The organism is Kitasatospora sp. NPDC051705 (assembly GCF_044453265.1).
Lineage (GTDB): Bacteria > Actinomycetota > Actinomycetes > Streptomycetales > Streptomycetaceae > Kitasatospora.
Map to the genome: position 1 here is coordinate 273,766 of NZ_JBITCO010000002.1, position 113,097 is coordinate 386,862.

A 113,097-nucleotide genomic window follows, 5' to 3' on the forward strand; every position below is an offset into this window, starting at 1 on the left:
GGTGTCGACACCTTCATCCTCTCCGGCAACCCGTTGCTGGAGGAGGCCCACCGAGTTGCAGAAACGGTTCTGCCTGTCCTGGGGATCCGCCGCTGAGTGCTGACGGACGGCCGCTTGACGCCTGGAAGTCGACAGCCGACAGCCGACAGGTGACAGGTGGCAGCGAACAGATGACGGCGAACAGATGACAACTGACAGCTGACAGCTGATGAAAGCTGTCAGCTGTCAGTTGTCAGTCGTTCCCGCACTCAGAGACTCAGCCGGTCGATCTCCGCCAGCTCCTCCGTCGTCAGCGGACCGCCGGCCAGCGCGTCGATGTTCTGGTCCAGTTGGGCCACGCTGCTCGCGCCGATGATGACCGAGGCCACCCGCGGATCGCGCAGCACCCAGCACAGGGCCAGCTGGGCCAGCGTCTGACCGCGCCGCTCGGCGACCTTGGCGAGCGCCCGCAGCCGCTCCAGCTTCGGCCCGCTGAGCGCCTCTTCGGTCAGGAACTTCCCGACCGACATCCGCGATCCCGTCGGCACCTCTCCCGACAGATAGCGGTCGGTCAGCAGCCCCTGGGCCAGCGGCGAGTAGGCGATCAGGCTGGTCTGGGTGTCGCCCACCGCGTCCAGCACGCCCTCCTCCACGGAGCGGTTGAGGATCGAGTAGGCCGACTGGTTCAGCAGGGCCGGCGTGCCCAGCTCGCGCAGGATCGCCACGGCCTCCCGGTGCTTCTCGGCCGGGTAGTTGGAGATCGCGGCGTACAGCGCCTTGCCCGAGCGCACCGCGCTGTCGAGCGCGCCCATCGTCTCCTCGAGCGGGGTGTCCGGGTCGTAGCGGTGCGAGTAGAAGACGTCGACGTAGTCGAGCCCCATCCGGTCCAGCGACTGGTCCAGGCTGGCCAGCAGGTACTTGCGGCTGCCGCCGTCGCCGTACGGGCCGGGCCACATGTCCCAGCCGGCCTTGCTCGCGATGAAGAGCTCGTCCCGGTACGGGCGGAAGTCCTGGGCGAACAGGTAGCCGAAGTTGCGCTCCGCACTGCCGTACGGCGGGCCGTAGTTGTTCGCGAGGTCGAAGTGGGTGACGCCCCGGTCGAAGGCCTGGCGCAGCACCGCCCGCTGGACCTCCAGCGGCTGGGCGTCGCCGAAGTTGTGCCAGAGGCCGAGCGAGACGGCCGGCAGCCGGACCCCGCTGCGGCCGGCCTTGCGGTACGTCATCGAGGCATAGCGGTCATCCGCCGCGAGGTAGCTCATGCCGGACATCCTGCCAGCCGTCCGCGGTGGATCAAGCCCCTTGCCTCGTGTTCGGCCGGCGCTCGTTCTCGCGGCGGCCCGGGCGAGCGGCCCTGGCGGGGCGTCAGGGTCGCCTCGGGGGAGGTGGCGTGACGCGCGCCACCGGTCGCGACGGAATGCCGCTCGGAGGGGAGGGGGAGACGGACCGTCGAGGGGCCGTGGCCGCCGGGGGGCGGCGCACGGTCCTCGGGCGCTTCCCGGGCGCTTCCCGGGCGCTCCCCGGCTCGGTCCGGGCGGTCCGGGTGGCCGGGGCGTGGGGCCCGTCCCCGGCGCGGTCGACGGTGGAGATCGGGCAAACCCTGGATTCTGTACCTACTGGTATGTACAGTGATCCGCATGAGCACCCAGGACCGTCTCATCGAGAGCACCCAGTCGCTCCTCTGGGAGCGCGGCTACGTCGGCACCAGCCCCAAGGCGATCCAGCAGCGCGCCGGCGTCGGCCAGGGCAGCATGTACCACCACTTCACCGGCAAACCCGACCTCGCCGCCGCCGCCCTGCGCCGCAGTGCCGAGCAGATGCGCGGCGTCGCCGAGGCGGACCTCGCCTCGCCGGGCAGCGCGTACGACCGCATCGCCGCCTACCTGCGGCGCGACCGCGACGTGCTGCGCGGCTGCCGGATCGGCCGGATGGCCCAGGACCCGGACGTCATCGCGGATCCCGAGCTGCGCGGACCCGTCGAGGAGACCTTCGACTGGCTGCGCGGGCGGATCGCCGGCCTGGTCGCCGAGGGGCAGGCCGCCGGCGAGCTCACACCCGGCCTCGACCCGGCCGACACCGCCGCCGCCGTGGTCGCCGTCGTCCAGGGCGGCTACGTGCTGGCGCGCGCGGCCGGCAGTGCCGAGCCCTTCGAGCAGGCCGTCCGCGGGGCGCTCGGCCTGCTCGCCGCACGGCGCACGGCCTGATCCGCGGGCGTCCGGACGGACCCTGTGGGCGGGCCGGTGGCACCGCCCGTCCGGCCCCTCCAGCACGCCCCTCCCGCGCGTCCGTCCGCCGCGTCGTCCCGCCGCCTCCGTACGGCGCGGAGACCCGGCGTGCGGACCCGGCCCGGAGACCCGGTCGCCGCCAGCCCACCGACCCGAGGAGCTCGCCGTGCACGCCATGCAGTACGAGATCACCCTCCCCGCCGACTACGACATGGGGATCATCCACAAGCGCGTCGCCGACAAGGGCCACCTGCTCGACGACCACCCCGGCCTCGGCCTCAAGGCGTACCTGGTCCGCGAGCGCGGACAGGACGGTTCGCCGGTCAACGCCTACGCGCCGTTCTACCTCTGGCGCACCGCCGAGGGGATGAACGGCTTCCTCTGGGGCCCGGGCTTCCGCGGTCTGAGCGCGGACTTCGGCCGCCCCGTCGTGCGGCACTGGCTCGGCGCCGGTCTGGTGCACGGCCCGGCGGCCACCACCGGCGCGGCCCCGACGCCGGGCGGCGCGACCGTGCCGGTCACGAACGCCACGCCTCCGACCAGCGCGACCCTCCACACCGTCCGGCTGCCGGAGTCCGCCGACCCGGCCGAGGCGGTCCGGCAGGCCCTGGCCGACGTCGCGGACCCCGCCCGATACGGCGGTTCCGCCGGCTGGTCGGCCCTGCACACCGCCGCCGTCGCCGTGGACCCGAGCCGCTGGGAGCTGGTGCGGTTCACCCTCCGGCACGGCCCGGCCCCGGACGACGCCCCCGGCATCCGCTACCGGGTGCTGCACCTGTCCCGCCCCGAACTCGACCGGCTGCCCAGCGGCCGCCACTGGTGAAAGGTTTCCTCAACCCGTGACCACCTCCCCGAGCACCGCCCCGACCGGTCCCGCCGCCACGCCCCCGACCACACCCCCGACCGCCCCCGGGACCGGTCCCACGGCCGGCCCCCCGACCACCCCCGCGACGATGACGCCCGCCGACCTCACCCCGGCCCCGCTGGACCGCGAGGCCGGCTACGCCCTCCTCGCCGAACTCGCGGGCCCGGTCGCCGCAGCCACCCTGGGCGGTCTGGACGGCCTCGCCCCCGGCTTCCCCGACTGGATCGTCACCAGCCTGTTCGGTGGCACCTACCAGCGCCCCGGCCTCGCCCTGCGCGACCGCCAGGTGGCCAACCTCGCCGCCCTCACCGCCCTCGGCGGCGTGGAGCCCCAGCTCGCCGACCACGTCCGCAACAGCCTGCGGATCGGCATGACCAGGGAGGAGGTCGTCGAGGTCATCGTCCACCTGGCCCCGTACGTCGGCGTCCCCAAGGCCCTGGCCGGACTGCGCGTCGCCACCGCGACCTTCGCCGAGGCCGCGACGCCGGAAGGGGCGCCCGCATGAGCCCGTCCGTCGGTACCGACCGGACGGCCCGCACCGCCCGAACCGTCCGCACCGTCCGCACCGTTCTCGGCGACCTCGACCCCGCCGAACTCGGCGTCACCGACTCCCACGACCACCTCTTCCTGCGCAGTCCGCTGCTGCCCGGGCAGGAACTGGACGACCCGGCAGCCGCCGAGGAGGTCCTGCGAGCCTTCGCCGCGGCCGGCGGCCGCTCCCTCGTCCAGTGGACCCCGCACGGCATGGGCCGCGGGGCGGACTCCCTCGCCGGGCTCTCCCGGACGACCGGCGTCCACGTGGTCGCCGCCACCGGCATGCACCAGGCGGCCCACTACGACCCGGACACCCTGGGCGCCCGCTACGACGGGCTCGCCGAGCGCTTCACCAGAGAGCTCACCACCGGCTTGCCGGGAGCACCCGTGGGGGTCCGGGCGGGGCTGATCAAGGTTGCGGGCGAGTACCACGGCCTGGCCGAACACACCCGGCGGGTCCTGGCGGCGGCGGCGCAGGCCCACCACGCGACCGGCGCCCCGATCGCCGTCCACCACGAACTGGGCACCGCCGCACCGGACGTGGTGGACCTGCTCTGCGACCGGCACGGCGTAGCGCCGCGACACGTCCTGCTCGGCCACCTCAACCGCTTCCCCGACCTGCGGCTGCACCGCGAACTCGCCGCCACCGGCGCCTACATCGCGCTGGACGGCCCCTCACGGGCCAACCACGCGACCGACCACCACCTCTTCGACACCATCGCCGCCCTCGCCGAGGCGGGCCACGCCGGACAGCTCCTGCTCGGCGGGGACACCACCACCAGGTCCGCCCGGCACGCTCCCGGTCCCACCCACCTGCTGACCGCCCTCGCACCCAGGCTGGCCCGGGAGTTCGGCCCCGAGCTGCCCGAACTCCTCCTCGTCACCAACCCGGCCGCAGCCTTCGCCGCCGACTGGCGCACGCCCTGACCGCACGCCCTGACCGCATGCCTGACCACGCGCCCCGGCGCGGACGGGCACCAAGCGGTGCGGCCGTCCACCCGTCGCCCGGCGAACTACCGTGACCGCCATGGTGACCTTGCGGATCCTCACGACCGACGACTGGCCGCTGTGGCGGGACCTCCGCCTCGCCGCCCTCACCGACGCGCCGCAGGCCTTCCGGCCCCGCCTGGCGGACTGGCGGCACGGCGGCGAGGAGCGGTGGCGGGCCCGACTGCACCTGCCGGGAGCGCACCACGTGGCGGCCCTGCTGACCGGTGGTGGCGCTGACGGTCCGGAGCGCCCGGGCGGCCCGAACGGCACCCCGATCGGCCTGGCGGACGGTGTCCCGGGGCCGGACGGCGTACGGGAGCTGCGCTCGGTGTGGGTCGGGCCGCAGGCACGCGGACGGGGCGTCGCCGACCTGCTCATCGCGGAGGTCGAGCGCTGGGCCCGGGCGTCCGGGGGCACCGTGCTGCGTCTCGCCGTGCTGGCCGGGAACGAGCCCGCGCTCGCCCTGTACCGCCGGCACGGCTTCATCGTGTGCGCCGGTGCGGACGCTGCCGCGGACGCCGGCACGGCCCCGGCCGCGGGCACCGACGCCCACACGGCCCCGGACACCGGCGCCGACGCGGTCACGGGCGTGCGCGAGATCGTCATGGCCAAGCCCCTGACCTGACCGCCCGAGCCACCCCGGCGACCTCACGCGCCCCCTGCCAGCCACCCTCGCCAGCACGCGCCGCCGGGCCCGCGCCGCCCCCGCGGGGGAGCGACGCGGGCCCGGCGCGTCCGTTCCGCGCGGCGGGGAACCGGCGGCCCGGCGTGTCACATGTGCGTGCCGCCGTCGATGCGGAGCTCGGTGCCGGTGACGAAGGCGCCGTCCTCGGAGGCCAGCATCGCGATCACCCCGGCCACCGTCTCCGGGCCGGCGAAGCCCTGACCGAGGGCGGGGGAGAGCTTGGCCAGCAGGCTGAAGTCGGCGTCGGAGGGCAGGCCGGGGTCGTTGGTCATGCCGCTGTCGATGCTGCCCGGTGCGACGCAGACCGCCCGCAGCCCCTGCTTGGCGTACTCGGCGGCGATGGCGTGCGTGAAGGACTGGATGCCGCCCTTGGTGGCGGCGTACGCGGCCATGTAGGGGTGGGCGAAGCTCGCCGAGGTGGAGCTGAAGTTGACCACCACGCCCTTGCCGCCCGCGAGCAGGGCGGGGAGCGCCTCGCGGGTCATCAGGAAGGTGCCGGTGAGGTTGACCGCGAGGAGCCCGTTCCAGAAGTCCAGGGTGGTCTCGTGGGTGTGCGAGGAGCGGAGGATGCCCGCCGCGTTCACCAGGACGTCCAGCCCGCCGAGGCCGGCGACCGCCGCGGCCACGCCGGTGACGACGGCCGGCTCGTCCGAGATGTCCAGGACCTGGATGGTCAGCCGGTCCGCGACTCCGTCGGTGGTGGCGCGGTCCAGGGTCCTCTTCAGGCCGTCCTCGTCGACGTCGACGGCGACGACCCGTCCGCCCTCGGCGAGGATCCGGTGCACGGTCGCCTGGCCGATGCCTGAGCCGCCGCCGGTGATCAGGACGTTCCGTCCGCTGAAGCGCTCCATGGTGGTACTCCGTTCGTTCGTGGTCTCTCGACCTCAAGAGACACGGTACGCCTAGGTGGCATAACGTGCCAATAAGGCTTGTCGAGCCATGTGGCCAGGGCGTGCCGACCTGGCGCAGTCCCGCGTAGGCTGACCCTCGTGACCGGACGCCCGACCCTCACCCAGCGCCGCCGTGACGCCACCCGGCTCGACATCGCCCGCACCGCCGCTGCGCTCTTCGCCGACAAGGGGGCGGAGGCCACCACCGCCGAGGAGATCGCCCTCGCCGCGGGGATCTCGCTGCGCACCTTCTACCGGTACTTCTCGGTCAAGGAGGACGCCGTGGCCCCGCTGCTCGCGGCGGGCGGACGGCAGTGGGTCGACCGGCTCGCCGAGAGCCCGGCCGGACTGCCGCTGCGCGAGGCGCTGGAGAGTGCGGCGGCGGTGTCGCTGACGCCGGTCGACGAGGCGGGCGCCGAGATGATGCGGTGGACCCGCAGCCTGCTGCGCGACCCGCGCCTGGACGGCACCTGGCAGCGCGTCCACGCCGACTCCGAGGCGCGGCTGCGCGCCGTCCTCGCCGAGCGCTGCCCGGCGGGCACCGATCCGCTGGAGATCCGGCTGGCCGCCGCCGCCGCGACCGCGGCGATCCGGGTGGCCCTGGAGCAGTGGGCCTCCTCCGACGCGCCCGCCACCGGCCCGGACTCCCCGCAGGACCTCGGCGCGCGCTGCATGCGGGAGCTCACGGCCGGTTTGCGGCTCTGGGAACGGGTGTCCTGAAGCCCCCCCCGGGGGCGTGGCTCCGCCCCCGGCGCCGCTACGCCCTCGAACCCCCCGCCGGCTCCGGCGTGTCAGTCGCTCCGGCGGGCGGCGGCCGGCAGTGGTTCGACCCCCACGACCCGGCGGATCCGGGTGGGCTCGACGAACACGGTGACGCGCCGTTCGCCCGGCACGCCCCACTCGTAGCGGTCCGAGCCGAGGTACTTCCGGGCCAGGCGGTCCAGCTGGCGGTCCGCCTCCTCGCCGGTCACGAACTCCACGGCCCGGCCGTGGATCTGGACGCGGTCGTACGGGTCGTCCGGATCGGCGTGGGAGAGGCAGAGCCGGGGGTCGTGGCGGAGGTTGAGCTCCTTGACCCGCCCGACGGTGGTGTTGAAGAACACCCGGTCGCCCGCCAGGTCCACCCACATCGGCGTGACGTGCGGGGCCCCGTCCGCCCCGGTGGTCGCCACGTACCAGATCCGGGGCTCCCGCACCCGTGCCCGGATGTCGTCCGTCCAGCCGCCCATGGGTCGCCTTCCGTGTCGGTCCGTCTCGACCTGATGCACGCTCAGGGTAGGGGGTGCGTGGCCGGCGTGTCGGTAGGGCGGCGACGGTCGGCGCCGGGCCGTGGCCGTCGTCCGCCATCCCGCCGGCCCGGTCCGCCCGCGTGGTGACAACAGCTGACAGCTGACAGATTTCAGACGACAGATAACAGATAACAGATTTCAAACTCTGTCACCTGTTATCCGTTACCCGGAAACGACCAGCAGACTCCCCGTGACCTCCCAGCCGTCGTCAGCCTTCTCCCAGCCGGACGCTAGGGTTGATCCTCGCGCCCCGGCGGGGGGAACCGGGGTGACCTCCTCGGATGTCCCCAGCGGAGGGGACTGGAGTTCGAGGCGTGGGAGCAAGCAGGACATGGGTCTGACGAGCCACAAGGTGTTGGCGCTGACCGTATTGATCGCCGTCGTGATGATGGCCGGCACGGTCTGGCTCTGGCCCAGACTCGCGAGAGCGACCTGGCAGGCGGTCCTGGGGAGGATCGGCGCACTGCTCGCGACCCAGCTCGCGGTGCTCGCCGCGCTCGGCCTGGTGGCCAACAACTACTTCGCTTTCTACAGCAGTTGGGACGACCTGCTGGGCACCGGCGACACCGGACCGGTGGTCATCCACAACAAGGCGGACGCCTCCGGGCGCCTGCTCGTGGAGACGATCGGCCACGCCTCCGTCAAGGGCGGCGGCGCGATGGGCCGCGAGCCCGCCCAGTCGGGGGAGATCCGCAAGGTGCGGATCGACGGCGCGGTCAGTCGCCTCTCCACCGAGGGCTACGTCTACCTGCCGCCGCAGTACTTCCAGCCGGAGTACGCGCAGAAGCAGTTCCCGGCGGTGATCGTGAGCACCGGGTTCCCGGGGATCGCCGAGAACCTGATCACGCGCTTCAACTACCCCGGCGCGGCGCTCAAGCTGCTCCAGGAGGGCCGGATGCAGCCGACCGTCATGGTCCTGGTGCGCCCCTCGCCCGCCCTGCCGCAGGACACCGAGTGCGAGGACATCCCGGGCGGCGCGCAGTCCGACACCTACTTCACCAAGGACGTCCCCTCGGCGATCCAGGCGAGCTACCGGGTCTCCGCGGACCCGCAGGCCTGGGCCTTCATGGGCAACTCCACCGGTGGCTACTGCGCGCTCAAGCTGGCCATGCGCCACCCCGACGTCTTCCCGACGGCCGTCGCGCTCTCCGCCTACTACGACGCGGCGGACGACCCGACCACGGGGGACCTGTTCGGCGGCAGCAGCCAGCGCCGAAACGAGGCGAACCTGTTGTGGCGGCTGAAGAACCTGCCGCAGCCGAAGGTGTCCGTGCTCCTCGCCGGCACCAAGAAGGGCGACGGCGACTACCGGCGCGAGACCGAGGCCTTCGTCGACGCGGTGAAGGACCCGATGAAGGTGTCCTACAGCATGCTGGAGAACGGCGGCCACAACTTCGAGACGTGGAGCGCGCTGCTGCCCTCCTCGCTCGAGTGGCTGTCCCAGCACCTCAAGGTGCCCAACCAGACCGTCTGAGCCCCGGTCCGACCGGCCCAGGCCCGAGCCCGGCCCAGGCCCGAGCCCGGCCCAGGCCCGACCGACCCCTGACCGTAACGGCTCCGGACCGCAGCGGCCCCCGGCCGGACCGCCCGGACCGATCGGTCAGGCCACCCGCTCCAGGGTCCCGGTGTGCAGCTCGCCCACCCGGCCGCCCTCGCCCTCGAATGTCCAGAAGGCGCGGACCGTCAGCCTGCCGAGGTCCATCACGTGGCTGACGGTGATCCCGCTCTGCTCCGTCCAGCTGACGAAGTAGATCTCCGGCGCCACCTCGGCGACGTGCAGCCGCACGTCCTCCCACTGGCCCGCGGACTCGCCGAGGCCCTCCCAGCGCAGCCGCGTGCCGTCGGCCGAGTAGGCGTTGCGGAAGGCCGCGCCGTTGTCGGCCCGGAAGAGGTAGGTGCGGCCGGCGAAGGCGGGCAAGGGCGCGGTCATGGTGGGGCGGTACCTCGTTCCCGGTGGGGTGCGCACGGGTGGTCCGTGGGGTCTTGTGCACTGCGGAAGATGTCGGACCTCCAATTTATCCGACCGGGCGAGCCCGGCGGGTGCAGTTGTGCCGGGCGCGGCCGGGGGAGTCGGCCGCGCCGGAGGGCGCACCGGGCGGGCGCCCGCCGGACGTCCCTCGGCGGCACCGGCGAGCCGTCCTCCGGTCGCCGGGCGCCGGCGGCGCAGGCCGGGAGCCGGGTGGACGCCCGGCTCGGCCGAGGGGATGATCAACTCGACCGCCACGCAGCGTCGTTGATCGACACCACTGTGAGCTGCGCGACAACCCGCCCGGCAGAGTTGTCCGTTCACGGACGGTCTGCCTAGCCTGCAACGGCCGTCCGCCACGCGGACCCCGCCGCCGGGACGCCGAGTCCCGTCCACCCGCCGGCGGGCAACCGAGGACCACAGTGGACGGGAGCGGGGGAACCAAGGTCAGCGCCCGGCCCGCACGCTCTCCCGCGTGCGGGTCGCGGCTAGGGGTGAAGCCGCTCCCACCGGCGGCCGGGCAACTGCAGCCCGAACCCGACAGCTCACCTCGCAGGCGTCGCAGAGGACACCCCATGCACCAGCCTGCCCTCCGGCGCCGCACGCCGCGCCACGCCCGCCCGGCCCACCGGGGCCGCTTCGCCGCCCTCGCCGCCACCGGGGCGGTCGCCGTCAGCGGTGCCGGTCTGCTGGGCCTCCCGGCGACCGTCGCCGCCCACGCCGCCACCACCCCGACCGTCACCCAGGACCGGCTGGCCCCCGCGACGATGGTCGCCAACAAGGCCGCCACCGCCTCGCTGACCGTCCACTCCTCGGCCTGCGTCACCGCGAAGACGGTGGGTGTGGGCGTGCGCGACGCGCGCGGCACCAACCTGGACTTCCCCGGCAACCTCTCCAACGTGCAGATCTGCCCGAGCGGGCTGTCCTTCACCAGCGGTGCCCGCGCGCTGCCGGCCGGGACGTACAGCCAGTTCGGCTTCTGGCAGGACCTCGGCGGCGCCTGGCACAACCTGCCCTCGCAGCAGCTGGTGGTCTCCGGCACGGCGACCCCGACCCCGGCTCCCACCGCCACCCCGACGCCGTCCCCCACCAGCGCCCCCGGTGCCACGGCGAGCCCCTCGGCGGGCACCCCGGCCTCCCCGGTCGCGGGCAAGGCGCTGACCTGGTCCGACGAGTTCAACAGCTCGATCACCTGGGGCTCGCGCTGGGTCGGTGACAAGAGCACCGCCTACAGGTACGGGAACCACAACCCGGACGACAACAAGCTCGACCTGCTGAACAAGAACAACGTCAGCGTCGCCAACGGGGTCGCCACCTTCACGGCCGCGCCGAGCGGCACCACCCTGGAGAACGGCAAGCAGGCCTGGAACGCGGGCTTCCTGACCACCGAGGGCTCCAGCGAGGGCTTCCAGGTCAAGACCGGCGACTACGCCGAGACCCGGGTCAAGCTGCCGTCCGGTTCCGGTGCCTGGCCGGCCCTGTGGACCTGGAAGAACGGCAACGGGGAGATCGACTCCTTCGAGTACCACCCCGACAACCCGAACCTGCTGGAGCTGACCAACCACGTCAACCCCGGCAACGCCAAGTACTACACCGACGCCGGTGCCGTCGCGAAGGACCAGTGGGTGACGATCGGCACCTACTACGGCGCCAACTCGGTCGACTGGTACGTCAACGGCGTCAAGGTCTTCTCGGACGGCAAGGGCGTCGGCGCCAACTGGTCGGCGTACCTGATCCTCAACCTCTCGGTGTGCGCGGGGCAGTACCACCCGGCGCCGCAGGGGACCACGCCGCTCAGCATGGCCGCGGACTACGTCCGGGTCTACCGCTGACGCGTGAGCCGTCGGGTCCAGCCGCTCGGGCCCGACGGCTCACGTGATCACCGCCGGCAGCCCGTTCCCGGCTGCTGACGCCCGAGCGCCCGGGGCCGACCACTCGGCCCCGGGCGCTCGGGCGTACCGGCTCAGTCGTTGGTCGTCTCGACCACCCTGATCTCGAACGGCTTCCGGTTGTTGGTCTCGTCCTTGTCGTCCGCGCCGCGCACCGCGACCCAGCCGCCCTGGAGGGTGCCGAGCGGGAGGTCGGGGGAGAGGCGGACCGGGACGAGCGCGGTCGCGCTGCGCCCCGACTTCAGCCCCGCGGGGAAGACGCAGCGCACCCGGTGGCCGTTCTGGAACACCTCGCAGTCCTCGGGGAAGAACGGCTCCTCGGGGGTGACCCCCTCCGGCAGGGTGACCACGACGGTGAACGGCGAGGCGGTGGTGTCGGGGCCGCCGTTCCCGACGAATGCGTGGATCGTCGTGCTGCCACCGGGCGGAGCGGGGTCCGGGTCGATCCGGACCACCTCCAGGTCGGAGTTCGAGGGCTTGACCAGGGCCGCGCCGACGTCCACCACCGGCCGCGGCTCGGGGCGGCGCAGCGCCCAGGACGGCCCGGCGGCCAGCACCGCCACCGCGCAACCCGCCGCCACCACGGCGACCAGCCCGGCCCCACCGACCCCGCCGGATCCCCGACGCCCCGTGCTCCTGCGTTCCATCGCGACTCACCCGTGCCCTTGCGCTCCGGCGGCCCGCGCCGTCGCGCGCCGCGCCCGCACCCAGGGTGGCGGGGCGGCCGCCGGGGGCCCGGACAACCCGCCAGCCGTTCGCCTGGACGGGCGCACCGGTGCACCGGAAGTCGGCTCGTCGGACCTCCGGCGCACCGGGGGCCGTCCGGCCTGCGGCGCATCCGGGGTCAGGCCGGCCTCCGGCGCACCGGGAGAGGGGCTGAGCCCGTTCAGGGAGCCAGGACCTGCCCCAGCCGGGCCGCGATGTGGTGCATCACCGGGACGAGCGCGGAGGCGCCGGCCTGCTCCTCCAGCGCGCGGATCCGGGCCTCGGGGCCGGAGACGGAGAGCGCGGTGGGCGTGGGCGCGCCCGGTACGGCGAGCGCGATGCAGCGCACGCCGATCTCCTGCTCCTGGTCGTCGACCACGTAGCCGCGCTCGCGCGCCTCGGCGAGCTGCTCCAGCAGCTCCTGCGGGTCGGTGACGGTGTACTCGGTGTGCGCGGGCAGCGGGTTGGGGCCGAGCACCGCGCGCGCCTCCTCCTCGGGCAGCTGGGCGAGCAACGCCTTGCCGACGCCGGTGCAGTGCGGCTGCACCCGCCGGCCGACCTCGGTGAACATCCGCATCGAGCGCCGCGACTGCACCTGCCCGACGTAGACCACCTCGCCGCCCTCCAGCACCGCCAGGTTGGCGGTCTCGCCGGTGGCCTCCATGAGTTCGGCCAGGTAGGGACGGGCCCAGCTGCCGAGCAGGCGGCCGGCCGTCTCGCCGAGGCGGATCAGCCGGGGGCCGAGGGTGTAGCGGCGCGCGGTGTCCTGGCGCACATAGCCCTGCTGGACGAGGGTACGAACCAGGCGGTGGATGGTCGGCATCGGCAGGCCGGAGCTGGTGGAGAGCTCGCTGAGCGTGGCGACACCACCGGAGTCGGCCAGCGCCTCCAGGAGCTGGAAGGCGCGCTCGACGGACTGCACGCCGCCGCTCGCGCGGTCGGTGCCCGTCGTCGATGCTGTGTCGGGGGTCGCAACCACCGGCGTTCCCTTCGCTGTCGGGGAGGAGTAGAGTCCCGGCGATCACATCAACAAACCGTTGAAATTCTGTATCGCGGAAACTAGTCTCCACCTTACAGAATCGAACCCGCCGACAGGTGGGTTCCGATCAAGGAAGTTCCCACCGGAGCTCCCTTCGCCAGGCTCAACCGCTTAGGAGTGTCCTGCCCATGGCTACAGATCAGGGACCCGTCGGCGCCTCTCCCGCCGCTCCGGTCGTCACTGTCGCCGGTCCGCGCGTCCACCGGGCGGAGGAGGTGCTCACCCCGGAGGCCGTCGCCTTCGTCGTGGGCCTCCACCGCACGTTCGAGGCGCGCCGACAGGAACTCCTGGCCCGACGGAAGGCGCGCCGGGCGGAGATCGCGCAGGCCGGCACGCTGGACTTCCTCCCCGAGACCGCCGACGTCCGGGCCGGCGACTGGAAGGTCGCCGAGGCGCCCCGCGCCCTCCAGGACCGCCGGGTCGAGATCACCGGCCCCACCGACCGCAAGATGGTCATCAACGCCCTCAACTCCGGGGCGCGGATCTGGCTCGCCGACTTCGAGGACGCCACCTCCCCGACCTGGGAGAACGTGGTCAGCGGCCAGATCAACCTGATCGACGCCTTCGAGGGCCGGATCGACTTCACCACCCCGGCCGGCAAGTCCTACGCGCTCAAGCCCGCCGCCGAACTCGCCACCGTCGTGGTCCGCCCGCGCGGCTGGCACCTCGACGAGACGCACCTCCTCGTTGACGGCACCCCGGTGGCCGGCGCCTTCCTCGACTTCGGCCTGTACTTCTTCCACAACGCCGCGCGGCTGATCGCCAAGGGCGCCGAGGACCCGAACTCCGGCCCGTACTTCTACCTGCCGAAGACCGAGAGCCACCTCGAGGCCCGGCTCTGGAACGACGTCTTCACCCACGCCCAGGAGCGGCTCGGCATCCCGCACGGCACCATCCGGGCCACCGTCCTGATCGAGACCATCACCGCCGCGTTCGAGATGGACGAGATCCTCCACGAACTGCGCGACCACGCCGCCGGCCTCAACGCCGGACGCTGGGACTACCTGTTCTCGATCGTCAAGAACTTCCGCGACGCCGGCGAGCACTACATCCTGCCGGACCGCAACACCGTCACCATGGCCTCGCCGTTCATGGCCGCCTACACCCGGCTGCTGGTGCAGACCTGCCACCGCCGCGGCGCCCACGCGATCGGCGGCATGGCCGCGTTCATCCCCAGCCGCAAGGACCCCGAGGTCAACGCCGCCGCCCTGGAGAAGGTCAAGGCGGACAAGGACCGCGAGGCCGGCAACGGGTTCGACGGCTCCTGGGTCGCCCACCCCGACCTGGTGCCGGTCGCCCGCGCCTGCTTCGACGCGGTGCTCGGCGAGCGTCCCAACCAGAAGGACGACCCCGGTCCGGCCGAGCCCGTCACCGCCGCCCAGCTGCTCGACATTGCCGGCGCCGGCGGCACCTGCACCCGTGCCGGCCTGCACAACGCCGTCCAGGTCGGCGTCCGCTACATCGAGGCCTGGCTGCGCGGCCTCGGCGCGGTCGGCATCTTCAACATGATGGAGGACGCGGCCACCGCCGAGATCTCCCGCTCGCAGATCTGGCAGTGGATCCACAACGGCGTCGTCCTGACCGACACCGGCGAGAAGGCCACCGCAGAGCTGGTCCGCACCCTGGTCGCCACCGAGCTGGCCGAGCTCCGGGCCGAACTGGGCGAGGACGCCTACGCCGGCGGCCGCTGGCGCGAGGCCGCCCAGCTCTTCGAACAGGTCGCCCTGGCCGAGGAGTTCGCGGACTTCCTGACCCTCCCCGCGCTCCCCCTGCTGGGCTGAGCCTCAATCTATCCGCCGACGCCACCGCTGCCGCCTGCCAGGCTGTAGCAGTCCCGCCGGCCCATTGCTCCGTTCCGTACGGCGACGAATCCACCTCTCCTCTCGTCGTCGTACGGGACGGCCCTTCCCGGTGAGGAGTTCACCCGTGGCACGCATCTTCTTCAACGGCCAGGCCATGGTCGGCGGCCCCTTCCACGCCAAGGTCGCCGACGCGCTGGTCGGCCCGGCCCGCACCGCCCCCGGCTACCGGTTCTTCGCCATCGACGTCGACGGGGAGAAGGACGTCTGCCCCGGCCTGCTGGCCGACTCCGGCGTCGACAGCGCGATCGTGGGCGAGCTGTACGACATCTCCCTGGACCACCTGCGCGACGTCATCCTCCCCGGCGAGCCGCACGAGCTGGAGCTCGGCGTGATCAAGTTGGAGGACGGCTCCGCGTGCCTGTCCATGCTGCTCGCCCGCGGTGAGCTGGAGCGGGGCGTCCACCGCGAGATCACCCACCACGGCGGCTGGCGGGCCTACCTCGCCACGCTGGGCCGCACGGTCTGAGGCGAGGCGTCCGAGGTGTCCGGGTGTCCGGGGCGTGCCGGGCGCGGGGTGGGCAGCCGGCGGCGAACAGGTGACAGTCGACGGATAACAGCAGACAGATAACAGATGATGAAAGTTGTCAGCTGAAATCTGTTCGCCGAACGCTGTCACCCGCCCCGCAGCCGCCGCCCCGCCCCGCAGCGACCGCCGCCGCCCCCGTCACCCGCTGCCCCCGCCCTCCACCAACGCGTCGCCCAGCCCGTTGCGCCGGTACAGGACGCGGTGGCCGTGCCGGGTGCGGTCCAGCAGACCCGCCGAGGCGAGCGCGCCGAGGTGGCGGCTGACCGCGCCCGGGGTGACCCCGAGCCGCTGCGCCAGCTCCGTGGTGCTAGCCGGGGTCGCCAGCATCGCCAGCAGCCGGGCCCGCGGCGCCCCGATCAGCCCCGCCAGCGCCGCGTCCGCCCGGGCCGGCCGCCGGGTGCCCAGCCCCTCCGCCATGGTCGCCTTGCCGCGCGCCGGGTAGCAGACCAGCGGTGGCCCCGCCTGGGTGACGTCGGTCTGCGCGCCCAGCCCGAACAGCGTCGGTATCAGCACCAGCCCCCGGCCGGCGACGTCGACCGTGGTGCCCACCGCCTTCACCGCCGGGTGCGGGTCGACGAGCCGCAGTACCCCGGCGTGCCAGGTCAGCCTGGTGTCGAGGTCGGCGAACAGCCCCTCCGCCCCGCGCTCCGAGAGCATTCGCCCCCGGTAGGCGATGTCCGCCTCGAGGACCGACCGGGCGCGCGGCCACCAGGCCGGGGCGAGGCACCGCGTCCAATAGGCGTCCAGGGCCTCGGCCGTCCGTCCGGCCAGCTCCACCGGGTCGTCGATCAGTGCGGCCAGCGCCGGCGGCAGCGGGCTGGGGTTCCCGCCGCCGCGGTACGCCTCCAGCACGTCGGCCCGCACCACCTCCGCGGGGGTGGCCGCCAGACGCGCCAACTCGGCGGCGAAGTCGGGGCGGGGGCCGAGCGGACGCGGTGTGAGGAAGTCCGGTACGAAGCCGACCGGAGCGATCATCGCCTCCAACAGCGCGGTGTCCAGCGTCTCGTAGCGGTCCTGCCAGCCGGCGATCCATGGCTGCTGCTCGGGGTAGCGGCCGGGCGAGCGGCGGGCGCGCAGGCTCAACACCGCCTCCTGCAGGGCGGAGTAGCCGAACCAGGTGGCGGCGAGGTCGTCGACGCCCAAGTGGAACTCGAACATTGACCGTAACGGTAAAAGAGTTCCGCCGCGCTGGGAAGCCCGCTGTCCTACTGCCATGACCTCCACCGCGGTGCGCCGCTCCGCCGTCCGCCGGCTGCTGCCGGCCGATCCACTGCTGCGCAGGCTCGCCCTGATGAGCCTGGTGAACACCATCGGCAACGGCCTGTTCGTCACGGTCGCCGTGCTGTTCCTGACCCGTTCGGTGGGCCTGACCCCCGGTCGGGTGGCGCTGGGGCTGAGCGTGGCCGGCGTCTGCGGGGTGTGCGCCGGGGTGCCGATGGGCCGGCTGGCCGACCGGGTCGGCAGCCGTCGGCTGTTGCTGGTGGTCGGGCCGCTGGAGGCGCTCGCCGTCCTCGGCTACGCCTTCGTGCACTCCTTCGCCGCCTTCGTGGCGCTGGCCTGCGTGGCGACGGTGCTGGAGCGCGGTGCGGCGGCGGTACGCAGCGCGCTGATCGCCCGGACACTGCCCGCCGAGAGCCAGGTGCGCTCGCGGGCGCTGCTGCGCTCGGTGATGAACGCGGGACTGGTGATCGGTTCCAGTGGTGCGGCGCTGGCGCTGCAGGCCGACAGCTACGCCGGGTACGTCACCGTGATGGCCCTGGACGCCGTGACCTTCCTGGGGGCGACGGCCTTGCTGGCGGGTCTGCCCGACGAGCAGCTGACGGATCGTCAGAGTCAGTCCTTGAAGGCTCCGGTGGCGCGGCGGCGGACGGCGCTGCGCGACCGCCGCTACCTGCTCGTCACCGCGCTGCACGCGGTGCTGGAGCTCCAACTGCCGGTGCTCACCGTGGCGATCCCGTTGTGGATCGTGCTCGCGACGGACGCGCCGGCGGCGGTGGTCGCGGCCGTCGACGTGGTCAACTGCCTGCTGGTGGTGGTGTTCCAGGTCCGGGCGAGCCGTGGTGTGGGCGACGTCCGCTCGGCGGCCCGGGCCTGCGCCCGGGGCGCCCTGCTGCTGGCGGTCGGCTGCCTGTGCTACGCGGCGGCCCGGCACGGTTCGGCCGCTCTGGCGGCGGGGGTGGTCCTGGCCGGGGCGCTGGTGCACAGCCTCGGTGAGCTCCTCACCTCCGCGGGCGGCTGGACCCTGAGCCTGGACCTGGCCGATCCGCGCGCCCACGGCGAGTACCAGGGCGTGTTCATGAGCGGCCAGGCGGCAGCCCACGTGATCGGCCCGCTGGTGGTGGCCCTGACCGTGGTCGACCACGGCGTGGCGGGCTGGGTGGTCCTGGCGGGGCTGTTCGTCCTCGCGGGCAGCGCGCTCCCGGTGGTCACCCGGCGCGCGGCGCGGCCGGCCGCCGTCCACTGACCGGGAAGCGACCTCGGGGAAGCGGCCCCCGGGGGAGTGGGCACCCGGAGGGGAACCGGCCCCCGCACGCGAGGGCGCCCCCCGGGCCCCCACAGATCGTCCGACCCGCTCCTCACGGGGGTGGGAGCGGGTCGGAGACACGCCGCGGCCCCGAACCCTCGCCGTGGGTCCGGGGCCGCGGTCCGCTCGCCGGCCCGAGGGGCCGGTCCGCGGAGTCCGGGTCACGCACCGTCCCTGGGCGGCCCGGAGTTCGTGGGGTGTCACACGGGTCGGGCGGCGAGCTCCTTGGCGGCGCGGGCGCAGGCGCGGGCGATCCGGTCCTCGTTGACGGTGGTGAGCTCGCCCTTCTCGACGACGGCGTTGCCGTTGACGAAGAGGACGGCCAGCGGCGGCAGGGCGCCGAGGGTGAGCGCGGCGACCGGGTCGGCGATGGAGGAGTGCATGACCCCGTCGACCTTCCACAGCGCGAGGTCGGCGAGCTTGCCGGCCTCGATCGAGCCGATCTCGTTCTGGCGGCCGAGCACCCGGGCGCCGCCCATGGTGCCCAGGCGCAGCGCCTGGCGGCCGGTGAGGGCGGTCGGGTAGCCGTGCAGGCGGTTGATCAGCAGGGCGTTGCGCAGTTCGGTGCCGAGCTCGCCGGACTCGTTGGAGGCGGTGCCGTCCACGCCGAGGCCGACCGGGACACCGGCCTTGAGCATGTCGGGGACGCGGGCGATGCCGGCGGCGAGGCGGGCGTTGGAGGACGGGCAGTGGGCGACGCCGGTGCCGGTCTCGGCGAACTTGGCGATGTCGGAGTCGTTCATGTGGACGCAGTGCGCCATCCAGACGTCCTCGCCGAGCCAGCCGACGGACTCGAAGTAGTCGGTCGGGCCCATGCCGAACAGCTCCTTGCAGAACTGCTCCTCCTCGGCGGTCTCCGAGCCGTGGGTGTGCAGCCGGACGCCCTTGCGGCGGGCGAGTTCGGCGGACATCCGCAGCAGGTCGGTGGAGACGGAGAAGGGCGAGCAGGGCGCGATGGCGACGTGCAGCATCGAGCCGAAGGAGGAGTCGTGGTAGCGGTCCACGGCGGCCTCGGAGGCGGCCAGGATGTCGTCGAGCTTCTCGACCGCGTGGTCCGGCGGCAGGCCGCCGTCCTTCTTGCTGCGGTCCATCGAGCCGCGCAGCGCGGTGAAGCGCAGGCCGAGCTCCTGGACGGCCTCGATGGAGGCGCCGAGGACGTCGCCGCCGTCCTTGGGGAACACGTAGTGGTGGTCGGAGGCGGTGGTGCAGCCGGACTTCAGGAGCGCGGCGGCGGAGCCCTGGCTGGCGGCGTGGACGAGCTTCTCGTCGATCCGGGCCCAGGTCGGGTAGAGGGCGACGAGCCAGTCGAAGAGGATGTCGTCCTGGGCGAGGCCGCGGGTGATCCACTGGTAGAAGTGGTGGTGGGTGTTGACCAGGCCGGGGGTGATCAGGTGGCCCTCGCCGTTGATCCGGCGCACCACGTTGTCCAGCCACTGGGGGGCGGGGCCGTCGCCGACCGACTCGATCCGGTTGCCGAGGATGACCACGTGGCCGCGGGCGTACTCGGTGTCGTTGGCGTCGACGGTCGCGATCGCGACGTTCTCGATGACGATCCGCTGGTCGGCGGGCGGGGGCTGGACTGCCATGGTGTTACTCCTATGGGGGAGGGCCAGGAGGGGCGCAGGTCGAGCGGCGTGCGCCCCTCCCGGGCCGGTCAGGACGGTGTCGCCGTCGGCACCGTCGCGCCGGGGGCCTGGCCGGACCCGGTCCGGCGGGCGGCCCCGACGTGGTGGAAGAGCAGGTTGAGCAGGACGGCCATCACGCAGCCGGCCGAGATCCCGGAGTGCATCAGGGTCCGGACGGCCTCGGGGAAGGAGTCGTAGAACGTCGGCACCGCGATCGGGATGATGCCGACGCCGAGCGAGACCGACACCAGGATGGTGTTCGAGCTGGACTCCATTCCCGCCTCCGCGAGGGTGCGGATACCGCTCGCCGCGACGGTGCCGAAGAGCACGATCCCGGCGCCGCCCAGGACGGGCTGCGGTACCAGCGAGACGACCGATCCGAGCACGGGGAAGAGCCCGAGCAGGATCAGGATGCCTCCGCCGGCCGCGACCACGAAGCGGCTGCGGATCTTCGTCAGCGCCACCAGCCCGATGTTCTGGGCGAAGGCGCTGGCGGCGAAGCCGTTGAAGACCGGGCTGAGCGCGGTGGCCAGCCCGTCGGCGCGCAGGCCGGCGGCGAGGGTGGGTTCGTCGGCCTCGCGGTCGACGATCTTGCCGAGGGCGAGCATGTCGGCGGTGGACTCGGTCATGGAGACCACCATGACGATGCAGAGCGAGGCGATCGCGGCGGCGTCGAACTGGGGTGCGCCGAAGTGGAACGGGGAGGGGAGCGCGAAGACCTTCGCGTCCCGGACCGCGCCGAAGTCCGCCAGGCCCAGCGGGAGGGCGATCAGGGTGCCGAGCGCCAGGCCGAGCAGGAGGGACAGCTGCTGCCAGAACCCGCGCAGCAGCCGGTTGAAGAGCACCACCGCGACGAGGGTGATCGCGGCGAGGCCGATGGCCCGCATGGAGCCGTACCCGGGGGCGCTCGGCGATCCGCCGCGCGCCCAGTTGACCGCCACCGGGAGCAGGGACACCCCGATGAGGGTGATCACGGTGCCCTGGACGACCGGTGGGAAGAACCGGATGAGCTTGCAGAAGTACGGCGCCGCGAGGAAGCACAGGAGCCCCGCGACGATCACCGCTCCGAAGATCACCGGGAGGGCGTCCTTCGGTCCGTGTTCCTGGGCGATGGCGATCATGGGTGCGACCCCCGCGAAGGAGACGCCGTTCACGAACGGCAGTCGCGCCCCGATCTTCCAGACGCCGAGGGTCTGGAGCAGGGTGGCCAGTCCGGCGGTGAACAGGCTGGCCGATATGAGCAGGGCGAGTTCGCCGGGGGAGAGCCCGACGCCGGCGCCGACGATGAGCGGGGGTGCGACGACTCCCGCGTACATCGCGGCGACGTGCTGCAGTCCGGTGGAGACGAGCTTCACCGGGGGCAGCACCTCGTCCACGGGGTGGGTGCCGGACCCGGGTGACGTGCCGGCGTGGGCCGACGCGTCGCCCGGGCCGGGCGTTCTCGCTGGGGTGGAACCGCCGTCTTTGCTGCTGGTGCTGGGTGCCATGTCGAGCCCCTCTTGTGCTCGTGACTCCCGGCGCGCCCGTGGCGCTGGAGACTGGCCGGTACTGCGGTGGCCGAGGGCGGGACGGCGGTGCAAGGGTCCCTCGGCCGGCCTCTCCGGTGCCCCGGGCCGGCCGCCGCGAGGCGAACACGAACTCCGGTGGGTGGGGGTGGAGAAACTGGTGGTGCCGGTGGTGCGGGTACTGCCGTCCGCCCGGACTCGACCGGCCGTAGGGGGCCGGAGGGTGCGGCGATTCCGGGCGGTGTCCATGGGGTGGGGGAGGTCAGACGACCGGGATGACCGGTACGACGCCCTCGCGGTGCACGGTGCCCTCGATGAGGCCGTACATGCGGTCCGCGGCGTAGTAGACCTCGTTGTCGTTCTTGAGGCCGAACGGCTCCAGGTCGACGAGGAAGTGGTGCTTGTTCGGCAGTTCGAGGCGGACCTCGTCCACCTCGGCGCGGTTGTTCAGGACCCGGGTGCCCATCGAGTGCAGGGTCTGCTGCAGCGAGTAGGAGTAGGTCTCGGCGAACGCCTCCAGCATGTGGCGCCGCACGTGGGTGTAGGAGCGGTTCCAGTTGGGCTGGGCCTCGCCGTCACGGCCGCTGTACCCGTACTTCCAGCGGGCGGTGACCTGGGTGGCGAGGATGCGGTCGTACGCCTCCTGCAGGGTGGTGTACTTGTCCTTGATGTAGCCCCAGAACTCCGAGTTGGTGGAGTTCATGACGATGAGGTCCTTCAGGCCGGAGATGACCTGGACGGACTCGCCGTCGTAGACGACCTCGGTGGTGCGGGTCTCCTGGCCGTTGCGGACGAAGGAGTGGCCGACCTCCTCCGAGCCGATGAAGCGGGCCGAGTTGTCCGGCGTCTTGATCCGGTCCCAGGCGTACTCCTCGATCCGGATCCGGGCGCTGTGCACGACGCCGCGCTCGGTGTCGTCGACGAAGTGGCGCGCCAGGAGGATGCCGAAGGCCTCGGCCGACTCGATCCCGTACTCCTTGGCGAAGGCGTACACGGTGTTCTTGGTGGTGTCGGTGGGGAGGCAGTTGGCGTTCGAGCCGGTGAGGTGGACGTCCTCGAACTCACCCTGGAGGGAGACCGAGACGTTCAGGTCCTTGATCTCGTGCCGGGTGGAGTCGCGGTAGATCCGCACGATGCGGTTCTCCGCCTTGCCGTACTGGTTCTGACCGAGCACGTGGGCCATGACGTGGCTCCTAAATGCTTCCAGGTCGGTCTACTAGCTTCCGCGGTAGACCGAGTATCCGAACGGGTTGAGCAGCAGCGGCACGTGGTAGTGGTGCTGCGCGGGCGCGACCGTGAAGACGATCGAGACCTCGGGGAAGAACGGCGTCTCCTCGGACTTGCGCGCGTAGTACGCGGCGGTGTCGAAGAGCAGCCGGACGACCGAGCCCGCCTCCACGGCCGGCAGGTCCTTGGCCCGGCCGTCGGAGTCCGTGGCGGAGGTGCCGAGCACCTGCCAGCCACCCTCGGTGTGCAGTGCGAGCTCGACGGGGACACCCTCGGCCGGGCGGCCGAGGCTGGTGTCGAGCACGTGGGTGGAGATGCCAGTCATGGGTGAAGTGACCTTACTGATGGCAGAGGTGATGCTGCGTCGGTGAATCCTGACGGTACGTCAGGCGTGCCCCGTCGGGCGTGTTCCGCGGGGCGCGGGACCGGGTGCGGGCCCGGGTGCGGGCCCGGCTGTCGGTCCGGGCGCGGGTCCGGTCGGGTGCGGTCGGAGGTGGGACCGGGATCGCCGGATCCGCGCCCGCCGGGCCCGCCCGGTGCCGTCAGGACTCGTCGAGCAGCCGGTTGAGCCGGATGTCGTTGATCTTGCGCAGCTCGCCCCGGACGATCTCCGCCTCGACGGCGGGGTCGTTGGGGTGGCGCTCGCGCAGGGCGGCGAGCATCGTGGCCGCGGTGCGGCCGGTCGCGCAGATCAGGAACACGTGGCCGAACTTGGCCTCGTAGGCCGCGTTGGCCTCGTGCAGTTCGTCGAGGAGCGCTCGGTCCACGCCCTGGATGCCGGCCTGTTCCCGCTCGGAGGTGGCGTCGCCCGCCTTGGGCTTGCCGATCCGGGCGTGGCCGGCCATCGCGTCGTGCAGGTCGGAGACCGTGAGCGAGGCCATCGCCGCCGCGTTGGCGGCGAGCAGGCTCTCGCGGTCGGACCAGGGCTCGGCCTGCGCGACGGCGTCGGCCCAGCCGGGGCTGGAGCAGATCTCCAGCAGGATCGCCTTCAGGTCCGCGGCGTCGGCCGCGGCCAGGGCGTCAAGGGCGTGGGGGTGGTTGGTCACAGGTGGACCTCCTGAAGAGTGGTGCCACCCGCACAAGCTAGATCCACCCCACCCGGCCGTCAACACTTTGTTGAACGGTTGGTGGTTACGTTTTGAACCGGCCTCCGTCGCCGGGCCGTTTCGTGTGCGATTCGCCAAGTGTGCCCCGCCGGGGGCTGATCCAGACTGGCCGTACCGGCGGGGTTCACCCGTCCGGAGGGCCTCCGGTCGGGCGATTCGACAGCGTCGGACCGGCGGCGGTCAGGAGGACTTCGAGCCGTCCTGGCGGTTGAGGTAGTTGTACACGGTGAAGCGGCTGACGCCGAGCGCCGAGGCGACCGTCTCGACCCCGTGCCGGACGGTGAAGGCGCCGCGCTCCTCCAGGAGGGCGACGACCCGCTGCTTCTCCAGGCGGTCCAGCTCGGCCAGCGGGCGGCCGTCGAACTGGCGGCCCATCTCGGCCAGCAGCCGGTCCAGCGCACTGCTCAGGTGCGGCAGCCGGACGGCGAGGGCCGGGGCGCCCTCCCACTCCAGGACGACGTCCTCGGACTTCGCCTCGTCCAGCGGGACGGGCGTCGCGCCGACCGCGTCCAGCAGTGGCTTTATCGCCGCCGCGAGCGGGTGTTCCAGGTGCTCGGTCACGGCGCACCGCCCTCCTGGCCCAACACGCTGACCTGGACGGAGATTCGGGTCGCGCCGGCGTCCAGGGTCTCCCGGAGCAGCTTGGTCACCGCGTCGAGGACCTGCTGGGCCTCGCCCTCGGCGCCGGTCCCGAAGGGGCCGACCGACACGGCCAGGCCGGCCTCGTCGACGACCTTGCGAGCCGCCGCGGCGTGCTCGGGGAACGTGTCCAGTTCGAACGGTTCTGTCGTGAACTCCACCATCAATCGCACGTGCTCACTGTAGCGATCGGCGGTGCGGGCGGGCAGGGGCTGGTCGATCGAACAGCCGCGGTGCTGGTGGGTGAGCCGCCCCGGGGCTTCTTCAACAAAATGTTGCGGCGGTCTTGACACCCGCTCGACGGGCCGGACATGCTTCCACCAAGCAGAATCCCTCTTCCGGATCGTGGAAGTTGAGGATCTCGGAAGAGAGTGAGAGGTGAGTGACGTGACGGCCGCTTCCCGGCACAGCTTCACGGTCAACCTGTCGATCCTGTTCAGCGAACTGCCGCTGCTGGAGCGCCCCGCCGCGGCCGCCGCGGCCGGCTTCACCGCCGCCGAGCTCTGGTGGCCCTTCGGGGCCGACGCCACCCCGGCCGAGGCCGACCTGGACGCGCTCCGCAAGGCCTTCGGCGACGCGGGCGTGCAGCTCACCGGGCTCAACTTCCTGGACGACCTGACCCTCGGCGTGCGCGGGACCGTCTCGGTCCCGGCCGAGAAGGACCGCTTCCGGGCCAACGTCCCGGTGGCCGCGGCGCTCGCCGCCTCGCTCGGCACCAAGGCGCTCAACGCGCTCTACGGCAACCGCGTCGAGGGCGTCGAGCCCGCCGAGCAGGACGCCCTCGCGCTGGAGAACCTGGTGATCGCCGCCAGGGCCGCCCACGAGGTCGGCGCGATCCTGCTCGTCGAGGCGCTCAACGAGGCCGAGTCCCCCGACTACCCGCTGGTCTCCGCCGCCGCGGCGGTCGAGGTGGTCGACAAGGTCAACGCCGCCACCGGCCTGGGCAACGCGAAGTTCCTCTGCGACCTGTACCACCTGGCCAGGAACGGCGAGGACCTGCCGGCCGTCATCGACGCCTACGCCGACCGCTTCGGCCACGTGCAGATCGCCGACACCCCGGGCCGCAACGAGCCCGGCACCGGCGACCTGGACTTCGAGGACCTCTTCACGCGGCTCACCGCCGCCGGGTACACCGGCCGGATCGGCCTGGAGTACCGCCCCTCCACCGGCGTCAGCGCCGACAGCTTCGGGTGGCTGCCGCGCGAGCACCGCGCCGCCGAGTAGCGCCGCCGGGCCCGCCGCCCCGCAAGCCCCCCGCCTCCCCACTCCACGAACGACGTAAGGAACGACGCGATGAGCCGCAAGATCGCCTTCATCGGCCTCGGCATCATGGGCAGCCCGATGGCCGCCAACCTGGTCAAGGCCGGCCACCACGTCACCGGCTACAACCTCACCCAGCCCCAGATCGACGCGCTGGTCGCGGCCGGCGGTCACGGCGCCTCCTCCATCGCGGACGCGGTGAAGGACGCCGAGGTCGTCATCACCATGGTCCCGGCCGACCCGCACGTCGAGCAGGTCATCCTGGGCGAGGGCGGTGTCCTGGAGAACGCCAGGCCCGGCACCCTGGTGATCGACATGTCCTCGATCACCCCGCAGACCTCGATCAAGGTCGAGGCGGCCGCCAAGGAGAAGGGCGTCCGGACCCTGGACGCCCCGGTCTCCGGCGGCGAGGCCGGTGCCGTCGAGGCCGTCCTGTCGATCATGGTCGGTGGCGAGGCCGCCGACTTCGCCGAGGCGAAGCCCCTGTTCGACGCCCTGGGCACCACGGTCGTCCACGTCGGCCCGGCCGGCGCCGGCCAGACCGTCAAGGCCGCCAACCAGCTGATCGTCGCCGTGAACATCCAGGTGCTCGCCGAGGCCGTGGTGTTCCTCGAGAACGCCGGCGTCGACCTCGCCGCCGCGCTGGACGTGCTCGGCGGCGGCCTGGCCGGCTCGACCGTGCTGAACCGCAAGAAGGCGAACATGCTCAACCGCGAGTTCGCCCCCGGCTTCCGCATCGACCTGCACCACAAGGACATGGGCATCGTCACCGACGCCGCCCGCGCCGTGGGCGCCGCGCTGCCGGTCGGCGCCGTGGTGGCCCAGCTGGTCGCCTCCGCCCGCGCCAACGGCGACGGCTCGCTCGACCACTCGGCGCTGCTGCGCGGCGTCGAGCGCCTCTCGGGCCGCGAGGTCAAGTAACACCCCCGGGGGCTCCCCGCGAGCCCCCCACCGACTCCTCCTGGTGGCGTGTACCTCATCCGGTCGTGCCCGCGCCACCAGGAGGCCATGCCCGACCGGCGTGCGGGACCGGGGCTCATCCGCCCGCCCGCCGGTCGAACCAACCGGTGATGCGCACACTCCCTGTCGGGGGCACTTCGGTCGTGCCTGTTGCGCTTCGCCTGGCCCCCTCCCCGCCGAGGGGAGCCCCTCGTACGTCGGAAGCGGGACGAGGGGAACGGCGGGGAGGGGGTCGCACCCCGCGTCCGGACGGCCGGGCGGCGTGCCGCGGCTCCGCGGGCGCAGCGCCCTTGACCGCGGGCGCACGTTCTCCGCCCGGAGGCTCGCACCCCCGCAGCACCCGGGCACATGCTTGGCACACGCCGGCGAAACCTCGCCGCACCCGTACGGAAGTGAGGACCACACCATGCCCGTCACCCCCCACCAGGGCCACGTGGTCGTAGCTCCCGACAAGTTCAAGGGCACCCTGGAGGGCGCCGAGGTCGCCGCCCGGATCGCGGCCGGCATCCGGCGCGCCGCGCCCGGCGTCGAGGTGCGCGAACTGCCCGTCGCCGACGGCGGCGAGGGCACCCTGGCCGCCGCGCTCGCGGCCGGCTTCACCCGCGTCCCGGCCAAGGTGGCCGGTCCGACCGGCCTGCCCGTGGACGCCGCGCTCGCCGTCCGCGGCGACACCGCCGTGGTCGAGCTGGCCCAGTCCTCCGGACTCGCCAGGCTCCCCGGCGGCCGCACCGCCCCGCTGGCGGCCGGCTCCTACGGGGTCGGCCAGCTGATCGGCCGGGCCGTGGCGCTCGGCGCCAAGCGGATCGTGCTCGGCCTCGGCGGCAGCGCCTGCACCGACGGCGGCGCGGGCATGGTCCAGGCGCTCGGCGTGGGCCTGCGGGACGCGGACGGCGCCGAACTGCCGCCGGGCGGGGCCGCGCTGCGCAAGCTGGCGCACATCGACCTCGGGCCGCTGGCCGACGCGCTGACCGGCGTCGAGATCGTGGTCGCCTGCGACGTGGACAACCCGTTGCTCGGCCCGCGCGGCGCCACCGCCGTCTACGGGCCGCAGAAGGGCGCCGACGGCGAGGACCTGGTGGTCCTCGAGGAGGGGCTGACCCGCTTCGCCGACGAGGTCGCCCTGGCCACCGGGCGCGACGTCCGCGAGGCCCCCGGCGCCGGGGCCGCGGGCGGGGTGGGCTTCGCCGCCCTCGCCCTGCTCGGCGCCACCATGCGACCCGGTATCGAGCTGCTGCTCGAACTGCTGGGTTTCGACGAGGCCGTGCGTGGGGCACGCCTCGTCGTGACCGGCGAGGGCTGCCTGGACGCGCAGACGCTCCACGGCAAGGCCCCCGCCGGCGTCGCCGCGGCGGCCACCCGGGCGGGGGTTCGGGTGGCCGCTGTGGCAGGGCGGCTGGAACTGTCCGAGCCCGAGTGGCGGGCCGCCGGCTTCGCCGAGGCCGTCGCCCTCACCGACCTGGCCGAGCAGCCGGGGGACAGCATGACCAGGGCCGGCGAGCTCGCCGAGGTGGCGGGGGAGCGGCTGGCCGGGCGCCTGCTGACCGGCTGACCACTCGTACGTTCCTCCATTGACGTTTTGTTGAAGACGGGCCTAGGCTCCCGGCAATCCCTCGGTTCCCCGGCCCGGACCCCCTCAGGCACCCACCCCCCAACTCCCAGGTTTCGGAGGTCCCCCATGCCTTTCAGCCAGCCAGCGGTGATCCGCTCCCGACGGGTGGTCCTGCCCGACGGCGAGCGCCCCGCCGACGTGCTGATCCGGGACGGGAAGATCGAGCAGATCGCCACCCACGGCTCGCTCCTCGGGGGCGACCGCCCCGACGTCGCGGGCGGCCTCACCGACCTCGGCGACACCGCCCTGCTGCCCGGCCTGGTCGACACCCACGTGCACGTCAACGAGCCCGGCCGCACCGAGTGGGAGGGCTTCGCCACCGCCACCCGGGCCGCCGCGGCCGGCGGCGTCACCACGATCATCGACATGCCGCTCAACTCCATCCCGCCCACCACCACGGTGGACGGACTGGTGGCCAAGCGGAAGACCGCCGAGGGCCAGGCCTGGGTCGACCTCGGCTTCTGGGGCGGCGCCGTGCCCGGCAACGTGCCGGACCTCGAACCCCTCCACCGCGAGGGCGTGTTCGGCTTCAAGAGCTTCCTCGCGCCCTCCGGCGTCGACGAGTTCCCGCACGTCGAGGCCGCCGACCTGGAGGCCGCGCTGGCCGAGCAGGCCCGGATCGGGGCGCTGGCGATCATCCACGCCGAGGACCCGGCCGTCCTGGCCGCCGCCCCGCAGCAACCCGGCGTCCACTACCGGGACTTCCTCGCCTCCCGCCCGGCCGACGCGGAGACCGCCGCCGTCGCCAACCTGCTGGACACCGCCCGGCGCACCGGCGCCCGTGTCCACATCCTGCACGTCTCCTCCGCGGCCGTGCTGCCGCTGCTGCGCCAGGCCCGCGAGGACGGCGTGCGCGTCACCGCCGAGACCTGCCCGCACTACCTGACCCTGGCCGCCGAACAGGTGCCGGACGGCGACACCGCCTTCAAGTGCTGCCCGCCGATCCGCGACGAGGGCAACCGGGACCGGCTCTGGGAGGCCCTGGCGAACGGCGAGTTCATCGCCGTCGTCTCCGACCACTCGCCCTCCACCCCCGACCTCAAGCTGCTGCCCGAGTACGGCGGCAGCGGCGACTTCGCGGCCGCCTGGGGAGGCATCGCCTCGCTGCAGCTCGGCCTGCCGGCGATCTGGACCGAGGCCCGCCGCCGCGGCCACGGCCTGGTCGACGTGGTCCGCTGGATGTCCGGCGGACCGGCCGAACTGGCCGGCCTCACCGCCACCAAGGGCGCCATCGCGGTGGGCCGCGACGCCGACCTGGTCGCCTTCGACCCCGACGGCGAGTTCGCCGTCCACGCCGCCGGACTGCACCACCGCAACCCGGTGACACCGTACGCGGGCCGGACGCTGACCGGCGTGGTCCGCACCACCTGGCTGCGCGGCCGCGTGGTGGACACCGGCGCCGAGCCCTTCGGCCGCCAGCTCACCCGGCCCGCCGCCGCCACCACCCCGACCGATCGCCCGTCCTGAGGAGACTCCGTGACCCCTGCCGACACCCCGAGCGCTCCCTTCACCGAGCTGGTCGACCTGGCCTCGCGGCTGCTGGGTGCGGGCGTCGTCGCCACCAACGAGGACACCTTCGCCGACGCCGAGAACCTGCTGGTCGCCAAGCCCGCCGAGTTCCGCCCGCACACCTTCGGCCACAAGGGCCAGATCATGGACGGCTGGGAGTCCAAGCGCCGCCGCGGCGTCAGCGCCGACCAGCCGCACCCCACCGACCAGGACCACGACTGGACGATCGTCCGGCTCGGCGCCGCCGGTGTGATCCGCGGCCTCGTCGTGGACACCGCGCACTTCACCGGCAACTACCCGGAGAGCGCCTCGGTCGAGGCCGCCTCCGTCCCCGGCCACCCCTCGCCCGGGGAACTGGCCGGCGCGGAGTGGACCACCCTCGTCCCGCGGACCCCGCTCCAGGGCGACACCGCCCACGAGTTCGCCGTCGAGGACGCCGCCCGCTACACCCACGTCCGGCTCAACATCTTCCCGGACGGCGGCGTGGCCCGGCTGCGGGTGCACGGCGAGGTGCTGCCCGACCCGCGCGAACTGGACGGCCTCACCTTCGACCTGGCCGCCCAGGAGTACGGCGGCGTGGCCGAGGCGGCGTCCGACCGCTACTTCTCCTCCCCGCACAACCTGAACGCTCCCGGTCGCGCCTCCGTCATGGGCGAGGGCTGGGAGACCCGGCGTCGGCGCGACAAGGCCAACGACTGGGTGCAGATCGCCCTGGCCGGGGGCGGTGAGGTCCTGGCCGCCGAGGTGGACACCACCCACTTCGTCGCCAATGCCCCCGGCTGGGCCGACCTCGTCGGCTTCGACGCCTCGACCGGGGCGGACCCGGCCGACGGCGAGTGGTTCGAGATCCTGCCCCGCACCCGCCTGCAGCCCGACACCCGGCACCGCTTCCGGCTCGACGTCGGCCGCCCGGTGACCCACGTGCGCATCAACGTCTACCCGGACGGCGGCCTCGCCCGGCTCCGTCTCACCGGCCGCCTCACCGAGTCCGGCCGTGCGGCCCTCGCGCTGCGCTGGTTCGACGCCGTCCCGGCCGCCGAGGCCGCCGCGGCCCTCACCGAGGCCGGCCTGAGCGCCGAGGAGGCCGCCGCGCTGGCCGCCGCCCGCCCGCTGGCCGACCAGGCCGCGGTCACCGCCGCCGTCGCGGCGCTCCAGCCCGCCGACGGCCCCGACGGCGAGCACTCGTCCCGCCGCCGCTCGGCGCTCTGGCGCCTGCTCGGCATCTGACGGCGCCCCGGGCGGGCCCCGGCGCCCGCCCGGCGGCCGTCAGACCACTCTCCGCACCGCCTTTATCGACACCTGAAGGACCCTCCATGTCCAAGAACCTGACCACGGAGTCCGGCGCCCCGGTCGCCGACAACCAGAACTCGGCCTCGGCCGGCGAGTACGGCCCGCTGCTGATCCAGGACCAGCAGCTGCTGGAGAAGCTGGCCCGCTTCAACCGCGAGCGCATCCCGGAGCGCGTCGTGCACGCCCGCGGCTCCGGCGCCTACGGCTACTTCGAGGTCACCGACGAGGTGTCGCAGTACACCCGCGCGGACTTCCTCGCCGAGGTCGGCAAGCGCACCGAGGTCTTCCTGCGCTTCTCCACCGTGGCCGGCAACCTGGGCTCCAGCGACGCGGTGCGCGACCCGCGCGGCTTCGCGCTGAAGTTCTACACCGAGCAGGGCAACTACGACCTGGTCGGCAACAACACCCCGGTGTTCTTCATCAAGGACCCGATCAAGTTCCCCGACTTCATCCACTCGCAGAAGCGCGACCCGTTCACCGGCGTGCAGGAGGCGGACAACGTCTGGGACTTCTGGGCCCACTCGCCCGCCTCCACCCACCAGATCACCTGGCTCTTCGGCGACCGCGGCATCCCGGCCTCCTACCGCCACATGAACGGCTACGGCTCGCACACCTACCAGTGGGTCAACGCCCAGGGCGAGGCCTTCTGGGTCAAGTACCACTTCAAGACCAACCAGGGCATCCGCTCGCTGGACGGCGACCAGTCCGCCGAGGTGCTCGGCGCGGACGCCGACTCGCACCAGCGCGACCTGCACCAGGCCATCGAGCGCGGCGTGTTCCCGTCCTGGACCCTCTACGTCCAGCTGATGCCGGTCGCCGAGGCCGCCGACTACCGCTTCAACCCGTTCGACCTCACCAAGGTGTGGCCGCACGCCGACTACCCGCTGGTCAAGGTCGGCCGCCTGGTGCTCAACCGGAACCCGGAGAACGTCTTCGCCGACGTCGAGCAGTCCGCGTTCTCGCCGAACAACTTCGTGCCCGGCATCGGCCCCTCCCCGGACAAGATGCTCCAGGGCCGCCTGTTCGCCTACGCGGACGCCCAGCGCTACCGCCTCGGCGTCAACCACACCCAGCTGCCGGTGAACGCCCCGCGCGCCACCGAGGCGAACAACTACGGCCGCGACGGCCTGCACGCCGTCAACAAGTCCGGCCGCGGCAAGAACTACGAGCCCAACTCGTACGACGGCCCGGCCCAGACCGACGACGCGCTCGCCGCGCCGGTCAAGCTGAACGGCTACACCGGCACCTACACCACGCCCGCCCACACCAAGGACGACGACTTCTTCCAGGCGGGCGAGCTGTACCGGCTGATGTCCGCGGGCGAGAAGACCCGCCTCATCAACAACATCGCGGGCTTCCTCGCCCAGGTGACCCGCGACGACGTCGTCGAGAAGAACCTCGCCCACTTCCACGCCGCCGACGAGGAGTACGGCGCCCGCCTGGAGGCGGCCGTCGCCAAGCTGCGCGCGGGCGACGAGGGCTGACACCCGGGCGGCGGCCGCGCGGGACGGCGGTACCCGCGTGGGACGGCGGTTCCCGCGCGGGGCCGGCCGACTGACTGACTGACTGACGCACCCTCACCGGTCGCCGGGGCCCGCACCCCGGCGGCCGCACGACGGGCTCCTCCCCCCAGGGCAGTGGGGGAGGGGCCCGTTCGCGTACGCCCGGCCGGTCGGGCGCGGACGGCGGCGGACGGCGGCGGGGCGGGGGTGGCCGGGGGTGAGCTGGGAGCCGACTGGGCGGCGGCTGGGAGTTTCCTGGGGATCCGCTGGGAACGGCTCCACGGAATGTTCACGGAGTTTCACGGACCTCGCCTGCCGGAGCCCCCGGGTCGATAGGCTGGACGGTGCCCGCGGTCGCTCCGTGGGGGGACATCGGAAGGGGACGACATGTCGACACCAGCCCCGGGTCGCCACGCCGCGCCGGACCAGGGCCAGAGCAGCCCGTTCACCTCCCTGCAGTACGCCCTCAGACTGCTGGAAGCCGTCGACCGCCACCCCGACGGGGCCACCCTGGTGGCCCTCGCCCGGGAGACCTCGCTCGGCCTGCCGACCGTCCGGCAGCTGGCGGAGATCCTCGAGATCGAGGGCTATCTCCAGTGCCAGGACGGCGGTTGGGTGCTCGGCGGCACCTTCGCCCTGCTCGGCCAGCACAACCGGGAGCAGCTGGTGAAGGCCCGGCTGAACCGCAAACTCGTTGAGCTGCGCGATGAGTTGGGCGCGGCCGTCTACTTCAGCCGTTACCACGACGGGGAGTTGACCGTCGAGGCCGTCGCCGCGGCCGACTACGCGCCCGCGGTGCAGGAGTGGGTGGACTTCCGGGCCACCGCGCACGCCAGCGCGATCGGCAAGTGCCTGCTCAGTCAGCTCGACGTGGACGGCCGTCGCGACCACCTCTCCCGGCACCCCGTCGCCCGGCTCACCTCCCGGACGGTCACCGACGCCGACCAGTTGATGCACCGGCTGGAGCGGCAGCCGGCCACCGTGCCGGTGCTGGACATCCAGGAGTACGCGCTCGGCACGGTCTGCGCGGCCGTGCCCGTGACGGCGGGCAGCACGGTGGGCTGCCTGGCGACCTCGATGCCGGTGGACAACGTGCACCGGCTGAGGGCCGCGGCGGAACTGCTGGCGGCCAGGGCGGCGCCGTTGATGCTGGCGATGGCGGTCTGAGCGCCGCGGTCGCCCCCGTGGGCCCCGCCGGATCCGAGTGATCCGGCGGGGCCCCGCGCGTTCGTGGGGCCGGGTGGCCGGAGCGGTGTTCCGCAGCAGCCCTTCCCGGCCGTGTTTCGCGGGCCGTCCGGCGGTGCACATCACTTATTAGACTCGATGTCGATAAGAGTCGCCGAAACCCTTGTCCCGGTCACTACCCGCGAGTACGTTTCCCTGAGCCGAGCCGCCGCCCCCAGGTCAGGAGGGCCTGCCATGCCCCGAACCACCTCCGTTCCCGTCCTCGCCGCAGACGCCGCCCGCGTGCACGACAGCCTCGTCCTGGAGCCCCGGGACGTCCGCTTCGACTGGTCCCGGCTGCCGCTGCACTGGATCCCCGACGAGCCGATGGCCACCCACGTGATCAACGTCCTGCACCTGCTGCTGCCCGAGGGCGAGCGCTGGTTCGTCAAGGTGTTCAAGGAGGCGCTGCCGCTGATCCGCGACGAGCAACTGCGGGAGGAGGTCCTGGGGTTCATCGGGCAGGAGGCCATCCACGCCGAGGCCCACCAGGAGGTCCTCGACCACCTGCTCGGCCAGGGGCTCGACCCGCGCCCCTACGTCCGGCAGATCTCCTGGCTGTTCCAGCGCGTCCTCGGCGACAAGCCCGGGCTCTCCCCGGCCCGCCGGCGCGAGAACATCATCGAGCGGGTCGCCTTCATCGCGGCGATCGAGCACTTCACGGCCTTCCTCGGGAACTGGGCGCTCAACTCCCCGGGCCTGGACCGCGCCGAGGCCGACCCGACGATGCTCGACCTGCTGCGCTGGCACGGCGCCGAGGAGGTCGAGCACCGCAGCGTCGCCTTCGACCTGATGGTCCACCTCGACCCGGGCTACCTGCGGAGGGTCCGCGGCATGGCCGTCTCCGGGCCGCTGCTGGTCCACCTCTGGGTGCGCGGGGCCCGCTTCCTGCTCGCCGCCGACCCGACGCTGAACGGCCGGCTCAAGCCCACCTGGCGGGAGGCGGGGCGGATCGCCAAGCGCGGCCTGCTGCCCGACCCGCTCCGGTCGGTCCGCTCCGGTCTGCGCTACCTGCGGCCCGGCTACCACCCGACCCAGGAGGGGTCCTCCAGCCAGGCCCTCGGCTACCTCGCCACCTCTCCGGCCGCCCGCGCCGCCGCGGGTCGCTGAGGAGCGGCGGGTTTCAGCTGACAGATTTCAGCGAACAGAGAACGTCATCTGTTATCTGTTATCTGTTATCTGTTCGCTGAAATCTGAACTCTGTGATCTGTTCGCAGAAGTCCGTCCGCCCAACCCCGCCCCGCTCACCCCGCCGCCCGCCGTGACCCCCGCCCGCCTGCCGTTCTCACCCCGCCCTGACGCCAAGGACCGCCGGATGGACCTGCTCGACCCGCCCCCCGACCTCTACGGCCGCCCCCGCGCCGACAGCTTCATGCGCCGGCTCACCGCCTTCGGCGACCGCTACTCCCCGGCCCTCGGCAGCCCGCTGCTGCGCCGCAACCCCCGCCGGCCGCTCAGCCGCCCCACCCCACCGCTCCAGCTGGTCGTCCGGGCCCGCCGACAGCTCGCCGGCGACGTCGTCGAGCTGACCCTGGCCGACCCCTCCGGCGGGGCGCTGCCACCCTGGCAGCCCGGCGCCCACCTGCGCCTCGCCCTGCCCTCCGGCCGTGAGCGCCACTACTCGCTGACCGGCGACCCGGCCGACCGCGCCGCCTACCGGATCGCCGTGCGCCGCCTCCCCGGTGGCGGCGGCGGTTCCGTCGAGGTCCACGAGGCCCTGCACCCCGGCAGCCGGCTGACCGCCCGCCGGCCCCGCAACGGCTTCGCCTTCTGCGCCGAACCGGCCGTCCTGCTGCTCGCAGGAGGCATCGGTATCACCCCGTTGCTCCCGATGGCCCGGGAGGCGCAGCGGCTCGGCCTCGACTGGCGCCTGGTGCACACCGGCCGCAGCGCCGACACCCTGCCCTACACGGACGAGCTGCGCGCCCTGGACCCGCGGCGGGTGGTACTGCGCACCGACGACGACCACGGCGTGCCCGGCGGCGCCGAACTGCTCGCCCACGCCCCGCGCGGCGCGGCCGTGTACTGCTGCGGCCCGGCCCCGATGCTCACCGCCGTCCAGCGCGCCCTGGACGGATCCCCGGCCAGGGCCCTGCACTTCGAGCGTTTCGGTGCCGCCCCGGTCACCGACGGCGCGCCCTTCACGCTGCGTCTGGGCGCCGACGGCCCGGAGCTGGACGTCCCCGCGGACCGCTCCGCCCTGGACGTGCTGCGCGAGGCCAGGCCGGACCTCCCGTACTCCTGCCACCAGGGCTTCTGCGGCACCTGCGAGGTCCGCCTGGTGGCCGGTACGCCCGAGCACCGGGACCGCCGCCTCACTCCCGAGCAGCGCGCCGCCGGCGCCCTGTTGCCCTGCGTCTCCCGGGCCGCCGAGGGCGAGACCCTGGTGCTCGACCTGTAGGGCTTGCCCTGGCGCACCCAACGCCCCGGCGCACCCTGGCGCACCCAACGCCCCGGCGCAGCCTGGCGTACGGGGCGCCGCACCCGCAGCGTGTCCGACCTCGTGCTCGACCTGCCGAAGGAGCCAAGGATGGCGAACCCCCCGACCTTCCCCTACGACGAGCGCGACCTCGCCCGCTTCCGGGAGACCCAGCAGCTCGCCTACCACTGCGCCGAACAGGTCGCCGCCTGGATCGAACCGGGCGTCACCGAACGGCAGACCACCGCCGAGCTGCGCCGCCGTCTGGTCGCGGCCGGGGTGCAGGACTTCTTCCACGTCCCCTTCGCCTGGTTCGGCGACCGCACGGCGTTCCGGCACTTCCGCACCCCGCTGCAGTTCTTCGCCGGCAACCGCCGCCTGGAGGAGGGCATGCCGTACGTGCTGGACTGCGCGCCCGTGGTCGACGGCTACACCGCCGACATCGGCTACGGGGGCAAGGTCGGCGAGAACCCGGTCTGGGACCGCCTCGCCGCGGACCTCCAGGTGTACCGGGAGCTGATCCTCGCCGAGGTGCGCGCCCGCAAGCCGCTCGACCAGGTGTACGCGGCCGTGGACGCGCAGATCGCCGCGCACGGCTACGACAACCGCCACCGGGTGTACCCGGGCCGGGTGATCGGCCACCAGGTCACCCGCACCACCGCGCGCGGCCCGGCCGGGGTCAACGTCCTCGGCTTCGGCGTGCGGACCCTGCAGACCCTCGGCCGCGAACTGGTCACCGAGCGGCTGCACGGCCGCTCGCCGCTGTGGGCGGACGGTCGGTCGTCCCGGCACGCGCCCACCCCGGGCCTGTGGGCGGTCGAGCCGCACATCGGCTTCCGCGGCGTGGGCATCAAGTTCGAGGAGCTGCTGGTGGTGACGGAGGACGACGCCCACTGGCTCGACGACGACCTGCCGCACGTCCGCCGCTGGCAGGACGCCGCGGGCACCGCGGCCGCCCCCGCGCCCGCGGCGTCCCCCGCCTCCGCCTCCGCCCCCGCCCCCGCCCCCGCCGGGCCGACGACCGGGCGAACCGACGAGCCGACCCCCTCGACCGCCACCCTGGAGGCCACCCGATGAGCACCCCCGCCCCCGACGGGACCGTCCGCCGCCGCACCGTCCACTCCGGCGGTCTGGCGCTCGCCGTCTTCGAGCAGGGCGACCCGGACGCCCCCACCGTCCTGCTGGTGCACGGCTATCCGGACACCCACGCCGTCTGGGACGACGTCGCCGCCGACCTCGCGCGCGACCACCACGTGGTCCGCTACGACGTGCGCGGCGCCGGCGAGTCCGGTGTGCCGACGACCCGCGACGGCTACCGGCTGGCACAGCTGGCCGACGACCTGTTCGCGGTCGCCGACGCCGTCAGCCCGGACCGCCCGGTGCACGTGGTCGCCCACGACTGGGGCTCGCTGCAGTCCTGGGAGGCCGTCACCGAGCCGGGCGCCGAGCACCGGATCGCCTCCTACACGACCATGTCCGGCCCCTGCCTGGACCACATGGGCTACTGGCTGCGCCACCGGATGCGCCGGCCCACTCCGCGCCATCTCGGTCAACTGCTCCACCAGGGCGTCCACTCCTGGTACATCACCGCCTTCCACCTGCCCTTCCTCGCGCCGGGCGTGTGGCGCCTGGGCCTGGCCCGGGCCTGGCCGCGGGTGCTGCGCGACCTGGAGCGGGTCACCCCGCGGGCGGACCACCCGCAGCCCAGCCTGCGCCGCGACGCGGTGCGCGGCATCGAGCTGTACCGGGCCAACTTCCGCCCCGCGCTGCGCAGTCCGCGGGAGCGCCCGACGCAGGTGCCGGTCCAGTTGGTCACCCTCACCCGGGACCGCTACGTCGGCACCTACCTCTCCGAGGGCCTGGAGCGCTGGGTGCCGAACCTGACCCGGCGGACGCTGCACGCCGGGCACTGGTCGGCGCTGCTGGAGCAGGGGGCCACCGTGGCCGGGCTGGTCCGGGAGTTCACCGGCCGGATCGAGCGCGGCGGCGCGCAGGCCCCGCAGCGGTCCGCACGGTCCCTGGGGGACGGACGGCTGGTGGTGGTGACGGGCGGCGGCAGCGGCATCGGCCGGGCGACGGCGCTGGCCTTCGCCGAGGACGGCGCCCGCGTGGTGGTCTGCGACCTCGACCTCGACGCCGCCGAGCGCACCGCCGAACTCGCCTCGCTGATCGGCCCGCCGGCGCACGCCTACCGGGTGGACGTCGCCGACGGCGCGGCCGTGGACGCCTTCGCGCAGGCGGTGGCCGCCGAGCACGGCGTGCCCGACGTGGTGGTCAACAACGCCGGGATCGGCCACTCCGGCACGTTCCTGCAGACCACCGAGAAGGAGTGGCAGCGCGTCCTGGACGTGAACCTCTGGGGCGTCATCCACGGCTGCCGCGCCTTCGCCGCGCTGATGGCCGACCGCGGCCGGGGCGGCCACCTGGTCAACGTCTCCTCGGCCGCCGCCTACCTGCCCTCCAAGGCCCTCACCGCCTACGCGACCAGCAAGGCCGCGGTGTTCATGCTCTCGGACTGCCTGCGCGCCGAGCTCGCCGGGCACGGCATCGGCGTCTCGACGATCTGCCCCGGCATCGTCAACACCAACATCACCCGCACCTCCACCTTCTCGGCCACCACCGACGCCGAACAGGCCGCCAAGCAGGCCCGCGCCGCCCGGCTCTACGCCCGCCGCGGCTTCCCCCCGGAGAAGGTCGCCACCGCGATCCTGGACGCCGTCCGCACCAACCGGCCGGTCGTCCCGGTCACCCCCGAGGCCAAGGCCGCCCGCTTCCTGAGCCGCCTCAGCCCGGCCCTGCTGCGCCTCGCCGCCCGCCTCGACGTCACCTGACCGGGCCCGCTGCCACGGCACCCCGCCCCCACCGGCACGACCGCCGGACCGACCATCGGGACGACCGTCCGGGACGACCGCACGGCACGACCGCCGGACCGACCGTCGGGACGACCCGGCGAGGGGGCGGGGCCGTGGGCTGCCCCGGAGGGTGTGACAGGATCGAGGTCCATGGAGATGACGACGGCTCTTTGGTCATTCGCGCTGGTGGTGGGCCTGCTCACGCTCACGCCCGGGCTCGACACGGCACTGGTCCTGCGGACGTCCGCGCTGGGCGGGCGGCGGCAGGCGTGGGGGGTCGTGCTGGGGATCCAGACCGGCACCCTGGTGTGGGGCTCGCTCACCTCGGCCGGGGTGACGGCGCTGCTGACGGCCTCGCAGCTGGCCTACGAGGCGCTGCGCTGGGGCGGGGCCGCGTACCTGGTCTGGATGGGCGTCGGGATGCTGCGCGGCAGGAGCGGGCAGCCGGAAGCCGAGGAGGGGCCCGCGGACGGCGGGTTCGTCCAGGGCTGGCGGCGCGGTGCGCTGACCAACCTGCTCAACCCCAAGGTGGGGGTCTTCTACGTGGCGGTGCTGCCGCAGTTCATCCCGGCCGGGGCGCCGCACTTCGCCGCCGGCGTGGCGCTGACCTGCGTGCACGTCGTGGAGGGCCTGCTCTGGTCGACGGTCCTGGTGGGCTTCGCGCAGGCGGTGCGCGGCTGGCTGCGCCGCCCGGCCGCGCGCCGACTGATGGACCGGGTCACCGGGATCGTGGTGGTGGGCTTCGGCCTGAAGCTGGCCCTCTCGGACTGAGCCGCCCGCCGCTGCCCGTCCGCCGCCGCCCGTCCCTCGCTGCCCGCCCCCGCCGCCAGTCGCCGCCCGCCCGTCGTACCCCGCCGGACGCCCCGCTCAGCGGCCGAGCCGGGAGAGCCCCTCGCGCAGTTCCCGGGCGTTCATGCAGAGGTGCACGTCGATGTCGGCGTTCATCTCGAGCCAGAACGGTTCGCAGATGGACGGCAGCGCCGCCTCGTCGGGGACGTCCACGACGATGATCTGGCAGCGGCGTCCGTTGCGGGCGAAGAAGTAGGCCGCCTCCGGCTTGAGGTTCCCGAGGAGCCGTTCGAACTTCTCGCCGATCGAGCCGTCGGCGATGAGCCTGTTGGACGTCTCGGTGTCGATCTCGATCTCCAGCAGCGCGCGCATGACGCCGCTCCTTCCCGGGGCTCGGGCGAGTCCGCAACTCCAGCGTCCCGCCGCGGCGGTGGGCACGCAACGTCACTCGGCCGGCCGCCCAGGACTGGCCGCGGTGACGGCGCCGGGGCTGCATGGGAATCGCCATTCCCGAGCGCACAGGAGCGACACATGGCGATCATCGTGCTCTTCGACATCCCCGGTGTCACCCAGGCCCAGTACGACGCCGCGATCTACCGGCTGACCGGCGGAAAGGGCCTCCACCAGCCCTCGGACCTGCCGGTCCCGGGCCTCCTCTCGCACGCGGCCGGGCCGACGGAGGACGGCTGGCACGTCACGGACGTGTGGGAGGCCCGCGGGGCGTTCATCCGGTTCAGCGAGGTGCTGATGCCGATCCTCGAGGAGGTGGGCATCCCGACCGTGCCGCCGCGGATCCTGGAGGCGCACGCGGTGGTCACCGCCCCCGTCCCGGAGGGCTGAGCCGGCCGGCGACCGCCGCCGCCGGGTCCGCAGCCGACCGCCGCACCCGCCCCCGGGCCGGCCTCCCGATCCCGACCGCGGCCCGGCCGTTACACCGGCTGCGGCCCCGACCGTGACACAGACACAGACCCAGACCCAGACCCCGACCGCGGTCCGCTCAGGCCGCGTGCGACGAGGCCCGGGTGAGGGCGGCGGGTGAGGGCGCGTCGGTGGCGGGGGCCTGCGCGGCGGCCTCGTGGTGGATCGGCCCGTCCCCGGCGCTCAGCGGCAGGCAGCTGCCGCCGCGCCGGTGGGCGACGATCTCGGCGGCGACGGAGACGGCCGTCTCCTCGGGTGTGCGGGCCCCGAGGTCGAGCCCGATGGGTGAGCGCAGCCGGCCGATCTCGGCCTCGGTGAGGCCGACCTCGCGCAGCCGCGTCTCGCGGTCCCGGTGGGTGCGGCGCGAGCCCATCGCGCCGACGTAGCCGACCTGCAGCCGCAGGGCGCGTTCCAGCAGCGGGATGTCGAACTTGGCGTCGTGGGTGAGCACGCAGAGCACGGTGCGCCCGTCGATCCGGTCGAGCTGGGAGTCGAGGTAGCGGTGCGGCCAGTCGACGACGACCTCGTCGGCGTCGGGGAAGCGCCGCCGGGTGGCGAAGACGGGGCGGGCGTCGCAGACGGTCACGTGGTAGCCGAGGAACTTGCCGATCCGCACGACGGCGGCGGCGAAGTCGATGGCGCCGAAGACGAGCATCCGCGGCGCGGGCACGTAGGACTCGACGAAGCAGGTGACGGTGCCCTGCTCGTGCTCGTCGCAGGGGCGGCCGTCCAGGCCGAGCACGATGCGCCCGGTGCGTCCGGCGTCGAGCATGGCGCGGGCCTCGGTGACGATCGCCCGCTCGAGCGCGCCGACGACGGTGGGGGCGGGGGAGAGGGCGCCGTGGTGGGTGTCGGCGGTGACGGCGACGGTGGCGCCGGCCAGTGCGCCGGGCCCGGCGATCACCCGGGCGAGCGCCACCGGGGTGCCGGAGGCGATGTAGGCGATGCCGGCGTCGAGTCCGGCGTCGGCCCCGGGGACGACCGGCTGGACGAAGACGTCGAGGATTCCGCCGCAGGTCAGGCCGACGGCGAAGGCGTCCTCGTCGCTGTAGCCGAAGCGTTCGAGCACCGGCTCGCCGGACTCGATGGCGGCCTGGCACAGCTCGTAGACGGCACCCTCGACGCAGCCGCCGGAGACGCTGCCGACCGCCTCGCCGGCGGCGTCCACGGCCAGTGCGGCGCCCGGGTCGCGCGGCGCGCTGCCCGAGACGCCGACGACGGTGGCGACGGCGAAGGAGCGCCCGGACGCGTGCCAGGCCTGCAGCTGCTCGGCGATGTCCTGCATGTCGGGGGCTCCTTGTCGGTCGGGGGCCGGCGGGCCGGCGGGCCGCGGGGTCGGGGTCGGGGGCCGTGGTTCGTGGGGGCGGACGGGGCGGACGGCGTGGAGGGCGTGGACGGGCGGCGGGGGCCGGTGCCGGAACGCCGCCGTACGGGAAACGATCCCGTACGGCGGCGGTGCCGCTTAGTGGGCCCCCAGCAGGGACTTGACCGGGGTGAGGGCGAAGTAGACCAGGAACACGACGGTGAGGATCCACATCAGCGCACTGGGCTCGCGCCACTTGCCGGTGCCGGCCTTGATGGTCACGTACGAGATGACGCCGGCGGCGACGCCCGCGGTGATGTTGTACGTGAACGGCATCAGGACGCAGGTGAGGAAGGCCGGGATGGCGACCTCGCGGTCCGACCAGTCGATGTGCCGGGCCTGGCTCATCATCATCGAGCCGATCACGACGAGGGCGGCGGAGGCGACCTCGACCGGGACGATGCCGGCGAGCGGGGAGAAGAACAGCATCAGGGCGAACATGGCGCCGGTGACGGTGGAGGCGAGGCCGGTGCGGGCGCCGTCGCCGACGCCGGTGGCGGACTCGACGAACACGGTCTGTCCGGACGCGCCGACCACACCGCCGACCGCGCCGCCGGCGCCGTCGATGAACAGCGCCTTGGACAGGCCGGGCATCCGGCCCTGCTTGTCCGCGAGGCCCGCCTCGGTGCCGACGCCGATGATGGTCGCCATCGCGTCGAAGAAGCCGGCCAGGACGAGGGCGAAGACCGCGACCGAGGCGCTGATGGCGCCCATGCCCTGGCTGCCGAAGGCACCGAAGAGGTCGACCTTGCCGAAGAGTCCGAAGTCGGGGGCCGCGATCGGGCTGCCGGGCCACTCGGGGACGGAGCTGGCCCAGGTGTGCTCGGGCAGCGTGACGGTGGCGTTGACGACGAAGGCCACCACGGTGCCGCCGGCGATGCCGATCAGGATGGCGCCGCGCACCTTGCGGGCGAGCAGCACGAAGATGGTCAGCAGGGTGATCGCGAAGACCAGGACGGGCCAGCCGACGAGTTCGCCCTTGGGGCCGAGCGAGACGGGCGGGCCGAACGGGTCCGGGCCGTGGTGGATGAAGCCGGACTTCACGAGGCCGATCAGGGCGACGAACAGGCCGATGCCGATGGTGATGGCGTGCTTGAGCGGCAGGGGTATCGCGTCCATGATCTTCTGCCGGAGGCCGGAGACGACCAGCAGGACGATCAGGAGGCCGTAGACCACGCACAGGCCCATGGCCTGGGGCCAGGTGGTGTTGGGGACCACGATCGCGGAGACGGCGCCGGAGACGGAGAGGCCGGCCGCGAGCGCGAGCGGCACGTTGCCGATCACGCCCATCAGGATGGTGGTGACGGCGGCGGCCAGCGCGGTGGCGGTGGTCAGCTGCGCGTGGTCGAGCTTGAAGCCGGTCTTGTCGGCGCCGCCGAGCAGGATCGGGTTGAGCAGGATGATGTACGCCATCGCCATGAAGGTGGTGAGGCCACCCCGCAGCTCGTTGGCGAGCGTCGATCCCCGGGCCGAGATCTTGAAGTACGAGTCCAGCGCGTTCTTCGGTCGTGCTTCCGGGGACGGCGCTGTGGCGTCGTCCTCGGCGGGTCTTTCTTCGGTGGTGCCGGCTTCCGTGGGGATCCGGGTCATGTCCACTCCCAAGTGTCAAAGGGGGTTGGGGTGGGCGAGCCGACCTGATCGCCAGTCAACGAGGTTGGCGCAGGGGGACTGTTCGACTCACTGGGCGCACACTGTGGCGGTGCCTGCGGTGCGTAGGTGGTGCGCACCGCTGCAGAACCCCGGCGTGGGAGAGGCAGCGGGATGGGGCTTACGCGTGTCGGCTGGTGGTGCATGGGGGTGCCTGTACTGCGTGGTGGGTGATGCCGTGTGGGGTTGTGCTGCCCCGGGGCGGCGGGGAAGACGGTCGCCGCCCCGGGGAGGTCGTGGTCCCGCGGTCAGCCGGGCTGTTCGGTGGTCAGGTGCTCGGGCCGGACGGGGATCCGGGTGAGCGCGAGGCCGGTGGCGTTGCGGATGGCGGCCACGATCGACGGCGTCGCCGACACGGTCGGGGCCTCGCCGACGCCGCGCAGCCCGTACGGGGCGTGCGGGTCGGGCAGTTCGAGGATCTCCACCGGGATCGGCGGGGTGTCGAGGATGGTGGGGATCAGGTAGTCGGTGAAGGAGGCGTTGCGCACCTTCCCGTCCCGCACAATGATCTCCTCCATCACGGCGAGGCCGAGCGCCTGGGTGCAGCCGCCCTGGATCTGGCCGACGACGGAGAGCGGGTTGAGCGCCTTGCCGACGTCCTGGACGGCGGTGAGCTCGACCACCTTGACCAGGCCGAGGTCGACGTCCACGTCCACCACCGCGCGGTTGGCGCAGAAGGTGTACTGGACGTGGCCGAAGCCCTGGCCGGTCTCCTTGTCGAACGGGACGGTGGGGCGGTGGTGGTGCTCGCGGGTCAGGTCGATGGCCTCGTCGCCGAGCAGGTCGACCATGGAGACCAGCGCGCCGGAGCCCGCCGAGACGACCTTGCCGCCGTTGAGCGTGATGTCGTCGTGGGTCCAGCCGTAGCGGCGGCGGCCCTTCTCGATCAGCGCCCGCTTGACGGCCTCGGCGGCCAGCTTCACCGCGCCGCCGGTCATGTACGTCTGGCGGGAGGCGGAGGTCGAACCGGCCGATCCGACCTCGGTGTTGGCCGGGTGGATGGTGACCAGCTCGACGCCCAGCTCGGTGCGGGCGATCTGCGCGTGCACGGTGACGCCGCCCTGGCCGACCTCGGCCATCGCGGTGTGCACCATGGCGACCGGCTCGCCGCCGATGACCTCCAGGCGCACCCGGGCGGTGGAGTAGTCGTCGAAGCCCTCGGAGAAGCCGACGTTCTTGATGCCGACCGAGTAGCCGACACCGCGCACGATGCCCTCGCCGTGCGAGGTGTTGGACAGCGCGCCGGGCAGCTGGCGCACGTCCAGGTGCTCGGTGTCCAGCGGCGGCGGCAGCGGCATGTCCTTGACGCGGCGCAGCAGTTCGGCGACCGGGGCCGGCGAGTCGATCTGCTGGCCGGTGGGCATGTGGTCGCCCTCCGACATCGCGTTGAGCTGCCGGAGCTCGACCGGGTCCATGCCGAGCGCGGCGGCCAGCTTGTCCATCTGCGTCTCGTAGCCGAAGGCGGCCTGGACGGCGCCGAAGCCGCGCATGGCGCCGCAGGAGGGGTTGTTGCTGTACAGCGCGATGGCGTGCATCTTGACGTTCGGGATCACGTACGGGCCGTGTCCGAGCGAGGCCGCGTTGCCGACGACGGCGGGCGAGGCGGAGGCGTACGCGCCGCCGTCCAGCACGATCCGGCAGTCGGCGTAGACCAGCTTGCCGTCGCGGGTGGCGCCGTGCTCGTAGTGCATCTTCGCCGGGTGGCGGTGCACGTGGCCGAAGAAGGACTCGTCGCGGGCGTAGACGATCTTCACCGGCTTGCCGGTGTGCTGGGCCAGCAGGCAGGCGTGGATCTGCATCGACAGGTCCTCGCGGCCGCCGAAGGCGCCGCCGACGCCGGCCAGGGTGAGCCGGACCTTCTCCTCGGGCAGGTCGAGTACCGGGGCCATCTGCTGGCGGTCGACGTGCAGCCACTGGGTGGCGATGTACAGGTCGATGCCGCCGTCCTCGGCGGGCACCGCGAGGCCGGACTCGGGGCCGAGGAAGGCCTGGTCCTGCATGCCGACCTCGTAGTCGCCGCTGACGACGACGTCCGCGAGCGCGCGCACCTCGTCGGTGACGCCGAGGCCGGAGACCAGCTTCTGCTCGTGGCAGATGTTGCCGTACCCGTGCGACTTGTACTCGTGCGGCTCGTGCACGTAGCCGTGGGTCTCGGGGTCGAGGCACTGCTCCTCGGTGACGATCGGGGTGAGCACCTCGTACTCGACCTTGATCTTCTTCACCGCGCGGCGGGCCGTCTCAGGGTGGTCGGCCGCGACCAGCGCGATCGCCTCGCCGTGGTAGCGGACCTTGTCGATGGCCAGCGCCGGCTGGTCCTGGATCTCCAGGCCGTAGTACTTCGAGCCGGGGATGTCCCGGTGGGTGAGCACCGCGTAGACGCCGGGCACCTTGAGCGCCTCGGAGATGTCGACGGAGAGGATGTTGGCGCGGGGGTGCGGCGAGCGCAGCGCCATACCCCAGAGCATGTCCTCGTGCCACATGTCGGACGAGTACGCGAACTCGCCCTTGACCTTCAGGTTGCCGTCCGGGCGCAGCGGCGAGCCGCCGATGCCGTCCTTGGACGCCTGGTCGATGTTCTGGAGGTTCTTCTGTCCCTGGATGGTGCGCGTGCTCATGCGGACTCCGCCTCCCCGGCGCACTTGCGGGCGGACGCCAGCCGCACCGCGTCCATGATCTTCTCGTAGCCCGTGCAGCGGCAGAGGTTGCCCGACAGCGCCTCGCGGATGTCGTTGTCGCTCGGCTGGGCGTCCCGCTCCAGCAGTGCGTCGGTCTGCACCAGCAGGCCGGGGGTGCAGAAGCCGCACTGCACGGCGCCGGCGTCGATGAACGCCTGCTGGACGAGGCCCAGCTCGCCGTCCTCCTCGGCCAGGCCCTCGACGGTGCGCACCTCGCGGTCCTGCACCTGGCCGGCCGCGACCAGGCAGGAGCAGACCGGCACGCCGTCCAGGTAGACGGTGCAGGAGCCGCACTCGCCCTGCTCGCAGGCGTTCTTCGAGCCGGGCAGGCCGACCCGCTCGCGCAGCACGTACAGGAGGCTCTCGCCCTCCCAGACGTCGTCCGCCTCGACCGGCTTGCCGTTGGCGGTGAAAGTGACCCTCATGCCGCGCTCCTGATCTGCTTGCTGTAGTCGTTCCAACACCAGGTGAGGGTGCGGCGGGCCATCACGGCCAGGGAGTGGCGCCGGTACTCGGCGGTGCCGCGGACGTCGTCGATCGGCGAGGCCGCGGCCTTCACCAGCTCGCCGAAGCGCTGGATCACCTCGGTGCCCAGCAGGCCGCCGGACTCCCAGAGGCCGCGCTCGGCGAGCACGCCCTGCAGGTACTCCTCGGCCTCGACGGCGCGGCGCGGCGTGGGGGCGGCCGAACCGATGCCGGTGCCGACCGTGCCGTTCTTGGGGTGGAGGGCGAAGCCGAAGGCGCAGACCGCGATCACCATGGCGTTGCGGGTGCCGATCTTCGAGAACTGCTGCGGGCCGTCCGCGACCGGGATGTGCACGGCCCGGATCAGCTCGTCCGCCTCCAGGCTGTTGCGCTTCACCCCGACGTAGAACTCGTCGATCGGGATCATCCGGGTCCCGCGCACCGAGGCCGCCTCGACGAACACGTCGCGGCCGGCCGCCAGCAGCGCGGGGTGCGCGTCACCGGCGGGGGAGGCGCCGCCGAGGTTGCCGCCGACGCCGCCGCGGTTGCGGATCTGCGGCGAACCGACGGTGTGGGCCGCCAGCGCCAGCCCGGGCAGCGGCCCGGACAGCTCGTCGATGATCCGGGCGTAGGGGACCGAGGCGCCGAGCTTGACGACGCTGCCGTCGTTCGACCATTCGGTCAGCTCGGTGACGCGGTTCAGGTCGAGAATCGCGGATGGCCGGTGCACGTCGAAGTTCATCTCGACCATGACGTCCGTACCGCCCGAGATGGGCAGCGCGGTCGGGTACTCAGCCTTCGCCGCGAGTGCCTCGTCCCAGGTAGCGGGCCGAAGGAACTCCATGCGGGTGTCTCCTCAAGTCGTCGCCTGCCGAACGGGTGGGCACAGTGCCCGGAACTCGGTGTTCGGACCTCGCTAACCGCTTCGTCGCCTCCGCGTCGGGCCCCGGTCACCGGGTTGTGTCCGGCGGCGTGTCGCCCAGTGAACCGCTGTGACGGGGCCCACTGGCAGTCACCGATGGCATGAAGCCCCGGCTGTGCTCCAGCCCGGCATCCTGTACGTTCCTCTAAGGAGCGCAATTCCGCAGCCCAGGTGTTCACCGGGTGCTACCTACGACCGTAATCCGGTCGTGATTCGCAAGCTACGGGCCCGTGATCCGGCGGCCCGGTGGTACGTAACGCCGAGCACGGATGTTCGGGCACACTGTGACCCCCGGCAGCGTGCCCGGGCCCCCACCCTCACCCCCCCAGCCCGTTAGGAGTCCGCGGATGCGTGTCCGTGACCTGCTCGCCCCCGGCGCCCCGCGACTGCGCCTGCTCGCGGCGGAGGACGAGCTGGACCGGCAGGTCAGCGGCGTGATGACCACGGACCTGCACGACCCCGGGCGCTACCTGCACGGCGGCGAGCTGGTGCTCACCGGCATGCTCTGGCGCACCGGCCCGGCCGACTCCGAGCGGTTCGTGCGCACCATCGTGGCCGGCGGAGCCGTCGCCCTGGCGGCCGGCGAGGCCGAGGTCGGCCCGGTGCCCGAGGACCTGGTCGAGGCCTGTCGACGGCACCGGATGCCCCTGTTGGCGGTACCGGACGACATCGCCTTCGGCACCGTCACCGAGTTCATCGGCCGCCAGGTGTCGGCCGACCGGGCCGCCGACCTCGCGGCCCTCGTCGACCGGCACCGCCTGCTGGTCTCGGCGGCCGGCGGCGGCGGCCTGGACGCCGTGCTGGACCTGCTCGGCGGCGACCTCGACCTCGACTGCTGGGTGCTCACCCCCACCGGCGCGGTGATCGCCGGCCCCGCCGACCGGCTGTCCGCCGAGGACCGCGACCAGCTGGTGCGCGCCCACCTGGGCGCGCAGCGCCAGCGCCGCCGCCCCCCGCACCGGGCCCGGCTGGCCGGCGGCTCCTACTCGCTGCTGCCCGCCGCGGCCTCGGCCGAGCAGGACGCGCCGCTGGCCGACTGGATGCTCGCCGTCGCCGGCGACGTCACCGAGTGGACCACCAAGCGCCAGCAGCTGGCCGAGAACCTGGCCCGGCTGGTCGCCGCCGAGCGCCAGCGCCGCGACGAGGGCCGCCGGCTGCGCCGCCGGCTCGCCGACGAACTGCTGGACCGGCTGCAGCGCGACGCGGATCCGGCGGAGATCAGCCGCGCCCTGTACGCCTCCTCGGCGATGGCCGCCCGCTACGAGAGCCCCGAGCCCAGGGCCCAGGTCCAGGACGGCTCCTGGCTGGTGGTCAGCGCCGAGGGCACCGGTCTGCCGGAGGGCATGGTGCGCGCGGTGCTGGAGGAGGCCCTCGGCGGCACCAGCGACCGCGCGCTGATCGCCGGGGCCGGCACCGGCGCCGTGGTGGTCCTGCCCGCCCTGGACGCCGCGGTGCCCGCCGACACCCTGCGCGAGCTGCTGGCCCCGCTGGAGGCCGGACTCGGTTCGGAGGGCCGGATCACCCTCGGCGTCTCGGCCCCCGCGGCCGAGGCCGGCGGCCTGCGCGGCGCCCTGGAGGAGGCCCGGCACGCTCGCCGGATCGCCGCCGCCCGGGTCGGCCGGGTCTGCGTGGCGGGCCCGGAGGAGCTGGCCTCGCACGTGCTGCTGCTGGCGGCCGTTCCGGACGAGGTCCGCCGGGCCTTCCGCAGCCGGCTGCTGGACAAGGTCATCGCGTACGACATCGAGCACCAGGCGGACCTGGTCCGCACCCTGGAGGCGTTCCTGCGTTCGGACGGCTCCTGGACGCGCTGCGCCGCCCAGCTGCACGTCCACGTGAACACCCTGCGCTACCGGATCGGCCGGATCGAGGAGCTGACCGGGCGTGACCTGTCCCGGCTGGAGGACCGGGTGGACTTCTACCTGGCGCTCGAACTGGCCTGACGGCTCCCCGGGCCCGCGCGGCGTCCACGACATCCGTGCCCTCCGGCGGGCCCGTGGCCTCCGGCGGGTCCGCGGTGCCTGGGATCCGGATCGCCGTCCGGCCTCCGGCGGCGCCGTCGCCTCCGGCGGGTCCGGGAACGCCGCAGGGCCCGCCGCGGTGTTCGCGGCGGGCCCTGCCGGGTGCTCAGGGGGCGGTCACTGCACCGGGATGACCCCGGTCAGCCACTCGAAGGCGCTGGGCACCATGCCCTTCCACAGCTCGGTGGAGTGCGGGCCCGGGGTCTCCTGGATCTGGACCTTGGTCGGCTCCTTGGCCGCGGCCTGGATCGCCTGGGCGTCCTCCAGGCCGTCGCCCTTCTTGCCGCTGATGAAGAGGGAGACCTTCGGCGGGGTCTGGGCGGCCTTCAGGATGTTGACCGGGTTGTTCGCCTCGCGCAGCTTCGGGTCCTTGCCCACCAGCGAGTCGCCCTCGGAGGCCGGGTCGTTGTAGCCGGACATCGAGACGGCGGCGCGGTAGCGGTTGGGGTGGGCCAGGGACAGCTTGGCCGCGCAGTGGGCGCCGGCCGAGTAGCCGGCGATCGCCCAGCGGTCGGCGGACGGGTCGGCGCGGAAGTTGTCCAGGACCATCTGCGGCACGTCGCGGGTGAGCCAGGCGTCGGCGTTGACCTTGCCGGGGATGTCGGTGCAGCCGGCGTCCTGGTGGTTGCCGAGCAGCAGGGTGCGCGGTGAGACCAGGATGAACGGGGCGACCTTGCCCTGCTGCATCAGCGGCTTGAGCTGCTCGGAGACCTTGAGGGTGCCGTACCAGGTGGAGGAGGAGCCGGGGTAGCCGGGGATCAGCTCGACGACCGGGAACTTCTTGTCCTTGAACGCCGGGTCGTTGTACTGCGGCGGCAGCCAGACCAGCACCTCGCCGTCGACGCCGGACACCTGGCCCTTGAGCTCGGTCTTCTGGACGTCGCCGGGCACCGCCGGGTCGTTGACGCCGCCGAACTTCTGGGCGACCTTCGGCGGCTGCTTGGCGGCGTCGCCGCTGTTCTGGCCGCCGCTCTGGCCGGCGGGGGCGCCCGGCTCGGCCGGCGGGACGGAGGGCACGGCCCGGACGTGGTCACCGGTGCCGAGGAGGTCGTCCCAGCTGCCGTAGATGAGGTTGGCGTTGTTGACCATGACGAAGACCATCAGCACGGCCGTGACCTGGCAGAACATGATCATGACGAGCCTGGACAGGATCCGCACCGGGTTCGGTCCGGGGACCTTTCCCCAGAAGAGCAACGCCACCGCGATGGACACCGGCACCAGGATGACGGTGAGGACGAAGAATGGCGTACCTGTCAGTTGCATCGAGTTCTCGTATCCGGGTCGCTGGCCGTCCGGACCCCACTCGCCCGGACGCACTCCAATGGCATTGGACGGCAGTGAACCGATGATCGGTTGCCGTCCGAATCTGTGCGGAACCTGAGAGGAACATCACGTCTCCGTGCTGAACCTGCGGTGGGTCGGCGTTGTCGGCGCCACCCGGACGGCGGTCGTCCGGACGAGATGTCCAGCGAACTTCCAGGAAGGTCCCCCGAGGCACCTTACCTCCCGTGCCGTGCACCCCGCCGGGCGAGGCGGTGCGATCACGCGGCGGGCGGCCAGAGAGGATAGGGGGATGAGCACAACCCGCTTTCGCCCGTCCCGCCGCATCTGGCCCGTGTGCGCCGTCCTGGCACTCGCGGTCACCGCGGCCGGTTGCAGCAGTACCGGAGGCAGACGCGCCGAGGAGGCCCGCGCCAAGGCGGCGGCCGCCGCCGGCAGCGCCGTCACCACCCCGCGCTGGAAGGTCGCCATGGTGACCCACGCCGGAGCCGGCGACGCCTTCTGGGACAGCGTGCGCAAGGGCGCCGAGCAGGCCGCCGCCAAGGACAACATCACCTTCCTGTACTCCAACGACGCGCAGACCCAGAACCAGGTCCAGCTCGTCCAGGCGGCCATCGACCAGAAGGTCGACGGCCTGCTGGTCACCCTCGCCAAGGGCGACGCGATGGCCGACGTCCTCGGCAAGGCCAGGGCCGCCGGCATCCCCGTGATCACCATCAACTCCGGCCAGGAGTTCTCCGCGAAGTTCGGCGCTCTCACCCACATCGGCCAGGACGAGTCCACCGCCGGCCAGGCCGCCGGCACCGAGCTGGCCGGCCGCGGCCGCAAGAACGTGCTCTGCGTCATCCACGAGCAGGGCAACGTCGGCCAGGAGCAGCGCTGCGCCGGCGCCCAGGCCAAGGCCGGCGGCACCTTCCAGGTGCTCTACGTCGACGGCGTCAACATGCCCGACGCCCGCGCCGCGATCTCCGCCAAGCTCCAGGCCGACCCGTCCGTCGACACCGTCCTGACCCTCTCCGGCCCGATGGCCGCCACCGGGCTGCAGGCGATCCAGGACGCCCGTCGCCCCGTCGAGCTGGACACCTTCGACCTCGGGCAGCAGGTCGTCGCCGGCCTCAAGTCCGGCAGCGTCGGCTTCGCCGTCGACCAGCAGCCCTACCTGCAGGGCTACGAGGGCGTCGACCTGCTCTGGCTCTACCGGAGCAACCTCGACATGCTCGGCGGCGGCAAGCCCGTCGCGACCGGACCGCAGATCCTGACCAGGGACGACGCCGACGCGCTCGCCGAGTACGTCGCGAGGGGGACGCGGTGACCGCCACCGACGTCCTCGCCCAGGACCGCCCGGCCGCGCTGCGCCGCCTGCTCGCCCGCCCCGAACTCGGCTCGCTGATCGCCGCCGTCGCGGTGTTCCTGGTCTTCGCCGCCGCGGCCGGGCCCTTCCTCCAGGTCTCCTCGCTGGGCACCGTGCTCTACGCGGCGTCCACCATCGGGATCATGGCCGTCCCGGTCTCGCTGCTGATGATCGGCGGCGAGTTCGACCTGTCGGCCGGCGTGCTGGTCACCACCGCCGCGCTGACCTCCTCGATGGTCTCCTACCAGTTCACCGCGGTGACCTGGGTCGGGGTGGCCGTCTCGCTCGCCGTCACGCTGGCGGTCGGCGGCTTCAACGGCTGGATGCTCGGCCGCACCCGGCTGCCCAGCTTCATCGTCACCCTCGGCACCTTCCTGATGCTGACCGGTGCCAACCTGGGCGTCACCAAGCTGGTATCCGGCACCGTCTCCACCAAGCCGATCTCCGACATGCAGGGCTTCGCCTCCTGCCGCTGGCTGTTCGCCTCCGAGGTCACCGTCGGCGGACTGACCGTCAAGGCCACCGTCTGGTGGTGGCTGGGCCTGCTCGCGGTCGGCACCTGGATCCTGCTGCGCACCCGCTTCGGGAACTGGATCTTCGCCGTCGGCGGTGACGCGGCCGCCGCCCGTGCGGTGGGCGTGCCGGTCGCCCGGACCAAGACGCTGCTCTACCTCGGCGTCGGCTTCGGCGCCTGGGTGCTCGGCCAGCACCTGCTGTTCTCCTTCGACACCGTGCAGTCCGGTGAGGGCGTCGGCAACGAGCTGATCTACATCGTCGCGGCCGTCATCGGCGGCTGCCTGATCACCGGCGGCTACGGCTCGGTGGTCGGCTCGGCGCTCGGCGCGCTGATCTTCGGCATGGTCAGCAAGGGGATCATCTACGCCCAGTGGAACCCGGACTGGTTCAAGTTCTTCCTCGGCGCGATGCTGCTGCTCGCCGCCCTGCTGAACGCCTACGTCAAGCGCCAGGCCGAACGGGGGCCGCGATGAGCAGCGAAGAACTCCTCGCGCTGGAGGGCGTCGGCAAGACCTACGGCACCGTCCGCGCCCTCCAGGACGTCTCGCTCACCCTGCACGCCGGCGAGATCAGCTGCGTGCTCGGCGACAACGGGGCCGGCAAGTCCACCCTGATCAAGATCATCGCCGGACTGCACCAGCACGACGAGGGCACCTACACCGTCGGCGGCGAGGAGGTCCGGCTCACCTCCCCGCGGCAGGCCCTGGACCTCGGCATCGCCACCGTCTACCAGGACCTCGCCGTCGTCCCGCTGATGCCCGTCTGGCGCAACTTCTTCCTCGGCTCCGAGCAGGGCCACCGCCGCTGGGGCGGGCTGCGCCTGGACGCCGAGAGCATGCGCGCCACCACCCGCGAGGCGCTCGCCCGGATGGGCGTCGACCTGCACGACGTCGACCGCCCGATCGGCACCCTCTCCGGCGGGCAGCGCCAGTGCGTGGCGATCGCCCGCGCCGTGCACTTCGGCGCCAGGGTGCTCATCCTGGACGAGCCGACCGCCGCGCTCGGCGTCAAGCAGTCCGGGGTGGTCCTCAAGTACGTCACCGCAGCCCGCGACGCCGGGCTCGGAGTCGTCCTGATCACCCACAACCCGCACCACGCGTACCTGGTCGGCGACCACTTCACCCTGCTCAAGCGGGGCCGGATGGCCGGCAGCCACCCGCGTGCCGCGATCGGCCTCGAACAGCTCACCACCGAGATGGCCGGCGGCTCCGACCTCGCCGAACTCTCGCACGAGCTGGCCCGCCCCGACCCCACCACCCCTCGTGAGGAGCGTCCGCAGCCGTGAACAGCCCCCAAGGCGGCACCCGGCCGGCCGTCCTGCCCACCCTGCTCGGCCTCGGCCCGCGGGCCGAGCGCCGCCGCCGTGCCCTGCCCGCCGGGATACTGCGGCTGCCCACCATCGGCGTCGACATCGGCGGCACCAAGGTGGTCGCCGGAGTGGTGGACGGCGAGGGCAACGTGCTGGAGAAGCTGCGCACCGACACCCCGGACAAGAGCAAGAGCCCCAAGGTCGTCGAGGACGTCATCGTCGACCTGGTGCTGGAGCTCGCCGACCGGCACGACGTCCACGCCGTCGGCATCGGCGCGGCCGGCTGGGTCGACGCCGAGCGCTCCACGGTGCTCTTCGCCCCGCACCTCAACTGGCGCGGCGAACCGCTCCAGCAGGCCCTCAGCGAGCGGCTGCGCTTCCCGGTGATCGTCGAGAACGACGCCAACGCCGCCGCCTGGGCCGAGTGGCGCTTCGGCGCCGGCCGCGGCGAGGACCACATGGTGATGCTCACCCTCGGCACCGGCATCGGCGGCGCCGTGGTGCGCGACGGCTACGTCGACCGCGGAAAGTACGGCCTGGCGGGGGAGTTCGGGCACATGCAGGTGCTGCCCGGCGGCCACCGCTGCCCGTGCGGCAACCGCGGCTGCTGGGAGCAGTACTCCTCCGGCAACGCGCTGGTGCGCGACGCCCGCGAGCTGGTCGCCGAGGAGTCCCCGGTGGTGCAGCCGCTGCTCGCCCGGGCCGGCGGCGCGGTCGAGGGCATCACCGGCCCGCTGGTCACCGAGGCCGCCCGGGCCGGGGACCCGACCGCCACCGAACTGCTCTACGAGGTCGGCACCTGGCTGGGCGTCGGCATCGCCAACCTGGCCGCCGCGCTCGACCCGGGCCGCTTCGTCATCGGCGGCGGCGTCTCCGAGGCCGGCGACCTGCTGCTGGGCCCGGCCCGGGACACCTTCCGCCGCACCCTCACCGGGCGCGGCTTCCGCCCGGAGGCCGCCATCGTGCACGCCGCCCTCGGCAACGAGGCGGGTCTGGTCGGCGCCGCCGACCTCGCCCGCCAGGTCGCCCGCCGCTTCCGCACGATCAAGCGGCGCCGGGTCGAGCGCAGCGCGTCGGGCTGACCGGTCCGGCGGACGGGTTTCGGCGAACAGATTTCAGCGAACAGATGACGTTATCTGTTCGCTGAAATCTGTCATCTGAACTCTGTCATCTGTTCCCTCTCCGCCCCTCTCCGCCCCTCTCTGCCTCGCCCCGCCCGACGCGCAGGCTACCCGCCGGTAGTGTCGCGGTGTGGTTGTCGGATCCATGTCGCCTGTGGAACAACTGAGTTGACGTCGACTCAGGAGGACTCGGATGAGGGCGCTGGCCCGTCTCGCACCGTCACTGCTGCTCGCCACCGCGCTCGTCTGGTCCACCACCGGGCCGGCCGGGGCCGCCGCGCCGCCGCCGAAGGTGCCGGAGGCGGTCGGCTGGGGAGGCGCCGTCGCGAGCGTCGACGCCGACGCCACCGCCGCCGGGATCGAGGTGCTGCGCAAGGGCGGGAACGCGGTCGACGCGGCGGTGGCCGTCGCCGCCGCGCTCGGGGTGACGGAGCCCTACTCCTCCGGCATCGGCGGCGGCGGGTACTTCGTCTACTACGACCACGCCACCGGCCGGGTGCACACCGTCGACGGCCGCGAGGTGGCCGGCCGCACCGCCGGCACCGGGCTGTTCCTGGAGGACGGCAAACCGCTGCCCTTCGCCGACGCCGTCACCAGCGGCCTGTCCGTCGGCGTCCCCGGCACCCCCGCCACCTGGGACGCCGCGCTGCGCCAGTGGGGCAGCCGCCCGCTCGCCGACGTCCTGGAGCCCGCCGAGCGGATCGCCGAGAACGGCTTCGTCGTCGACGACACCTTCCGGGGCCAGACCTCCGACAACTACAGCCGGTTCAAGGACTTCCCGGCCACCGCGAAGACCTTCCTGCCGGGCGGGAACCTCCCCGCGGTCGGTTCCGTGCTGCGCAACCCCGACCTCGCCGCGACGTACCGGCTGCTCGCCAAGGACGGCGTCAAGGCCTTCTACCAGGGCGAGTTGGCCAAGGAGATCGCCGACACAGTGCAGCACCCGCCGGTCGACCCGGCCTCCGGCCGCAACGCCCGCCCGGGCAGGGTGGACACCGCCGACCTCGCCGCCTACCAGCTCCGCCGCCAGGCCCCCACCCACGTCGCCTACCGCGACTACGACGTCTACTCCATCGCCCCCTCCAGCTCCGGCGGCACCACCGTCGGCGAGGCCCTCGGCATCCTGGAGGACGGCGAGCTCTCCGCGTACGACGGCACGCAGTACTACCACCACTTCCTGGACGCCTCCCGGATCGCCTTCGCCGACCGCAACCGCTGGGTCGGCGACCCGGCCTCCGAGGACGTCCCGACCGCGCAGCTGCTCTCTCCGCGCTACGCCGCCTCCCGGGCCTGCCTGATCGACCCCGGCCGCGCCCTCACCAGCCCGCTCGCCCCCGGCGACCCGCGCCACCCCGCCGACTGCGCCTCGGCCGGCCCCGCCGTCGCCGAGCCCTACGAGGGCCCCAACACCACCCACCTGACCGTCGCCGACCGTTGGGGCGACGTCGTCTCGTACACGCTCACCATCGAGCAGACCGGCGGCAGCGGCATCACCGTCCCCGGCCGCGGGTTCCTGCTCAACAACGAGCTCACCGACTTCGACTTCGCCCCGCTCACCCCCGGCGTCCCCGACCCCAATCTGCCCGGCCCCGGCAAGCGCCCGCGCTCCTCGATCTCCCCGACCATCGTGCTGCGCGACGGCGAACCGCTGCTCGCCACCGGCAGCCCCGGCGGCGCCACCATCATCACGACCACCCTGCAGGTGCTGCTGGGGCGGCTCGACCGGGGCCTGAGCCTGGAGCAGGCCATCGCGGCGCCGCGCGCCAGCCAGCGCAACACCGCCGCCACCCAGGCCGAGCCCGGCTTCCTCGCGCTGCCCGAGCGGCCCGCGCTGGAGGCGCTCGGGCACGTCTTCGCGCCCGTCGCCGAGATCGGCGCCGCCACCGGCGTGGAGCGGCTGCCGGACGGGCGCTGGGTGGCGGCCGCCGAGCCGGTGCGGCGCGGCGGCGGCTCGGCCGCGGTGGTGCGGCCCGCGGGCTGACCGGCCGGGGCCGTCGGTGCCGGGCGGTATGTTCGGGGTGGGCCTCCCGCGGGGCCCACCCCTGTCCGTACCGAACCACCGGGAAGGCCGCCCGCCGTGACCGTCCGCATCGCCACCTGGAACATCAACTCCGTCACCGCCCGGCTGCCCAAGCTCCTGGAGTGGCTGGAGAGCGCCAAGCCCGACGTGCTCTGCCTCCAGGAGCTCAAGTGCGCGGCCGACGCCTTCCCGCACGACGAGGTCCGCGCCCTCGGCTACGAGACGGCGGCCCACGGCACCGGCCGCTGGAACGGCGTCGCCGTCGTCTCCCGGCTCGGCCTCGAGGACGTCGTGCGCGACCTGCCCGGCCAGCCCGGCTACCTCGCCGACGGCGCCCTGCTGCCCGACGTCGAGCCGCGAGCCGTCGCCGCCACCTGCGGCCCGGTCCGGGTCTGGTCGGTCTACGTGCCCAACGGCCGCGAGGTCGACCACGCGCACTACCGCTACAAGCTGGAGTGGCTGGAGGCGCTGCGCCTGGCCGCCGCCGGGGACGCCGCCGGCGAGCGCCCCTTCGCCGTCCTCGGGGACTTCAACATCGCCCCCACCGACGAGGACGTCTACGACGTCGCCGCCTTCGAGGGGCTCACCCACGTCACCCCGCCCGAGCGGGCCGCGCTGGCCGCCCTCGGCGAGATCGGCCTGCACGACGTGATGCCCCGTCCGCTCAAGTACGACCGCCCCTACACCTACTGGGACTACCGCCAGCTGGCCTTCCCGAAGAACCGCGGCATGCGGATCGACCTTACCTACGCCAACAAGCCGTTCGTCGACGCCGTCACCGACAGCTACGTGGACCGCGAGGCCCGCAAGGGCAAGGGCACCTCGGACCACGCGCCGGTCGTGGTGGACCTCGACCTGTGAGTCGCCGAGGGGGAGTCGCCGCGCGCGGGCCGCAGCAGGTGGGCCGCCGAGGGTGAGCCGCCGTCGACGCGCCGCAGGGCCGTCGGCGGCGGCTCACGCACGGTGAGGGGTGCTCACCCGGACGGTCCAGACCGGGTGGCCGGGCCCCGGTGGCCTCCCTACCGTCGGTGAGTAACCGGGTGCAGTCGTTCGACCACGTGGACATCGGAGTTCCCCCGGCTGCGCCCGAGAATCCCGGAGGTTCCGGCATGCGCCCCACGCGTACGGCCGCCGCCGCCCTGATCGGCGCGACGGTGCTGACCGGCCTGACGGCCCCCCTCGCTTCCGCCAGGGACGGCGCGGCCTCGGTCAGTCCGTCCCAGGCCGCACCGGGCCAGACCGTGACGGTCACGGTCTCCTGCGAGAAGTCGGACAAGCCCGACGCCAAGACCATCACCGCCCACTCGGCGGCCTTCGAGGGCGGCCCGGCCACCCTCACCCTGGGCGCCGACGGGAAGCACACCGGTTCCGCCCGGCTGGCCGGCCAGCACGCCGGGGACAGCAAGGTCGACGGCACCTGCCCGGACGGCGGCACCTTCTCCACCAGTGTCACCGTCGCCACCGTCGCGGCCGCCACCCCGGACAAGACCCTCGGCGAGTGGGGCCAGGCCGCCGGCGAGTGGGCGGGCTCGCTCGGCCAGTCCGGCGCCGGCAGCCAGCAGGTCGCCCCGCACGGCGCGGTGAAGACCGGCCTCGGCGGTTCGGTCGCGGCCGATCCGGCGGAGCTCGCCGGCGGCCTGGCGCTCGTCGCGGGCGGCATCGGCGGCTTCTGGCTGCTGCGCCGGCGAGGCGCCTGACGGCCCCGCCGCCCCGTCCGCGCGCCCCCGGACCCGTCCGCGCGCCCCCGGACCCGTCCGCGCGCCCCCGGACCCGTCCGCGCGCCCCCGGCCCCGACGGGTGCGGCGGCGCGCGGACGGGTCTCAGACGGTCTGCGGGGAGAACCGGTGACCGGCGGCCGTGCCGTCGCCCGCGTCGGACCGGTCGGGGCCGCCGTGCTCCTGCTCGTGCCGGAGCGTGCCGCTCGCCAGCAGGTACTGCGCCAGGACGTACGTCGCCATGATCCAGAACTGATGCCCCGGCAGCTCCTTCCACTTCGCCAGCTGGGTGGCGATCAGCGTGTCGGAGAGCAGGAACAGCGCACCGCCCAGCCCGGTCCGCCAGCCCAGGCCGGCCGAGGTGACGGCCGTCGAGGCGAGCAGCAGGCTGTAGCCGGCCACCGGCACCTGGAGGTCCCCCAGGTCCGGCCAGAGCCGCCCGATCACGGCCGCCCAGGCCGTCGCGTACGCGGCCGCCACCACCAGCGCCCGGCGGCGCTCGTTCAGCGCCCCGCGCTGGACGAACATCGTCACGTAGCACACGTGCGCCGCCGCGAACGAGCCCATGCCGGCCAGGAACGCCGGGTCGGTCTTCAGCTGGAGCAGCACGTCCCCGCCCGCGCTCAGCAGCAGCGCGGGCGCCAACTGCCGCGGCGCCCGGCGCCCGGCGGCGGTGGCGGCCGTCACGCTGTGGGCGGCCAGCAGCGGCATCAGGGCCGGCTTGGTGGCGTTGCGCAGCACCGGCGAGCCGGACAGGATCGCGCCCAGGTGCGCCGCCGAGGTGGCCGCGAAGCCGCCGAGCAGGCCGGCGGCCGGGCGCAGGCGCCCGCCGAGGACGGCACGGGTGGTCGTACGGATGCTCATGCGGCTGCGGACCTCCGGGGTGGGGCGGGACGGCACGGGGGTGGGACGTAGAGGGGCGGGACGTCGCGGGGTGGGACGTCGCGGGGTGGGACGTGCGGGCGGGACCGACCCTAAGCGACCGGCCGGTGCGGCGGAAGACCGGGGTTACCGGTGCGTAACCCCGGCGGGGAAGGGCGGATGACGGCGCGGCGGCGCGGCGCGCCCGGGCACGGGAGGTGGCGGAGGGCGGGCGGCCACTTTCGCGGCCGCCCCCGGCGCACGACCGGTAGCCGCCACCGGCTGCGCGGCCACCGTCTAGTCTGGTCTCCGACATGGAGCAGCAGGACTACGCGGTCGGCGCCACCCGGGTGGCCGCCGACCGGCCGGACGGGCGCGCGGGCGGAACGGGGCGGGGGAGCGCCGACGCCCTGCTCGCCGTACGCGGACCCGCTGCCGCGAGCCCCGTGGAACCCGCGGCCGCCGCCGGCCCGCCGGCCCGCACCGGCGAGGGCCCGTCCGATGCCGTGCCCGGCCCCCGCGCTGACGCCCCGCAGGCGCCGGCCGCCGCAGGCCACACCCCACGGCTGTCCCCCGACCCCGGACTGCTCCGGCTCGCCCACTGGTTCGCCGCCGCCGCCCCCGGCGCCGCCGACGACCTCTGCACCGCCGCCTTCGGCCTCTACCCGGCCCGCCACCTCGGCGCCGCCGCCGAAGCGGCCGCCGACCCCGGCGTCAGCTGGTGGCACGGCCCCACCGCGCACGCCGCCGCGGCCCTGCGCGCCCGGGAGGCCCGCACCGCCGGCGCGCTGCGCCGCGCCCGCCGGGACGCCTCCGCGCTGCCCGTCGTCCGGTCAGGCGCCAAGCCGGGCGGGCCCGGCCGGCACCGCAGGCCCGAACGGCCCCGCCCGGTGCCGGGCGGCCGGGACGGCGCCGGCCAGGACGCCCCCGCGCCCGGCCCGGCCGGCCCGCCCGCAGCGGACCCGCTCGCCGCCGAACGCCGGATCGCCGCACGCCTGTTGCTCGCCCACCCGCTGGTCTCCGCGGCCGGCCCGCACGCCGACGGCTTCCCGCTGATCCACCGTCACCGCGACTGGCTCACCGAACGCTTCGACACCCTGCTCGGCTACCGCCTCGCCGTCGGCCCCCGGCACGCCCGGCTCTACAAGGCCGGCCTCGGCCCGGGCACCGCCCGCCGCCTCGTGCACCCCGCCACCGGCGTGCCCTTCACGCCCGCCGGCTACGCCCAACTCGCCCTCGCCCTGGCCCTGCTCGTCGACGCCCCGGGGCAACTGCCGCACGGGCGGCTGCTGGACGCCCTGCGCACCGCCGCGCCCGGGCTCGCCGCCACCGCGGCCGAGCGCGCCGCGGCCCTCGCGGTGCTGGCCGACTGGCAGGTCCTCGACGGCCTGCCGGCGGACCCGCAGGACCGGGGCGACGGCCGGGACGAGGCCGACGGGCCGGATCCGGCCGGGCCGCCGGACGGGGCCGCCCCCACTGCTGCGCGCGGGGCCGTGCTGCTCACCGTCGACCGCGAACTCGCCCGCGCCGTCCCGGTCGGCCCGCCCGCCCTCGCCGCCGACGCCGCCGACCTCGTCCGCCGGGCCGCCGAGGCCGAACCCGCCACCGCCGTGCGCCGCCTGCTCGCCGAGACCCCCGCCGTCCTCGCCGCCGACCTGCCCGAGGACCGGCGGGCCTGGCTGCACGAGCACCGGCTCAGCGGCCCGGCCGCGCTCGCCGAGTTCCTCGGCCTGGAGACCGAGCTGCGGGCCGAGGGCGTCGCCCTGCTCGACCCGGCCGGCGAACTCACCGACCTCGCCCTCCCCGGCGCCGACACCCACGCCCAGGCCGCCCTGCTGCTGCTCGAACGCCTCGTCGAGGAGGTCCGCCCGCTGCCCGGCGAGCCCACCTGCGGCGACGGAGTCCCCATCCCCGACGCGCTGATAGACGGGCTCCTCGGCGACATCGCCGACGAGTACGCGCTCCCGGCCGGCTGGCGCCGCGACTACCTCGCCGACCGCACCGCGCTGCGCCGCGACGCCCTCGACCTGCTCCACGGGCTCGGCCTGATCGCTCCCACCCCGCGCGGCACGTGGCCCCCGGGCTGGCTGCTGCGCCCGCCCGCGGCCCGCTACGCGCCCGCTCCGGACCTGCGCCCCGCCCCCGGCACCGGCCGCCACTCCCGCCCGGCCGGAGCCGACGCGGGCTGCGGCGAGGCCGACCCGGTCTGAGACGGCCGCAGCCCCCGCGGGCCGCTCCCGGTCGGGTGGCGGCGTGCGGGGGCTGCGCAGGACTGCGGCGCGTGCCCGGTGCGGAGCCCGGTCCGGGCCGGACAGCGGAGGGGACGGCCGAGGGGACGGCCAGGGGGGCGGCGGGGCCGCTATCTGCTCGCGGTGACGGTGGCCACGGTCCCGTGCTCGACGGTCTCCACGGTGGCGCCGACTCCGAGGGCGCCGAGGGTGATGGAGGCGAGGACGGCGGTGCAGGCGAGCAGGCGGCGGTGGCGCTGGGGGAGCGGGAAGCGCGGTTCCTGGTCGGGCGCCTGAGGGCTGGCGTTCATGACAGGGAGGGTTCCAGGGCGGTGTGAACGGTCGGTACGCGCGGGTGAAGTCCGGACGGGGGTTGGGCGTCGGTTGGCCGCGTACGCCCCACCGCGGCCCGGGTGGGGCGTACGTGCTGGTCAGCGGGGTGGCGTCCGTTCGGCGAGGGCCTCCCCGACGGCGACCTTGACGGCGTCCCGCAGGCCGTGCGCGGGGTGCAGCCGGGACGGCCCGGCGGCCGGGTCCTCGCGGAGCTCCTTGATCAGGCAGACGCAGAGCAGCAGCATCACCACCACGAACGGCAGCGCGACCAGGATGGTGGCGTTCTGCAGCGCGGTGAGCCCGCCGGCCAGCAGCAGGGCGGCGGCGACCCCGCCCATCAGCACGCCCCAGACGACCACCAGCCAGGTGCGCGGGTGCAGCGAGCCGCGGCTGGAGAGCGAGCCGAGCACCAGGGACGCGGAGTCGGCGCTGGTGATGAAGAAGGTCATCACCAGGAGCACGGCGACCACGCTGGTGACCGAGCCGAGCGGCAGCGAGCGCAGCATCTCGAAGAGCGAGGCCTCGGCGCCCTGCGGGATGGTCGCGACGAGGTCGGCCGCGCCGGTGGTGACCTGCCGGATCGCGGTGCCGCCCATCACGCAGAACCAGACGACGGTGGCCCCGCTCGGCACCAGCAGCACGCCGAGCAGGAACTGCCGGATGGTGCGGCCGCGCGAGATGCGCGCGATGAAGGTGCCGACGAAGGGAGCCCAGGACAGCCACCAGGCCCAGTAGAAGACGGTCCAGGACCCCAGCCAGGTCTCGTCGGTGAAGGCGCCGGTCTGGGTGGACATGACCAGCAGGTCCGAGAGGTAGCCGCCGACGGAGGACGGGATCGCGTCGAGCACGAAGACCGTCGGGCCGAACACGAAGACGAACAGCATGATCAGCGAGGCCAGCACGACGTTCGAGGTGGAGAGCCACTTGACGCCCTTGTGGACGCCGGAGAACGCCGAGAGCACGAAGGCGGCGGTGAGCGAGCCGATGATGACCAGCTGGGCGTTCTGGGTGTTGCGCACCGAGGAGATGTAGCCGAGGCCGTCGGCGACCTGCAGCGCGCCGAGGCCCAGGCTGGTCGCGGAGCCGAAGACGGTGGCGAGGACGGCGAGCAGGTCGATCGCCCGGCCGGCCCAGCCGTCGGCGCCGCGCTGCCCGATCAGCGGGACGAAGGCGGCGGAGACGCGGTTGCCACGGCCCTTGCGGAAGGTGGTGTAGGCGAGGGCGAGCCCGCCGACCGCGTAGATCGCCCAGGGGTGCAGGGTCCAGTGGAAGAGCGAGAACTCCAGGGCCTGCTGGGCGGCGGCCGCGCTCTGCGGCTCCACGCCGGAGCCGGGCTGCGGGGCGGCGAACAGCTGGAGCGGCTCGCCGACGCCGTAGAACATCAGGCCGATGCCCATGCCGGCGCTGAACATCATGGCGACCCAGGCGAGGGTGGAGAACTCGGGCACGTCGTCGTCGCGGCCGAGCCGGATGCGGCCGAAGCGGCTGAACGCGAGCAGCACGGTGAGCGCGAGGAAGACGTCCGCGGCCACCACGAACAGCCAGCCGAAGTTGTGCAGGACCCAGCCGAGCGCACTGGAGGAGGTCCGGCCGAGGGAGTCCTGGGCGAACACGCCCCAGGCGACCACGCCCAGCACCAGGACGGCGCTGATCCCGAAGACCGCCCGGTCGGCGGGCAGGGTCGCGGCGGGCTCGTCGGGCTCCTTCACGCGCGGCGCGGACGGCGGCGACTGGCTGCTCATCGGGCGGACCTCTCGTACCTCGGGGGCGGAGCTGGGGTGCCGGCACGGTCGGGGCCGAGCCGTATGTCGCACTATGTCCAGTTCGTGCCGCGAGGGGCGGGAGGGCGCGCCGGGAGGGCGGGCCCGGGGCGCGCCCGGAGGACGCGCCGCGGCGGCCCCGGACGGGCCCTGCGGTCCGTCAGGCCGCCCGGCCGGCCGCGTGGTCGGCGACCGGGGCGTGCGCGGTGGCCAGGTAGCGGGAGAGCGCGCGGCGGCTGCGGCTGAGCTCCTCGATCCGGGTGTCCAGGTCGGAGAGCTCGCCGCGCAGGGTGGCCAGCAGGTCGGGGCAGGCCTCCAGGACCGGGACGGGGCCGCTGGCGCAGGGGAGGAGCTCGGCGATCACCCGGGTGGTCAGGCCCGCCCCGAGCAGACTGCGGATCTGCCGGACCCGGACGGTGTCCTCCTCGCCGTACTCGCGGTAGCCGGCCGCGGTGCGGGCGGGCCGCAGCAGGCCCTGCTCCTCGTAGTAGCGGAGCAGACGGGTGGAAACCCCGGTCAGCCGGGCGAGTTCTCCGATACGCATGACCGGGCGAACACCCGCCGGACGTAGGGCATTCCCGGCGGCGGCGGCCCGTCCCGGCCGCCGCCGTGCACCGCCGCGGGCTCAGTCCTCGACGAACTCCAGGACCAGTTCCCGCAGTCGGGGCAGTTGCTCGACCATCGGCAGGTGCCCGCAGGGGAGTTCGACGAAGCGCGCGCCGGGGATGCCCTCGGCCAGGGCGCGGTGCTGGGACGGCGGGACGAGGCCGTCCTCGGCGGTGCCGACCACCAGCGCCGGGACGGTGACGGCGGCCAGCTCGTCGCGCACGTCGGCCCGGCCGGCCAGCCGGAACTGCTGCTTCAGGCCGGCCGGGACGGGGCCGCCGAGCGCCTCCTGGAGGGCGGCGAGCCCGTCGGCGGGCAGCGCCTCCACCCAGGTCTCGCCGAGGACGACCGTCAGCACCAGACGGGCCAGGTCGGCGGGCCGGTCGGCCAGTTCGGCGACGAGGTCGGCGAGCAGCCGCAGCCGCGCCGAGCCGCCGGCCACGCCCGAGAGCAGGAACAGCGAGCGGACCCGGCCGGGGTGGCGGGTCGCGGCCCGGACGGCGACGGCGGCGCCCAGCGAGTAGCCGGCCAGGTCGAAGGTGTCCAGGCCCTCCTCCACGGCGGTGGCGACCAGCCGGTCGGCGAGCCCGTCCAGGGTCGGCTCGTCCGGTTCGCCGGGGGTGTCGCCGGAGCCGGGGAAGTCGGGGGCGACGACGGTGCGGTGGGCGGCGAGGTCGGCGATCAGCGGGCCCCAGTTGTCCCGGGCGCTGCCGCCGGCGCCGTGCGCGAGCAGCAGGCCGGGGCCGGAGCCCTGGACGATCCGGGCGAGCGGGGCGGGGACGGACGGCATGACGGCTCCTCGGGGCACTGTTTCGGGGCGGCGGCGGACCTGCGCCGACGACGGAACGGTAGGTGTTCACACCGGTGGGAAGGTCAAGCCCCGGATCGCGGATCCGCCTGACGGGCGGTCGGCCACGCCGTAGGATCCGGGACCGTGACCGGGGGACGCCGCGCCGTGGTGCCGACCGGGCGGACCGCCGCCCGGGCCGGCGGGATGCCGCCGCGCCGTCCGCTCGGCTGTTGTCCGGGCCGCCGCGCCCGCCGCCAGGCCTGTCGATCCGGCCGCTGACCCGCTCCGGGCCCCCTCGAGGCCCCCTCGAGCGGCCCGCTGCCGAATGACCCTGCCGAACGACCCCCCGAGGGCCCTGACGCACCCCGCCGCACCCCGGGCCGGGGCGGGCCCGGCCGGCCCCGCCCCGGCCCGCCGCGCGTCCACCGCCGAACCGCCTACCCTGAGAAACGAAGGAGTGCCGCCGATGGCAGCCGAGGTCCAGACCCCCGCCACGCCGTCCGACCGGGCCCCCGCGCTCGACGAGGCCGCCTACGACCGCCTGCGCCGGCGCCAGTGGCTGGCCGGTGAGGCCCGGGCCGACGGCGTGGACCGCCGGACGCTGCTGCGGATGCTCGCCGCCGCCGGGGCGCTCGCCGCGCCCGCCCTGGCCGCCCCGGTGCTGGCCCCGGCCCGGGCGGCCGCCGAGGAGGTGCCCAGGCCCGTGCCCGGGATCGTCAAGCCGCTGCCCGCCGAGTGGTTCGTCCCGCGCGGCACCAACGCCGAGATGCGCTGGGACGCGCTGCGCGACGCCGACGGCGACGCCGCCGTCGGGCGGCACGTCCCGGTGGAGCGGTTCTTCGTCCGCAACCACACCGGGACCCCGCTGATCGACCCGGACACCTGGCGGCTGAAACTGTTCGGGACCGGCCTGCGCGGTGCCCCGGCGGCCGGGCAGCCGGTGGAGTTCGGCCTGGAGGACCTGCAGGACCTGCCGTCCACCCGGATCAGCGCGCTGATCGAGTGCGCCGGCAACGGCCGCAGCTTCTACGCGAGCCAGCAGGGGCAGGCCGTCCCGGGCACGCCGTGGACCCTCGGGGGCATCGGCTCGGCGAGCTGGCGGGGCGTCCGGCTGGCCGACGTGCTGCGGGCGGCCGGGCTGACCCGGGCGGCCGTGGACGTGCTGCCGGCCGGTCTCGACCCGCACTACGTCACCGGCGGCACCGACCTCGGGCCGGTGCGCCGGCCGCTGCCCGTCGCCAAGGCGCTGGACGACGTGCTGCTCGCCTACGAGATGAACGACGAGCCGCTGACCCCCGACCACGGCGCGCCGGTGCGCCTGGTGGTGCCCGGCTGGGTGGGGATCGCCTCGATCAAGTGGGTGGGCACGATCGAGGTGGCCGACCACCCCCTGTACTCGCCCTGGAACACCGACTTCTACCGGCTCTGGGGCCCCGACTACCCGGCCGCCGGCACCGCGCCGATCACCACCCAGGTGGTCAAGAGCGCCTTCGAACTGGCCCGGGGCGCGGTGCTGGAGGCCGGCCGCGGCCACCGGCTGCACGGGCGCTCGTGGTCCGGCGCGGCCCCGGTGCGCACGGTCGAGGTGAGCACGGACGGCGGCCGCAGCTGGCGGCGCGCCGACCTGCGGGACGAGCCGCGCGCCCACGACTGGACGCGCTGGAGCGTCGACTGGCGCCCCGAGGGCCCCGGCGCGTACGAGCTGCGGGCCCGGGCGACCGACCGCCGGGGCAACGGCCAGCCGGAGCGGGCGGTGTTCAACCGGGAGGGCTACCTGTTCGGCGCGGTGGTGGCCCACCCGGTGACGGTGGCGTAGCCGCCGCGGGCGCCCTGGCCGGGGTCGGGGTCGGGGCCGGGACCGGGCCCCGCCCGCGCCGCGCCCTGCCGCCCGTGCCGGTTCCGGCCGGGGCGTGCCGGTTCCCGCCCGCCGCCCCGCGGCGGCCCGGTGCCGGTCGCCGGGCCGCGGCGCGGGCGGGGCCCGGCGGAGCCGTCAGGTGCGGTGGCCGGTGGGCTGGACCTCGTACGGCACCGGGTACGACGGCTCGTACGGGTTCAGCACCAGCCGCACCACGTCCTCGAGCCGCCGCCTGGCGTCTCCGAGGGTCGTGCGGCCGGTCACCCAGGCGGTCAGCTCGCCCTGCCAGGCGTGCGCGACGATGTGCCGCACCAGTTCGCTGGCCGCCGCCGGCACCTCCGTCGTCACGGCCTGGAGGGCGGTGCTGTCGGCCCGGGCCATGCCCTGCAGCGCCTCGCTGGCGAACGGGTCGGTGGAGGCGGCGACGGCCACCCGCAGCCGGGCCAGTTCGGGCTGGCGCTGGTAGGCCCGCATGCCGCCGCGGACGAAGCGCACCGCCCGGTCGGTGGCGCCGAGCCCGGCGCGCGGGCCGCGCAGCTCCGCCACCAGGTCGGCCAGCAGTCTGCGGTGCCACTCGGCGATCGCGGCCGCCAGGAGGTGGTCCTTGGAGGAGAAGTAGCGGTACGCCGTCCCCAGGGCGACTCCGGACCGCTCACAGACCTGCTTCATCTGCAGCCGCTCGACGCCGATCTCGTTCACCAGGGCGAGCGCGGCCGCGATCAGGCTTTCGCGGCGTTCGAGCTGACGCGGAGACATCGCCTCCACCGGCCGTGGTGACAGGTCAACCTTGGTCACCCGCACCATGATACGGGCCGGGGCCGCTCAGGAGTATGACGCCGACCGGCCCCCTTCCGTTCGCCGGGTGGTCACCGGCGTGCCCGGGGGGCCCGGTCGTGCCCGGGGGCGGGCCGGTTCCGCGGGCCCGCCGGGCCCGCGCCCCGGGCGGCGCGGGTCAGCGCAGCCGGCGCAGCAGCGCCTCCTGGACGGCGGAGGCGACGAGGTTCCCGTCCCGGTCGTAGAACTCGCCGAGCGACAGCCCCCGGCCGTCCGAGGAGGACGGGCTGCGCTGGGCGAACAGCAGCCACTCGTCGGCGCGGAACGGGCGGTGGAACCACATCGCGTGGTCGAGCGAGGCGATCAGCAGCCGGGGCGGCTCGCTGCGCTGGAAGAAGTTCGGCTGCTCGTGCAGCCCGGAGGTGGAGGCCAGGGTCAGGTCGGACAGGTAGGTGAGCGCGCAGACGTGCAGCAGCGGGTCGCCCTCCGGCAGCGGGGAGGCGATCCGCATCCAGACGAACTGCTGCGGCATCCCGGGCACGGCCGGCGGCACCCCGGGCGCGTCGGACGGCACGAAGCGCAGTTCGAGGTCGCGGAAGCCGCCGGTGCGCAGGATCGCCGCGCGCAGCGCCGGGTCCCAGGCCGAGAAGGCGTCCGGCAGCGACTCGGGGCCGGGGACAGGGGGGATCGCCCGGTGCCGGTCGCCGGCCGGCTCGGCGCGCTTGAAGGAGGCGGAGAGGCTGAAGATCGCGTTCTGGTTCTGCAGCGCCGTCACCCGGCGGGTGGTGTAGGAGACGCCCTCGCGGACCCGCTCGACCTCGTAGCGGATCGGCTGGGTCGGGTCGCCGGGCAGCAGGAAGTAGCCGTGCAGCGAGTGCACCGCGCGCCCGCCGTCGCAGGTGCGCCCGGCGGCGACGAGGGACTGCGCGGCGACGTGTCCGCCGAAGGCGCGCATCGGGGCCCCGGCGTGGCAGTGGCCCCGGAACGTGTTCTCGTCCAGGCGCTCGATCTCCAGCAGTCCGGCGAACGAGCCGGTGGGCCGGGTGGCGCGGATTTCCTGTTCGGTCAGGTCGGTCACGGGCCCATAGTGGCAGAAGCCAACCGTGCCGCGGTGTGACCTGGGTAACGTCCAGGGGTCCTTCCGTCGGGTAGAACCTGTTCCAGTGCGGTCGCGGGCCGACGGATTGTCAGTGCCCTCACCTAGCGTGCTCGGCATGACGCAATCCGCACACGCGTACGCCTATCTGCGTCCGTCCGCCGTCCTCGACGGCGCCGGCGGGCGGCACCTCGACCTGGCCACCTCCGGCGGCGCCACCCCGCTCGGCGCGGCGGCCAACCCGCGCTTCTTCGCGGGCTTCCTGACGGACCCGGCACCGGCCGCCGCCGCGCTGCTCGCCGTGGCCGACGTCGCCGCCGCCCGCTACTACCAGCCGCAGCTGCGCGCCTCGCTCGACCCGGTCGTGACGGCCAACGGGGACCGGCTGCGCTTCGAGTCCTTCTCCGGCTGCTGCGGCGTCTACGCCCGGCTCGACGTGCTCGGCGCCGGCCTGGACGGCGACGACATCGGGCACGGCACCACCAACGTCGACGTCAACAACCCGCTGCGCGAGGCCCTGACCAGGATCGGCCCCGCCGACCCGCTGCATCTCGCGGTCGGGCCGGACGCCCTGGAGGTCACCACCTTCGACGGGCCGCTGGTCGAGAAGAAGGTCCCGCTGCCGGAGCGCTGGCTGCGCGGATTCGCCGAGACGCAGGTCGTCGCCGCCGGCTTCGACCTGCGCGCCGAGCTGCCCGCCGCCGAGGCGGTGCGCTTCCTGCGCTCGCTCCCGCGCGGCGGCCGCAGCAGCGTGCTGCGGGTCGTCCCCGCCGGGCGGACGCTGCGGCCCACCACCCGGCCGGTGCCCGGCGCGGTCTGCCTGCCCGGGCCCGAGCGGCTCGCCGCGCTGCAGCGCGTCCTGCGGCACGCGACGGCCCTGCGGGTCTACGGGCCCGCCGCCGGCGACGCCCCGGCGGCCTCGGCCTGGGAGGTGGTGCTGCCCGGCATGCGGCTCACGCTCACCCTCTCGCCCGACGCCTCCCGGGGCTTCTCCGGCGAGGGCGGGGTGCTCGGCGCGCTCGCCACCGGCACCGTCGACCAGGACGCCGAGCTGGTCGCGGTGCTGCTCGCCTGGGAGCCGCGGATCGAGGTCGCCGACCTCGCCGAGCAGTCCGGGCTCACCCCCGCGCGGGTGCGCGCCGCCCTCACCAGGCTCGGCACCGCCGGGCAGATCGGCTACGACACCGCCGAGGCCGCGTTCTTCCACCGGCAGCTCCCGTACGACGCGGGGCGGGCCGAGGCGGCCAACCCGCGGCTGCGGGCCGCGCGGGCCCTGGTCGCCGCGGGTGCGGTGCGGCTGGAGCCGGGCGGCGCGACGGCCGTCGTCACGGTGGACGACCACATCCAGCGGGTGCGCACGGACGACACGGGGCGCGCCTCCTGCACCTGCCTGTGGTGGGCCAAGTACCGGGGCGGGCGCGGGCCGTGCAAGCACGCGCTGGCCGTCGGCATGGTGCGCGAGGCGGCCGGCCGGGGCGCGCAGCAGGGGCGGGCCGCCGGCGCGGCGCAGGGGGCCCGGGGGGTCCGGGCATGAGCGGGGCGGGAGGCGTGACGGTGACGGCGGACGTGGAGACGGGCGTGGCGGCAGGAGGGGCGGGCGTGACGGGTGCCACGGGGGCGGTGACGGCGGAGGCGGAGGGCCGGCCGGACGGCGTGGCGCGCCTGCTCAGGGCCGTCCGGGGCGGGCGGATGTCGCTGATACCCGCCCTGGTCGACGACCTGGACGCGGCCCAGCGGCGGCAGTGCCTGCCCGCGCTCAAGGCCCTGCGCAAGGAGCTGCGCGACGACTGGTCGAACGACGGGATCGGCGCCCGGGGCGCCCTGCTGCTCGCCGGGGCGGGCTGCCACACCGGCCCGGCCGGCGCCGCCACCTGGCTCGCCGGGCGCGACTTCACCGGGCGCGACTGGGCGCGGCACCCGGCCCTCGGCCGCCTCGTCGAGGCGCAGCCGGTGGAGTGGCAGATCGAGGTGGCGACCAGGCTCGCCGCCCGGTCGGCCTCGGGCTGGGGCCGGTCGATGTACCCGCTCGCGGAGGCCGTGGTGCGGCGCACCGGCTGTGCGGTGCCGCAGGACGAGCCCTTCGTCCGCGAGTGGGCGAGCTCCGTGCGCCAGGGCGGCGGCCCGCAGCCGACCGTCGCGGCGCTGCTGCGGGCGGACGCCTTCACCCCGGTGCTGGCGCCCCGGGTGTTCGAACTCGACGACATCGGGTGGATGCTCTCCTGGCAGCGCAGCCCCCGCCCCGGGGACTCCTGGCCGGAGGCGTTCGCCGAGCTCGCCGCCACCGGCGAGCTGGACCGCGCCGAGCTGCTCGACGCCTGCCTGGCCCGGCTGCTGCGCGGCGGGAAGTCCCCCGACCAGCGGGCCTTCCTCGACGTGCTGCGCGCCCTCGCCCCGACCCCCGAGGAGTACGCGGCCCGCGTCCGGGACGTGCTGGCGCTGCTCGACGCGCCGTCCGTGATCGCCGGACACGCCCAGGAGGTGCTGGTCGGGCTGGACGAGGCCGGGCTGACCGAGCCCGAGGTGCTGGCCGAGGCCTCGGCGGTGGTGCTGTTCCGGACGGAGAAGAAGCTGGTGCGCGCCCAGCTCGGCTGGCTGGACCGCGCGGCCAGGCGCGAGCCCGCGCGGTCCGGGCCGGTGGTGCTCGCGGCGTCCGCCGCGTTCGGGCACCCGGACCAGGGCGTCCAGGAGCGGGCGCTGCGGGTGGTCGCCAAGCACCTGCGCGCGGCGGGCGAGGCCGTGCTGCCCGAGCTCCGCCTCGCCGCCGAGGCGCTGAACCCCGCCCACCACCCGCGGGCCGGCGAAGTGCTCGGCGCCCCGGTCGGCGGCGAGGACCCGGACACCGGGTGGGACGAACTCCTCCCGCCCGCCCCGCAGCCGCGCCCGCTCGGCGCGCCGATCGCCTCCGCCGCCGAGGTGGCGGAGGAGCTGTCCGCCCTGCTGGCCGCCGAGAGCCCGGACGTCGCGGTCTTCGAACGGGTGCTGGACGGCCTGGTCCGCCAGGCCCACCTGGACCGCGCCGCGCTCGCCGAGGCCCTGGAACCGGTCCGCCGGGTCCACCCGTGGAGCGGCGTGGGGCGCTGGTACGACTGCACGCCCCGCGACGTCCTCCACGTGGCGGCCGCGGTCGCCGGCGAAACCCCGCCGCACCGGGGGGTCCGGGACCTCCCCGGCGGCAAGGGCCGTTCGCCGCTGCGCAGCCAGAACAACACCGTGTACGGCACCGTCCTCGCCGCCCGGATGGAGGAGGCCGCCCGGCAGGTCGCCGCGGACCGGCCCCCGTTCCTGCTGGCCACCCCGACCGACACCACCGGAGCGGTCGCCGCCGGGGTGCTGGTCGAACGGCTCGCCGGGTACGAGGCGGCCGGCGTCACCCCGGGCCGGGCCGACCTGTGCGCCGCGCTGCTGCGGGCCGCGCCCACCTCGGACGCGGAGGTGCTGCGGGCTGCCGGGGAGCTCGGCTCGCCCGCCGGGCGGTGGGTCGCGCACTGGCTGCGCACCGGGGGCCTGCCCGACCAGCCGTCCGAGCGGGTGTACTTCGCCCCCGGGCGGGGCTCCCGGCACGGCCGGATCTACGGGGAGCGCTGGTGGGAGGACCTCCAGCGGGTAGCCGTCGCCCAGCCGGGCGCCGGCGCCGGGCCGAAGGGGCCGGACGGCGAGCGGCTCGCCCCCGAGTTCCGGGCGCTGCTGGAGGGCACCGAACCCAGCGCGGCCCGGGTCCGCAAGATCGCCGAATGGCCCTGGTGGCCCACCGCGCACTGGGCCGCGATGCTCCCGTGGCACCGGGAGGAGCTGGCCGCCCGCTGGCTCGACCACTTCGCCGGCGGCGCCGACCGGGACGCCCGGGACACCGCGCGGCTGCTGCCGGCCCTCGCCGAGGCGGGCGGCCCGGCCGGGCTGGCCCTGCACCTGGCCGTGGCGTACGGGCTGGGCGCCCGGGACGCGGAGGACCGGACGGCGGCCGTCGACGCCCTGCTGGTGCTCGCCGCGCGCGGTGAGCTGGACGGCGCGCTGCTCGGCCGCGAACTGGGCGTGCTCGTCGGCCCCGGTACGGTCAAGGCCACCCGGCTCGCCTCGGCGCTCGCCCTGGCGGCGGGCACCGGCGCCTACGGGACGGTGTGGTCGGTGCTCGGGGCGGCCCTGCCGGGGCTGCTCGGCGGCGCCGAACAGTCCGCGCGGGGCCTCGGCGACCTGCTCGCCCTCGCGGCCGACTGCGCCCGGCGCACCCGCGCCCGCGGCCCGGTGGCCGAGGTGACGGCCACGGCGGAGCGCGCCGGGTCGAGCCGGGTGGTCAAGGAGGCCCGGATCCTGCGGGACGTCCTCGCGGCGTGAGGCACTGACGGCTGGTGGCTGACGGGTAGCGGCTGACAGATGACAGCTGACAGATAACAGCTGACAACTTTCAGCGAACAGATTTCAGCGAACAGACTTTGAAATCTGTTCGCTGAAATCCGTTGCCGCCGCCCGCTCGCGCACCGGGGCCGCCGCCGCCCGCCCGTCCCGGACCAGTGGCTCGACGGCGCGCGTCGCGGCGGCGACCGCGACCGCACGCCACCAGAGCCGCAGTGCCGGAGGGTCGGCCGGCTCGAAGGGCTTGCCGGGCCGGGGCACCGCCAGCCGGGCGCCGAGCGTCTGGGCGGCCGTGACCACCCGTTCGGCGGGCTCCTCCCAGGGGTGCGGCGCCAGGCTGAAGGTGCACCAGTGGATCGGCAGCATCAGCTCGCCGCCCAGGTCGAGGTGGGCCTGCACGCCCTCCTCCGGCGTCATGTGCACCTCGGGCCAGAAGTCGCTGTACGCGCCGACCTGCATCATCGTCGCGTCGAAGGGCCCGAGTCGGCGGCCGATCTCGGCGAACCCGGGGAAGTACCCGGTGTCCCCGCTGTGGAAGATCCGGTGGTCCGGGCCGGCCACCACCCAGGACGCCCAGAGGAACAGCGCGCTGGTGCGCGGTCCGCGGCTGCAGTAGTGGCGCGCCGGTGTGGCGGTCAGGGTGAGCCCGGCGACCTCGGCGGACTCCCACCAGTCCAGTTCGACGATGCGCCGGGCCGGCACCCCCCAGTGCTCCAGGTGCGCCCCGACCCCGAGCGGCACCGCGAACACCGCGTCGGTGTCGATCAGCGCGCGGACGGTGGCCATGTCGAGGTGGTCGTAGTGGTCGTGGGAGACCACCACCACGTCCACCGGCCCGAGTTCGGACAGCGGCAGCGGCATCGGGTGCAGCCGCTTGGGGCCGGTCCAGGCGAACGGGGAGCAGCGCTCGCCCCACACCGGGTCGAGCAGCACCCGCCGCCCGCCGATCTCGGCGAGCACGGTGGCGTGGCCGAGCCAGGTCAGCCGCAGTCCGGACTCCGGGGGCGTCGCGAGGTCGACCGGCAGCAGCCGGTGCACCGGGACGGCGGCGGCCGGCGCCCGGCGGGTCTTGTCCCCGGTCAGCTGGGCCCGGGTGACCTCCAGCGGGCTGCGCTCGTAGACGAGCCGGCGGGTGGGCACCGGGTTGCGGAAGGCGCCGTCGGCGAACTGCGGGGAGCGGTGGATGCGGGCCAGCCGCTCGCCCTTCGGGTCGGCGCCGAAGGCCTCGGCCCGGACCCGGTGCCAGGCCGCGCGGGGCAGTGCGGCCAGTCCAGGTGCGGCGGGACCGGCGGCAGGGTCGGAGGACGGCGGGGCGAGCTGCGAGGAAAGACCGGCGAGGCGGGCGAACCAGGGGGCTGGGCGGGGCACGGCTCCTCCAAGGACGGTCACGGCTACCGGGCGTGCCGGGGCGCGTACCTCGGTGGCTGGTGAGGCCACTGCGGTACGACAACCATCTCGTCGGAGGTTACTCGCCGCAGGTCGGCCGGACCTGGTGGACGGCTCGAGGCGGGCCAATCGGCGTACCCGACCGCCCTCCACCGCCCCGGACCACCCCGCGGCGGCGCCCCGGACCACCCCGCGGCGCCGGCCGGGGGCGACCCGTGGAGCCGGCCCGGCGCCCCGGCCGTCGGTCCGGGCCGGAACGCGCCGCCCCGGACCCGCGCCCGCTACGCGTAGAACCGCGTGATCGTCTCCGCGACGCAGTGCGGCTTGGTGCTCTCCGCGCTGGTGATGGTGAACCGCACCACGGCCTGGACCCCGCCCGCCACCTCGGTGGCCGATACCAGCTCGGCGGTGGCCCGGATCGCCGTGCCCACCGGCACCGGTGCCGGGAAGCGGACCTTCTCCGAGCCGTAGTTGAGCGCCATCCGCACGCCCTCGACGCTGTAGCACTCCTTCGCCAGCACCGGGATCATCGACTGGGTCAGGTAGCCGTGCGCGATGGTGGAGCCGAACCGGCTCTCCTTGGCGCGCTCCGGGTCCACGTGGATCCACTGGTGGTCACCGGTGGCCTCGGCGAACAGGTCGATCTGCCGCTGCTGGATGGTGTGCCACTCGCTGGTGCCCAGCTCGGTGCCGACGGCGGCGGTCAGGTCGGCGAGGGAGGCGAAGCTCGTCACGGTGTGCTCCTGGAGGGGGCGTGCCCGGGGGAGAGGTGCAGGACGCCGGAAGCGTATGCCTACCCACCGGTATCTGTCAGGGGGTGACGGCGCGGCACCCGTCTCCCCGGCACCCGTCCGCTCGGCACTCGTCGGCCCGCCGGGCCCCACCGGCCCGGTCGGCCCCGCCGCCGGCCTCAGGACCGCAGCGCCCCGCGCCCCGCGGCGCCCTGCCCGGTCGGGAACAGCCGACGGCCGCTGACCAGCTCCGGCACCAGCGCGACGAACAGCGGCTCCGGATCGCCCACCCACGGCCGCAGGCCGGAGCGCAGCACCCGCCGCACCTGGTCGGGCTCGCGCACCACGTCGGCCCGTCCGTGCACCAGGACGCTCCAGCCGGTCCGGGTGACCGGGTCCAGCAGGTCCGCCTGGAAGGCCACCACCGTGCCGTCCAGCCCGCGCGCGGTCGCACTTCCCCGGCGCACGGCGAGCACCAGCCGCCCGTCCAGGACCTCGAAGGAGACCGGCAGGACGGCCGGAAGTGCGTGCTCGGTGTACACCACGCGCCCGACGGGCACGGTGCTGAGCAGCCGCAGGCACTCGGCCTCGCTCAGGGTCTCCACACGGTCCTCGCGCTCCATGCGACCGATCGTCCTCCGGTCGGCGTGCGCGCCGATAGGGCCCATGGTCCCGGAGCGGGCGGGCCGGGAGCCCCGTCGGCGGACGCCGGGAGCGGTAGCCTGCCCGGCGGTGGAACGGCACCCGCCCCCGCGCGCAGCGGCGGCGGGCGCGGCGGGCGACCCCGGGTGCGCCGGGGCCGGCGAGGGAGGGGCGGGCGTATGGCGGGCGGGGTCGACCTGGTGGTGATCGGGGCGGACGGCGGACCGGACCGGGGCTTCGGCGGTTCGGCACTGGCGCCGGACGGCGCCCGGCTGCTCGCCGAGGTGCTGCCGGGGATGTGCTTCGACGCGGGTGCGGCCGGCTGCCGGGTCACCGGGGTGGCGCCGGACGCGGACGCCAACGCGATGCTGACCGCCGTCCGGGACGCCGCCCAGCACCCGGGCCGCTGGCTGGTGGTGTGCCTGGTCGGCCAGTTGGTGGCCGACCCGCGCGGCCGCCGGCTCGCCCTGGTCACCGGCGGCAGCACCGCCGACAACGCCTACCGGCGCGGCCTGGCCTGGGACTGGGTGGTCAGCGCGATGGTGCACGGGGACCAGGAGGAGGCTTTGCTGCTGGTCGACGCGGTGGCCGACCGGGACACCTGGGCGGCGCTGGAGCGCGGTGGCGGCGAGGACGGGGCCGGTGAGCTGCTGAGCTACCCGCGCGTCCCGCTGTGGGGCCGGGTCGGCCGCTACGCCCCCGGCAGACGCGGCCGGGACGCCGTGCTGCCGGGCGGTGAGGGGTCGTTCAGCCGGGCCCTGACCACCGTCCTGCGCCAGGGCGTCCCGGGTGCTCCGGCCGCCGTCGCCCCGCTGGATCTCCAGCCCTCGGTGGCGGCGCTGATCGACGGTGCCGAACCGGCCGGTAGTTCGGGTGCGCCGGGCGCGCGCCTGCTCGTTCCGCCGCAGGGCGGGCGCCTCCTGATGCGCAATCGGGCCGCGGTCAGGGGCGCATTGGCCGGATTGTCGCTTTCCGAAGAACTGTTGGCCGTTCTGTGGCGGGAAAGTGCCCCGACGGAACCGCCTTCCGCGTAAGGTCAGGGGGCCTGAGGTGTTGCCGTGATGGGGTGGGTTGGCGAAGAATCGATCCCCAGCGGAAACACCGGCGGGACAGCGGAATTCTTCTGGCGGCCACGGATCACTGACCGGGTCGGTCGCGATGAGGTGGGGCGATGCGGCAGCGCGGAAATGTGTTGCGCCCTGGGGCGGTTGGGATCGGCGGGGTGGTTCTGGCGTTGCTCCTCGGGGCATGTGCGAGCAGTGGTGCCGGTGGTTCCGTCGATCGTCTCGGGACGGCTGCGCCCAGTGTTGCGGGAGTGGATCCGGTAACTCCTTCGGGTGGTTCGGTAAACGGCTCGATCGCGCCGACCGACGGGCCGGAAGGGGCGATGGGGCGGCTTGCCCTGAAGACGTATCAGGACTGGTGGCAGGCCCAGGCGGACGCATTCGGGCGAACGGATTCGGACGGATTCGCTCTGGAGACGTACTCCTCCGGCCGGGCGCTGGCCGATGCCCTGGTCGGTCTCCGCCAACTCCGCGACGCCAAACTGGTGATGACCGGAACTCCGCGGAATTCCGCCGCGGTGAAGACCATTGATCTCACATCCGATCCGCAGACCGCGGTGATCGAGGACTGCGTCGACGTGTCGGACTGGCGCCGCGTCGACGCCGTCACCCGCGCCGCCAAGGATCCGGGCCAGCGGCTGAACCGCTACGTCGCGACCGCGTCCCTGCGCTGGTTCCAAGCACGTTGGCTGATCTACGACTTCAAGCGGGAGGTGGACCGGACATGCTGAACGCGCTGAACACGACGAACCGGAGGAAGCCGAGTCCCAGGAAACCGGCCGGGCGGTTGGCGATCCTCGCGCCGTTGTCCGCCGGGTTGCTGCTGGCCTCGGCGATCACGGCGGCGGCGGACGAACCACCGGGTGGCGGCGCCGAACAGTGCTATCCGGACGTGATCTGTTCGGGGGTCAACTCCGGCGGGAAGAAGCCCGTCCCCGGCCCGAGCCAGCCCGGCGGCACCGGCGGCGGGGCCGAGGACGGCCCGCAGGTGTGCAGCTACCACGACCAGCAGTGGGCCTGCCACGATCCGGAGCTCGGCTGGTTCAACAGCGGCTCCGGCTGCTACTACCGCCCGCTGGACAACCCGCCCGCCGAGGGCGCCCCGGAGTGGCAGGGGCACAAGCCGTCCGAGGGCGCGCTCTACTCCAAGGTCTGCCCGCAGACGGGCGGCGGGATGGGCGGCGCCGAGATCGTGTTCGAGGCCACCACGCCGGCCGGTCCGCCGGTGCTGAACCTGGCGGACATCGGGGTCAGCTACGCCCACGAGATGCGCTTCCCGAAGCCGGCCGCGGGCGTCGCCCCCAAGGGCACCGCCGTGGTGAAGGCGCCGGTCTGGCTCTGGGTCGACAACGTCGTCGCACCGGCGCCCAAGACGCTCTCCGTCCCCGGCGCCTCGGTGACGGTCACGCCCCTGCTGAAGGGCGTGACCTGGGACTTCGGCAAGGACGTCACGGTGAACTGCGACACCGCCGGCACGCCGTACGACCCGAAGTACGGCGCGGCCAAGTCGCCCGACTGCGGCTACGAGTTCGCCGTCGGCTCGGCCAACCGCAAGGACGGCGTCTACGCGGGCACCGTCACGGCGAACTGGGTGGGGCACGTCGTGGTCACCGGGCCGAACGCGAAGACCTTCGACGTCAAGATCCCGCAGTCCACGGACATCAGGCTCAAGGTCGCCGAGGTGCAGGTCCTCAACTGACCCCGGGCCGGTCCACCCCGGAGCGGTCCGCCTCCGGCGCGGGCGTGGACCGGCGCCGGCACGGACGCGGGCCGAGCACGACTTCGACCCCCACGACTTCGACCCCCAGCACCAACGACCCGGAACGAGCACGAGGAAGGGCGGAACCCGGTGGAGAACCGTACATTCGCGACGCCGGGATCCGGCACACCCGCGGGCGCCGCGGTGTCCGTGGCGGTCCCGGACCAGGGAGCGGCCGCGGGTCGGGCCCGTGGCCGCGGCGCGGGCAAGGCCGGCGGCCGGGGCAAGGGCGCCGGCGCGGGCGGCGGCGCGGGCGGCGAGGACCAGCGCGCCGCGCCGCACACCCCCGGTCGTACCCTGCGGGCCCGGCGCCGCCGCCCGGCCGTGCTGGCGATGGCGGTCGCACTGATCGCGGCCGGCGGCCTGGGCGGTGCGGTGCTCTACAACAGCACCGGCCAGCGGGTCGCGGTGCTGGCGCTCGCCCGGGACGTCCCGTGGGGGCAGGTGATCACCGACGACGACCTGGTGGTGGCCCGGATCGCGGGCGATCCGGCGCTGCGGCCGGTCTCCGCAGTGGACCGGCGGACCGCGGTCGGCATGCGGGCCGCGACCGACCTCAAGCGCGGTGCCATGCTCACCCCGACCGACCTGGCGCAGAACCTGGCCGTCCAGCCCGGCCAGATCGTCGTCGGCGTCTCCGCCAAGCGCACCCAGCTGCCGGCCAGTCGGCTCCAGCCGGGGCTGCAGATCGTCGTCGTCTTCACCCCGGACAACAGCAAGGCGGACTCGATGCCCGCCACCGTCATCACCGTCGGCCGGGTGGACACCGACGGGAGCCAGGTCATCGACGTGGCCGTCGGTGCCGCGGACGGGCCCCGGCTGGCGCAGTGGGTGGCCGGCGGGCGGATCCAGGTGCTGCTGGCGCCGCGCGCCGCCTCGGCGGGCGGCGCGACCGCGGGCACCGGTGGTACCACGGGCACCGGCGGCACCGCCGCGCCGACCGCCCCGCCGAGCGGGGCCGCCACCGGGGCACCCTCCGGCGCGGCCACGGCGCCCGTGCCCCCCGCCGGGGCGGGTGGCGCCTGATGGCGGTGATCGCGGTGGCCGGCGGCCCGGGCGCGCCCGGCGCGACCACGACGGCCCTCGCCCTGCTGCTGGCCTGGCCGCTCGAGCCCGGCCGCCGGGTCCTGCTGGTGGAGGCCGACCCGGACGGCGGCGCCGTGCTCGCCGGCGCCCTGGAGGGCCGGGTCGAGGCGGTGTACGGGCTGCGCAACCTGGCCGTCGCCGACCGGCGCGGCCTGCTCGCCCAGACCATCTGGGAGCAGCTGATCGACCTGTCGCCCGACGGCACCGCCGAACGGCTGCTGCTGCCCGGCCTCACCGACCCCACCCAGGCACCCGGTCTCGCCTACACCTGGGAGCCGCTGATCGAGCTGCTGCACGGGCTCGAACCGCAGGGCTACGACGTCATCCTGGACCTCGGCCGCTCCGGCGCCACCGGTACGAGCGCGGTGCTGGCCCGCCGGGCGGACGTGGTGGCGGTGACGGTCCGCACCACGCTGCGCGGCCTGAGCTCCGCCCGCCCCCGGCTGTCCGCGCTCACCGAGGACCTCGCCACGGCGGGCACCGGCTCGGACGCGCTCGGGCTGCTGCTGGTCGGCGAGGGGCCCTACTCGGGCGCGGAGGTGTCGCGCGAGTTCGGGCTCCCGGTGCTGGGGCTGCTGCCGCACGCCGTCCGCACCGCCCGGGTGCTCTCCGACGGAGGGGACACCACCGACCGGCGCTTCATCCGCTCCGAGCTGATGCGCACCGCCCGTTCGGCGGCGGACGAGGTGCAGCTGCTGGTCCGGCGGCGGCGCCAGCGGCTCGCTCCGAACCCGGCGCCGGCGCCGGTGCCCGTGCCCGCCCTGCCCACCGCCCCGGACCGGGCCCAGCCGCAGGGCCCGGGGCCGTCCGTGCCCGGGCCGGTGGCGGCCCCCGCACCGGCGGCCTACCGCCCGACGACGGTCGGGTCACCGGCGGTCCCGGCGGAGGCGGTCCCGGCACAGGCGTACGAGTCGGCCGCCCACGGTGGGACGCCCCAGGCGCCCGCGGCGTACGGCGGGACCGGCTCCGGGGACGCGTCCTCCGCGCCGCCGACCTACGGCCAGGTGCCTTACGGCCAGGTGCCTTACGGCCAGGTGCCGTACGGCGAGGCGACGTACGGCGAGGTCGCGTACGGGCCGGTGACGCAGGGCCCGACGGCGTACGGCCCGGTGGGGCCCGGGCCGGTGGCGTACGGCCCCGTGGCGGGGGAGCAGCCCTCGTACCAGCCCCCGCAGCCCGTCCCGCCGGTGATCACCACCGGACCGGTGGCGCCGCTGGCCGGGCTGGCGCCCCAGCCCGCCGCGCCCGCGCCGTTCCCGGCGCACGTCCAGGCCCCGTACCCGGCGCAGCAGGCCCACCAGCCGTACGGCCGGCACGGCTCGTACGGCCCGCAGGAGCCTCAGCACCCGCAGGACCTGCAGGAGCCGCAGGAGCTGCAGCACCCGAAGGACCCGCCCGATCCGGTGAACGCGTCCGGCCGGGCCGGCCGGTCCGACCCGCAGGACCCCCACGGCCACCCGGCGGCCGCCCGGGACGAGCAGCAGTACCGGCTCCAGCAGCCGGCCGGGACACCCGACCAGCAGTCCGCCGACGGCCGGCGGCCGCAGACCCCCGGGGAGGTGCTCCGTGCGCGGTAGCCCCCTGCACCAGCACCCCACCGCCGACCCGGCCGCCCTGCCCTGGGCGACCCCGGCCTCGGCACCCGCTCCGGCACCCGTGCCCGGCCCCGCCGCGGCGCAGGCGTCCGCGACGGCGCAGGCCTACCGGCCCGGCCCCGTCGCCCCGCAGCCCGTTCCGCAGCCCGCCCCGCCGTACGCCCACCAGGGCGGCGCCGCGGCACCGACCGCCGTCCCGCCGGGGCTGCCCTCGCTGGACCTGCGCGGCGCCGCCACCCGGCCGGCCGTCGACCCGCAGGTGGCGCGCGAGCTCAAGCGCCAGGTCGCGGCCGAACTGCACCAGCAGATCACCCGGTTGACCAGCGCCTCCGGGTCCGAACCGGACCGCGCCACCCGCCGCCAGCGCGGCCGGGCGCTGATCGAGGAGGCCGTCGCCCGCTGGTCCGACGCCTACGCGCAGACCCACGGCATCCCGCCCACCCGCGAGCAGGACCGGGCGCTCGCCGAGGCGGTCTTCGACCTGCTCTTCCGGGCCGGGCGGCTGCAGCCCTACCTGGACGACCCGGAGATCGAGAACATCCTGATCAACGGCTGCGACGACGTGTGGATCTCCCGGGTGCACCAACCCCTGCGCCAGGTCCCGCCGGTGGCCGACAGCGACGCCGAACTCGTCGAGCTCCTCCAGGACCTGGCCCGCCAGCACGGCGGCGGTGAGCGCAGCCTCTCCACCGCCAGCCCGACCCTGGCGCTGCGCCTGGAGGGCGGCATGCGCCTGCAGGCGCTGACCGAGGTCACGCCCCGCCCGTACGTGGCGATCCGGCGCCACCGGGTGGCCTCGGCGACGCTGCCCGAGATGGTCGAACTCGGCACCCTGGACAGCACCCTGGCGGCCTTCCTGGCCGCCGCCATCCGGGCCCGCAAGAACGTGATGATCACCGGCACCCAGGGCGTCGGCAAGACCAGCCTGCTGCGCGCGATGGCCGCCGAGATCCCGCCGGACGAGCGGATCGGCACCCTGGAGTCCGAGTTCGAGCTGTGGCTGCACACCCTCGGGCACCTGCGCCAGGTCGTCCCGATGGAGGCCCGGGAGGGCAACGGGGAGCGCGTCGAGGGCCGGCTGGCCGGCGAGTTGACGATCGGCGACCTCATCCCGGCCGCGCTGCGGATGACCCTGTCGCGGATCATCGTCGGCGAGGTCCGCTCCGGCGAGGTCGTCCCGATGCTGCGGGTGATGACCAACGGCGAGGGCGGCTCGATGTGCACCCTGCACGCGCGCGGCCCGCAGATGGTCGTCGACCGCATCGCCGAACTCTGCCTCGAGTACGGCTCGCACATGACCGACTCGCTCGCCTACCGGCTCACCGCCAACGCCCTGGACCTCATCGTGCACGTCACCATGGTCGACGAGACCGCCGTCGGCGGCCGCCGGCACCGCTTCGTCTCCCACGTCCTCGAGGTCGCCGGCCTCGGCGAGAGCGGCCGGCCCGCGCTGAACACGGTGTTCGGCCCCCGGCTGGACATCGGCGAGCCGCGGGCCGTCCCGCACACCCCGCCGCAGTGCCTGGACGACCTGCGCCGGGCCGGCTTCGACGCCGGCCTGCTCGGCTCCCGGTACGGGAGCTGGGCCTCCCCGCTGCAGCTGCGGATCGGCGGTGGCGCGCGGTGATGCTGCTCTTCGCCCTGTGCGGGCTGGCGGTCGCGGGCGGCCTGGTCGCCCTGGTGGCCTGGGCCCGCGGCAGCGAGCCGGCGGACGAGGACGAGGCGCTCCGGCCGGACAACCCGCTGGCCGGGCGCGCCCACGTCCTCTGGTACGGCGCCCCCGGCACCGCCTCCTCCCGGATGGTGCGGCTGCGCCGTATCCAGCTGCCGGTCGCCCTGGCCGGCGCGCCGCTCGGCTGGCTGTTCACCGGCATCCCGCTGACCGCGCTCCTGGTGCCGCTGGCCGTCTTCGGCCTGCCCTGGCTGTTCGACACCACCCGCCCGGACACCCGCCGGATCGAACGGCTGGAGGCGCTGTCCGAGTGGACCCAGCGCATCGCCGACGTGCTGCTGCTCGGCGTCGGCCTCAACCAGGCCATCGTCACCAGCCGGCGCACCGCCCCCGCCGCCCTGGAGGAGGAGATCGGCGAGCTCGCCGCGCGGCTGCAGGCCCGCTGGCGGCCCGAGGAGGCGCTGCAGGCCTTCGCCGACAGCCTGGCCGACGCCACCGCCGACAAGGTGCTGGCCGCGCTCGTCCTGCGCTCCGGCGACAGCGGCCCGGGTCTCGCCCGCGCCCTGTCCGACATGGCCGACTCGGTGCGCGAGGAGGTCCGCCAGCGCCGCGCCATCGAGGCCGACCGGGCCAAGCACCGCACCACCATCCGCTGGCTGGTCGGCATCATCGTGCTGGTCGTCACGGTCGGCTCCTTCAACAGCGAGTACACCCGGCCGTACGGGACGGTGCTCGGCCAGGTCGTGCTCGCGGTGGTCGCCGCCCTGTTCGTCGCGATCATCGCCTGGATGCGCGCCCTCGCCTCGCACCCGCCGGTGCCCCGGCTGCTGGCGCCGGACCGGCGGAGCAGGAGCGGGCGCCGCACCCCGGCGCGCGCGGACGAGCCCGCCGAGCAGCTCGGGGAGGTCCGGTGATCTCCCCCTGGTCCGTGCTGGCCGGCGCCGCGGCGGCCGGCGGCCTCGCCGTGCTGATCGCCGAACTGCGTCCCGCCCCGCCGGACCTGCGCCAGGCGCTGGACCGGCTGCACCGCGCCCCCGCGGACCGGGCCGTCGACCCGGACGACGAGCGGCCCCGCTGGTACGACCGGATCGGCGAGCGCTCGGTCCACCTGCGCGGGGTGTCCGTCCCGCACCGCGAACTCGCCCTGATCGGCCGCACCCCGGCCCGCTTCATGGTGCACAAGCTGCTGTTCGCCGCGATCGGCCTGGTGCTGCCGGCCTACCTCGGTGCGATGGCCGTGGTGATGGACGTCGGCCTGCCGTTCGCCCTGCCGCTGCTGGCCGGGCCGCTGCTGGCCGGCCTGCTCTGGTTCGTCCCCGACGCCATCGTGCGCGGCGAGGCCAAGGAGGCGCGTACCGAGTACCTGCACGGCATCGCCGCCTACCTGGAGCTCGTCGCGCTGGAGCGGGCCGCCGACTGCGGCCCCGCCGAGGCCCTGCACCGCGCGGCCTCGGTCGGGCGCGGCGCGGTGTTCCGCCGGATCCGCGACGCCCTCGACCGGGCCACCACCGACCGGCTCCCGCCCTGGGCCGGACTGGACGCGCTCGCCGAGGAGTTGGGCCTCAGCCCGCTGCAGGACGTGGCGGACATCATGCGGCTGTCCGGCACCGACGGCGCCGCCGTGTACGACACCCTGCGGGCCCGCGCCAAGGGCCTGCGCGGCGAACTGCTCGCCGAGGACCTCGCCCGGGCCAACGCCGACAGCGAGCGGATGGTCGCGCCGGGGGCCGCCCTCACCCTGCTGATGACCGTCCTGATCGTCTTCCCCGCGCTCCACCAGATGCTCAACTGACCTGCGGAACAGTGCGTCTGCCTCACACCACACCCCCGGGAGACCCGAAATGACCGTCCGACTCGCCCATCTGGCAGGCCGACTGCTGCGGCCCGTCCTGCTGCCCGTGCAGTTCGCCCTGCTGCTGTTCACCCTCCGGCTCGGCCGGCTGCGCGCCGCCCGCGCGCGCGGCGACCGCGGCGCCATCAGCATCGAACTCGCGCTCGCCATCATCGCGCTGGTGTTCGTCGCCGGTGCCGTCGCGACCGCGCTGTACCTGCTGAAGGACAAGGTCGTGACCAAGGTCGAGCAGGACCCGAACCTGCCGGGCGGCGCGGGCGGCGCCACCAAGTGACGTACCGACCTCGCCGCCGGGGCGACCGGGGGTCGATGAGCGTGAGCCTCGCCATCGTCTTCCCGGTCGTCCTGGTGCTCCTGATGCTCGTCGTCCAGGCCGCGCTGATCTGGTACGACCGGCAGCTCGCGCTCACCGCCGCCCGCGAGGGCGTGGACGCCGGGCGGATCCAGGGCACCGGGGCGGACGAGGTGAAGGACGACTCGGCCCGGCGGCAGGCCCGGGACTTCCTGGACCGGCAGGGCGTGCACGAGTACACGGTGACGACCGACGGCAGCACGGCCGGACTGGTCCGGGTCACCGTCTCGGTGCGGCCGCCACTGCTGATCCCGGGCCTGTCCGCGCCGGCCGTCACCCAGTTCGCCGAGGCGCCGCGCGAGCGCTTCGTGCCGCCGCCGGGGGTGAAGCCGTGAGGCGGCGGCCCGCCGCGGCGGGCGGGGGCGCGGTGCGGCCGGGCCGGCGGGGGCGGTTCGCACCGCGCCGCCGGGACGGCGGCGGGATCGCGATCGAGGCGGCGATCGTCGTGCCGGCGGTGGTCGGGCTGGTCCTGGTCGCCATCGCGGCCGGGCGGGTGCAGACCACCGCCGGCACGGTCGAGGCGGCGGCCCGCGCCGCCGCCCGCACCGCCTCGCTGCAGCGCAGCGTGGACGGCATGACCCAGCCGGCCCGGGAGTCGGCGCTCGACACGCTGCGCCAGCAGGGCGTGTCCTGCCGCGGCTCCGACGTCCGCGTCGTCCCGGGCCAACTGGACCTGCCCGGCGGCACCGTGGCCACCGTCAGGGTGACGGTGGTGTGCGACGTCGAGCTCGCCGACCTGATCGGCGGACCGTCCGGGGTGCCCGTGACCAAGCACCTCGTCGGCGAGTTCACCTCGGTGGTGGACCGCTACCGGGGCACCTGACCGGCGGATGGCGGCACGGGACGCGGCAGGGGCCGCCACGGGGGGCGTGGTGCGGCGGGTGACGGGGGACGCGGTGCGGCCCGCGGTGTCGGACGCGGTCAGGCCCGCGGTGTCCGAAGCGGTTCGGCCCGCGGCCGGGGGCGCGGTGCGGCCCGCGCCGCCGGACGAGGTACGGGTGGTGACGGGGACGCGGTACGGCCCGGGGATTGGGACGGCCCGCGCGGGGGAAACGCAAGCGGAGAGCGCTCGGGGGATGACGCAACGGGACCGGGCGGCGCCCGGTGGGGGCCGGTGGGGAGAACAGGGTGCGGAAGGGGCAGGGGGGATGAGGATGCCCGTCAGGGCGCGGCGCCGCCGCCGGTCGGACCGGGGGGCGGTCGCCCTCTTCGTGGCGATCTGCGCGGCCTACGTCGTGCTCGTCATCGCCCTGGTGATCGACGCCGGCGGCCGACTGCGGGTCGCCGAACGCACCGACGCCTACGCCCAGGAGGCCGCACGGGTCGGCGGACAGCAGCTCGACCAGGCCGCCGTCCTGCAGGGCAAGGGATTCAAGGTCCGGCAGGACTACGTGCGGCAGGCCGCCGACGCCTACCTCGTCCTCTACGGCCTGCGGGTCGGCGAGGTCGAGTTCTCCGGCGACGGCAAGGTCGTCACCGTCACCGTGCAGGCCGACTACCGGCCCGTCCTGCTGGGCGCGTTGGGGGAGCGGAAGGTAACGGGCAAGGGCAGTGCGACCCTCGTCCACGGAGTCGAGAAAGCGGAGACCGACTGATGGCCGCGCCACGTGCCAAGGACCAGGCCCGAACCGCCCCAGGCCGGGCCCCGAGCGGACACCGGGCCGCCCGCGGGCCCGCCGCGCCGGCGCCCCGCCCGCCGCGCGGCCGGGGCCGCGCCGCAGCCCTGATCACCGCGCTCGCCGCGCTGGTCACCCTGCTCGCCCTGCTGGTCGGCGTGCCCACGCTGCTGCTGTACGGCACCCGCGCGGTCGCCGCGATGGGCGAGGTGGCGCCGGACGGCGTCGGTGAGGCGCTCACCGGGCCGGACGACGGGCGGCTGTTCCTGTGGCTGCTGGTGGTGGTCGGCTGGCTGGCCTGGGGCTGCTTCGCGCTCTCCGTCCTGCTGGAGGTCCCGGCCCAGCTGCGCGGCCGGATCGCCCGCCGCATCCCCGCCTTCGGCTGGAGCCAGCGGCTGGCCGCCGGCCTGGTCGGCTCGGTGCTCGCCCTGGTGCCGGTCGCCGGCTCGGCCTTCGCGGCCGTGCCCGCCCACACCGCCAGTGCGCCGGCCCAGGTGACGGCCGGCGTGCAGCGCGCCGCCCTCACCGCCGCCCAGGCCGCACCCGCCCTGGCCCCCGCCGCCGAGCAGCACGCCGGCTACACCGTGCGCGACAGCCGGCCCGCGGACAGCCTGTGGTCCATCGCCGAGCGTCAACTGGGCTCCGGCGAACGGTGGACGGAGATCGCCAAGCTCAACGACGGCAGGGTGATGGACGATTCGGGCACCCGCTTCGACGCCGACCGGCCGATCCAGCCCGGCTGGCAGCTGCTGATGCCGGCGGACGCCAAGGCCGACGACGCGGCGACCCCGGCACCCGCACCCGCCGACACGCCCGCGCCGGGCGGGGCCGACGGCTCCGCGCGGGCCCCGCAGTCCGGGACGGAGCCGGCTCCGGCCGGGCACGGCACGGTGACCGTACGGTCCGGCGACAGCCTCTCCGCCATCGCCCAGCGCGAGTTGGGGGACGCCGAGGCGTGGCCGAAGCTGTTCGAGGCGAACAAGGGGGCGCAGGCCCCCGACGGGGAGCGGCTCACCGACCCCGACGTGGTGGTGCCGGGGATGGTCCTCACCGTGCCGGGGGCCGCCGCACCCGCACCCGCACCCGCACCCGCCCCTTCGCCGGAGCCGGCTCCCGCGCCGCAGCCGGCACCGCCCGCCGACCACGCCCCCGCCGACCACGCGCCCGCGACCCCGGCACCGACCCCGGCCCCGACGCAGGGCGCGCCCGCCCGGTCCGCGCCGGCCACCCCGGCGCCCGCGCCCACCCACGCGCCGGCCCCCGCCGCCCACGCCGAACCGGCCCCCAGTGACGACTACCGGGTGGCCCTCACCGCCTCCACCGTCGGCGTGCTGCTCGCCGCCATCATGATCGGCACCGTCGCCCACAAGCGCGGCACCCAGCAGCGAGCCCGCCGGCCCCGGCACCGCATCACCATGCCGGACGCCGAGGCCGCCGCCTTCGAGAACGAGCTCAGGGCCCGGCAGGACGACGCCGGCCTCGACCTCCTCGACCGCGCCCTGCGCACCATGGCCCGGCACACCGTGCGCGGCGGCAAGCGGCTGCCCGCCATCGTCGCCGCCCGCATCACCCCCGGCCACACCATCGAACTGCACCTGTCCGGCCCGGCCACCCCGATCACGCCGTTCCGCGCCGCGCACGCGGCCAACGTCTGGTGGTGCGGCCCCGACTCCGGGGACCTGCTCAGCGCCGCGCAGGCCCGAAAGACCGCCGCGCCCTACCCCGCCCTGGTCACCCTCGGCACCTCGCCGGACGGTTCCGTCGTGCTCGCCGACCTCGAGGCCGTCCGGCTGCTCCACCTCTCCGGACACCCCGACGACGCCCGCGACGTGCTGCGCACCCTCGCCGTCGAACTCGCCCACAGCCCGCTCGCCGACCGGCTCCACCTGCACCTCGTCGACCTCGCCGAGGAGATCCCGATCAGCGGTCCGGCCGCCGAACGCGTCCACCGCCACCCCACCCTGGAGGCCGCGCTGGCCGCCCTCGGCCCGCGCACCGCCAAGGCCCGCGCCACCCTGGTCGCCGCCGAGGCCGCCAGCCCGCGCGACGCCCGCAGCCGGGGCCAGGCCGACGAGTCCTGGACCCCGGAGATCGTGCTCTGCGCCCAGCAGCCCGGCGGCGGTGTCCCCGCCGAACTGGGCCGGCTGCTCGACGCCCGCCCGCGCACCTGCGTCGCCGTCATCACCCGCGCCCCCGAGCGCGGCACCGGCCCCGTCGCCCGTTGGACCCTGCCGACCACCGGCCAGGCCGCCATCCCCGGGCTGCACCTGACGGTCGAGCTCCAGCGGCTCGACGACCGGCAGTACGACCAGGTCGCCGAACTGCTGCGGGCCGCCGACGACACCACCCAGCACCCCGCCCCGGCCTGGACCCTGGACGGTCCGGGCTTCGACCCCGACGCCGACGACGCGGACACGGCCGAACTGCCCGCCGCCGTCCCCGTCCTGGCCGCCGTCGGCGCTCCGGCGGCCGGCACCGGGGGCGGCACGGACACGGCCGCCGGCCCGCGGCTGCTGGCCCGGGTCATCGGCACCGGCGCCAGCCCCTTCGCGGGCACCGACCCGGCCACGCCCGTCCCGCCGGCCCCGGCGGGGCCGCTTCCCCCGGCCGTCCCGGTGCTCCCGTCCGGCACGGTTTCCCCGGTGGTCCCGGTGCCCTCGTTCGGAGCGGTTCCCCCGCCCGGAGCGGGGAGGCACGTGGTCAACGGGCAGGGGCGGCAGGCCGCGGCGGTGGAGGGCGGGAGCGCGTCGGACCCGGTCGCGGCCGCCGGACCCGCCGCCGGCAGCGGCGCGGACGGCGATCCCGCGCCCGGGTCGGCGGCCGAGCCGGCCACCGACGAGACCACCCGGGACCTGCGCCGACCGGAGGCCGTGGAGGGCACCTCGACGGCCGTCCTGCCGGTCCAGCCGGTCCGGCCGGTGGTGCCCGCGCAGCCGTCCGGTCCTGCCCAGCCCTCCGGTCCTGCGCAGCCGTTCGGTCCCGCGGCGCCCGGTGAGCCCGGCGGATCGCAGCCGGGCGCCGAGCCCACCCCGAACCACCAGCCCGTGCCCGCGCCCACCGGCACCGACCCGCGGATCCCGGACCGCCCCGAGCCCGGCACCGAGCCCGGCACCGGGCCCGGGACCGGGACCGGCACGCCCGAGGCCGTCGGGCCCGGCGCAGGCGGTCCCGGCGCCGTCGGGCCCGAGCCCACCGCGTCCGAGCCCACCGCGGACGGGGCGGTTCACGAGCCCGGCCCCGCCGCCGTCGCCCCGGTCGCGCAGACCACCCCCGGGCGCAGCGACAGCGACGACCTGCTCGCCATCCTCCGCTCCCCGGAGGCGCACGCCACCCGCAACGCCCCCCGGATCCGGCTGCTCGGACCGGTCGACGTCGCCGGTGTCCTCGGCACCGCCGAACCCGGCGCCCTGCCGCGGCTCACCGAACTCGCCGTCTACCTCGCGCTGCGTCCCGGTGCCGACCACCACGCGCTGGACCACGACCTCCACCCGGGCGCCGCCCACCTCGACCCGCACCCCACCGCGGCCGACACCGGGAGCCCGCTGCCCGGCAAACTCGCCGACCTGGCCGCCTGGTTCGGCAGCTCGCCCGAGGGGCGCACCTTCCTGGCCACCGACACCACCGAGGGCTACACCTTCGCCCCGGCCGTCACCTGCGACTGGGACGAGTTCCGCAGCCTCTACCGGCGCGGCATGCGCAGCACCAGCGCCACCGCCGACGCCGCCCTCGCCCACGCCCTGGCCCTGGTCCGCGGCGCCCCGTTCGCCGAGGCGCCCCCCGCCTCCTACGGATGGGCCGAGGCCGAACGCCAGGACATGATCGCCGCCATCGTCGACACCGCCCACGAACTGGCCGCCCGCCGCCTGCAGTACGGCGACCACCGCAGCGCCGAGGCCGCCGTCTTCCGCGGCCTCGCCGTCGCCCCGGACGTCGAACTCCTGCACCGGGACCTCTTCTACGCCTACGCCTCGGCCGGCGCCCGCGACCAGCTCCTGCGCGCCGTCAACCGCCTCGACGCCCTGAGCCGCCGCACCGGCCGCGACCTCGACGCCGACACCGTCGCCCTGCTGCGCGACCTCCTGGCCGGCTCCTGACCCCACGACCCGTCCCGCCTGCTCCCGCTGCCCGGTCGCCCCCCAGGGCGCCGGGCAGCGCCGTGCCCGGGCATGATCGGTGGGGGCAGCACGGTGCCCCGGGGAAGAGGAGCGCAGCCATGACGGAGGAAGCGGATCGGCCGCTCGGTGAACTCCGCCCCGGTGAACGGGTCCGGGTGACGGTCGTCCGCCACCACCCGTGGGGCTTCTCGGCGCGGATCCACGGTTACGAGCCGGTCGGAGCGTCACTGGACCTCATCCGCCGCGGCGGCGAACCCGGGGTGCGCCGTCTCGTGCGGGACCTCCCGGAGGTCGGGAGCTGCGTCGACCTGGTCGTCGGTGAGGTCCGCTCCTGGCACCACGCCCCCTGGATCTGGGTGGACCTCACCGGCCCCGACCGCTGAAGGAGGACCAGGAGGACGGCAGGGTCCGCGGGGCCCGGGAGGCACGGGAGGCCTGCGAGGCTCACGAGCCGCCGTCAACCGGCCCGCAGCCAGGCACTCAGGACGGTGAAGTCGGCGGCGGTGAGCCCCCGTTGGGGGTCGACGCGGTGGAGCAGGGTGCGGGCGGGGGAGTGGGCGGCGACCCAGTGACGGTCCGTCGCGGTGATCTCGTCGTCGACCCAGGCGAAGGGGCGGCCGGCGGCCCGGGCGAGCAGCGTTCGGGTCTTCCAGTGCAGGCCGGGCGGCCCGGCCGGCTCGTCGTCGTCCGTGTCCGGCCAGTCCACCCAGGGGAGTCGGGGGAGGCCGAGCCAGGGCGAGAGGCAGTCGTTGGCGTCGGACCTCCAGGTCGTGGCCCAGACCAGCTCGCAGGGAAGGTCGAGCAGGAGCGGCCCCAGCGCCGGATCCGCCCGGGCCAGCAGCGGGTTGGCGTCCGGGGCGGGAGTGGCGGCGGTGTACGGGCTGCGGTAGGTGCGGTGGCCGCCCGGCGGGGGCGGCCCGAACGGAACGAGGGGTCCGTCGACGTCGAGGAAGAGCAGCGGGAGGAGCGTGGGAACGCCGGAGTCGACCACGAGGGCACCATAACGGGCCGGGCGGGGCGGGATCGGAGACCCGGCCTGGATCGGGTACGCCGGGATCTCGTAGGGTGGCGCGCACGGGAGTGGTGGCAGTCACCACGCAGCAAGGGCATCAGACGCCGCTGGGCGGCGGGGCGGGGCGGTGACCAGAAGATGGCGGCGGAGACGACAGCTGTCCCAGGAGGTCCCGACCCGACGGCGGACCCGGGCCCCTGGGACGCCGTACCGCCGTCCGCCCGCGTCCCCGCCGAGGAGCACCCGCCGGGGCCCGCCGCGCTCTACGAGCCGCCTCCGGTGCCGTCGGCCCCGCCGGCCCTGCCGGCCGTCGCGCCGCAGCCCGGGGCGCCTTCGGCACCGGCGCCCGCCCTGCCGCCGACCGCGCCGACCGGATGGACCGTCACCGGCATGCCCGCGGTGGGCGCGCCGCCGTCCACGGCCACGCCGCTGCCCTTCCCCGTCCCGGGGGCCGGGGCGGTGGGCGCGTTCGGGGCGGCGCCCCGCGGGCGGATCCTGGTCATCGAGGGCGGCTACGGCAACTCCGGCCGCCGCACCTGGGGCCGCGGCGGGCCCGCACAGGCGCCGGTGCTGTCCGCGATGCTTGCCGCCGTGTCCCCGCAGGTGCTGCTCGCCGCGGACGCGGTGGACGCCGTCCACCTGCCCGGCGCCGGCGACCCGCACACCGTCCTGGCCCACCTGCGCGCCGCCTCCCGCCACCCGGGGCCGCTGCTCGTCCACCTGGGCGGGCACATCGTCGCCGACAAGCGCGGCGGCCAGCTCCAGCTCACCCTGCGCGACGCCAAGCAGGACGGGCTGCCCTGGCAGGCCGTCGCGGCCGAGCTGAGCCACCGTCCGGCCGAGTGGCAGACACTGGTCATCGCCGACCTGAGCGCCGACCAGAACGCCTGGCCCTACCTCCAGGGCACCGTCTCGCCGCTCAGCGAGGGCATCCCGCTCTGGGCCGTCGTCAGCCCGGACCCGGAGCAGATCGGCACCTTCACCCGCGCCCTCATCGAAGCCCTGCACGGCGGCCGCCCCGGCGCGGGCGACGTCCTCGCGCCCGAGCAACTGCGGCAGCAGGTGTACTCGGTGCTGCGCCCGGACGTGGTCATCCTGGCCACCCACGCCCCGGACCGTCCCGTCTTCCGCAACACCGCCCGGCGGGGCGACGGCCCGGCGGGCGACGTCCTCGCGCCGGTGGCCGCGGTACCGGTGGATCCGGTACCCACCGGCGCCGCGCTTACCGACGCCCTGCCGGCCGACGCTCCGGCCGTCGCGCCGGTGCCGCGGCCGGTGCGTCAGGACGGGCCGCTGGACGCCGTCGCAGGGCTGCCGGGGTCGGTCCCGGCCCCGGGTTCCGTCCCGGCCCAGGTGCCCGCCGAGGCGTCCGCCCAGGCACCGTCCGCCCAGGCACCGTCCGACGCGCCGGTGACGGCCCTGGTGGTTCCGGGCGGCATGGTGGACCTGGTCAAGCCCGGTGTGCCGCCGACCCCGCCCCGGCCGGCCCGCCCGGTCAGCCTGCGCAAGGGCGAGCCCGCCGGATCCTCGGGCGTGGTCCTGCGCAAGCCCGCCCCGGTGGACGCCGTGCCCGAGGGCGCGGTGCCCGAGGACGCGGCGGCGGCGGGCGTGTCGCTGGCCAAGCCCCGGCCGCAGGCGGAGCCGGCCGTGGCGGCCGAGCACCCGCCCGTCGACGCCACCACGCAGCCCCGGGACGCCGTCCCGGTCGACACCCCGCCCGCCGTCGCGGCACCGCTGGAAGCCACCCCGACGGACGAGGTGCCGGCGGACCGCGCTCCGGCGGACGAGGTATCAACGGATGAGGCCCTGACGGACAGTGCTCCGGCGGACGAGGCGGCGTCAGCGGACGAGGTGCCGGTGGAGGACCGTGCGCCGGAGGAGCCGGCTCCGACCGACAGCGGTCCGGCTCAGGCGGACGGGACACCGGCGGACGCGCTTGCGGTGGACTCGGCGCCGGCGGACGACGCGCCGACGGACCAGGCACCCGCCGCCGAGGTACTCCCGGCCGACGCGCCGACGGACCAGGCACCCGCCGAGGCTCCGGCGGCCGTAGAGGCCCCGCTCGCCGAGGCTCCGGCGGCGGGCCCCCCGCGCGCCGACTACCGCGAGGTGATCGGCCGGATCGTCCGCAGTGCCGACGCAGGGGAGCACGCGGCCGCCACCGACCTCGCCTTCGCGCTCGAACTGGAGGCGATCGCCGAGCACGGTGCCGTCTCCGAGCCGGTCCTGCAGGTCCGTCAGGTCCGGGCGCACGTGTGCCGCCTCGCGGGCAGGCCCGCCGAGGCCGCGGACATCTACCGGGAGGTGGCGCTGACGCTGCTCCGCTCGCAGGGGCCGGACCACCCGGAGACGCAGCAGGCGGCGACCAACGCCGAGGCGTGCTGGCGGTCCGTCCAGGACCGGGCGGTGGCGCTGCGGATCGCGCCGGAGATCATCGAGCTCCGGGCGTATCTGCCGGGGCCGGACGGTCGCAAGCTCCGCGCGGCCGAGCGCTACCTCGCCCAGCTGGCCGCTGCGGCCCCGGCGCCCGCCGGAGCCGCAGCGGCCGAGCACGCCTGAAGCCGGTGGGGCGCCGCACGTGCGGCGCCCCACCGGCTCCGCCGGGCGTACGGACGGCCCGGGCGGCCTGACGAGCGGGGAACGGCGAACGGATGACGGCAGACAGATGACAGCGGACAGATAACAGATGTTGAAATCTGTTATCTGTCCGCTGTTACTTGTTACCTGTTACTCGTCACCTGTCGATCGTCACCCGCGGTGCGCCGTCACCGACCGGCGATGGCGTGGACGAACTTGTTGCCGTCGATGGTGCCCAGGCCGCTGGCGAGGTCGTAGCCCTTGGCGGCGTTGTAGCCGGTGACGCCGTTCCAGCCGTTGTCCCCGTCCTTGACGTCCACGATGCCGCTCCAGTCGCTCGGGAGCAGGTTGAGGCCGTAGAGGCGCCAGTTGAGCTGGCCGAGACGGTGGCCGGCGAGCTGGTCGGCGAGGGCGACGACGCCGGAGAACAGCGGGGTGGCCTCGCTGGTGCCGCCGGTGAGGTGCCAGCCGACCGCGGTCGGGTCGTAGGACTCGTAGGTCCAGGCGGCGCCGTCGACCGCGGCGCTCATGCTGATGTCGGGCGTGCCGCGGTGGTTGCCGGTGACGTTGGCGACGCCGGCCTGGTACCACGGGCGCTCGAAGATGCCGGAGACGCCACCGCCGCCGGCGCCGTACTGGTCGTGCCAGACCTTGTCGGCCGCGGTGCGCTTGCCGCTGTCGTCCAGGGTCAGCTGGGTACCGCCGATGGAGGTGACCAGCGGGTCGGAGGACGGCCACGAGTTGACCTTGTACGGGTACAGGTCGGTGCCGTTGGCCTGCGCGTCGGTGGCGCCGTTGTCGCCGGAGGCGGCGAGCACGGTGACGTTGTGGTCCGCGGCGGCCTGGAAGGCGTAGCGCAGGTCGGTGAGCGACTTGAAGTCGCCCTTGTCGTAGCCCGGGAAGGTGTTCTCGGTGGCGCCGAAGCTCTGCGAGATGACGTCGCCGCGGCCTTCCTTGATGAGGGCCTTCTCGGCGTCCATCATCTCGGGCAGACCGGTGGTGCCCTCGGTCTCGGCGACGCCGGTCTCGACCAGGACGATGTGCGCGTCGGGGGCGACGGCGTGGGCGTACTCGACGTCCAGGGTGGTCTCGCCGGCCCAGCCGGTGTGGTCGGGGTTCTTCGGGTCGAAGACGGGGACGTTGCCCCACTTGACCACCTCGACGTTGGTGTCGGGGATGCCCCACTGCTTGTCGAAGACCTCCAGGTCGTGCTGGATGGTCGGGGAGCCGAAGGAGTCGACGATGACGATCGTGCGGCCCTTGCCGGTGACGCCCTGCTGGTACAGCGGGTCCAGGTTGTAGGCGGTCCGGTACTGCAGCGGCGAGTAGCAGTGGATGCCGATCTGGCTGACGCACTGGGTGGTGCTCAGGGGCACGGGGCGCGCCTGGGCGTTGTGGTGCCCGAAGGAGGCGGGGCGGACGTGGACGCCCGTGAGGTCGTGCGAGGGGGCGGCGGTCGCGGTGCCGACGGCCGGTACGGCGATGGTGCCGGCCGTGAGGGCGGTGGCCCCGACGGCGAGCAGAGCCAGGGCGCGGCGGAGGGTGGCGGGGCTGCCCATGGGACTCCTTGGGACGCTGGGCCCGACCTGGTCCGGTCGGGTCGGTGCGGCCATCCCATCGACTGTCGCATGATCATGCCATAGTCATTTGGTGGGGTCGTCCCACCGGACCATGGTCATGCTCGGCCACGCGAAAAGGTAAAGGCCGTCCCAGGGGAAGGTAACCGCACTCCCCGGACGGTCATGTGATGACACGTCAGCTGAAGCCCGCCGCCGCGGGCGGGCCCGCCGGGACCACCCGACGGGTCCGCCGGGACCACCCGACGGGTCCGCCGGGACCACCCGACGGGTCCGCCGGGACCACCCGACGGGTCCGCCGGGACCACCGGACGGGGCGGGCCCCGCCGCCGGGCCTACCGCGCCCCGCCGTTGACGTACAGCGTCTGCCCGCTGACGTAGGAGGCGTCCTCGCTGGCCAGGAAGGCGACCACCGACGCGATCTCCTCCGGCTGCCCGACGCGGCGCAGCGGGGTCCGGGCGGAGACCTCCTCCTGGTGCTCCTGGGCGGTGCTGCCGACCCGCTCCGCGGTGGCGGCGGTCATCGGGGTGGCGATGTACCCGGGGGCGACGGCGTTGACGTTGATGTTGAACGGCCCGAGTTCGATCGCCAGGGTCGCGGTGAGGCCCTGGATGCCGGCCTTGGCGGCCGCGTAGTTGGCCTGCCCCCGGTTGCCCAGGGCGGAGCGCGAGCTGAGCGAGACGATCTTGCCGTACTTCTGCGCCACCATGTACTTCTGCGCGACGTGGCTGCAGTTGTACGCGCTGGTCAGGTTGACCGTCAGGACGGTGTCCCAGTCGGCCTTCGGCATCTTGAAGAAGAGATTGTCGCGGGTGATCCCGGCGTTGTTGACCAGGATGTGCACCCCGCCGAGGTCCGCCGCGACCTGGGCGAACACCGCCTCCACCGCGTCGTAGTCGGCCACGTCGCAGCCGTAGGCCCGCGCGGTGCCGCCCTTGGCGGTGATCTCGGAGACCGTCCCGGCCGCCCGCTCGGCGGTGAGGTCGACGACGGCGACGACCGCGCCCTCCTCGGCGAGCCGGCGGGCGGTGGCCGCGCCGATGCCCTGCGCGGCTCCGGTGACGACGGCGACCCTGCCGGCGAAGCGGCCTTCGAACCCGTTGACTTCAGTCACTTCGGTCACTCCCTCAGAGGACGTTCTCGACGAGGACGGCGGTGCCCTGACCGACGCCCACACACATGGTGGCCAGTCCGCGCCGCGCGCCGGTGCGGCGCATCCGGTGCAGCAGGGTGGTGAGGATGCGCGCGCCGGATCCGCCCAGCGGGTGGCCGAGCGCGATGGCCCCGCCGGTCGGGTTGACCAGCTCGTCGGCCTGTTCGGGGGTGAACCCGATGCCGTCGGCGGAGGCCAGGGCCTGGGCGGCGAAGGCCTCGTTGAGTTCGGCGGTGTCCAGGTCGGCGAGCGACCAGCCGGCGCGGCCGAGCACCTTCCGGGTGGCCGGCACCGGGCCGATGCCCATGACGTCCGGGTGCACCCCGGCGGAGGCGCCGGCCACGTACCGGCCGAGCGGGCGCAGTCCGAGGTCGTGCAGCGCCTCCTCGCTGACCAGGACGAGCCCGGCCGCGCCGTCGTTCATCGGCGAGGCGTTGCCGGCGGTCACGGTGCCGCCGGGGCGGAAGGCGGGCTTGAGCCGGGCGAGCTTCTCCAGGCTGGTGTCCTCGCGGATGCACTCGTCCTGGTCGACCGTCACGCCGTCCGGGCGCTCGACCGGGATCAGCTCGGCGTCGAAGTGCCCGTCCTTGCGGGCGGCGGCGGCCCGCTGGTGGCTGCGCAGGGCGAAGGCGTCCTGGCGCTCCCGGCCGATGCCGTAGCGGCCGGCCACCTCCTCGGCGGTCTCTCCCATGCTGAGGACGCCGTGGAGTTCGGCCATCCGCGGGTTGGTCAGCCGCCAGCCGAGCCGGGTGTCGTGGGTCTCGATCCGGTGCGGCAGGGCCTCGTCGGGGCGGGGGAGGACGAAGGGGGCGCGGGTCATCGACTCGCAGCCGCCGGCCAGGACGACGTCGGCCTCGCCGGAGCCGATGGCCCGGGCGGCGAGGGTGACGGCCTCCATGCCGGAGGCGCAGAGCCGGTTGACGGTCGCTCCGGGGACGGTGTCCGGGAGGCCGGCCAGCAGGACGGCCATCCGGGCGGCGTTGCGGTTGTCCTCGCCGGCCTGGTTGGCGGCGCCCCAGTAGACGTCGTCGATGCGGGCGGGGTCGAGGGCGGGTACGTCGGCGAGCAGGGCGCGCAGCACGGTGGCCGAGAGGTCGTCCGGCCGGACGGTGGCGAGCGCTCCGCGCAGTCGGCCGATGGGTGTGCGGCGGGCTGCGGCGAAGTAGACGGGACGCACGTCGTCGGGCTCCTATCCGATGGGTCCGGTGGGAGGAACGGTCCGGTGGGGCCGATCGCTCCGGTGGGGAGGTGCGGGGTCGGGGGATGTTCGGTGCGGGGGTGTGGGGCTCTCGGGTGGGCGCGGTGTTCGGGCGGTGGGGCCCTGGACACGAGGCCCGGGACACGGGGTCCGGGCGGTGGGGCCCGGGGCTGGGCCCGGGACACGGGGTCCGGGCGGGTCGGGGCGGCGCGCCCGGGAGGGTTCCCGCGGCGCCGCGCGGGTCAGAAGGCGTTGACGCCGGTGAGGGCGCGGCCGATGAGCAGCTGGTGGATCTGGCTGGTGCCCTCGTAGAGCGTCATCACGCGGGCGTCGCGCAGGTACTTGCCGACGGGGTACTCGTCGATGAAGCCGTAGCCGCCGAACACCTGGAGGGCGTTGTTGGCGGCGCGCACGGCGGCCTCGCTGGCGTGGAGCTTGGCGACGGAGGACTCGGTGGCGAAGGGCAGGCCGCGGTCGATGTGGTCGGCGACCTTCCAGGTGAGCAGCCGGGCGGCCTCGACGTCGACCGCGATGCCGGCCAGCAGTTCCTGGACGAGCTGGTGGGAGGCGATCGGCTTGCCGAACTGCTCGCGCTCGCCCGCGTACCGGACGGCGGCGTCCAGGCAGGCGCGGGCGATGCCGACGCAGCCGGCCGCGACCGACATCCGGCCCTTGGCCAGCGCGGACATCGCCACCCGGAAGCCCCGGCCGACCTCGCCGAGCCGGGCGGTGTCCGGCACCCGGACCTCGTCGAAGGCGAGTTCGGCGGTGGCCTGGCCGCGCAGGCCGAGCTTGCCGTGGATCTCGGTGCGGGTGAAGCCGGGCAGGTCGGTGGGCACGAGGAAGGCGGTGATCCCGCGGTGCCCCTGCCGGTCGGGGTCGTCGCCGCCGGTGCGGGCGAAGACCAGGGCGACGTCGGCCCAGGTGCCGTTGGTGATGAAGGTCTTGGCGCCGCTGATCAGCCAGTCCGAGCCGTCCCGGACGGCTCGGGTGGTGAGGTTGGCCGCGTCGGAGCCGGTGCCGGGTTCGGTGAGCGCGAAGCAGGCGAGCGACTCCCCGGAGGTGAGCCGGGGGAGCCAGTGCCGCTTCTGTTCCTCGGTGCCGTGGGCGTTGACCGACTTGGCGACCAGGCCGAGCGAGACCGAGACGATGCCGCGCACCGCGGAGTCGCCGCGGCCGAGCTCCTCCAGGACGAGGCAGTACGCGAGGTGGTCGCCACCGCTGCCGCCGTACTCCTCGGGGATGGTCAGGCCGAGGAAGCCGAGCCGGGCCAGCTTGCCGATGATCGCGCGGTCGACGGACTCGGCGCGGTCCCAGTCGGCGGCGTATGGGGCGATCTCGCGGTCCGCGAATTCGGCGGCTAGGTCGCGGACGGCGCTCTGCTCCTCGGACAGCTCCAGGTTCACGGTGACTCCTCCACGGCGGTTCCCGGGTTCACGGCGCCTCCCGGCCCGTAAACTAGCGCTGCAAGTTTTACGGGTGGACTGTAGCCCCGGCCGGGCCGCGCTGGGAAGGGGCACCTGCCAGAATCGGTCCCCACCCACCCGACCGGACGAACCGGAGGAGGCATCCCGATGGCCCGCCCGCGCACCCCGCTGCTCAGCCGCGAGCTGATCGTCGCCGCCGCGCTGCGGCTGATCGACGCCGAGGGCCTGGCCGCCCTCTCGACCCGCCGACTGGCCACCGAGCTCTCGGTCAGCGGGCCCTCGCTCTACAACCACGTCGCGACCAAGGACGAACTGCTGGACGCCGTGGTGGACAGCGTGATCGGCGAGGTCGACCTGTCGATGTTCGGCGGCCCGGGCGCAGCTGGCGCTGCTGGTGCCGCCGACACAGCGGCCGTCGGCGACACCGGCGACACCGGCGCCACCGGCGACACCGCCGACGGGGCCGGTCCGGTCCGGCCCGGCACCCCGCCGACCCCCTGGCCGGACGCACTGCGCGACTGGGCCCGCTCCTACCGCGCCGCGCTCGCCGCCCACCCCAACATCGTGCCGGTGCTGGCCCAGGGCCCCGGCCGGCGGCCGAACGCGCTGCGCCTGGCCGACGCCGTGTTCGGCCACCTGGTCGAGGCCGGCTGGCCGCGCGGCCAGGCCACCCGGATCGGCGCGCTGATGCGCTACTTCGTCACCGGCTCGGCGCTGGCCTCCTTCGCGGCCGGCTTCCCGGCGGACGCCGAGGTCTACGACGCGGCGGACTACCCGCACCTCGGCGAGGCGCACCGGCTGGCCGGGCACCGGGGGGCGGTGGACGAAGGGGCCTTCGAGACCGGGCTGGAGGCACTGCTCGACGGACTGGTCCTGCGCTTCGAACGCCTGCAGCGCGTGGAGCGCCCGGAGCAGCCCGAGCAGCACGGGCAGCACGAGCGCGCAGCGCGGTCCAGCGGGCGCTGACGCCCCCGGCCCGGCACCCTCACGCCGGGAGCGCCCTCACACCGGGACCGCCCTCAGGCCGGGACCGCCCTCACCCGGACCGCCGCCCTTACCGGGAGCACCCTCAGGCCGGGACGCCCTCAGGCCGGGACCGCCCTCACCAGGGCTCGCGCGGGACGAAGGCCGGGCGCAGCGACGGGTCCACCGGGTCGTAGTAGCGGTGGTAGACGGGGGTGAGGCCGCCGGAGACCGGTGGCACGATCCAGCTCCAGTCCGCCGGGGTCGGTCGCCCGAGCCGCTTCTCCTGGGCGACGTGCTTGAGGAAACGCTCCGACTCGGTGTGGTGGTCGGCGATCGTCACCCCGGCCTCCTGGAAGGAGTGCAGCACGGCGATGTTGAGCTCGATCAGCGCGCGGTCGCGCCAGAGCGTGCGGTCGCTGGAGGTGTCCAGGCCCAGCCGTTCGGCGACGGTGCCGAGCATGGCGTAGCGGTCGGCGTCGGCGAGGTTGCGGGCGCCGATCTCGGTGCCCATGTACCAGCCGTTGAACGGCGCGGTCGGGTAGCGGACGCCGCCGATCTCCAGCGTCATGTCGCTGATCGCGGGCACCGCGTACCAGCGCAGCCCGAGGTCGGCGAACCAGTCGTACGCGGGGTGGCTCAGCGGCACCTCCAGCGCGGTGTCGTCGGGCAGCCCGTACCAGTCGGGCCGCTCGCCGGGCCGCTCCTGGACCAGCAGCGGCAGCACCTCGAAGCGGTCCTCGGCGCACTTCCAGCCGAGGTCGCGGGCGCGGGCGGTCAGGGCGACGCCGGCCGGGTCGCCGACCACGGCGCCGCCGTCGCGGTGGCCGGCGTAGCGGACCAGCTGCTGGTTGAGGATGCGGGCGGCCGGGCGGCCCGGGCGGTCGGGGGCGAACACCGACACCACCGGGCGGATCCGCCCGCCGTTGCCCGCCAGCCGCAGGTGCTCGAAGCACTCGGCGGCGATGTCGTCGGCCGAACCGAGGTGGCGCAGGTCGCGCACCACCAGGCTGCGCCAGTACAGCCGGCCGATGCAGCGGGCGGCGTTGCGCCAGGCGAGTTTGGCGCCGTAGGCCAGTTCGGCCGGGGTGTGCTCGTAGGTGCCGGTGCGTTCGATCTCGTCGCGGACGGCCCGGAGCCGGTCGTCCGGGGCGCCGGCGGCGGGCTGCTCCCGGTGGAACTGCCGGATGAACTCGGCCGCCTGCTCCTGGTCGGTGAAGGGTGGCGGACCGGCGGGCGGCAGGTCGGGGGACGGCGACGAGTCGGCGCGCGGCGGGCCGGCGTGCGCCGGTTCGGTGGACAGCGGTCCGGTGGACGGAGGTGCGGTGGACGGCACTCCGACGGACGGAGGTGCGGTGGACGGCACTCCGGTGGACGACGGTGCGGTGGACGGCGACGGACCGGTGCGGCGGTCGATCACCGGCGACGGCCCCGGGGCGGTCTGCGGGTGCCCGGCCGGGGCGTGGGCGTACGGACAGGCGCCGGCGGGGGCGGCGGCTGGTCTGCGGGTGCGGAGCCGGTTGAAGATCAAGGACACATCCCTCCTGCCGATCAGGAGTACCGGAGGTGCTCGCGCCACCGCAGGGAGTGAACGATTCGGCCCCCGCACCCGCGCTCATGGCGCTAGGGTGCGGGGGCCGAAGGTCCGACTGTCGGATCAGCCCATGTCCTCCAGCCGGACGCCCTTGGTCTCCTTCATGAACTTCGCGACGAAGACGATCGACAGGGCGGCGAAGGCCGCGTACACCAGGTAGGTCGCGGACAGGTTCCAGCGCGACAGCGACGGGAACGACACGGTGATCGCCCAGTTGGCGAGCCACTGCGCGGAGGCGGCGACGGACAGCGCGGCGGCCCGGACCCGGTTCGGGAACATCTCGCCGAGCATCACCCAGACCACGACGCCCCAGGACATCGCGAAGAACAGCACGAAGGCGTTGGCCGCGACCAGCGCGACGGTGCCCTGCAGGTCGGGCAGCGAGACGTTGTCCCCGCTGCCGGTGGCCGAGGAGAACGCCCAGCCGGCCGCGCCCAGGGCGACGGCCATGCCCGCCGAGCCGATCAGCGCGAGCGGCTTGCGCCCGATCCGGTCCACCAGCAGGATCGCGACCACCGTGCCGAGGATGTTGATGACCGAGCCGACGAAGCTGATCAGCAGCGAGTTGCTCTGGTCGATGCCGACCGACTGCCACAGGATCGACGAGTAGTAGAAGATCACGTTGATGCCGACGAGCTGCTGGAAGACCGACAGGCCGATGCCGACCCAGACGATCGGCAGCAGGCCGAAGCGCCCGTCGAGCAGGTCGCGGAAGCGCGGCCGGTGGTCGGACTCGATCAGCCCCTGGATCTCGGCGATCCGGGCGTCGGCGTCGACGTCCCGGCCCTCGACGTCGGCGAGCACGGCCCGGGCGTCGTCCAGGCGGCCGGCCTGGATCAGGTAGCGCGGGGACTCCGGGATCACCGAGGCGAGCACGAAGTACACGGCGGCCGGGACGACGCAGATCCCGAGCATCCACTGCCAGGCCTCCAGGCCGAGCAGGCGGCCGCGGGTGTCGCCGCCGGCCGCGTCGGCCAGCACCCAGTTGACCAGCTGGGAGATCGCGATGCCGAGCACGATCGCGGCCTGCTGGAACGAGGCCAGCCGGCCCCGGTACCTGGTCGGCGCGACCTCGGCGATGTACGTCGGGGCGATCACCGAGGCGATGCCGATGGCGGCGCCGCCGAGGACGCGCCAGAGGGCGAGGTCCCAGGCGGAGAACGGGAGCATCGAGCCGACGGCGCTGACCGCGAACAGCAGCGCGCCCGCCTTCATCACCTTGATGCGGCCGTAGCGGTCGGCGAACCGGCCGGCCAGTGCGGCGCCGACCGCCGAGCCCAGCAGGGCGGAGGAGACGATCAGGCCGGTCACGCCGTCGCCGACGCCGAACTTCTGCTGGATCCCGGAGACGGCGCCGTTGATCACGGAGCTGTCGTAGCCGAACAGGAAGCCGCCGAGGGCGGCTGCGGCGGTGATGAAGACGACGAAGCCGAGGCGGCCGGGCGCGGAGGCCTCGACCGCCCCGGAGGGCTTCTGGGTGACGCTCACGATCTTGACTCCTGGTACTCAACACTGAGCTCGGTAGCCGAGATCGTAACCCCTTTTCGTTTAAGTCTTGTACACCGGGGCCCGATTGGCCGGTTTCGAGAATTCGTAAGGTGAACAACCAAATTGAGGTGTCCACCGGCCGGCCGGGCCGCCCCCGGATGCCGCCGCCGGCGTCACTGCGGCGCGGCCAGCGACAACCCGAACCGGCCCTCCTCGTCCGTCCACCAGTGGCTCAGCCGCAGCCCGGCCGCCGCCAGCTCGTCGGCCACCCTCTCGCGGCGGAACTTGGCCGAGACCTCGGTGCGCAGCTCCTCGCCCCGGTCGAAGTGCACCGGGAGGTCCAGCGCCGGGATCTTCACGGTCTGCGAGCGCAGCGAGCGCAGCCGCATCTCGATCCACTCCTGCTCCGGGTCCCACCGGGCGACGTGGGCGAAGGCGGACGGGTCGAAGTCGGCGCCGAGCTCGCGGTTGAGCACGTTGAGCACGTTGAGGTTGAACTCGGCGGTCACCCCGGCCGAGTCGTCGTAGGCGGAGACCAGTACGGCGGGGTCCTTGACCAGGTCGGTGCCCAGCAGCAGGAAGTCGCCCGGGTCGAGGGCGGCGCGCAGGCCGCGGAGGAAGGCGGCCCGCTCCGGGGGCAGCAGGTTGCCGAGGGTGCCGCCGAGGAAGGCGACCAGCCGGGGGCCGCCCTCCGGGGGCAGGCCGAGCCGGGCGGTGAAGTCGGCCAGCACGCCGTGCACGGCGAGCCCCGGGTACTCCGCGGCGAGCGCGGTGCCGGCCCCGGTCAGCGCGCTCTCGCTGACGTCGACCGGGACGTAGGCCTCCAGGCTGCCGAGGGTGCGCAGCGCGTCCAGCAGCAGCCGGGTCTTCTCGGAGGAGCCTGAGCCGAGCTCCACCAGGGTGTGCGCCCGGGTGGCGGCGGCGATCTCGCCGGCCCGGGCGGTCAGGATGGCCCGCTCGGCGCGGGTCGGGTAGTACTCCGGCAGCCGGGTGATCTCCTCGAACAGCTCGCTGCCCCGCGCGTCGTAGAACCACTTCGGCGGCAGCCACTTCGGTTCGGAGGTCAGACCGTGCTGCACGTCGTGGCGCAACGCGGTGCTGAAGTGGTCCGCGGGCAGCAGCCGGGTGAGATCAAAAGTGTCCATGACAGGGTGATCCTCTGTTCAGAAGATGAAGGGGGTGTGGGGGATCAGCGGCGGCGGGGGAGCGGGTGCACGGTGACGTCGCGTCCGTCCGCGAGGAGCAGCGAGCCGTCCGGGACGGCCGTCCAGTCCGGGTCGTCGTCGTAGGGCTCGGAGGCCACCACGGTGCCGAGCCCGGGCAGGGTGCGGTGGTGCAGGGTGTCGCCCCAGGTGGTCGCGGCGACGACCCGCCCGTCGGTCAGCAGCAGGTTGAGCCGGCCGGTGGTGTGCGCGGTGACGTCCGCGACGGTGTCCGCCAGCGCCTCGCCGAGACCGGACCCCGCCCGCAGCCGGTGCAGGACCAGGGCCCACAGCAGCGCCGAGTCCGAACGCGCCTCCAGCTCCAGCAGCTCGGCGGGCGGGAGCAGGGCGGCCAGCGCGTCGAGCTTGCCCGGCCAGCCCGCCACCGCGCCGTTGTGGCTGAACAGCCAGCGCTCGGCGGCGAACGGCGCGGCCGCGCTCTCGCCCGCCGCGCAGCCCTCGGTCGCCGAGCGGACCGCCGCCAGCAGGGCCCGGGTGCGGATCACCCGGGCCAGGTCGGCGAAGGCGGAGTCCGCCCAGATCGGCCCGGCCCGGCGGTAGCGTGCGGGCACCTCGTCACCGTCCGCGTACCAGCCGAGGCCGAAGCCGTCGACGTTGACCGTGCCGTGCTGCTGGGTGCGCGGCGCCCAGGACTGCCGGTGCAGCCCGTGCGGCGGGTGCACCAGCAGCTCCCGCGGCGCCACCGGCTCGCCCAGGTAGGCGATGTGGCGGCACATCAGGCCGACTCCAGGTCGCGGGCGGTGCGGAACCCGGCGAAGATCTGCCGGCGGACGGGGTAGTCCCAGTTCCGGAAGGTGCCCCGGCAGGCGACCGGCGCGACCGCGAAGCAGCCGCCGCGCAGCACCTTGTACTCCGGGCCGAAGAAGACCTCCGAGTACTCCGCGTACGGCCAGGCCCGGAACCCCGGGTAGGGGCGGAAGTCGCTGGCCGTCCACTCCCACACGTCGCCGATCAACTGCCGTGCGCCGTACGGGGACTCGCCCGCCGGGTAAGCGCCCGCCGGGGCCGGGCGCAGATGCCGCTGGCCGAGGTTGGCGTGCTCCGGGCCGGGCGCTCCGTCACCCCACGGGTAGCGGCGGGAGCGACCGCCGACCGGGTCGTGCCGGGCGGCCTTCTCCCACTCCGCCTCGGTCGGCAGCCGCCGCCCGGCCCACCGGGCGTACGCGTCCGCCTCGTACCAGCTGACGTGCAGCACCGGCTCGTCCGCGGGGACCGGCTCCACCGTACCGAAGCGGCGGCGCAGCCACTGGCCGTCCTCGAACCGCCAGAACAGCGGGGCGCTCAGGTCGGCGCGCCGGCGGTGCTCCCAGCCCTCGGGGGTCCACCAGCGCGGCTCGTCGTAGCCGCCGTCCGCGATGAACCGCTGGTACGCGCCGTTGGTGACCGGCGTGGTGTCCAGCAGGAAGGCCGGCAGGTCGACCACGTGCGCCGGGCGCTCGTTGTCCAGCGCCCACGGCTCGGTGTCCGTGCCCATCGTGAACGGGCCCGCGGGGACCAGCACCTCGGCGGGCAGCGCGGCCGCGTCCGCCGGGGCGGGCGGCGGTGCGGGGGCGGCCAGCGCGGGCTCGCCCAGGCGCAGCTGATGGGTGATCAGCATCGTCTCGTCGTGCTGCTGCTCGTGCTGGGCGATCATCCCGAAGGCGAACCCGGCGTCCAGCAGCGGCGCGCCCTCCAGCGGACTGGCGGCCAGCAGGTCGAGCACCCGGCCGCGCACGTCGTGCGCGTACGCCCGCGCCTCGGCGGGCGGCAGCAGCGGCAGGCTCGGCCGCTCGGCCCGGGGGTGCTGGAAGGCGTCGTACAGCGGGTCGATCTCCGGGTGCATCGGGTCGCGGCCGCCGACGTTGCGCAGCAGCCAGAGCTCCTCCTGGTTGCCGATGTGCGCGAGGTCCCACACCAGCGGGGACATCAGCGGCGAGTGCTGGGCCGTGAGGTCGGCGTCCTCGACGCAGTCGGTCAGCGCGGCGGTCCGGGCCCGGGCGGCCAGCAGTTCGGCGGCGATCGCCTCGCGCAGCGCCTCGGTGCCCGCCACCGGGTCGGCGGGCGCGGCGGGGGGTCGGACGTCGGTCATGGTGCGGCCTCCTCCGGGAGGGTGCGTCGGGTGCCGGAGCGCAGGGCGTCCAGCTGGTCGTCGGCGGGGCAGCGGCCGCGCGCGGGGTAGCGCTCGGCGAACTCGGCGACGGCGGTGCGCAGCCGTCCGGCGTCGGGCAGCCGGCCCAGCGCGGCGTCGGCGGCGGCGAAGCAGGCCAGGGTGGCGCGGCGCAGCTCGGGGTCGGAGGTGGCCAGCGTGGCGGCCCGGCGCCAGGCGTCGCTGCGCGGCGGACGCGGACCGTCGGCGCGCTGCAGCGGCTCCAGGGCGGCCAGCGCGGCGTCCGCGGCCACCGGGTCGTCCAGCAGCGCGGTGACGAGGGCGGCGGGCACCACCCAGCCGTCGCCGGGCTGGGCGTCGATCATCCGCAGCTCCAGATGGCCGCGCGGGCGCACCGGCGGGAACAGGGTGGTGCGGTGGTAGTCCAAGTCGGCCAGCGTGGGCGGGCGTTCGCCGCCGCCGCGGACCCAGTCGCGGAAGGTCAGTCCGGGCGGGGCCGTCCAGGGCAGGCCCTCGGGCCGGCGCATGCACAGCACCTCGGCGTCGAGCACGTACTGCGCCCAGGCCTCGCCGGGGTCGCCGTGGTCGGGTTGCGGGGCGAGCGTGCGGCTCGGGTCCATCCGGGACCAGACGGTCTGCCGGGTCGACCGGTGGCCGGTCGGCTTCCCGTCCAGCAGCGGGGAGTTGGCGAAGGCGGCGACCAGCACCGGGCCCAGCCGGTGGGTCAGCAGCCAGCGGCGCCGCACCGCGTGCGGGCCGTCCGTGTCACCGGCGTCCACGCACACCTGCACCGACGCCGTGCCGGTCATCATGATCCGGCCCCAGGGCCCGGCCGAGTCGAAGAAGCGCTCCATCGCGAGGTAGCGGGGGTGGTCCAGCACCATCCGGCGCGGCCGGGCGAGGGGGTCCGTCCCGGTGCCGGTGAGGCGCAGGCCCTGCGCCGCGAAGGCGGCCCGCAGGGCGGTCATGTCGCGTCGGGTGTCCTCGACGCAGGCCACCAGGCCGGTGGCGGGCGGGGAGCTGAGCTCGACCTGCCCGCCGGGTTCGAGCGTCAGGCGCGAACCGGAGGGGAGCGAGGTGCCGTCGGGGCCGCCGAGCGGCATCGACGCCAGTGCGTCACGCAGGAGTTCCGGCCGTACGGGCCGGGTGGGACATCGGTCGTCGTGGACGAACCACTCGACCTCGACCCCGACCAGGCGGGGCGGCCCGATCTTGAAGCAGACGCCCGCCACGTGGCTTCGCGCCCCCGACTCGGTCAGCGGGGTCACCCCCGTCGGGGGCGGCTGCGGGCTCTGCCGCTCGGGCTGAGTGGAGTGGGATATCGGTATCACCGGACTCACCATCCTCGGGATCACGATTGCGGCCCGGTCTACCCTGCCCAGTCTGCTACGGAGCATGCGGGGACGCTCCGCAAATATCGGGTGAACGTTCGTTTCCGCAGGTCAGGGGTGTGGCGATCGGGTGAATCCGGGATTCCGGGCGGTTCGCGGCAGGCCCGCGGCAGGCCCGTGACGGGCTGCGCGCCGGGTTTCGCGCCGGGGTTCACGGCAGGTCCGCGACGGGTTTCGCGACGGATCCGAGCCGGGGCTCCCGGCCGCTCACAGGCGGTCCAGCCGCTCCAGCACCTCGTCCAGCACCGGCCCCGGCAACGCGTAGTTCAGCCGCAGCGAGCCCTGCCCGCCCGTGCCGAACTCGGCGCCGTCCGAGGCCTCCAGGCCGCAGCGCTCCAGCAGTGCCCGCCGGGCCCCCTCGGGCGGCAGGCCGAGGGCGGCGGCGTCCAGCCAGAGCAGGTAGGAGGCCTGCGGCGCCGACCGGACGGCCGGGCCGAGCCGCTCGGTCAGCCGGGCGCGGGCGGCCGCCAGGTGGGCGAGCAGCGCGTCCAGCCACGGGCCGCCCTCGCGCAGCGCCGCCTCCTGCACCGTCTGCTCCAGCAGACCGCCCTCCCAGAGCCCGAACCCGGCCAGGGTGTCGGTGAAGCGGGCGCGCAGTGCCGGGTCCGGGACGAGCGCGAAGGCGGACGGGATCCCGGAGCAGTTGAAGGTCTTGCCGACCGAGTTGAGCGAGACGACGTGCCGCCGGTCCCAGGGGTGGGCGGTGGTGACGGCCACCGGGTGGTGCCGGCCCGGATGGGTGAGGTCGCCGTGCACCTCGTCCGAGACCAGCAGGGCCCCGCACCGCGCCGCCCAGGCGGCCAGGCCGCGCACCGCGGCGCCCGGCCACACCCGGGCGGACGGATTGTGCGGGTTGCTCAGCAGCAGGGCCGAGGCGGGGCGCGGGAGCTGGCCGGCCTCAGGCAACCGGTAGCCGTCGCCGGTGACGGTCAGGGCGAGCTCCCGGTACGCCACCCCGGCGGCCCGGCAGATCTGCGCGAAACCGCCCCACTCCGGCGTCGGGAACAGCACCGGCGCCTGTGGCCGGACGGTCTCCAGCAGCAGGCGCAGCGCGGTGCGCGGGCCGCAGGGCAGCAGCAGGACCCAGTCCGGATCCACCTCGACGTCGTGCCGCTCCCGGTACCAGCGGGCCACCAGGGCCCGACCGGCCGGGTCGCACACCGTGTACCCGTACGCCCGGTGAGCGGCCCGGCTCCGCAGGGCCGCGGCCACGGCCGGCGGGCCGGGCAGGTCCATGTCCGCCAGACCCATCGCGATCACCCCCGGTGCCCCGGCGCGGGCCCATTTGCTGCTGCCCGTCCCGGCCCGGTCGAAGGGGGCGTCGAAGCCGAAGTCCTCGGGCGGGGCGGTGCTCATGGCGGACCTCCGGTGGGGTGGGGCGCGGCCGGCGTCGGGGCCGGACTCCTGGATTCTGTCGGGCCCGGCGGAGATCCGGGGCGATTCCCGCCCGGCGGCGGCGCCGCGTCCCACGGTTCGGGCGCGGCGGACGGCAACGGCGGGCCGCCCGTAGGCTGCCCGGCGGCTCGCGAGCGGGGGAGCCGGACCGGCCCGCGCACGGCGGAGCCGCACGGGGAGAAGGGTGCAGGCATGGCGACGACGGCACGGGGGACGGCCATCGGGCAGGCCGAGGAGCACGACGAGGTGACGCTGTTCGTGGCGCGCCGCGTGGAGCCGGGCTACGAGGAGACGTTCGAGGTCTGGGCGAAGAACATCCTCGCCGCCGCCTCCGCGCACGACGGCAACCTGGGGACGGGGCTGCTGCGCCCGGCCGGGTCGGACGAGCCCTGGCACCTGCTGCTGCACTTCCGGGACGCGGCGGCCTTCCGGTCCTGGCAGTCCTCCCCGGCCCGGGCGGCCTGCTTCGAGAAGGCGGACGGCCACCACCACGAGGTGCACCGGCACGAGATCCTCGGCATGGAGGGCTGGTTCGCCACCACCCCGGGTGCGGCGCAGCGCCGGCCGCCGGTCCGCTGGCGGATGGCGGTCGCCTCCACCGTCGCCATCGCCCCGCTGACGGTGGCCTCCGCGGTGTGGCTCGGCCCGCACCTTGCGGCGCTGCCGGTGGCCGTCCGGCCGCTGGTCACCGCACCGCTGATCAGCGGGCTGATGACGTACGCGGCGCTGCCGCTGGTGACGCGGCTGCTGCGGCGGTGGCTGTTCCCGCGGGGGGACGGCAGGTAGTGGCCGACGGCTGACGACCGATGGCGAACAGATGACGGCGAACAGATGACAGCCGACAGATAACAGATAACAGATGACAGATAACAGATTTCGAAATCTGTCAGCTGTCATCTGTTCGCTGTTCGCTGTTCGCCGTTCGCCCCGCCGGCCGCCAGGTACGCCGCCAGTCCGCGCCGGCCCCGGCGCATCATCACCGCGTGGTTGGCGCGGAAGAGCGGGTGCAGCGGGAGGGCGAGGCGGCGCAGCAGGGGCCGGCCGGGCCGGGCGTCCTCCTCGAAGAGCACCCGGGTGCCGTCGCCGACGCCGGTGACGGTGAACCGCGACCACCCGTCGAGGTCGCCCCGCATGGTGGCCTCCAGCACCCCGGCGGCCGGGTCCCGCCGCCGCGCCTCCAGGTGGATCACCAGCCGGTACGGCAGCAGCGCGCGCACCACGACCTCCCCGGACCGCTCGTCGACGGGCCGCACGTCGAGCACCTCCGGCCACCACCGAGGGTAGCTCCGCACGTCCTCCAGCGCCGCGTACACGGCCGGCGCCGGCGCCGCGAGCCGCCACACGCCGCGGAACCGGTAGTGGTTGGGGTCCACGCGCAAACCTTAGCGGTGCCCCGCCGCTACCGTCCCCGGGTCGACTCGGCCAGGGTGAAGGCGGTGTTGACCAGGGCCACGTGACTGAACGCCTGTGGGGTGTTGCCGAGTTGGCGTCCGGCGTGCGGGTCCCACTGTTCGGCGAGCAGCCCCAGGTCGTTGGCGAGCGCGACCACCCGGGCGAACAGGGCGCGGGCCTCGTCGACCCGCCCGGTGGCGGCGAGCGCGTCGGCGAGCCAGAACGAGCAGGCCAGGAAGGCCCCTTCGCCGCCCGGCAGGCCGTCGCCGTGCGGCCCGGCCCGGTAGCGGAGCACGAGTCCGCCGTGGTCGAGTCCGTCCCGGACGGCGTCCACGGTGCGCACCACCCGGGGGTCGTCCGGGGGCAGGAAGCCGCTCTTCACCACGAACAGCGTGGCCGCGTCGAGGCCGCGCCCGCCGTAGTGCTGGACGAAGACGCCGCGGCGCCGGTCGTAGCCGTTGGCGCAGACGTCCGCGTGCACGGCGTCCCGCAGGGCCCGCCAGCGGTCGACCGGGGCGGGCAGCCCGGTGCTCTCGGCCAGCCGGACGGCACGGTCGGCGGCGACCCAGCTCATCACCTTGGAGTGCACGAAGTGCTGCCGCCCGCCGCGTACCTCCCACAGCCCCTCGTCCGGTTCGCGCCAGTGCTGTTCGAGGTGGTCCATCAGCGCGCGCAGCAGGGTCCAGACGTGCCGCTCCATCGGCAGTCCGGCCTCGACGGCGAGGTGCAGGGTGTCCACCACCTCGCCGTAGACGTCGAGTTGGAGCTGGTCGACGGCGGCGTTGCCGAACCGGACGGGACGCGAGCCCTCGTACCCGGGGAGCCAGTCGGCGGTGGTCTCGCCGAGCACCCGCTCCCCGGCGACCCCGTACACCGCCTGGAGGTCGCCGCGCCCGCCGGCGATGGCGCGCAGCAGCCAGCGGCGCCAGGCGGCGGCCTCCTCGCGGAAGCCGCCGCGCAGCAGGGCGGAGAGCGTCATGGAGGAGTCGCGCAGCCAGCAGAAGCGGTAGTCCCAGTTGCGGGCCCCGCCGATCCGCTCGGGCAGGGAGGCGGTGGGTGCGGCGACGATGCCGCCGGTGGGCGCGTAGGCGAGGGCCTTGAGGGTGATCAGCGAGCGCAGGACGGCGGCCCGCCACTCGCCGCGGTAGCGGCAGTCGGAGGCCCAGGTCTGCCACCGGGCGACGGTGGCGAGCAGGGCCTGTTCGGGGTCGGCGCGCGGGGTGGTGGTGAGGTGGGAGGGCTGCCAGGTGAGGACGAAGGGGACGCGCAGCCCGGCGGTCACGGTGAAGTCCGAGACG

General features: G+C 74.7%; 98 protein-coding genes, 1 pseudogene and 1 riboswitch (2 of these 100 cut by a window edge). Of the genes and pseudogenes, 54 read left to right on the forward strand and 45 right to left on the reverse strand.

All coding sequences use genetic code 11. From position 1 onward, the window contains the following. A protein-coding gene (locus ACIA8Q_RS03820; RefSeq protein WP_360213931.1) for an LLM class flavin-dependent oxidoreductase crosses the window boundary here: on the forward strand, positions 1-96 show its end. It extends 978 nt beyond the left edge of the window; 96 of the gene's 1,074 nt are visible here — the last part of the coding sequence; its start codon lies off the left edge, out of view; it ends in the stop codon at positions 94-96. A gap of 152 nt (positions 97-248) precedes the next feature. Here the strand turns inward: ACIA8Q_RS03820 and ACIA8Q_RS03825 are convergent, their stop codons facing one another. After that, complete coding sequence (locus ACIA8Q_RS03825; protein WP_396316715.1) at positions 249-1,238, reverse strand: aldo/keto reductase; 990 nt, start codon at positions 1,236-1,238, stop codon at positions 249-251. Positions 1,239-1,613: 375 nt separating this feature from the next. Here ACIA8Q_RS03825 and ACIA8Q_RS03830 point away from each other — a divergent pair, with 375 nt between their 5' ends. From ACIA8Q_RS03830 to ACIA8Q_RS03850, 5 genes are all read left to right on the forward strand, one after another. Further along, positions 1,614-2,180: a TetR/AcrR family transcriptional regulator gene (locus ACIA8Q_RS03830; protein WP_360213935.1), complete on the forward strand. Its 567-nt coding sequence runs from the start codon at positions 1,614-1,616 to the stop codon at positions 2,178-2,180. A 187-nt stretch (positions 2,181-2,367) separates the two neighbouring features. Beyond that, complete coding sequence (locus tag ACIA8Q_RS03835; protein WP_360213937.1) at positions 2,368-3,024, forward strand: DUF4865 family protein; 657 nt, start codon at positions 2,368-2,370, stop codon at positions 3,022-3,024. A gap of 16 nt (positions 3,025-3,040) precedes the next feature. Further along, positions 3,041-3,571 carry a carboxymuconolactone decarboxylase family protein gene (locus ACIA8Q_RS03840; protein WP_360213939.1) on the forward strand — a complete coding sequence of 177 codons (531 nt, stop codon included), beginning with the start codon at positions 3,041-3,043 and terminating at the stop codon, positions 3,569-3,571. Next, positions 3,568-4,527, forward strand: coding sequence for a phosphotriesterase (locus tag ACIA8Q_RS03845; protein WP_360213941.1), 960 nt, complete (start codon positions 3,568-3,570; stop codon positions 4,525-4,527). The genes ACIA8Q_RS03840 and ACIA8Q_RS03845 overlap by 4 nt, the downstream gene beginning before the upstream one ends. Before the next feature lie 100 nt (positions 4,528-4,627). Further along, positions 4,628-5,215, forward strand: coding sequence for a GNAT family N-acetyltransferase (locus tag ACIA8Q_RS03850; RefSeq protein WP_360213943.1), 588 nt, complete (start codon positions 4,628-4,630; stop codon positions 5,213-5,215). 146 nt (positions 5,216-5,361) lie between these two features. Here ACIA8Q_RS03850 and ACIA8Q_RS03855 read toward each other — a convergent pair whose 3' ends face one another. Continuing rightward, complete coding sequence (locus ACIA8Q_RS03855) at positions 5,362-6,126, reverse strand: SDR family oxidoreductase (protein WP_360213945.1); 765 nt, start codon at positions 6,124-6,126, stop codon at positions 5,362-5,364. Positions 6,127-6,264: 138 nt separating this feature from the next. On the opposite strand from ACIA8Q_RS03855, the gene ACIA8Q_RS03860 reads away from it, so the two are divergent. Further along, positions 6,265-6,885 (forward strand): TetR family transcriptional regulator, encoded by a 621-nt coding sequence (locus ACIA8Q_RS03860; protein ID WP_360213947.1) that lies wholly within the window; start codon positions 6,265-6,267, stop codon positions 6,883-6,885. A 71-nt stretch (positions 6,886-6,956) separates the two neighbouring features. Here ACIA8Q_RS03860 and ACIA8Q_RS03865 read toward each other — a convergent pair whose 3' ends face one another. After that, positions 6,957-7,394, reverse strand: a complete 438-nt coding sequence (locus ACIA8Q_RS03865) for a PPOX class F420-dependent oxidoreductase (protein ID WP_360213949.1) — start codon at positions 7,392-7,394, stop codon at positions 6,957-6,959. 391 nt (positions 7,395-7,785) lie between these two features. Between ACIA8Q_RS03865 and ACIA8Q_RS03870 the strand changes: the two genes are divergently transcribed. Then, a complete protein-coding gene (locus ACIA8Q_RS03870) occupies positions 7,786-8,928 on the forward strand; it encodes an alpha/beta hydrolase-fold protein (RefSeq protein ID WP_360213951.1) in 1,143 nt (380 codons plus the stop codon). 126 nt (positions 8,929-9,054) lie between these two features. Here the strand turns inward: ACIA8Q_RS03870 and ACIA8Q_RS03875 are convergent, their stop codons facing one another. Beyond that, entirely contained in the window at positions 9,055-9,384 is a 330-nt protein-coding gene (locus tag ACIA8Q_RS03875) for a MoaF-related domain-containing protein (protein WP_360213953.1), read from the reverse strand. A 444-nt stretch (positions 9,385-9,828) separates the two neighbouring features. Continuing rightward, positions 9,829-9,987, forward strand: a riboswitch (cyclic di-AMP (ydaO/yuaA leader). A gap of 8 nt (positions 9,988-9,995) precedes the next feature. On the opposite strand from ACIA8Q_RS03875, the gene ACIA8Q_RS03880 reads away from it, so the two are divergent. Beyond that, positions 9,996-11,252: a hypothetical protein gene (locus ACIA8Q_RS03880; protein ID WP_396316716.1), complete on the forward strand. Its 1,257-nt coding sequence runs from the start codon at positions 9,996-9,998 to the stop codon at positions 11,250-11,252. Positions 11,253-11,383: 131 nt separating this feature from the next. Here ACIA8Q_RS03880 and ACIA8Q_RS03885 read toward each other — a convergent pair whose 3' ends face one another. After that, positions 11,384-11,956, reverse strand: coding sequence for a hypothetical protein (locus tag ACIA8Q_RS03885; protein ID WP_360213958.1), 573 nt, complete (start codon positions 11,954-11,956; stop codon positions 11,384-11,386). 239 nt (positions 11,957-12,195) lie between these two features. Then, positions 12,196-12,993: an IclR family transcriptional regulator gene (locus ACIA8Q_RS03890; RefSeq protein ID WP_360213960.1), complete on the reverse strand. Its 798-nt coding sequence runs from the start codon at positions 12,991-12,993 to the stop codon at positions 12,196-12,198. 188 nt (positions 12,994-13,181) lie between these two features. On the opposite strand from ACIA8Q_RS03890, the gene aceB reads away from it, so the two are divergent. Further along, positions 13,182-14,834, forward strand: coding sequence for a malate synthase A (aceB, locus tag ACIA8Q_RS03895; RefSeq protein ID WP_360213962.1), 1,653 nt, complete (start codon positions 13,182-13,184; stop codon positions 14,832-14,834). Between the two features lie 145 nt (positions 14,835-14,979). After that, positions 14,980-15,381, forward strand: coding sequence for a gamma-glutamylcyclotransferase (locus ACIA8Q_RS03900; protein ID WP_396316717.1), 402 nt, complete (start codon positions 14,980-14,982; stop codon positions 15,379-15,381). A 198-nt stretch (positions 15,382-15,579) separates the two neighbouring features. Here the strand turns inward: ACIA8Q_RS03900 and ACIA8Q_RS03905 are convergent, their stop codons facing one another. Beyond that, a complete protein-coding gene (locus ACIA8Q_RS03905) occupies positions 15,580-16,599 on the reverse strand; it encodes a winged helix-turn-helix domain-containing protein (RefSeq protein ID WP_360213966.1) in 1,020 nt (339 codons plus the stop codon). 55 nt (positions 16,600-16,654) lie between these two features. Between ACIA8Q_RS03905 and ACIA8Q_RS03910 the strand changes: the two genes are divergently transcribed. Beyond that, positions 16,655-17,905, forward strand: a complete 1,251-nt coding sequence (locus ACIA8Q_RS03910; protein ID WP_360213968.1) for an MFS transporter — start codon at positions 16,655-16,657, stop codon at positions 17,903-17,905. A gap of 260 nt (positions 17,906-18,165) precedes the next feature. Here ACIA8Q_RS03910 and ACIA8Q_RS03915 read toward each other — a convergent pair whose 3' ends face one another. The 7 genes from ACIA8Q_RS03915 to ACIA8Q_RS03945 all read right to left on the reverse strand — a co-directional run bounded on the left by ACIA8Q_RS03915 (position 18,166) and on the right by ACIA8Q_RS03945 (position 24,231). Beyond that, positions 18,166-19,551 (reverse strand): 8-oxoguanine deaminase, encoded by a 1,386-nt coding sequence (locus ACIA8Q_RS03915; RefSeq protein WP_360213970.1) that lies wholly within the window; start codon positions 19,549-19,551, stop codon positions 18,166-18,168. A gap of 68 nt (positions 19,552-19,619) precedes the next feature. Further along, on the reverse strand, positions 19,620-21,077 hold the full coding sequence (locus tag ACIA8Q_RS03920) for a nucleobase:cation symporter-2 family protein (protein ID WP_360213972.1): 1,458 nt from the start codon (positions 21,075-21,077) through the stop codon (positions 19,620-19,622). 280 nt (positions 21,078-21,357) lie between these two features. Next, positions 21,358-22,278: a factor-independent urate hydroxylase gene (pucL, locus tag ACIA8Q_RS03925; protein WP_360213974.1), complete on the reverse strand. Its 921-nt coding sequence runs from the start codon at positions 22,276-22,278 to the stop codon at positions 21,358-21,360. A 33-nt stretch (positions 22,279-22,311) separates the two neighbouring features. Beyond that, positions 22,312-22,647, reverse strand: coding sequence for a hydroxyisourate hydrolase (gene uraH, locus ACIA8Q_RS03930; protein WP_350602013.1), 336 nt, complete (start codon positions 22,645-22,647; stop codon positions 22,312-22,314). Positions 22,648-22,864: 217 nt separating this feature from the next. Beyond that, entirely contained in the window at positions 22,865-23,368 is a 504-nt protein-coding gene (gene uraD, locus ACIA8Q_RS03935) for a 2-oxo-4-hydroxy-4-carboxy-5-ureidoimidazoline decarboxylase (protein WP_360213976.1), read from the reverse strand. A 240-nt stretch (positions 23,369-23,608) separates the two neighbouring features. Then, positions 23,609-23,989: a helix-turn-helix domain-containing protein gene (locus ACIA8Q_RS03940; protein ID WP_360213978.1), complete on the reverse strand. Its 381-nt coding sequence runs from the start codon at positions 23,987-23,989 to the stop codon at positions 23,609-23,611. Next, positions 23,986-24,231 (reverse strand): thiamine-binding protein, encoded by a 246-nt coding sequence (locus tag ACIA8Q_RS03945; protein WP_360214040.1) that lies wholly within the window; start codon positions 24,229-24,231, stop codon positions 23,986-23,988. The genes ACIA8Q_RS03940 and ACIA8Q_RS03945 overlap by 4 nt, the downstream gene beginning before the upstream one ends. Positions 24,232-24,445: 214 nt before the next feature. On the opposite strand from ACIA8Q_RS03945, the gene ACIA8Q_RS03950 reads away from it, so the two are divergent. From ACIA8Q_RS03950 to ACIA8Q_RS04005, 12 genes and pseudogenes are all read left to right on the forward strand, one after another. Then, positions 24,446-25,291, forward strand: coding sequence for a TIM barrel protein (locus ACIA8Q_RS03950; RefSeq protein WP_360213980.1), 846 nt, complete (start codon positions 24,446-24,448; stop codon positions 25,289-25,291). Between the two features lie 69 nt (positions 25,292-25,360). Next, entirely contained in the window at positions 25,361-26,248 is an 888-nt protein-coding gene (locus ACIA8Q_RS03955; protein WP_360213982.1) for a 2-hydroxy-3-oxopropionate reductase, read from the forward strand. A gap of 445 nt (positions 26,249-26,693) precedes the next feature. Next, complete coding sequence (locus tag ACIA8Q_RS03960; protein WP_360213984.1) at positions 26,694-27,836, forward strand: glycerate kinase; 1,143 nt, start codon at positions 26,694-26,696, stop codon at positions 27,834-27,836. Between the two features lie 126 nt (positions 27,837-27,962). Next, the gene (allB, locus tag ACIA8Q_RS03965; protein ID WP_360213986.1) at positions 27,963-29,363 is read left to right on the forward strand and encodes an allantoinase AllB; all 1,401 of its coding nucleotides are present in this window, start codon (positions 27,963-27,965) and stop codon (positions 29,361-29,363) included. A gap of 9 nt (positions 29,364-29,372) precedes the next feature. Further along, positions 29,373-30,419 (forward strand): annotated as a pseudogene (gene alc / locus ACIA8Q_RS03970) (allantoicase); the annotation flags it as partial. A 299-nt stretch (positions 30,420-30,718) separates the two neighbouring features. Further along, a complete protein-coding gene (locus tag ACIA8Q_RS03975; RefSeq protein WP_360213990.1) occupies positions 30,719-32,179 on the forward strand; it encodes a catalase in 1,461 nt (486 codons plus the stop codon). Between the two features lie 405 nt (positions 32,180-32,584). Further along, on the forward strand, positions 32,585-33,364 hold the full coding sequence (locus tag ACIA8Q_RS03980) for an IclR family transcriptional regulator C-terminal domain-containing protein (RefSeq protein WP_360213991.1): 780 nt from the start codon (positions 32,585-32,587) through the stop codon (positions 33,362-33,364). Between the two features lie 252 nt (positions 33,365-33,616). Beyond that, on the forward strand, positions 33,617-34,531 hold the full coding sequence (locus ACIA8Q_RS03985; RefSeq protein ID WP_360213992.1) for a metal-dependent hydrolase: 915 nt from the start codon (positions 33,617-33,619) through the stop codon (positions 34,529-34,531). Positions 34,532-34,736: 205 nt separating this feature from the next. Further along, entirely contained in the window at positions 34,737-35,822 is a 1,086-nt protein-coding gene (locus ACIA8Q_RS03990; RefSeq protein ID WP_360213994.1) for a PDR/VanB family oxidoreductase, read from the forward strand. Positions 35,823-35,951: 129 nt separating this feature from the next. Further along, positions 35,952-36,917: a M24 family metallopeptidase gene (locus ACIA8Q_RS03995; protein WP_396316718.1), complete on the forward strand. Its 966-nt coding sequence runs from the start codon at positions 35,952-35,954 to the stop codon at positions 36,915-36,917. Beyond that, positions 36,914-38,671, forward strand: a complete 1,758-nt coding sequence (locus ACIA8Q_RS04000) for an SDR family oxidoreductase (protein ID WP_360213998.1) — start codon at positions 36,914-36,916, stop codon at positions 38,669-38,671. Before ACIA8Q_RS03995 ends, ACIA8Q_RS04000 begins: the two co-directional genes overlap by 4 nt. Before the next feature lie 171 nt (positions 38,672-38,842). Continuing rightward, positions 38,843-39,463, forward strand: coding sequence for a LysE family translocator (locus ACIA8Q_RS04005; RefSeq protein WP_360214000.1), 621 nt, complete (start codon positions 38,843-38,845; stop codon positions 39,461-39,463). Positions 39,464-39,559: 96 nt separating this feature from the next. Here the strand turns inward: ACIA8Q_RS04005 and ACIA8Q_RS04010 are convergent, their stop codons facing one another. Then, on the reverse strand, positions 39,560-39,853 hold the full coding sequence (locus ACIA8Q_RS04010; RefSeq protein ID WP_360214002.1) for a hypothetical protein: 294 nt from the start codon (positions 39,851-39,853) through the stop codon (positions 39,560-39,562). Between the two features lie 159 nt (positions 39,854-40,012). Between ACIA8Q_RS04010 and ACIA8Q_RS04015 the strand changes: the two genes are divergently transcribed. Beyond that, positions 40,013-40,321: a hypothetical protein gene (locus ACIA8Q_RS04015; RefSeq protein WP_360214004.1), complete on the forward strand. Its 309-nt coding sequence runs from the start codon at positions 40,013-40,015 to the stop codon at positions 40,319-40,321. A 157-nt stretch (positions 40,322-40,478) separates the two neighbouring features. Here ACIA8Q_RS04015 and ACIA8Q_RS04020 read toward each other — a convergent pair whose 3' ends face one another. The 5 genes from ACIA8Q_RS04020 to ACIA8Q_RS04040 form a co-directional block, all read right to left on the reverse strand. Further along, on the reverse strand, positions 40,479-41,684 hold the full coding sequence (locus ACIA8Q_RS04020; protein WP_360214006.1) for an XdhC/CoxI family protein: 1,206 nt from the start codon (positions 41,682-41,684) through the stop codon (positions 40,479-40,481). Between the two features lie 177 nt (positions 41,685-41,861). Continuing rightward, positions 41,862-43,352: an NCS2 family permease gene (locus ACIA8Q_RS04025; RefSeq protein WP_396316719.1), complete on the reverse strand. Its 1,491-nt coding sequence runs from the start codon at positions 43,350-43,352 to the stop codon at positions 41,862-41,864. A 305-nt stretch (positions 43,353-43,657) separates the two neighbouring features. Beyond that, a complete protein-coding gene (pucD, locus tag ACIA8Q_RS04030) occupies positions 43,658-46,024 on the reverse strand; it encodes a xanthine dehydrogenase subunit D (protein ID WP_360214008.1) in 2,367 nt (788 codons plus the stop codon). Further along, on the reverse strand, positions 46,021-46,509 hold the full coding sequence (locus ACIA8Q_RS04035) for a (2Fe-2S)-binding protein (RefSeq protein WP_360214010.1): 489 nt from the start codon (positions 46,507-46,509) through the stop codon (positions 46,021-46,023). The genes pucD and ACIA8Q_RS04035 overlap by 4 nt, the downstream gene beginning before the upstream one ends. Beyond that, the gene (locus tag ACIA8Q_RS04040) at positions 46,506-47,393 is read right to left on the reverse strand and encodes an FAD binding domain-containing protein (RefSeq protein ID WP_360214012.1); all 888 of its coding nucleotides are present in this window, start codon (positions 47,391-47,393) and stop codon (positions 46,506-46,508) included. The genes ACIA8Q_RS04035 and ACIA8Q_RS04040 overlap by 4 nt, the downstream gene beginning before the upstream one ends. 425 nt (positions 47,394-47,818) lie before the next feature. Here ACIA8Q_RS04040 and ACIA8Q_RS04045 point away from each other — a divergent pair, with 425 nt between their 5' ends. Next, positions 47,819-49,411 carry a helix-turn-helix domain-containing protein gene (locus tag ACIA8Q_RS04045; protein WP_360214014.1) on the forward strand — a complete coding sequence of 531 codons (1,593 nt, stop codon included), beginning with the start codon at positions 47,819-47,821 and terminating at the stop codon, positions 49,409-49,411. 195 nt (positions 49,412-49,606) lie between these two features. On the opposite strand, the gene ACIA8Q_RS04050 is transcribed toward ACIA8Q_RS04045, so the two are convergent. Continuing rightward, positions 49,607-50,752: an alpha/beta hydrolase-fold protein gene (locus ACIA8Q_RS04050; protein WP_360214016.1), complete on the reverse strand. Its 1,146-nt coding sequence runs from the start codon at positions 50,750-50,752 to the stop codon at positions 49,607-49,609. Positions 50,753-51,062: 310 nt separating this feature from the next. Here ACIA8Q_RS04050 and ACIA8Q_RS04055 point away from each other — a divergent pair, with 310 nt between their 5' ends. The 7 genes from ACIA8Q_RS04055 to ACIA8Q_RS04085 all read left to right on the forward strand — a co-directional run bounded on the left by ACIA8Q_RS04055 (position 51,063) and on the right by ACIA8Q_RS04085 (position 58,784). After that, positions 51,063-52,082, forward strand: a complete 1,020-nt coding sequence (locus ACIA8Q_RS04055) for a substrate-binding domain-containing protein (RefSeq protein WP_360214018.1) — start codon at positions 51,063-51,065, stop codon at positions 52,080-52,082. Further along, entirely contained in the window at positions 52,079-53,110 is a 1,032-nt protein-coding gene (locus ACIA8Q_RS04060) for an ABC transporter permease (protein ID WP_360214020.1), read from the forward strand. The genes ACIA8Q_RS04055 and ACIA8Q_RS04060 overlap by 4 nt, the downstream gene beginning before the upstream one ends. Next, entirely contained in the window at positions 53,107-53,922 is an 816-nt protein-coding gene (locus ACIA8Q_RS04065; protein WP_396316720.1) for an ATP-binding cassette domain-containing protein, read from the forward strand. The genes ACIA8Q_RS04060 and ACIA8Q_RS04065 overlap by 4 nt, the downstream gene beginning before the upstream one ends. Beyond that, positions 53,919-55,028, forward strand: coding sequence for an ROK family glucokinase (locus ACIA8Q_RS04070; protein ID WP_387897258.1), 1,110 nt, complete (start codon positions 53,919-53,921; stop codon positions 55,026-55,028). The genes ACIA8Q_RS04065 and ACIA8Q_RS04070 overlap by 4 nt, the downstream gene beginning before the upstream one ends. 232 nt (positions 55,029-55,260) lie before the next feature. After that, positions 55,261-57,048, forward strand: coding sequence for a gamma-glutamyltransferase (gene ggt / locus ACIA8Q_RS04075; RefSeq protein WP_360214024.1), 1,788 nt, complete (start codon positions 55,261-55,263; stop codon positions 57,046-57,048). Between the two features lie 96 nt (positions 57,049-57,144). Next, positions 57,145-57,948 (forward strand): exodeoxyribonuclease III, encoded by an 804-nt coding sequence (locus ACIA8Q_RS04080; protein WP_387897262.1) that lies wholly within the window; start codon positions 57,145-57,147, stop codon positions 57,946-57,948. A 248-nt stretch (positions 57,949-58,196) separates the two neighbouring features. Next, complete coding sequence (locus ACIA8Q_RS04085) at positions 58,197-58,784, forward strand: hypothetical protein (protein WP_363362972.1); 588 nt, start codon at positions 58,197-58,199, stop codon at positions 58,782-58,784. A gap of 123 nt (positions 58,785-58,907) precedes the next feature. On the opposite strand, the gene ACIA8Q_RS04090 is transcribed toward ACIA8Q_RS04085, so the two are convergent. Further along, on the reverse strand, positions 58,908-59,666 hold the full coding sequence (locus tag ACIA8Q_RS04090; RefSeq protein WP_360219896.1) for a lysoplasmalogenase: 759 nt from the start codon (positions 59,664-59,666) through the stop codon (positions 58,908-58,910). Positions 59,667-59,977: 311 nt separating this feature from the next. On the opposite strand from ACIA8Q_RS04090, the gene ACIA8Q_RS04095 reads away from it, so the two are divergent. Then, positions 59,978-61,873, forward strand: coding sequence for a DUF2398 family protein (locus ACIA8Q_RS04095; protein WP_396316721.1), 1,896 nt, complete (start codon positions 59,978-59,980; stop codon positions 61,871-61,873). Between the two features lie 149 nt (positions 61,874-62,022). On the opposite strand, the gene ACIA8Q_RS04100 is transcribed toward ACIA8Q_RS04095, so the two are convergent. From ACIA8Q_RS04100 to ACIA8Q_RS04115, 4 genes are all read right to left on the reverse strand, one after another. After that, positions 62,023-62,202, reverse strand: coding sequence for a hypothetical protein (locus ACIA8Q_RS04100; RefSeq protein WP_396316722.1), 180 nt, complete (start codon positions 62,200-62,202; stop codon positions 62,023-62,025). 120 nt (positions 62,203-62,322) lie between these two features. Further along, entirely contained in the window at positions 62,323-63,966 is a 1,644-nt protein-coding gene (locus ACIA8Q_RS04105) for a BCCT family transporter (RefSeq protein ID WP_396316723.1), read from the reverse strand. Between the two features lie 178 nt (positions 63,967-64,144). Continuing rightward, positions 64,145-64,528, reverse strand: coding sequence for a MerR family transcriptional regulator (locus ACIA8Q_RS04110; RefSeq protein WP_360219884.1), 384 nt, complete (start codon positions 64,526-64,528; stop codon positions 64,145-64,147). Between the two features lie 81 nt (positions 64,529-64,609). Next, positions 64,610-65,380, reverse strand: a complete 771-nt coding sequence (locus ACIA8Q_RS04115) for an alpha/beta fold hydrolase (protein WP_360219881.1) — start codon at positions 65,378-65,380, stop codon at positions 64,610-64,612. A gap of 466 nt (positions 65,381-65,846) precedes the next feature. Between ACIA8Q_RS04115 and ACIA8Q_RS04120 the strand changes: the two genes are divergently transcribed. Further along, the gene (locus tag ACIA8Q_RS04120) at positions 65,847-67,196 is read left to right on the forward strand and encodes a sulfite oxidase (RefSeq protein ID WP_396316724.1); all 1,350 of its coding nucleotides are present in this window, start codon (positions 65,847-65,849) and stop codon (positions 67,194-67,196) included. A 174-nt stretch (positions 67,197-67,370) separates the two neighbouring features. Here ACIA8Q_RS04120 and ACIA8Q_RS04125 read toward each other — a convergent pair whose 3' ends face one another. Both ACIA8Q_RS04125 and ACIA8Q_RS04130 read right to left on the reverse strand, forming a co-directional pair. After that, a complete protein-coding gene (locus ACIA8Q_RS04125; protein ID WP_396316725.1) occupies positions 67,371-67,991 on the reverse strand; it encodes a TetR/AcrR family transcriptional regulator in 621 nt (206 codons plus the stop codon). A 196-nt stretch (positions 67,992-68,187) separates the two neighbouring features. Beyond that, a complete protein-coding gene (locus ACIA8Q_RS04130) occupies positions 68,188-69,087 on the reverse strand; it encodes an acyl-CoA thioesterase II (RefSeq protein ID WP_360219872.1) in 900 nt (299 codons plus the stop codon). Positions 69,088-69,223: 136 nt separating this feature from the next. Here ACIA8Q_RS04130 and ACIA8Q_RS04135 point away from each other — a divergent pair, with 136 nt between their 5' ends. Together ACIA8Q_RS04135 and ACIA8Q_RS04140 are read left to right on the forward strand one after the other, a co-directional pair. Beyond that, positions 69,224-70,639, forward strand: coding sequence for an SWIM zinc finger family protein (locus ACIA8Q_RS04135; protein WP_360219869.1), 1,416 nt, complete (start codon positions 69,224-69,226; stop codon positions 70,637-70,639). A 65-nt stretch (positions 70,640-70,704) separates the two neighbouring features. Further along, positions 70,705-73,434 carry a DUF6493 family protein gene (locus tag ACIA8Q_RS04140; RefSeq protein ID WP_396316726.1) on the forward strand — a complete coding sequence of 910 codons (2,730 nt, stop codon included), beginning with the start codon at positions 70,705-70,707 and terminating at the stop codon, positions 73,432-73,434. An 84-nt stretch (positions 73,435-73,518) separates the two neighbouring features. On the opposite strand, the gene ACIA8Q_RS04145 is transcribed toward ACIA8Q_RS04140, so the two are convergent. From ACIA8Q_RS04145 to ACIA8Q_RS04155, 3 genes are all read right to left on the reverse strand, one after another. Next, complete coding sequence (locus tag ACIA8Q_RS04145; RefSeq protein ID WP_387897509.1) at positions 73,519-74,721, reverse strand: MBL fold metallo-hydrolase; 1,203 nt, start codon at positions 74,719-74,721, stop codon at positions 73,519-73,521. Between the two features lie 398 nt (positions 74,722-75,119). Further along, the gene (locus tag ACIA8Q_RS04150) at positions 75,120-75,572 is read right to left on the reverse strand and encodes a MaoC family dehydratase (RefSeq protein WP_360219863.1); all 453 of its coding nucleotides are present in this window, start codon (positions 75,570-75,572) and stop codon (positions 75,120-75,122) included. 176 nt (positions 75,573-75,748) lie between these two features. Beyond that, on the reverse strand, positions 75,749-76,192 hold the full coding sequence (locus ACIA8Q_RS04155) for a pyridoxamine 5'-phosphate oxidase family protein (protein WP_360219860.1): 444 nt from the start codon (positions 76,190-76,192) through the stop codon (positions 75,749-75,751). 198 nt (positions 76,193-76,390) lie between these two features. Between ACIA8Q_RS04155 and ACIA8Q_RS04160 the strand changes: the two genes are divergently transcribed. The 14 genes from ACIA8Q_RS04160 to ACIA8Q_RS04225 all read left to right on the forward strand — a co-directional run bounded on the left by ACIA8Q_RS04160 (position 76,391) and on the right by ACIA8Q_RS04225 (position 91,705). Then, a complete protein-coding gene (locus ACIA8Q_RS04160; protein WP_360219857.1) occupies positions 76,391-77,245 on the forward strand; it encodes a hypothetical protein in 855 nt (284 codons plus the stop codon). Between the two features lie 281 nt (positions 77,246-77,526). Further along, entirely contained in the window at positions 77,527-78,006 is a 480-nt protein-coding gene (locus ACIA8Q_RS04165; protein ID WP_360219855.1) for a hypothetical protein, read from the forward strand. After that, complete coding sequence (locus ACIA8Q_RS04170) at positions 78,000-78,974, forward strand: hypothetical protein (protein WP_360219852.1); 975 nt, start codon at positions 78,000-78,002, stop codon at positions 78,972-78,974. The genes ACIA8Q_RS04165 and ACIA8Q_RS04170 overlap by 7 nt, the downstream gene beginning before the upstream one ends. Positions 78,975-79,124: 150 nt before the next feature. Next, positions 79,125-80,060 carry an SAF domain-containing protein gene (locus ACIA8Q_RS04175; protein ID WP_360219849.1) on the forward strand — a complete coding sequence of 312 codons (936 nt, stop codon included), beginning with the start codon at positions 79,125-79,127 and terminating at the stop codon, positions 80,058-80,060. Then, positions 80,060-81,697 (forward strand): hypothetical protein, encoded by a 1,638-nt coding sequence (locus tag ACIA8Q_RS04180; protein ID WP_360219847.1) that lies wholly within the window; start codon positions 80,060-80,062, stop codon positions 81,695-81,697. The genes ACIA8Q_RS04175 and ACIA8Q_RS04180 overlap by 1 nt, the downstream gene beginning before the upstream one ends. Next, entirely contained in the window at positions 81,687-83,342 is a 1,656-nt protein-coding gene (locus ACIA8Q_RS04185) for a CpaF/VirB11 family protein (RefSeq protein ID WP_360219844.1), read from the forward strand. The genes ACIA8Q_RS04180 and ACIA8Q_RS04185 overlap by 11 nt, the downstream gene beginning before the upstream one ends. Next, positions 83,342-84,301: a type II secretion system F family protein gene (locus tag ACIA8Q_RS04190; RefSeq protein WP_360219841.1), complete on the forward strand. Its 960-nt coding sequence runs from the start codon at positions 83,342-83,344 to the stop codon at positions 84,299-84,301. Before ACIA8Q_RS04185 ends, ACIA8Q_RS04190 begins: the two co-directional genes overlap by 1 nt. Beyond that, positions 84,298-85,179 carry a hypothetical protein gene (locus ACIA8Q_RS04195; RefSeq protein ID WP_360219838.1) on the forward strand — a complete coding sequence of 294 codons (882 nt, stop codon included), beginning with the start codon at positions 84,298-84,300 and terminating at the stop codon, positions 85,177-85,179. Before ACIA8Q_RS04190 ends, ACIA8Q_RS04195 begins: the two co-directional genes overlap by 4 nt. A 49-nt stretch (positions 85,180-85,228) precedes the next feature. Further along, the gene (locus ACIA8Q_RS04200) at positions 85,229-85,513 is read left to right on the forward strand and encodes a hypothetical protein (protein WP_360219835.1); all 285 of its coding nucleotides are present in this window, start codon (positions 85,229-85,231) and stop codon (positions 85,511-85,513) included. Between the two features lie 35 nt (positions 85,514-85,548). Continuing rightward, positions 85,549-85,926 (forward strand): TadE/TadG family type IV pilus assembly protein, encoded by a 378-nt coding sequence (locus ACIA8Q_RS04205; RefSeq protein WP_360219832.1) that lies wholly within the window; start codon positions 85,549-85,551, stop codon positions 85,924-85,926. Further along, the gene (locus ACIA8Q_RS04210) at positions 85,923-86,414 is read left to right on the forward strand and encodes a TadE/TadG family type IV pilus assembly protein (protein ID WP_360219829.1); all 492 of its coding nucleotides are present in this window, start codon (positions 85,923-85,925) and stop codon (positions 86,412-86,414) included. The genes ACIA8Q_RS04205 and ACIA8Q_RS04210 overlap by 4 nt, the downstream gene beginning before the upstream one ends. A gap of 325 nt (positions 86,415-86,739) precedes the next feature. Then, on the forward strand, positions 86,740-87,186 hold the full coding sequence (locus ACIA8Q_RS04215; RefSeq protein ID WP_360219826.1) for a hypothetical protein: 447 nt from the start codon (positions 86,740-86,742) through the stop codon (positions 87,184-87,186). Then, positions 87,186-91,301 carry a LysM peptidoglycan-binding domain-containing protein gene (locus tag ACIA8Q_RS04220; protein ID WP_396316727.1) on the forward strand — a complete coding sequence of 1,372 codons (4,116 nt, stop codon included), beginning with the start codon at positions 87,186-87,188 and terminating at the stop codon, positions 91,299-91,301. The genes ACIA8Q_RS04215 and ACIA8Q_RS04220 overlap by 1 nt, the downstream gene beginning before the upstream one ends. Positions 91,302-91,420: 119 nt before the next feature. Continuing rightward, positions 91,421-91,705: a hypothetical protein gene (locus ACIA8Q_RS04225; protein WP_360219820.1), complete on the forward strand. Its 285-nt coding sequence runs from the start codon at positions 91,421-91,423 to the stop codon at positions 91,703-91,705. Between the two features lie 74 nt (positions 91,706-91,779). On the opposite strand, the gene ACIA8Q_RS04230 is transcribed toward ACIA8Q_RS04225, so the two are convergent. Then, entirely contained in the window at positions 91,780-92,313 is a 534-nt protein-coding gene (locus tag ACIA8Q_RS04230; RefSeq protein WP_360219817.1) for an HAD domain-containing protein, read from the reverse strand. A gap of 411 nt (positions 92,314-92,724) precedes the next feature. Between ACIA8Q_RS04230 and ACIA8Q_RS04235 the strand changes: the two genes are divergently transcribed. Further along, positions 92,725-94,893 carry a hypothetical protein gene (locus tag ACIA8Q_RS04235; protein ID WP_396316728.1) on the forward strand — a complete coding sequence of 723 codons (2,169 nt, stop codon included), beginning with the start codon at positions 92,725-92,727 and terminating at the stop codon, positions 94,891-94,893. Positions 94,894-95,099: 206 nt separating this feature from the next. Here ACIA8Q_RS04235 and ACIA8Q_RS04240 read toward each other — a convergent pair whose 3' ends face one another. From ACIA8Q_RS04240 to ACIA8Q_RS04255, 4 genes are all read right to left on the reverse strand, one after another. Next, positions 95,100-96,470 carry a S53 family peptidase gene (locus ACIA8Q_RS04240; protein ID WP_360220731.1) on the reverse strand — a complete coding sequence of 457 codons (1,371 nt, stop codon included), beginning with the start codon at positions 96,468-96,470 and terminating at the stop codon, positions 95,100-95,102. 353 nt (positions 96,471-96,823) lie between these two features. Continuing rightward, on the reverse strand, positions 96,824-97,603 hold the full coding sequence (locus tag ACIA8Q_RS04245; protein ID WP_360220728.1) for a beta-ketoacyl-ACP reductase: 780 nt from the start codon (positions 97,601-97,603) through the stop codon (positions 96,824-96,826). Between the two features lie 13 nt (positions 97,604-97,616). Further along, positions 97,617-98,819, reverse strand: a complete 1,203-nt coding sequence (locus ACIA8Q_RS04250; RefSeq protein ID WP_360220725.1) for an acetyl-CoA C-acyltransferase — start codon at positions 98,817-98,819, stop codon at positions 97,617-97,619. Positions 98,820-99,082: 263 nt separating this feature from the next. Beyond that, complete coding sequence (locus tag ACIA8Q_RS04255; protein ID WP_360220722.1) at positions 99,083-100,246, reverse strand: acyl-CoA dehydrogenase family protein; 1,164 nt, start codon at positions 100,244-100,246, stop codon at positions 99,083-99,085. A gap of 168 nt (positions 100,247-100,414) precedes the next feature. Between ACIA8Q_RS04255 and ACIA8Q_RS04260 the strand changes: the two genes are divergently transcribed. Next, positions 100,415-101,233, forward strand: coding sequence for a TetR/AcrR family transcriptional regulator (locus ACIA8Q_RS04260; protein ID WP_360220719.1), 819 nt, complete (start codon positions 100,415-100,417; stop codon positions 101,231-101,233). Positions 101,234-101,369: 136 nt separating this feature from the next. Here ACIA8Q_RS04260 and ACIA8Q_RS04265 read toward each other — a convergent pair whose 3' ends face one another. From ACIA8Q_RS04265 to ACIA8Q_RS04295, 7 genes are all read right to left on the reverse strand, one after another. After that, positions 101,370-102,473, reverse strand: a complete 1,104-nt coding sequence (locus tag ACIA8Q_RS04265) for a nitric oxide synthase oxygenase (protein ID WP_360220734.1) — start codon at positions 102,471-102,473, stop codon at positions 101,370-101,372. A gap of 414 nt (positions 102,474-102,887) precedes the next feature. Beyond that, entirely contained in the window at positions 102,888-104,315 is a 1,428-nt protein-coding gene (locus ACIA8Q_RS04270; RefSeq protein WP_396316766.1) for a sugar porter family MFS transporter, read from the reverse strand. Positions 104,316-104,485: 170 nt separating this feature from the next. Beyond that, positions 104,486-105,457 carry an L-histidine N(alpha)-methyltransferase gene (gene egtD / locus ACIA8Q_RS04275; protein ID WP_360220713.1) on the reverse strand — a complete coding sequence of 324 codons (972 nt, stop codon included), beginning with the start codon at positions 105,455-105,457 and terminating at the stop codon, positions 104,486-104,488. A gap of 44 nt (positions 105,458-105,501) precedes the next feature. Next, the gene (gene egtC / locus ACIA8Q_RS04280; RefSeq protein ID WP_360220710.1) at positions 105,502-106,251 is read right to left on the reverse strand and encodes an ergothioneine biosynthesis protein EgtC; all 750 of its coding nucleotides are present in this window, start codon (positions 106,249-106,251) and stop codon (positions 105,502-105,504) included. Further along, positions 106,251-107,603 (reverse strand): ergothioneine biosynthesis protein EgtB, encoded by a 1,353-nt coding sequence (gene egtB / locus ACIA8Q_RS04285; RefSeq protein ID WP_360220707.1) that lies wholly within the window; start codon positions 107,601-107,603, stop codon positions 106,251-106,253. Before egtB ends, egtC begins: the two co-directional genes overlap by 1 nt. After that, positions 107,600-108,952, reverse strand: coding sequence for an ergothioneine biosynthesis glutamate--cysteine ligase EgtA (gene egtA, locus ACIA8Q_RS04290; RefSeq protein WP_396316729.1), 1,353 nt, complete (start codon positions 108,950-108,952; stop codon positions 107,600-107,602). Before egtA ends, egtB begins: the two co-directional genes overlap by 4 nt. 267 nt (positions 108,953-109,219) lie before the next feature. Further along, a complete protein-coding gene (locus tag ACIA8Q_RS04295) occupies positions 109,220-110,368 on the reverse strand; it encodes an aminotransferase class I/II-fold pyridoxal phosphate-dependent enzyme (RefSeq protein ID WP_396316730.1) in 1,149 nt (382 codons plus the stop codon). 231 nt (positions 110,369-110,599) lie between these two features. On the opposite strand from ACIA8Q_RS04295, the gene ACIA8Q_RS04300 reads away from it, so the two are divergent. Beyond that, positions 110,600-111,193 (forward strand): antibiotic biosynthesis monooxygenase, encoded by a 594-nt coding sequence (locus tag ACIA8Q_RS04300; RefSeq protein ID WP_360220698.1) that lies wholly within the window; start codon positions 110,600-110,602, stop codon positions 111,191-111,193. A 107-nt stretch (positions 111,194-111,300) separates the two neighbouring features. On the opposite strand, the gene ACIA8Q_RS04305 is transcribed toward ACIA8Q_RS04300, so the two are convergent. Together ACIA8Q_RS04305 and ACIA8Q_RS04310 are read right to left on the reverse strand one after the other, a co-directional pair. Further along, on the reverse strand, positions 111,301-111,780 hold the full coding sequence (locus ACIA8Q_RS04305) for an SRPBCC family protein (protein ID WP_360220695.1): 480 nt from the start codon (positions 111,778-111,780) through the stop codon (positions 111,301-111,303). A gap of 26 nt (positions 111,781-111,806) precedes the next feature. Continuing rightward, positions 111,807-113,097: the 3' portion of a glycoside hydrolase family 15 protein gene (locus ACIA8Q_RS04310; protein ID WP_387897300.1), read on the reverse strand. 554 nt of this gene lie beyond the right edge of the window; 1,291 of the gene's 1,845 nt are visible here — the last part of the coding sequence; its start codon lies off the right edge, out of view; it ends in the stop codon at positions 111,807-111,809.

What these genes read in the sequence shown, in the direction of transcription:
- ACIA8Q_RS03825 (WP_396316715.1), bottom strand. Translation starts at nt 1,238, where the DNA reads ATGAGCTACCTCGCGGCGGATGACCGCTATGCCTCGATGACGTACCGC.
- ACIA8Q_RS03830 (WP_360213935.1), top strand. Translation starts at nt 1,614, where the DNA reads ATGAGCACCCAGGACCGTCTCATCGAGAGCACCCAGTCGCTCCTCTGG.
- ACIA8Q_RS03845 (WP_360213941.1), top strand. Translation starts at nt 3,568, where the DNA reads ATGAGCCCGTCCGTCGGTACCGACCGGACGGCCCGCACCGCCCGAACC.
- ACIA8Q_RS03850 (WP_360213943.1), top strand. Translation starts at nt 4,628, where the DNA reads ATGGTGACCTTGCGGATCCTCACGACCGACGACTGGCCGCTGTGGCGG.
- ACIA8Q_RS03855 (WP_360213945.1), bottom strand. Translation starts at nt 6,126, where the DNA reads ATGGAGCGCTTCAGCGGACGGAACGTCCTGATCACCGGCGGCGGCTCA.
- ACIA8Q_RS03865 (WP_360213949.1), bottom strand. Translation starts at nt 7,394, where the DNA reads ATGGGCGGCTGGACGGACGACATCCGGGCACGGGTGCGGGAGCCCCGG.
- ACIA8Q_RS03870 (WP_360213951.1), top strand. Translation starts at nt 7,786, where the DNA reads ATGGGTCTGACGAGCCACAAGGTGTTGGCGCTGACCGTATTGATCGCC.
- ACIA8Q_RS03875 (WP_360213953.1), bottom strand. Translation starts at nt 9,384, where the DNA reads ATGACCGCGCCCTTGCCCGCCTTCGCCGGCCGCACCTACCTCTTCCGG.
- ACIA8Q_RS03880 (WP_396316716.1), top strand. Translation starts at nt 9,996, where the DNA reads ATGCACCAGCCTGCCCTCCGGCGCCGCACGCCGCGCCACGCCCGCCCG.
- ACIA8Q_RS03885 (WP_360213958.1), bottom strand. Translation starts at nt 11,956, where the DNA reads ATGGAACGCAGGAGCACGGGGCGTCGGGGATCCGGCGGGGTCGGTGGG.
- aceB (WP_360213962.1), top strand. Translation starts at nt 13,182, where the DNA reads ATGGCTACAGATCAGGGACCCGTCGGCGCCTCTCCCGCCGCTCCGGTC.
- ACIA8Q_RS03905 (WP_360213966.1), bottom strand. Translation starts at nt 16,599, where the DNA reads ATGTTCGAGTTCCACTTGGGCGTCGACGACCTCGCCGCCACCTGGTTC.
- ACIA8Q_RS03910 (WP_360213968.1), top strand. Translation starts at nt 16,655, where the DNA reads ATGACCTCCACCGCGGTGCGCCGCTCCGCCGTCCGCCGGCTGCTGCCG.
- ACIA8Q_RS03915 (WP_360213970.1), bottom strand. Translation starts at nt 19,551, where the DNA reads ATGGCAGTCCAGCCCCCGCCCGCCGACCAGCGGATCGTCATCGAGAAC.
- ACIA8Q_RS03920 (WP_360213972.1), bottom strand. Translation starts at nt 21,077, where the DNA reads ATGGCACCCAGCACCAGCAGCAAAGACGGCGGTTCCACCCCAGCGAGA.
- pucL (WP_360213974.1), bottom strand. Translation starts at nt 22,278, where the DNA reads ATGGCCCACGTGCTCGGTCAGAACCAGTACGGCAAGGCGGAGAACCGC.
- uraH (WP_350602013.1), bottom strand. Translation starts at nt 22,647, where the DNA reads ATGACTGGCATCTCCACCCACGTGCTCGACACCAGCCTCGGCCGCCCG.
- ACIA8Q_RS03945 (WP_360214040.1), bottom strand. Translation starts at nt 24,231, where the DNA reads ATGGTGGAGTTCACGACAGAACCGTTCGAACTGGACACGTTCCCCGAG.
- ACIA8Q_RS03955 (WP_360213982.1), top strand. Translation starts at nt 25,361, where the DNA reads ATGAGCCGCAAGATCGCCTTCATCGGCCTCGGCATCATGGGCAGCCCG.
- ACIA8Q_RS03960 (WP_360213984.1), top strand. Translation starts at nt 26,694, where the DNA reads ATGCCCGTCACCCCCCACCAGGGCCACGTGGTCGTAGCTCCCGACAAG.
- allB (WP_360213986.1), top strand. Translation starts at nt 27,963, where the DNA reads ATGCCTTTCAGCCAGCCAGCGGTGATCCGCTCCCGACGGGTGGTCCTG.
- ACIA8Q_RS03975 (WP_360213990.1), top strand. Translation starts at nt 30,719, where the DNA reads ATGTCCAAGAACCTGACCACGGAGTCCGGCGCCCCGGTCGCCGACAAC.
- ACIA8Q_RS03980 (WP_360213991.1), top strand. Translation starts at nt 32,585, where the DNA reads ATGTCGACACCAGCCCCGGGTCGCCACGCCGCGCCGGACCAGGGCCAG.
- ACIA8Q_RS03985 (WP_360213992.1), top strand. Translation starts at nt 33,617, where the DNA reads ATGCCCCGAACCACCTCCGTTCCCGTCCTCGCCGCAGACGCCGCCCGC.
- ACIA8Q_RS03990 (WP_360213994.1), top strand. Translation starts at nt 34,737, where the DNA reads ATGGACCTGCTCGACCCGCCCCCCGACCTCTACGGCCGCCCCCGCGCC.
- ACIA8Q_RS03995 (WP_396316718.1), top strand. Translation starts at nt 35,952, where the DNA reads ATGGCGAACCCCCCGACCTTCCCCTACGACGAGCGCGACCTCGCCCGC.
- ACIA8Q_RS04000 (WP_360213998.1), top strand. Translation starts at nt 36,914, where the DNA reads ATGAGCACCCCCGCCCCCGACGGGACCGTCCGCCGCCGCACCGTCCAC.
- ACIA8Q_RS04005 (WP_360214000.1), top strand. Translation starts at nt 38,843, where the DNA reads ATGGAGATGACGACGGCTCTTTGGTCATTCGCGCTGGTGGTGGGCCTG.
- ACIA8Q_RS04010 (WP_360214002.1), bottom strand. Translation starts at nt 39,853, where the DNA reads ATGCGCGCGCTGCTGGAGATCGAGATCGACACCGAGACGTCCAACAGG.
- ACIA8Q_RS04015 (WP_360214004.1), top strand. Translation starts at nt 40,013, where the DNA reads ATGGCGATCATCGTGCTCTTCGACATCCCCGGTGTCACCCAGGCCCAG.
- ACIA8Q_RS04020 (WP_360214006.1), bottom strand. Translation starts at nt 41,684, where the DNA reads ATGCAGGACATCGCCGAGCAGCTGCAGGCCTGGCACGCGTCCGGGCGC.
- ACIA8Q_RS04025 (WP_396316719.1), bottom strand. Translation starts at nt 43,352, where the DNA reads ATGACCCGGATCCCCACGGAAGCCGGCACCACCGAAGAAAGACCCGCC.
- pucD (WP_360214008.1), bottom strand. Translation starts at nt 46,024, where the DNA reads ATGAGCACGCGCACCATCCAGGGACAGAAGAACCTCCAGAACATCGAC.
- ACIA8Q_RS04035 (WP_360214010.1), bottom strand. Translation starts at nt 46,509, where the DNA reads ATGAGGGTCACTTTCACCGCCAACGGCAAGCCGGTCGAGGCGGACGAC.
- ACIA8Q_RS04040 (WP_360214012.1), bottom strand. Translation starts at nt 47,393, where the DNA reads ATGGAGTTCCTTCGGCCCGCTACCTGGGACGAGGCACTCGCGGCGAAG.
- ACIA8Q_RS04045 (WP_360214014.1), top strand. Translation starts at nt 47,819, where the DNA reads ATGCGTGTCCGTGACCTGCTCGCCCCCGGCGCCCCGCGACTGCGCCTG.
- ACIA8Q_RS04050 (WP_360214016.1), bottom strand. Translation starts at nt 50,752, where the DNA reads ATGCAACTGACAGGTACGCCATTCTTCGTCCTCACCGTCATCCTGGTG.
- ACIA8Q_RS04055 (WP_360214018.1), top strand. Translation starts at nt 51,063, where the DNA reads ATGAGCACAACCCGCTTTCGCCCGTCCCGCCGCATCTGGCCCGTGTGC.
- ACIA8Q_RS04065 (WP_396316720.1), top strand. Translation starts at nt 53,107, where the DNA reads ATGAGCAGCGAAGAACTCCTCGCGCTGGAGGGCGTCGGCAAGACCTAC.
- ggt (WP_360214024.1), top strand. Translation starts at nt 55,261, where the DNA reads ATGAGGGCGCTGGCCCGTCTCGCACCGTCACTGCTGCTCGCCACCGCG.
- ACIA8Q_RS04085 (WP_363362972.1), top strand. Translation starts at nt 58,197, where the DNA reads ATGCGCCCCACGCGTACGGCCGCCGCCGCCCTGATCGGCGCGACGGTG.
- ACIA8Q_RS04090 (WP_360219896.1), bottom strand. Translation starts at nt 59,666, where the DNA reads ATGAGCATCCGTACGACCACCCGTGCCGTCCTCGGCGGGCGCCTGCGC.
- ACIA8Q_RS04095 (WP_396316721.1), top strand. Translation starts at nt 59,978, where the DNA reads ATGGAGCAGCAGGACTACGCGGTCGGCGCCACCCGGGTGGCCGCCGAC.
- ACIA8Q_RS04100 (WP_396316722.1), bottom strand. Translation starts at nt 62,202, where the DNA reads ATGAACGCCAGCCCTCAGGCGCCCGACCAGGAACCGCGCTTCCCGCTC.
- ACIA8Q_RS04105 (WP_396316723.1), bottom strand. Translation starts at nt 63,966, where the DNA reads ATGAGCAGCCAGTCGCCGCCGTCCGCGCCGCGCGTGAAGGAGCCCGAC.
- ACIA8Q_RS04110 (WP_360219884.1), bottom strand. Translation starts at nt 64,528, where the DNA reads ATGCGTATCGGAGAACTCGCCCGGCTGACCGGGGTTTCCACCCGTCTG.
- ACIA8Q_RS04115 (WP_360219881.1), bottom strand. Translation starts at nt 65,380, where the DNA reads ATGCCGTCCGTCCCCGCCCCGCTCGCCCGGATCGTCCAGGGCTCCGGC.
- ACIA8Q_RS04120 (WP_396316724.1), top strand. Translation starts at nt 65,847, where the DNA reads ATGGCAGCCGAGGTCCAGACCCCCGCCACGCCGTCCGACCGGGCCCCC.
- ACIA8Q_RS04125 (WP_396316725.1), bottom strand. Translation starts at nt 67,991, where the DNA reads ATGTCTCCGCGTCAGCTCGAACGCCGCGAAAGCCTGATCGCGGCCGCG.
- ACIA8Q_RS04135 (WP_360219869.1), top strand. Translation starts at nt 69,224, where the DNA reads ATGACGCAATCCGCACACGCGTACGCCTATCTGCGTCCGTCCGCCGTC.
- ACIA8Q_RS04155 (WP_360219860.1), bottom strand. Translation starts at nt 76,192, where the DNA reads ATGGAGCGCGAGGACCGTGTGGAGACCCTGAGCGAGGCCGAGTGCCTG.
- ACIA8Q_RS04160 (WP_360219857.1), top strand. Translation starts at nt 76,391, where the DNA reads ATGGCGGGCGGGGTCGACCTGGTGGTGATCGGGGCGGACGGCGGACCG.
- ACIA8Q_RS04170 (WP_360219852.1), top strand. Translation starts at nt 78,000, where the DNA reads ATGCTGAACGCGCTGAACACGACGAACCGGAGGAAGCCGAGTCCCAGG.
- ACIA8Q_RS04180 (WP_360219847.1), top strand. Translation starts at nt 80,060, where the DNA reads ATGGCGGTGATCGCGGTGGCCGGCGGCCCGGGCGCGCCCGGCGCGACC.
- ACIA8Q_RS04190 (WP_360219841.1), top strand. Translation starts at nt 83,342, where the DNA reads ATGCTGCTCTTCGCCCTGTGCGGGCTGGCGGTCGCGGGCGGCCTGGTC.
- ACIA8Q_RS04200 (WP_360219835.1), top strand. Translation starts at nt 85,229, where the DNA reads ATGACCGTCCGACTCGCCCATCTGGCAGGCCGACTGCTGCGGCCCGTC.
- ACIA8Q_RS04205 (WP_360219832.1), top strand. Translation starts at nt 85,549, where the DNA reads ATGAGCGTGAGCCTCGCCATCGTCTTCCCGGTCGTCCTGGTGCTCCTG.
- ACIA8Q_RS04215 (WP_360219826.1), top strand. Translation starts at nt 86,740, where the DNA reads ATGAGGATGCCCGTCAGGGCGCGGCGCCGCCGCCGGTCGGACCGGGGG.
- ACIA8Q_RS04220 (WP_396316727.1), top strand. Translation starts at nt 87,186, where the DNA reads ATGGCCGCGCCACGTGCCAAGGACCAGGCCCGAACCGCCCCAGGCCGG.
- ACIA8Q_RS04225 (WP_360219820.1), top strand. Translation starts at nt 91,421, where the DNA reads ATGACGGAGGAAGCGGATCGGCCGCTCGGTGAACTCCGCCCCGGTGAA.
- ACIA8Q_RS04235 (WP_396316728.1), top strand. Translation starts at nt 92,725, where the DNA reads ATGCCCGCGGTGGGCGCGCCGCCGTCCACGGCCACGCCGCTGCCCTTC.
- ACIA8Q_RS04240 (WP_360220731.1), bottom strand. Translation starts at nt 96,470, where the DNA reads ATGGGCAGCCCCGCCACCCTCCGCCGCGCCCTGGCTCTGCTCGCCGTC.
- ACIA8Q_RS04260 (WP_360220719.1), top strand. Translation starts at nt 100,415, where the DNA reads ATGGCCCGCCCGCGCACCCCGCTGCTCAGCCGCGAGCTGATCGTCGCC.
- egtD (WP_360220713.1), bottom strand. Translation starts at nt 105,457, where the DNA reads ATGGACACTTTTGATCTCACCCGGCTGCTGCCCGCGGACCACTTCAGC.
- egtC (WP_360220710.1), bottom strand. Translation starts at nt 106,251, where the DNA reads ATGTGCCGCCACATCGCCTACCTGGGCGAGCCGGTGGCGCCGCGGGAG.
- egtB (WP_360220707.1), bottom strand. Translation starts at nt 107,603, where the DNA reads ATGACCGACGTCCGACCCCCCGCCGCGCCCGCCGACCCGGTGGCGGGC.
- ACIA8Q_RS04295 (WP_396316730.1), bottom strand. Translation starts at nt 110,368, where the DNA reads ATGAGCACCGCCCCGCCCGAGGACTTCGGCTTCGACGCCCCCTTCGAC.
- ACIA8Q_RS04300 (WP_360220698.1), top strand. Translation starts at nt 110,600, where the DNA reads ATGGCGACGACGGCACGGGGGACGGCCATCGGGCAGGCCGAGGAGCAC.